Below are 83,519 nucleotides of genomic sequence, written 5' to 3'. Positions count from 1 at the left end.
CGGGTGCTCGCCCGGCAGCAGCAGGTCCAGGTCCGCCACGGATGTCGCGGGCGCGGCCTGCGCGAGCCCGCGCAGCAGGGCCAGGAACCGGTCGCAGTGCAGGGTGAGTTCGTCCTCGTCGTACAGGCCGGGATTGGCGTCGAAGGCCAGCCACAGCTCATCGGGCCGGGACCCGGGCCGCACACTGATCTGAAGATCCTCGATGACGCCGCCGGAGAGGTGGTGCCAGGTGGCCGGATGACCGCCGAAGTCGAGGGCCTCGGTGAACGGCACGATGTTCAGCACCGGCCCGTACAGCCGCCGCCCGCTCCCCAGCAGGTTCAGATCACGGCGGATGAACTCGCCCCGGTACTGCTGGTGCCGGCGCAGCGCCTTCAACTCCCCGGCGACCGACCCGACCAGATCGGCCACGCCCGTGCCGGGACGGGCGGCCACCCGCAGCGGCAGCACGTCGGAGGCCGTACCCGGAGTGCGCAGGGCGGCACTGCCGGACCGGCTCATCGTGGCCATGCCCAGCACCAGATCACCGGCACCGGTCATCCGGTGCAGATAGGCCACCACCGCGGCGGTCAGCAGATCGGTGCGCGTGACGTCCAGCCGGGCCGCGGCAGCCGACAGGGCCTCGGTCTCTTCACTCCCCAGTTCCGCGGTGCGGCGCAGGAACCGGGCGGCGGGCGCGGCGGTGCGGTGGGTGAGCCGCGCGGGCTCGGGCAGCCCGGCCAACCGCCGCGACCAGTACTCCCGATCCCGCACGCAGCGCCCGGAGGCCAGGTAGGCCGCCTCCTCCCCCTGCAGCCGGCTCACGGAGGCGAAGGTGCCCGGGGCGGGCTCACGGCCTGCGGCCAAGGCGTTGTAGACGTCGGCGAGACGACGGCCGAGAAGCTTGTAGCTGTAACCGTCGAGCAGAATGTGATGGGCCCTCAGCAACCAGACGTACCGGTCCGGGGCGAGGGTGAACAGGGTGTGGGAGAACAACGGGCCCTTGTCCACGTCCACCGGCGTCGCCAGGTCCGTGCGGACCCACTCCCAGGCGGCGCTCTCCGGGTCTTCATCGTCGCTGACGTCGACCCGGTGCAGTGTCCACTCGTCCGCGTCGGGGGCAAGGTGGCAGCGGGGGCCGTCGTCGGTGTCGAGGAAGCGCAGGGCGAAGGTGTCGGCCTCGCCCACGGTCCGGCGCAGCGCGGTCTCGAACAGACCCATGTCGAGGGCACCGTGGATCTCCACCGCCTCTGCGGTGTTGTACGCGGCGCTGTCGGACGCGAGCCGCCCGGCGTACCAGAGCCCCTCCTGGGCTCCGGACAGCGGCCGATGGTCCTCGTGGAGTGACATGGCACAACCCTCACGTGGCAGATCGTGACGTCCCGGCCGAGGATGACCCGGCCGGGCGGACGTGGGTGCGGCCCGCGGAGCGGGGAAGAGGCGGTCGCACGCCGAGAGCGTGGGATCGGCACGGCCCCACCGCCGGTCCTGCAAGTGCCCCCAGCGTGCGACGGGGCGGCGAAACCGATCAAGCCCTGGACCGGCCCGCGCTGGGAGTCCAGGTATTCACTTGAAGTACGCGAGGGCCGGGATAGCGCTGCTCCGGGCAGGCTTTGACCGTGTTGCCGAGGAGCAGGCGCGGATGCTCGAACGCTGACCCGCTCCCCGCCCCGTCGGGCAGTACCGGGCCTCGCGTCCCACCCGAGAACTCGCAGCCGCCGCAACCGGCGGACCCTTTCGAAGCAGGAGCAGCTTTCATGCGTGCAGCAGTGATGTACGGCGCCGGTGACGTCCGGATCGAGAACCGGCCCGACCCCAAGATCCATCAGCCCACCGATGCCGTCGTCCGCGTCGTGCTGTCGTGCGTGTGCGGCAGCGATCTGTGGCCCTACAAGTCCATGCCCGCCACCGGCACCGGCCGCCCCATGGGGCACGAGTTCCTCGGCGTGGTGGAGGAGACCGGCTCCGAGGTGTCCGGCGTCAAGGCCGGTGACCTGGTCGTCGCCCCGTTCACGTACTGCGACAGCACCTGCGACTACTGCGCCCGCGGTCTGCACGTCTCCTGCCGCAACGGCGGCCGGTACGGATTCGACGGCGTGGACGGCGGCCAGGGCGAGGCGGTGCGCGTCCCCCAGGCCGGCGGCACCCTGGTCAAGCTGCCCGTCGGCGCCGACTCCGCGCTGCTGCCCTCGCTGCTGACCCTGTCGGACGTGATGGGCACCGGTCACCACGGCGCCGTCACCGCCGGCGTCGGCCGCGGCGACTCGGTGCTGGTGATCGGGGACGGCGCGGTCGGGCTGTGCGCGGTGATCGCCGCCAGGCGGCTGGGAGCCGAGCAGGTCGTCCTGATGGGCCGGCACACGGCCCGCACCGACCTGGGCCGCGCGTTCGGCGCCACCGACGTGGTCGCCGAACGCGGCGAGGAGGGCGTCGCCCGCGTGCGCGGGCTGACGGGCGGCGACGGCGTCGCGAAGGTCATCGAGGCCGTCGGCACCCGCCAGCCCTGGAGACCGCCCTGGCAGCGGTCACGGACGGCGGCACCATCAGCCGGCTGGGCGTCCCGCAGTACGAGGAAGGGCCCGTCGGCCCGTCCATGATCATGCGGAACATCACCCTCACCGGCGGTGCCAGCCCGGCCCGCGCCTACATCGAGGAGCTGCTGCCGGACGTCCTGGACGGCGTCATCGAACCGGGCCGCGTCTTCGGCCGGGCCTTCTCCCTCGACCAGGTCCCCGACGCCTACCGGGCCATGGCCGACCGCCGCGTCCTCAAGGCCCTCGTCACCCTCTGACCCCGATACCGGCACCGATACGCAGAGGAAGATTCCGTGCAGACCGTCACCCTCAACAACGGCGTCGAGATGCCGATCCTCGGCTTCGGCGTCTACCAGGTCCCGCCGGAGCGGACCGAGCGGGCCGTCTCCGAGGCCCTCGCCGCCGGTTACCGGCTGCTCGACACGGCGCCGCCTACGGCAACGAGGAGGCCGTCGGCCGCGCCGTCAGGAACAGCGGCATCCCGCGCGAGGAACTGTTCGTCACCACCACACTGTGGGTCCAGGACGCGCCCGCCGAGGAGAACGCCAAGCGGGCGTTCGGGACCTCGCTGGACAAGCTCGGCCTGGACTACCTCGACCTGTACCTGATGCACCAGCCCTACGGCGACGTCCACGGCCAGTGGCGTGCCATGGAGAGCCTGCACCGCGAGGGCCTGATCAGGGCGATCGGCGTCGCCAGCTTCCACGCCGACCGGCTCCTCGACCTGATCCTCGACAACGAGGTCACGCCCGCGATCGACCAGATCGAGACCCACCCCTTCTTCCAGCGGACCGCCGACCAGGACCTGATGCGCGAGCACGGCGTCCGGATCCAGTCCTGGGGCGGGTTCGCCGAAGGCAGGAACAACCTGTCCACTCATCCCCTGCTGAGTGAGATCGGCCGGCAGCACGGCAAGTCCGTGGCACAGGTCGTGCTGCGCCGGCTCATCCAGCACGGCGTCGTCGCCATCCCGAAGTCGGTCCGGCCCGAGCGCATGGCGGAGAACATCGACGTCTTCGACACGGCGTCGTCGCCATCCCGAAGTCGGTCCGGCCCGAGCGCATGGCGGAGAACATCGACGTCTTCGACTTCGAGCTGACCGACGGGTAGATGGCGTCCATCGCCACCCCGGACACCGGCGCCTCCCTGTTCTTCGACCACCGTGACCCCGAGATGGTCGGCCGGCTCGGCAGGCATCGCCTGACCGACTGGACCCGGCAGGCGGCCGCCACAGCGCACCGATACGGGGCGGACCTCGCGGTGCTCCCCCACGACGCGGCGGTGGCGGGGGGGGCCGGGGAGAGGGCGGCCGGCCCGGTGGCGGCGGTCAGCCGGTGGCGTTCACCGGTGCCGGACGGCTCCCCTTCCCCGGGAACGGCGTCCGGCCCGGCGGTCAGGGCGGACACGGGCTGGTCCTGTCGCCCTCGTGCGCCCTTCATGCGAGCACGGGTGTCCCGCCACGCCGTCCGGCACGCCGCGGGTGTCGTCCGGCACAGCCACCCGGATGTGTCCGGCCGGGCCGGTGGGGCAGAATCGTCCGCGTACACCCCGGCCCGGGGCAGGCCCGAGCGCAGTCGAGGAGACCGTGACCGACATCCCGAAAGCGGACCGGACGGACCGGCTCTCCGTCGAACACCACGAGGTCGACGGCATCCGTGTCGTGACCGTGCGGGGCGAGATCGACCATGACGTCAAGGACGTGCTCAGCGAGGCGCTGCTCGCCGAGGACGGCGCGACGCCGCCGCGGACGGTGGTGGACCTCAGCGGCGTGACCTTCATGGACTCCAGCGGCATCAACGTCTTCGTCGCCGCCCGCCGCGCCGCCGACGACGCGCGGGGATGGCTTCGTATCGCCGGTGCCCACGACTCCGTCCTGCGCGTCCTGCAGCTCGTCGGCGTCGACGGTTTCATTCCCTGCCACCCCACCGTCGAGCAGGCCCTGACCGCCTGACCCCACCGTCGCACCCCTCGGTGCCGGCGGCGACGGCGGTGCCCCGGACGCGGGCCGGCAAGAAGATCCCCGCGTGGTCGTGCTGCGAGCCTTCGAGGAGCAGGTGTGTCCGGGCCCAACGAGGGCAGCCGGTCGCCAGACGCAAAGGAAGGTGATGGTGATGGCATCGGCGCAAGGACACTACGGGACGGGCCAAGGCGGCCCCGGCACAACGGCCGAGCACCGCAACGGATTCGGGATCGCCGCACTGGTGCTGGGACTGGTCGGCATCGCCGTGTTCTGGACCGTGGTCGGCGGGATCGTGCTGGGCCTGCTCGCCCTGGTCTTCGGGATCCTCGGTTACCGCCGCAAGAAGCGCGGTCTGGCCACCAACGGGGTGATGGCTCTGGTCGGCGCCGTCGCGGGCGCGCTCGCCCTCGTCGGATCGTCGATCATCCTCGCGGCGGGCGTGGCGGTGTTCAATTCGGACGAGTTCAAGAACTACTCCGACTGCGTCGAGCACGCGGACACCGCGTCCGAGCGCGAACGGTGCGCCCGCGACTTCCAGAAGGACGCCGACCGCAACTGAGGGTTTCCCGCCTTGTGCTCTGCGGGTGACGACCGGCGGCGCGGGAGTGCGCCCCGCCGCCCTGTACCGCTCGGCGACATGTCGTGCCGGGCAGTGGCGGAATGACGGCGGCTGAGGCAGCGGTCGGCTGCCTCGGCGGATGCTCCGGCAGCCGCCGCGACGGTTCGGACGCCCGCGGCCGCCGACCGGCCGGACGGCAGCCGGACCCCGTGGTCCGGGCGGGCGTCCGGCGCCGCGGCGGCGTCACTCGCAGAACACCCGCACCTTGGCGTCGGGATCGTCGATGCCGACGCCAAGGTCGATGTCGTCGAGCTGCTCGACGAACTCCTCCAGGTGCTGCGGCTCGGGCTCGGTGAGGTCGATCGGTACCCCCGGCTTGTTCAGCTCCGCGTTGACCTCGGTGAGCGCCTGCGCGGGGATGAGGCTCGCGAGCCGGACCCCGGCGCGCAACAGCCGCAGCGGAACCCGGGCGTTGACCCGGCTGGGCCCGTCCCCGCCGGAGCTGTCCACCGAGTTCACCGCCACGCGCAGGTACCGGGACCGGGTTTTCGGGCGGGACGCGGCTCCCGGCGGCGGCTCTGACCGCCCCTCGATCACGACACCACCGCCGGTGAGGCGGACCCGCTCGACCACGAAGGGCTGTCCGCGCGTCAGGTCCGTCAGTGACGGAGTGTCAGCGGCCGTCCTCACCCGGCCGGCCGGACGCTGACGACGTCGAACGGCACGCGTGCGCGGAGAAGGGCGCTCGGTCCACGACCGTGACCGGGCTCGGCGCCGGCGGTGGTACCGGTGTTCCCCAAGGCCGTCCTCGGTGGGACCCGTCGCTCACGCACGGGGAGCGAAACGGGGAGCGAACCTGAACCGACGGGCCGGACCCGGCAGTTGTCACCACCGGCAGCCGCTGGCCTCAGGCCCTGGAAAGACGAAGCACGATGGCTGTCACCGGCTGCGTATCCGGGAAAGCGGCATCGTCTTCGAAGGGGCGGGGCGGCCGGATTCGAACCGGCGTCCTCCGAGATGATGTCGCGGCGCACTACCTCTGTGCTACGACCCCGCCTTGTCGATGATCATAGGTGTCAGCCATGTTGGTGGGCAATGGTCACACCCGGCTCGCCGACCGGGTGGCACCGTGTCCCGGTCGGTCCGCGCGCAGAGGGTTGCGGGCGTGTGGGCCGTGCGGGTGCGGCGGTGGCGTCACGGGATGCGCGACAGGGACGACGAGTACGGGAGGACCAGGCGTGACGGGACTGACGATCTTCATGTTCGTGCTCTCCGCCTTGCTCATCCTCATGGCCTGTATCAAGGCGGACCGCGTCCGCTCCTGGCGCGAATCGGTGAACCCCTCGGCTCCGGACATCCCGGATGCCGCGTTCACGGTCGCGCGGATCGTGTTGGTCGTCATGGCGGTGGTCAATGTCGTCCTCGGTTTCCGGGGCCTCGCCGCGCAGGACACCATGGACTGGAGCGACGAGGAGCTGACGAGCGCGGTCGAGGGGGCCACGGAGGCCCTGGACGGCGATGTCATGTACGGCGACTCGCTCGGGACCGACTCCCAGGCCGACCTCGACGGCGACTACGCCAGGAAGGTCGAGGACGAGATCGTCGAGCATGGCGGTGGTGACGCCCCCGGGTTCGGGGTGGACGCCGCGGTCGTCGGCCGGGCGATGACCGACCGGGCTCGTTACCGGATCACGGCCAGCGGTGCGGGGAAGGCGTTCTGCATGCACGTCGAGCGCACTCACGACGGGTACATCGAGACCGTGGCGCCCGGGCTGTCCGGCGACGCGGCCGCCGTGAAACTGCCGAAGTACACCTTCGAGGTGTCCACTCGGGCGGGTGAATGCTGAGCCGCCGCCATGGCAGTGGTGTGCACGGCGTCCATCGGCCCGGTCCCTGAAGCGATCTTCATGCCGCTCCCCGTCCACGCCCTGGCCCACCGGCCGCCGACCGCCGAGGCAGTCGCCGAGTTCGCCGCCCTGCCCACCGTGCCTTGCGTTCCTGGCGAGGCCGACGCCGTCGATGAGGAGCTGAAGCGACGCGGGTGGAGGCGGGAGCACGGCCTGGTCCGCGATTCCTCCGGCGCACTCCCACCCACGCGCCGACACCCACGCGCCGACAGCCGGGCCGTCGACCGGCAACGGCCCCTACGGCCGCCTCACGCACCTGCGGCCGTCCTGCACACCGCTGACCTGTGGCCCCGGACTGCCGCCCGCCGATGACGAGGACGGTCTGATCGGACGGATCACCGCGCACGCCGACTGGTGAGCCCGCGCAGGACGAGGACGGCACCGGGGACGCGTACCCGAGCCGGGTGCCACCGCTTCAGCGGTCCGAACCGTGCTCGGGAGCCGCGTCGAGGCGGGCACGTTGCGGGACCATGACGTAGGCGGGGTCCTTCGTCGACGCGACGCCGCCCTCGAAGGTGCCGAACCGTTGCAGGGCGCTGCCGGTGAGCAGGGCGAGCCCGGCCGCGGCCGCGGCCGGGCGGCTGTGGCGGGCGACGGTGACCGCGGCGAGCCCCCCGCCGAGGGTGAGGTGTTCCGCGGCCCGGCGCAGGCGGTGGGCCCGGCCCCTGGTGTAGGCCCTGGTCTCCAGACCGGGCCGGTGTTCGATGAGCCGGGCGGCGGCGAGTTCCGCCGCCGCGCCCACGGCCGCGAGACGCCGGGCGGGGGCCGCCTCGGTCACCGGGGCGAGCAGCATGCCCAGGCCCGCACCGCTCGCGGCGGCGGAGCCGGTGAAGAGGAAGGGCAGTTCACGGCGGGCTTCGTGCCAGGCCGGCACGGCCGTCTGGGAGAGCAGCACCGCCGTGTAGGACGCGAGAGCGGGGGCGAAGGCGGCGGCCCACAGCCCGCCCGGCCGGCCCGCCCGGTGCAGCAGGCGGCCGGGCGGGGTGGCGCGCCAGGAGGCGGGCAGCAGCTCGGCCGCGGCGGCGAGGCCGCTGCCGGGCCCGTAGGCGACGAGGATCCAGGTGCCGACGGACATGGGCGACGTCGGTTTCGCCACCCGCAGCATGTGGTGGAAGCGTTCGGGGCGGCCCAGGTCGGCGATCAGCAGGTAGGTGCTGGCGAGCAGGGCGCCGAAGCCGCCCAGGCGGCCGGCGCGGCGCAGGGCCGGGCGGCCGGTCAGGTCGGCGCCGGCGGACAGCAGGGCGGCGCCGGCCGACAGGCCGCCGGTGAACAGGTAGGCGGGGACCTTCCACTCCCACACGGGCGGTTTCAGTACGGGCCGGCCGTAGTAGGAGCGGAACCCGCCCGCCGGAACGGCCGTTTCCTCTTGGTGGCCGTCGTGGCCGGCGCGGTCGGCGCGGCCGCGGCCCGAGGCGAAGGTGCCCGCGCGGACGTCGGCGGCGCCCGCGTCGCCGCGCGGCTCGTGCGGCAGTCCGTCGTCGCTCACCGGCGGGCCCCCTTTCCCCACTTGACGAAGACGGCGGCGGTGGCCGCCAGCAGGGCCGAGGCGGCCGTACCGGCGTGCTTCCACATGGACGGCAGGTCGCGGGTGGGAACCACGGGGTCCGGTGGCAGCCCGTAGACCTCGGGGTCGTCGAGCAGCAGGAAGAACGCACCGTCGCCGCCCACGCCGTCGTCGGGGTCGCGACCGTACAGGCGTGCCTCCTCGACGCCCGCCTCGTGCAGTTGCTCCAGCCGCCGGTCGGCCCGCTCACGCAGCTCGTCGAGCGGCCCGAACTGGATGGAGTCGGTGGGGCAGGCCTTGGCGCAGGCCGGTTCCAGGCCGCCGCGCAGACGGTCGTAGCACAGGGTGCACTTCCAGGCGCGGCCGTCGTCGGGCCGCCGGTCGATGACGCCGTAGGGGCAGCCGGAGACGCAGTAGCCGCAGCCGTTGCAGATGTCGGGCTGCACCACGACGCTGCCGAACTCGGTGCGGAACAGCGCTCCGGTGGGGCAGACGTCGAGGCAGCCGGCGTGGGTGCAGTGCTTGCACACGTCGGACGACATCAGCCAGCGGAAGTCGGTCCGGGTCTCGGCGCCGGTGCCGGCGCCGGGCAGGCCGAAGGAGGGGAACCCCAGGTCGACCGGACCGGTCCCCGGCTCGCCGCCGCCGCGGGGCGCGTCGTGCGGGGCGTCCGCGGCCACCTCGGCGGTGTGCCCGGTGCGGGAGGGGCCGGTGGGCAGGCCGGCCAGGCCCGGGTCCTGCCGTCCCAGGGGGCGCTCCTGCTCGACGAAGGCGACGTGCCGCCACGAACTGGCGCCGAGCGTGCCGGTGTTGTCGAAGGACATGCCCAGCAGGTCCAGGCCGTCCTCGGGGACGTCGTTCCACTCCTTGCAGGCCACCTCGCACGCCTTGCAGCCGATGCACACGGAGGTGTCGGTGAAGAAGCCGACGCGTGGCGGGTGCTCGCGGTGGCCGGCGTCGGCGGCGGGGTCCCGCAGGGGCCCGTACAGGCTGTGGTCGTCGGTCATGGGGAGTCCTCCGGCCGGTCCGGTTCGGTGTGGGCCGGCCTGTGGTCGTCTCCGTCGCCCGCCGTCATGAGGCGGGTGCCGGTGAGCGGTGTGATCCCGGCCCGGCGGCGGTAGTCCTGGACGTACTCCAGCAGGGCCGGTCCCCGCGGCCGCCGCCCGGGGCGGATGTCGCAGGTCAGTACCTTGCTCTCCTGGATCAGTACATTGGGCTCGGCCACCACCCCGATGAGGTCGTTGACGACGTCACCGCCGGTGAGTCCGGTGTGGCCCCAGTGGTAGGGCATCCAGACCTGGTGGATGACACGGTCCTCGACGCGCAGCGGCGCCAGCCGGTCGGTGACGACGACGCGTGCCTCCACCGCGGTCCGGCTGGTGACGACGTGGGCCCACTCGAGGTGGCGCAGCCCGCGTTCGGCCGCCAGTTCCGGCGACACCTCCACGAACAGTTCCGGCTGCAGCTCCGCCAGGTACGGCAGCTGGCGGCTCATGCCGCCCGCGGTGTGGTGCTCGGTGAGCCGTGCCGCCGTGAAGACGAAGGGGAACACGTCGCTGTGCGCTTCGGGCGGGGCCGGGTTGGAGGGGTTGTCGCGACGGCCGTAGACCTTGCGCGTCGGGTTGGCCTGCTGGCCGTACAGGAGGTTGCGCACGGGCGACTCGTGCGGCTCGTAGTGGGTGGGCAGCGGGCCGTCCGTCAGTCCGGACGGCGCGAACAGCCACGCCTTGCCGTCGGCCATCATGATGAACGCGTCGTCGCCGCTCAGCGCCTCGGGGCCCGACGCGCCCCCGGGGGGCCGGTAGCCGGGCGGCTTGTGCCGCTCGAAGTCGGGGACGTCGTGGCCGGTCCACTCGCCGCTCTCCTCGTCCCACCAGACGAGGGCCTTGCGTTCGCTCCAGGGGCGCCCCTGGGGGTCGGCGGAGGCGCGGTTGTACAGCACGCGCCGGTTCAGCGGCCAGGTCCAGCCCCACTCGGACTCGTACGGCCCCTGCTCGGAGCGGGGTTTGCGGCGCCGGGCCTGGTTGACCTCGTCGGCGTACACCCCGCTGTAGATCCAGCAGCCGCAGGCGGTGCTGCCGTCGGCCTTCAGGTCGGTGTATCCGCCGACGGCGCGCCCGGTGGTCAGGTCGATGCCGTTGATGCGGCGCAGGACGTCCGCCGCGGACGGCTCGTCCCCCTCGGTGCGGTAGTCCCAGGCGAGGTCGAGCACGGGCCGGTCGCGCTCGTCGGTGGAGCCGGCCAGCTTCTCCTTCACCAGCCGGCCCAGGTGGTGGAAGAACCACAGCTCGGAGCGCTGGTCACCGCTCGGCTCGACGGCCTGGTCCCGCCACTGCAGCATGCGCTGGGTCTGGGTGAACGTGCCGGACTTCTCCACGTGCGAGGCGGCGGGGAAGAAGAACACCTCCGTGCGGCAGCGCTCGGTGACGATCTCCCCGGTCTCGATCTCGGGGGCGTCCTTCCAGAAGGTGGCGCTCTCGATCATGTTCAGGTCGCGGACGACCAGCCAGTCCAGGTTGGCCATGCCCAGGCGCTGCAGGCGTCCGTGCGCGGAGCCGACGGCCGGGTTCTGGCCGAGCAGGAAGTAGCCGAAGACCTTCCCGTCGACCATGTCCATCGCGGTGCGGTAGGTGCCGTGGTCGCCGTCGATGCGGGGCAGATAATCGAAGCAGTAGTCGTTCTGCGCGGTGGCCGCCTCCCCCCAGTACTCCTTCAGCAGCGAGACCGTGTAGGCGTCGGCGTTGCTCCAGAAGCCCTTCTGGCCGGGGCGGCGGACGGCGTCCAGGTAGGCGGCCAGGTTCTCGTGGCCGGTGTCCGGCATCGGCAGGTAGCCGGGCAGCAGGTTGAACAGGGTCGGGATGTCCGTGGAGCCCTGGATGGAGGCGTGCCCGCGCAGCGCGTAGACGCCTCCGCCGGGACGGCCGATGTTGCCCAGCAGCAACTGGACGATCGAGCCGGCGCGGATGTACTGGGCGCCGGTGGAGTGCTGCGTCCAGCCGACGCTGTACACCAGGGCCGCGGTGCGCTCCCGGCCGGAGTTGTCCGTCCAGGCCCGGCACACCTCCAGGAACGCGTCCTGGGGGACTCCGCAGATCCGCTCGACCGTCTCCGGGGTGTAGCGGGCGAAGTGCCGTTTGAGCACCTGGTACACGCACCGCGGGTGCTCCAGGGTGGGGTCGGAGGCGAGGTCGCCTGCGCCGCCCTCGACGGCCGGGCCGCCGGCGCCGTGCTGGTAGGGCGCGGCCTGTTCCTTCCCGCGGTGGCCGGGCCCTTCCTCCGCCCCGGCGCTCTCGTACGCCCAGCTGGAGGGGTCGTAGGAGGCGGTGTGCGGGTCGTAGCCGCTGAACAGGCCGTCGAGGTCCTCGGTGTCCTGGTAACGCTCGCTCAGCAGGAACGGCGCGTTGGTGTACGCCTCGACGTACTCCCGGAAGTCCAGGCCGTGGGAGAGGATGTAGTTGATCACCCCGCCCAGGAACGCGATGTCGGTGCCGACCCGCAGCGTGACGTGTCGGTCGGCGAGCGCGCTGGTGCGGGTGAACCGCGGGTCGATGTGGATGACCTTCGCGCCGCGCGCCTTGGCCTCCATCACCCACTGGAACCCGACCGGATGGGCCTCGGCCATGTTCGAGCCCATGATGACGATGCAGTCGGCGTTCACCAGGTCCTGCTGGTAGTCGGTGGCGCCGCCGCGTCCGAACGAGGCTCCCAGACCGGGAACCGTGGCGGAGTGTCAAATACGCGCCTGGTTCTCGATCTGGATCGCGCCGAGCGCGGTGAACAACTTCTTGATCAGGTAGTTCTCCTCGTTGTCCAGCGTCGCGCCGCCCAGGCCGGCGAAGCCCAGGGTGCGGCGCAGCGGGCGGCCGCAGGCGTCGGTGTCCTGCCAGCCCCGGCGCCGGGCGTCCAGCACCCGGTCGGCCACCATGTCCATGGCCACATCGAGGTCCAGGTCCTGCCACTCGGTGGCGTACGGCGGCCGGTAGCGCACCTTCCGCTCGCGCTGGGGTCCGGTGACGAGCTGCTTGCTGGCGGAGCCCTTCGGGCACAGGCGGCCGCGCGAGACGGGACTGTCCGGGTTGCCCTCGATCTGGATGACGCGCTCGTCCTTGACGTAGACGCGTTGCGCGCAGCCCACCGCGCAGTAGGGGCAGACCGAGTCCGCCACCCGGTCCGCGCGGGCCGTCCGGGGTTCGAGACCGGCGGAGCGCCGGGACTGGGCCGCCTTGCCGCGGCCGAGCCGGTCGGCTCCCGTGAGCTGCCGGTACACCGGCCACCCGCCGATCCACCGTTCGAAGTCCATACGCCCGCTCCCTCGTACGGCGGCACGCCCTCCTCCGAGACTACGCGGGCGCGGGCCGCCCGCAAGCGGGCGCGTGGCCGCGGGGTCACCGCAGGACGACGGAGGCCGGTCCGCGCGGCACCAGTTCGCCGACCACCGGCGCCCCGGGCACCTCCCCCGCCACCAGCAGGCCGCCGGAGGTCTGGGCGTCGGCCAGGAGGAGCCGGGTGCCGGCGTCGGTGTTCCCGAAGTCGGTGAACGGCGTGACCCACTCCAGGTTGCGCCGGGTGCCGCCGCTGACGTACCCGTCCCGCACCGCTTCCCGGGCCCCGTCGACATAGGGCACGGCGGCGGTGTCGACCACAGCGGTCACCCCCGAGGCCCGCGCCAGCTTGTGCAGGTGGCCGAGGAAGCCGAAGCCGGTGACGTCGGTGGCGCACCTCGCCCCGGCCGCCAGAGCGGCTGCGGAGGCGTCCCGGTTGAGCGCGACCATGGTGGCCACCGCCTGTTCGAACCGCTCGCCGGTGGCCTTGTGCCGGTTGTTGAGCACGCCGAGGCCGAGGGGTTTGGTGAGCGACAGGGGCGCGCCCGGCCGGCCGGCGTCGTTGCGCAGGAGCCGTCCGGGGTCCGCCAGGCCGGTGACGGCCATGCCGTACTTGGGTTCCGGGTCGTCCACGCTGTGCCCGCCGCCCACGTGGCAGCCGGCCTGCGCCGCGACGTCCAGCCCGCCGCGCAGCACCTCGCGCGCGAGATCGAACGGCAGCACGCCGCGGGGCCAGGCCAGGAGGTTGACGGCGAGGACCGGGCGGCCGCCCATCGCGTACACGTCGGACAATGCGTTGGCCGCGGCGATGCGGCCCCAGTCGTAGGGGTCGTCGACGACGGGTGTGAAGAAGTCGGCGGTGGAGATCACCGCCTGGGCCGGGGCACCGTCCTGCGCGGGCAGGGCGACCACGGCCGCGTCGTCACCGGTGGCCAGCCCGACCAGCAGCGGGGTGTCGCTCGCGGCCGGCGCGGGCCCCGTCAGTCCGCCGAGCACCTCCTCCAGCTCGCCGGGCGGGATCTTGCAGGCGCAGCCGCCCCCGTGGGCGAACTGGGTCAGGCGGAGCGGGGTTTCGCGCGTGGACGTCATGCCTGGTCTCCTGATCGGCGTGGTGAGGTGCGCGGCACGAGGTGGCGCCGGACGGCCCCGGTGGAGCGGCCGTACCCGGCGCCCGGCCTGCCGGCACGCCGGGCGGGGCCGATGCGGGGGTGCCGGTGCGGTCCGGGTGCCGGTGCGGTCCGGTAGCCTGGGCCGGCGACGGAGGCGTGTGGGTGCCTGGTGGCCCTCCCGGTCTTCAAAACCGAGGTGCCCGAGGATCTCGGGCAGGCGGGTTCGATTCCCGTCCGCCTCCGCCGGTCCCGCCGGCCCGGCAGCGTCGGTGCCGGTCGTCCACGCGTTCGGTGTACCCGCGGGCGTCCAGGAACTCCAATAGTGGCACGGCCACCCGGCGCGTGGTGTCCAGGGCCTGGCGGGCCTCGCTCAGCGTGAACGGCTGCGGGATCCTGCGCAGTACGTCGGCGGCCCGGGCGTCCGCCCCCGGCAGCAGCACGATGCCGTCGCCGACCCGCAGCAGCGCGCCCGCCGCGACCGCGGCGGCCAGCGCCTTGCGGGTGAGGCCCAGTTCGGCCAGGCGGTCGGCTTCCGGGGCGCGGAACGGTGCCCGTGCCAGCTCGCGCCGCACCGCGCCGACGGCCGCCCGGACGGACGGCGGAAGCGCGGGGCCCCTGTTTCCGGGACCGTACAACCGCCCCCTGCTGCGGCGCAGTGCTTCCTCGCCCGGGGTGTCGGCGAGCGCGTCGACCAGCGCCCGGTCGGGCAGGCCGAGCAGATGCCGGGCCGCCTCCGTGGGCAGTCCGGGGTCCAGCGGGTGGCGGGCCGCGTGCCGTTCCACCTCGGCGGCCAGGCGGCCGCGCAGCGCCGCCCAGTGGCCGGGGTCGGCCAGCCAGTCCCCGGCGACGGGCGGGGCGGGGATGGGTACCCCCATCGCCGCCAGCTCCGAGCGGCGCACGAGCCCGCGCCGCCGCAGTTCCGCCGTGCCGTCCGGGCGGCCGGTCGTGCCCGCCAGCTCGGCCGCCCTGGTCCGGGCGGCTCCGCGCCGGGTCAGCTGCGGCGGTCGCACGTCCAGTACGGTCACCCCGCACGGCACGCGCCGCCCGCCCGGCTCCCGCAGGACGGCCCGGTCCCCCACCCGCAGGGGCAGCACACGGGACAGGGTCAGCCTGGCCGTGTCCCCGCCCAGCGGCCGGACGGTGACCGGCACCGCGGCGGTGCCGATGTGCAGGGTCACCGTCCGGGGCAGGTCCCCGGCCGGCCTCCCGACGAGACGGACGTCGGTCGTCCGGGTGAGCAGCCAGCGGCCGGGGGTCAGCAGCACCTGGCCCCGGCCGAGCAGCCCGTCGGCGGCGCCGTGGACGTTGACCGCCACGCGCGCCACGCCCCTGGCCTCCGGCCGTTCCTCGTGCAGGCACTGCAGCCCGCGCACCCGCAGTGCCGTCGTGCCGTCCCCCGTCACCAGCCGGTCACCGACCCGGAGGGTGCCCGCGCCCAGGGTGCCCGTGACGACCGTCCCGTGGCCGCGCACGGTGAAGGCGCGGTCCAGCCACAGCCGCACGTCCGCGTCGGCGGGAGGGGTGGGCAGTGACCGGGCCAGCCGGCCCAGCTCCGCACGGAGTCCGTCGAGTCCCGCACCGGTCACGGCGCTCACCGCGACGGACGGGACGGCGCCGAGGGAGGTCGCGGCCAGGCGTTCCACCGCGTCCGCCCGTACGGGTCCGGGATCCGCCAGGTCGCTGCGGGTCACGGCCAGCACGGCGTGCCGCACCCCGAGCGCGTCCAGGATCTCCAGGTGCTCCTGCGACTGCGGCTGCCAGCCCTGGTCGGCGGCCACCACGAACAGCACGGCGGGCACGGGGCCGACGCCGGCCAGCATGGTGGCGACGAACCGTTCGTGACCGGGCACGTCGACGAACGCGATGTGCTCCCCGCCGGGGCCGCCGGTCCCGTCCGGCTCCAGCCGGGTCCACACGAACCCCAGGTCCAGGGTCAGTCCTCGTCTGCGCTCCTCCTCGAACCGGTCGGGTTCCATCCCGGTCAGCGCCCGCACCAGAGCGGACTTGCCGTGGTCGACGTGTCCGGCGGTGGCCAGTACCCGCATCGCGCCTACCTCCCCGCGACCGTGACCGACCGCACGGCCCCGGCCAGCCGTTCGTCGTCCTGCGCCGGCACCGCCCGCAGGTCGAGCAGGCACCGCCCCGCCTCCAGGCGTCCCACGACGGGGACCGGTCCGGTCCGCAGGGCGGCGGCGTACCACTCGGGCAGCGACAGCGCGGCGCTGGGCAGCGTCACCCCGGGCGCGCCGCCGCCGCCCACCGTCGCGGCGCTCCCGACGGCCCGGACGTCGACGCCGTCGGCGCCCAGTGAGGAGGCCAGCCGCTCCGCGCGGCGCTTCAGACGTGCCGGATCGGCGGCCAGGGCCTCACCGGTCGGGGTCTCGGGGCCGCGCAGCGTCGCCTCCAGTGCGGCCAGGGTCAGCTTGTCCACCCGCAGGGCGCGGGCGAGCGGATGCCGGGAGACGGTGCGGACCAGGTCCTCCTCCCCCAGCAGCAGTCCGCACTGCGGTCCGCCCAGCAGCTTGTCGCCGCTGGCGGTGACGAGCGACGCCCCCGCCTTCAGCTGGGTGCCGGCGTCGGGTTCGTCGGGCAGCAGTGGATGCGGGCGCAGCAGTCCGGAGCCGATGTCGACGACGACGGGGACACCCAGCGCCGCGAGGTCACCGACGTCGGCGGCCCGGGTGAAACCGGTGATCAGGAAGTTGGAGGGGTGCACCTTCAGCACGAACGCCGTCTGCGGGCCGATGGCTCCGGCGTAGTCCGCGACGGTGGTGCGGTTGGTGGTGCCCACCTCGCGCAGCCGGGCGCCGGTGGAGACCAGCAGGTCCGGCAGGCGGAAACCGTCCCCGATCTCCACCATCTCCCCCCGGCTGATGACGATCTCCCGGCCGGCGGCGAGGGCGGTGGCCGCCAGCACGAGCGCGGCGGCCCCGTTGTTGACGACGTGCGCCGCGGCGGCGGACGGCACCCGGTCGCGGAGGGCGGCCAGCGCGGTGCGGCCCCGGCGGGCCCGTGCCCCGGTGTTCAGGTCCAGCTCGACGTCGGTGGGCCCGGCGGCCTCCTGCACGGCCTGCCGGGCCGCCGCCGACAGTGCCGCCCGTCCGAGGTTGGTGTGCAGCACCACGCCGGTGGCGTTGATCACCGGTCGCAGCCCGCTCACCGTGCGCGGCAGCAGGGCGACCGCCGTGTCGGCCACGCCGTCGGGCGGGACGGTCCCCGAGCGCGCCCGCTCCTGCGCCTGCCGGACCGCGGATTTCACCACTTCGGACCCCAGCCGGCCGGCCGCCTCCGCCAAGCGGGGGTCGCGCAGCACGGCGTCGGTGCGGGGAATGCGGCGCCGCCGGTCCTCCGGTCCCGGCTCCGGTCCCGGCTCCGGTTCCGGTCCCGGCTCCGGTTCCGACGGCACATCCCTTCCCCGGACGGGCCCGGCGGCACCGGGGGCCCGGCCTGCGGACCTCGCCCCGCTCCGTCCGGTTGCGACCCGGTGGTCCATGCGCCCCTCCATCCGCCGTCACGCCCGGATCGTCACCGTCCGGGGACCTCCATCGTCCCCCAGTGCCCCTGGTCGGTGACAGGACACGCCGGGCCGGGACCGGCGTCGGCCGCCGAGCCGGGCGGGCTGCCGGACCGTCTCCGGGGCGGCAGGCTGTCCGCCTGACCGCCCCGGCCGCCGCCGAGCGGGCCCTCAGCCCCGGCGCGCGGTGTCCGTACGTCCGCCCGCACGGAGGGGGAACGCGACGAGCAGCGCGAGCGCGACGAGGAGTGCGCTCGCCCAGAACGGGCCGAGGTTCCCGGCCGCGGTGCCGAGGGTGGGCGCGGCGACGAGGGGGCCGACGGCGGCACCGGTGTTGAGCGCCGCGGTCGCGTACGCCCCGGCCATGGTGGGGGCTTGTGCGGCCTCGTGGAGGACCCGCGTGATCAGTGTGCTGCCCAGCGCGAACGACAGCGCGCCCTGGACGAACACGAGGACGAGCAGGGCGACCGGCTGGCCGGCCAGCACGGCCAGGGCCGGCCAGCCGATGAGCAGCAGCGGACCGCCGACCGCGACGACCGGCCCGGGACGCTGGTCGGACAGCCGGCCGGCGACGGTGACCCCGGCGAGGGAACCGGCACCGAAGAGCATCAGGACGACGGAGACCCACAGCTCGCCCAGCCCGGCGGTGCCGGTCACCACGGGGGCGAGGAAGGTGAAGCTTGCGAACGTCGCCGCGTTCACCAGCGCGCCGAGCAGCATCACCAGGATCAACCGCTCCCTTGCGAGCTGGGCGAGCTCCGTCCGCAAGGCCGGCCTGCCGGTCGCCTCCTTCCGCACACGTCCCGCCGGGACCCCCATCAGGATGCCGAGGGCCGCCGGCAGGCAGAGAGCGGCGACAGCCCAGAACGTGGCCCGCCAGCCGAGCAGCGTGCCGAGCACCGATCCACCGGGGACGCCGGCGATCGTGGCCGCCGTCGTGCCCGACAGCAGCACGGCCAGCGCGCGTCCCTTCCTGTCGGGCGGGACCAGCGTGGTGGCGGCCGTCAGCGCGACGGCGAGGAACCCCGCGTTCGCGAGCGCGGCGAGGACCCGGGTGGCGAACAGGACCGGGAAGCTCGTGGTGAGGGCGCCCACGGCGTGAGCCGCCGCGAAGGCGAGGATGAACCCGAGCAGGCCGAAGCGCCTGGGCCAAGTGCGGGAGAGCGCGGCCACAAGAGGGGCGCCGACGGTCATGCCGATCGCGAAGGCCGAGGTGAGCACGCCTGCCGTCCCGGCGGTGACGCCGAGATCCGAGGCGATGTCCGGCAGGAGGCCGGCGAGCATGAACTCCGAGGTGCCCATGGCGAAGACCGCCATGGCGAGCAGGTACAACGGGAGAGGCATCGAGTGGCTCCGGGATGAGGAGAGGCACGAGAAGGTCTTCTCTCACCGCGGCCGGCCCCAAGGGCCCACTCGTCCCGCCACGGGACGCGGCGCGACGGCAGGGCTGTGAGCTCAGTGGTTCAGGGGGCTGACGGCGCGGCCGAAAGCCCCCACCTCGTCCGACTCAGGACTCGACATGGCCCGCACGCTACCCGGCCGGCGCCCGCCGGGGCACCTCGGTTTCACCCGCCACCGGGCCGTGGCCACGGGATACGGCGAAACCGCCGTCCGGTGCGAGGCGACCGTACCGATCGCGGTCCTCAACGGGTGGCCGTGCGCGGCGCTTCCCCACGGTTCCCGGCCGTCAACCCGTGCTGGCCGGCAGCCGCCGTCCGCCCCGCCGGTGCTGCCGCGCCGCGACACCTCGTACGGCCCGGTGCGGCGGGGACACGATCACCCGGGCACGCTCCGCGCGGGCGGACGGCACCGCCGCACCTGCGGCGATGACTTCTCCAGCGGCGCAGAGCCGGCCTCGGCGTCCGTTCCGCACCCGGCGGTTCGCCCTCGCCGGGGGCGGATCGACCGTTGCGCGAGGTCTGGACAGTCGTCGAACGGCGTGCTGTCATTCCGCTTGCCGTAAATTTTCCAACGTTGGAAGAGCCGAGCCGCTGACCGAGCTCCCTGTGCGAGGAAAGGTTCGATGACAAGACAACACGCCCGTTCGCGGGCCAGAGTGTGGGCGCTGCTGACCGCGGCCGCCCTGGTGCTGCCCACGACCGGCCTGATACCCACCGCGTCGGCCGCGGAGCCGGCCGGCGGCGCGTCGGCGGTGTCGGCCAGCTCCGACGAGGCGGCCGTCGAGGTGCACGGCCTGAAGGGCGAGTACTTCAGCATGTCGGCGCCGGGCGCGCGGGACTTCGCCGAACTCGGCGGCACCCTGCTCGATCCGCAGATCAACTTCTCCGGTCTGACCGGCACGTTCCAGGAGCTGACCGGCAGGACGGAGCACACCACCGCCCGCTGGACGGGGCAGATCGAAGCGCCGGCCACCGACGATTACACCTTCTATGCCATCGGCGACAACGGCTTCCGGCTCTTCATCGACGGAAAGCCGGTCATCGACCACTGGGAGCCCGACTGGGACAGGGAGCAGACCAGCGCGGCGATCCGGCTGACCGCCGGGGAGAAGCACGACTTCCGTCTGGAGATGTTCCAGGACCTCGGCGGGGCCAACATGTTCCTGCGCTGGTCGACGCCGACCCTGCCCAAGCAGCTGGTTCCGAGCACGGCGTTCACCCCGCCGGCTGGCTTCGAGGTCTATCCGGTGGAGCTGTCCGTCGACAAGGACGGGCGGCGGCTGCGGGCCCGCTTCGAGGGCGAGGTCGGTGACGTCCGGGCGGTCGAGGACCACCTGAAGGTCGAGGCCGACACCGTGCCCATGCCGCTCGGCTCCGTCGCGGTCGATCCCGGTGACCCCCGCTCCCTCCTCGTCACCCTGGCGGCGCCGGTCCAGAAGGGCCAGCAGGTCCGGGTCACCTACGACGGCGCGGGCGGCCTCACGGCCGGCGGCGAGACCGTGCCGAAGCTCGTCCGCTTCGCGCAGAACGCCTCCGCGCACCGGCTCACCACCGAGTGGGGCGACCGGCTCGACCCGAAGAACCCGCTGCCGGAGTACCCCCGCCCGCAGCAGGTGCGCGACCGGTGGAAGAACCTCAACGGCCCCTGGCAGTTCAGCGCCGCGAAGGCGGGCGAGCAGCCGGTCTTCGGCAAGAACCTCGACGAGAAGATCATCGTGCCGTTCCCGGTCGAGTCGCAGCTGTCCGGGCTGGAGCGGCACGAGGACCACATGTTCTACCGCAAGCTCGTCGACGTGCCCAGGAACTGGAAGGTCGGCAAGAGCGGCAACGGCAACCGGCTGAAGCTCAACTTCGGTGCCGTGGACTACCAGGCCCGCGTCTGGGTCAACGGCCGCAAGGTCGCCGAGCACACCGGCGGTTACACCGCCTTCAGCGCCGACATCACCGACGCGCTCAAGGGCACCGGCCCGCAGGAGGTCGTGGTCGCGGTCACCGACACCGGCGGCGCGAACCAGCCGATGGGCAAGCAGTCCACCAACCCGGGCGGCATCTTCTACACCCAGTCGTCCGGCATCTGGCAGACCGTGTGGATGGAGCCCGTCGCCCGCACCTCCATCGACGACGTCGTCACCACCCCCGACATCGACACCAGCAGCCTCGCGGTGACCGTCCGGTCCGACGACGCCTCCAGCAGGGCGCGTGTCGAGGCCGTCGCCCGCGACGCCCGCGGCAAGGTCGTCGGCAGGGTCCGCGGACCGGCCAACGAGCGGCTGCGCCTGCCCGTGGCCAAGCAGCACCTGTGGAGCCCCGACGACCCCTACCTCTACGACCTCGACGTCAAGCTGACCGACGGCAGGTCGACCGACGAGGTCGGCAGCTACTTCGGCATGCGGAAGATCGGGATCAAGAAGGTCGGCGGCTACCAGAAGCTCGTGCTCAACGACAAGCCGGTCTTCTCCCTCGCCACGCTCGACCAAGGGTTCTGGCCCGACGGCCTGTACACCCCGCCGAGCGACGAGGCCCTCGCCTTCGACCTCGAGGCGCACAAGAAGCTCGGCTTCAACGCCGTCCGCAAGCACATCAAGGTGGAGTCGCCCCGCTGGTTCTACCACGCGGACAAGCTCGGCCTGCTGGTCTGGCAGGACTTCGTCTCCGGCAACATCACCGACGAGACGGGGCAGAAGGCCTTCGTGGAGCAGGGCAGGGAAATGATGCGGCAGCATCACAACGCGCCCTCCGTCATCGGCTGGATCGTCTTCAACGAGGGCTGGGGCGAGTGGAACCGCGAGGAGAGCGGCCGTATCGCCGAGTCCGTCAAGGCCGCCGACCCGTCCCGGGTCGTCAACGCCCACAGCGGTGTCAACTGCTGCAACTCCAAGGGTGACTCGGGCAAGGGCGACATCATCGACCACCACGACTACAACAACACCGATCCCGCCTTCCCCGACGCCAGGCGGGCCGCCATGGACGGCGAGCACGGCGGCTTCACCCTGCGCATCCCGGGCCACCTGTGGCCGGGCGCCCCGACGGTGATCTACAGCGGTGTCGCCGACAAGGAGGCGCTGACCCGCAAGTACGTCGAGAACACCGAGAAGTACTACCTCGACCAGGCCGGCGCCGAGCTCTCCGGTTCGGTGTACACGCAGATCTCCGACCTGGAGAACGAGCTCAACGGCCTGTACACCTACGACCGCCGGGAGATCAAGGTCGACCCGGTCCGGGTCCGTGAGGTCAACCGCAGGGTCATCGCGGCGGGCGCCGCCGCGGGTGAGCGCCCGGCGCTGAAGGGCGGCGGACACTGGGCCCTCGACGAGGGCACGGGCACCACCGCCGGGGACGACGGCCCGAACGACCGTCCCCTGAAGCTCACCGAGGGCACCTCCTGGACCTCCGGCGTCAGCGGCAGCGCGCTGAGGTTCGACGGCCGAAGCCAGTACGCCGAGACGGACGGGCCGGTGCTCGACACCACCGGGAGCTACTCGGTGTCCGCCTGGGTGACGCTCGACTCCCTGCCCGGCAACTACGCCACCGCGGTGAGCCAGGACGGCCGGCGCCAGGCCAGCCCGTTCTACCTGCAGTACGGGCAGGGCGCCTTCGCCTTCAGCACGCCCGGCGGGCAGCGCGCCCGGCTGGTGACCACCCCCGAGACGGGCCGCTGGTACCACCTCGTCGGCGTGCGGGACGCCGCGAGCAACGAGATCAGGCTGTACGTCGACGGCAAGCTCGCGGCGACCGCGACCGCCGGCCCGAACTACGTCGGCTCCGGCCCCCTCGCCGTCGGACGGGCGAAGTGGGACGGCGCGAACACCGACTTCTGGGACGGCGCGGTCGACGAGGTCCACGCCTACGACAAGGTGCTCACCGCCGAGGAGGTGAGCGAGCTCCACACGCGGGAGAAGCCGTAGCGGCGAAGCACTCCGGCAGCCGAGGCCGGTGCCGTCCCCCGGATGTCCGGGGGACGGCACCGGCCTCTTCGGTCCCGCCGTTCAGGACGGGCGTCCCGAGGGGAACCCGCGGGTGGCCGGTCCCCCGCGGAACGCCGACACCGTTGGCGAACCCGTACGGGCCGGGCTCGCCCTGGAGTGGCCATCGCGGTGGGGAGCGGCAGTCCTGCAACGGCCCCGAACCGCTCCCCCGGGCTCGGAGTCTTCCGGGAAGTAGCTGTCGTGTCGGATGCGGAACTGCTCGAGCTCTTCGCCACCGCGCTGCGCCGTCTCCGCGACCCGCTCGAAGTACTCCTCGTGTGGGGCGCCCGGGGAGCTTCTGGTCGCGCCGAGCGGACAGTTCGGCCGTGGCTCTGCACACGGGGACGGGAGTCGTCCGTCGACGGCTTAGGGAGTCGCCTCGCGTGTCGCAGGCATGATCGATGCCGATGAGTTCGGGCGTCACTTGCAGCCCGGCGAGCGTTGCCTCCGCCGGCACCCGGCCGGCTCGCACGAGCCCGCTGCCTGGTGTTGGTCCGAACGCGGTTTCGGTGGGTCAGCGGGCGAGGGAGACGGCGAAGGGCTTGAAGCCGTGTCGGCGCAGAACGTGGGGCACGACCAGGATCATGGCCTCGGTGGCGCGGGCCGTGGTGATGTCGCCGAGGTCCTCGATCCATTCGGGCTGCCAGCCCAGGTCGCCGAGCAGGCCGGTGACGGTCCTCTTCGCGTGTTCGTCGTCGCCCGAGAGATAGGCGGTCGGTGGGGTGGCCAGGATTTCGGGTGCGGTCATGACCATGAAAAGCATGGTGTTGAGGGTCTTGACCACATGGGTGTCGGGGAGCGCGGCCTGGAGCTTCTCGGCGAGGCTGCTGCCGGGATAGCACAGGTCGCCGGGCAGGCCGTCCCCGTCGTCGCGGGTGGCGTTGGAGACGTCGACGAGGATCTTGCCGGCGAGGTCGGTGCGCAGGTCGGTGAGGCGGTCCAGGGAGCTGTCGCCGGGCGTCGCGTTGATCACGATGTCCGCGGTGCGGGCAGTGGCGCGCTGGTCGGCGAAGGCGATCCGCGGGGCGGGCCCGGCGGTGCGGGCGGTGGTGTCCTCGGGGCTCCGGCCGCCGAGGGTGACTTGGTGTCCGGCTGCGGAGAGCTTGCCGGCGAGGTTGGTGCCGACGCGGCCGGCGCCCAGGATGCCGATGCTTGTCATGCGGTGACGCTCCTTGCGGTATCGGGGTGGGGAAGAGCGGGGACTTCCCGGTCAGACGGTCGGCGAGAGGACCTTGAGGGCGGCGCCGTGGATGCCGGGGGCGGCGGCCAGGAAGTCGCGGCTGCCGGTGTTCCAGGATTCGCCCGCCAGGTCGGTGACGGTGCCTCCGGCCTCGGAGACCAGCAGGGCGCCGGCGACCAGGCCCGAGCGGACGTCGGAGAACTGCCAGAACGCGTCCATGCGTCCGGCGGCGACGTGGATGAGCTGCATCGTGGCGGGAACGGACACCCGCACGACCAGGCCGTTGACGAGCATCGCGGTGACGGAGTCACCGATCCGCCGGAAGGTGCGCTCGTCCTCGCCGGGCTTGGCCTGGCCGGTGCCGGTGAGCGCCGCGCCCAGGTCGGTCTTGGCGGACACCTTCAGGGGCCGGCCGTTGAAGCGGGCACCGCCGCCGGCGACCGCAGTGTAGGTGTCGCCGGTCAGCGGCAGGTGGACGACGGTGAGTACCGGCTGGTTGTCGCGGACCAGGGTGGCGGTGACGGCCCAGTCCTCCATGCCGTGGACGTGGTTGATGTTGCCCTCGGCGGGGTCGACGACCCACCATTCCCCGGGCGGGAGCGCGCCGCCGGCCAGTTCGTCCTCGGCCCACTGCGACCCTCGCCGGGCCCGCAGCAGCGGTTCCCGCAGCACGTCCAGCACCGCGTCGTCGTTGGCGTGGATCTCGCCCACGACCTCGTCCAGGCTCACGCCCCGAGCGTGCGGGGTGTGGCGGTCACGCAGCGTGCCGCCGGCGGTCTTCACCGCGGCTGTCACGTCGGACAGGAGCGTCGTACCGGCGTCAGAAGGCATGACTGTGCTCATGGTGGGTTCCCTGGGATCGGTCGAAGCGGGGCGGTTGTCTCGCCCCCGCACTTCGAAGGTAGGCCGCTCGGTAATTAACAACAAGTGCATGCTTGTCACTCGTAGAGTTACCGTCATGCAATTGGATCTGAACCTGCTCACGGCCCTGGACGCCCTGCTGGAAGAGGGCAGCGTCGCCGGTGCGGCAGCACGCCTCCACGTCACCGCACCGGCGATGAGCCGCTCCCTGGGCCGCATCCGCAAGGCCACCGGTGACCAGATCCTGGTCCGCGCCGGCCGCAGCATGGTCCCCACCACCCGCGCGCTGGCCATGCGCGCCGAGGTCCACGCCCTCGTGCAGCAGGCCCACCGGCTTCTGTCCGCGCAGCAGGAACTCGACCTGGCGACTCTGGACCGGGTGTTCACCGTGCGCTGGCACGACGCCCTGACCGCCGCGTGCGGCACCGCCTTGACCACGGCCGTCCGCCGTCAAGCCCCCGGCGTCCGGCTGCGCCTGTCCGCCGAACCCGGGACCGACGACGCCGAGCTGCGCCGGGGTGAGGTCGACCTCGAATCAAGCTCCGGCGCTCCGACGCTCCCCGACATCCGCCACCGCCTCGTCGGCAGGGACCGGCTGGTCGTCGCCGTCCGCCCGGGCCACCCGCTCACCGCAGGCCCGCTGAGCCTCGAGCGTTACGCGGCCGCCGAACACCTCACCGTTTCGCGGCGCGGAAGCCTGCGCGACCCGGTCGATGACGCCCTGAGCGCACACGGCCTCGAACGACGCGTCGTCGCCGCCGGGCCCACCACCGCCTTCGCACTGCGACTCGCCCTCGACACCGACCTGGTCGTCACCCTCCCCGACGCGGTCACCCGCACGGCCAGGGAACAACTCGGCCTGGCCACACTGCCGCTGCCGCTCCCGCTGCCCGACGTACCCCTGTACCTGCTGTGGCACCAGCGCTACGACGACGACCGCGCCCACACCTGGCTGCGGGACCTGGCCGCCGAAACCGTCCAGGCCCTGTTCACACCACCGAGCGGGGTGGCCGCCGGCGGGACCGTCGTGAGGTGATCGACGCGATCGCCTACGAGTTCCACACCGGTACGCAGTGGGTGCGCCTGCCGGAGGAGCACGGCACCTGGCGGGGCGTCCACGACCGGCTGCGGATGTGGGCCGTGGACGGTACCTGGGAGCGGGTGTCCGCCGCCCTGGTGGCCCGGGCCGACGCCGATGAGGACCTGAGCCGGGCGGTGCCGGTGGACCGAAACGATCGTGCGGGCTCACCGGCACGCGGCCGGGGCCCGCAAAAAAGGGCCCCGACACCGACGCCCTTCCCAGAGGAGCCGCGGTCGGCGCGGGCGCGGGTGACGGTATCGACGGCGGGGAGGCCGGCCCGCCCCGCGCCGGACTCGCCGCCCGGCCGGCCGTCCGCGGCGGCACGGCGGCGCCCGCCGAGGGGGCGGGCGCCGCGTGAACGGGCGGGCGGGCGGATCACTGCGCGGGGCGCACCGCCACGTTGTCGAAGGAGGCGGCGGTGTCGAAGACCCGGACGCCGTTCGCGCCGCTGCGGTGCGTGCCGTCGGTGACGGAGATCCTCGGCGTCGCCAGGTCGTCGACGTACACCTTGATCGAGGAGCCGACGGCCGTGACGCGCAGCCGGTGGGTCGAGCCCGGGGGAAGGGACATCCGGGCGGTGCCGAGCGGGGTCCAGGAGCCGTCGGCCCGCCCGAGCACCACCCTGCCGCTCGCGCTGATGCCCGCGTAGTACCCGGAGTAGCTGTCCGGGCCGACGCCCGGCCGGGTGACCCGGAACGTCAGGCCGGCGTCCCCTCCTCCCGAGGTGAGCGTGACGTCGGCGTCATAGGTGAGGTCGGCGAAGTTCGTGTCGAGCAGCGCCTTGCCGCCCGGGGAGCGGCTCGCCCGGTAACGCCCGCCGGCGGCCGACCAGGATCCGCCGTAGGTCTTCCAGCCCAGCGCGTTGCCGTCGGCGAAGTTGTCCCGCACCTGCATCTCGACCCGACGGATGGTGCCGTCGGCGTTGAAGTGCAGCCGGTCGTAAGCGAGTTGACGGTGGTTGCCGTCGGTCTCGCTGAGCGGGCGGCGGTGGTAGACGATGTACCAGACGTCGGTGCCGGGCACGTTGACGACCGAGTGGTGGCCGGAGCCGCGGGCGACCGCCGGGTCCTGGGCGAGCACTTTGTCGATCTTCCTGAAGGGTCCGGTCGGCGAGTCGGACATGGCGTAGGACACGGAGTAGTCCGGGCCGGTCCAGCCGCCTTCGGACCACATGAAGTAGTACTTGCCGTCGCGTTTGAACATGAAGGAGCCCTCGGTGTAGTTCTCCGGGGTGATCTCCTTGTAGGTCGACCCGTCGGCGAAGGTGCCGAGGCTGGTCATGTCGGGATTGAGCTTGACGACGTTGGCGTGGTGCCAGCCGCCGTAGTACATGTACGCCTGGCCGTCGTCGTCGATGAAGACGTCCTGGTCGATGGGCTGGGCGCCGTTGTGGAACTGCGAGATCAGCGGCCGGCCGATGGCGTCCTTGTAAGGGCCTTCGGGCCGGTCGGCGACGGCCACGCCGATGCCGCCGAGCTGCGCGTCGTTCTGGATGTCGTTGGCGGCGAAGTAGAGGTAGTACTTCCCGTTGCGCTTCACCGGTGCCGGAGCCCACAGGGCGTACTCGGCCCAGGAGATGTCCGCCGTCGTCAGGACGTCGGGGTGCTTGGTCCAGTTGACCATGTCGGCCGAGGAGAACGCGTCGAGGCGGGTCTGCTCGTGGTAGGCCTTCGACGTCGTGGGGAAGACCCAGTAACGGCCGTCGTAGATCTCGGTGTCGGGATCGGCGTACCAGCCGTCGACGAAGGGGTTGCCCGCCTCGGACGTGGTGTACACGGGGGCGGCGACGGCGGCGGAGGGCGAGAGTGCCACGAGGAGCCCGCCGGCGAGCAGTAAGGCGCAGGTTTTGGCGAGGGGCCCGGTGCTGGTGACAGTCATGGTGGATGTCCTCCGATGGTGTGCGGCCGGGCGGAGCGTCTTGGTACCGGGCGCGGCGGCCGGAGCCGGGGAGGTGCGGCCGCCGCGCCCGGGGCTTTCACATCAACTGCCGCCGCCTGCCCAGCCAGGTCTGGGCGACCACGACGAGGGCCAGGAAGGCTCCGCTGACGACCAGCTGGTAGGAGGAGTCGAGGGAGCCGATCTGGTTGATGACGTTCTGGATCACCTTGAGCAGCAGGACGCCGACCAGTGAGCCGCTGACGTAGCCGAGGCCCCCGGTGAGCAGGGTGCCGCCGATGACGACGGCGGAGATGGCGTCCAGTTCCATGCCGTTGCCGAGGATGGTCACGCCGGAGGCGAGCCAGGCGGCGTTCAGGGCGCCGGCCAGTCCGGCCAGCACACCGGACAGCGTGTAGACGAGGATCTTGGTACGGGCCACGGGCGCGCCCATCAGCGCGGCGGCGTCCTCGTTGCCGCCGACCGCGTACACGTGCTGTCCGAACCGGGTGCGGCGCAGTACCACCGCACCGGCCACGAACAGGGCCAGGGTGATCCACACCGGGTTGCCGAGGCCGAGCGTGCTGCCCTGGCCGAGTTCGGCGAGGAAGGAGCCCTTGGCGATGAGGTAGGTCTCGGCGCCCTCGTCGGTGAGGGCGAGCATCAGGCCGCGCGCGCCGAGCATGGCGGCCAGGGTGACGATGAAGGGCGCGAGCCGGGAGCGGGCTATCAGCAGTCCGTTGACGACGCCGATCAGTCCGCACACGGCCAGGGGCAGCAGCAGGGCCACCAGGGTGCCGTGGCGTGAGCCCCAGGCGGCCAGGACGCCGCCGAGGGCGAAGAGGGAGCCGACCGACAGATCGATGCCGCCGGTGACGATGACGAAGGTCATGCCGAGCGCGACGATCGCGAGGAACGCCGAACTGGTCGCCATGTTGGAGATGTTGTCGCCGGTGGCGAAGGAGTCGAAGCTGGCCGAGGCGATGACCGAGACGATCACCAGCACCGCCAGCGCGCCGTGCTGCTGGGCCAGGGCGCTCAGCCGTTCGGAGCGGGCGGAACCCGCCGGCTCGGGTTCCCCCGCCGGGTCGCCGCTCGCGGTGGTCACGGGAACGTCCGTCTTCGTGGCGGTCATCGCTTCCCCCGTCCACGTGCCGCGTAGACCGCGCACACGATCACTATGGCCTGGGCGATCTGGGTCCAGGAGGGCGGCAGATCGTGCTTGATGAGGGTGGCGGTGAGCAGCTGGATGAGGACCGCGCCCGCCACGGTGCCGGCGATGTTGACCCGGCCGCCGGTCAGCGGTGTCCCGCCCACCACGACGGCGGTGATGGCGGACAGCTCCATCAGGTTGCCGAGGGAGGTCGGATCGCTGGCCTGGAGCCGGGCGGTGGCCAGTACGCCCGCCACGGCCGCGAGCAGCGCGCAGGCGACGTACACCAGGATCAGCACCCGGCGCACGGGCAGCCCGGCGAGCTGGGCCGCGGGGCGGCTGTCGCCGATCGCGAGGAGTTGGCGTCCGAAGGTGGTGCGGCGGACGACGAAGGCGACCAGCAGGGCGAGGGCGGCGGCGATGAGGATCAGGTAGGGGACGCCCGCGATGTCGCCCGAGCCGAGGGAGGCGAGCGCCGGGTTGCGCAGGTCCTCCAGTTGCGGCAGCAGGACGAGGGCGAGGCCGCGGCCGCCGACCATGAGGGCCAGGGTGGCCACGATCGGCTGCACCCCGACGAACGCGACCAGCGCGCCGTTGGCCAGCCCGACCCCGGCGGCGAACAGCGCCACCACCAGCAGGGCCGGCAGGAGTCCGTAACCGAGGTAGAGGGCCGTCACGGAGGCCGCGAGCGCCATCACGGCACCGACCGACAGGTCGACGCCCTCGGTGCCGATGACCAGCGCCATGCCGAGCGCGACGATGATGACCGGGGCGACCTGGACGGCCTGGGTGCGGAAGTTCTCGGCGGACAGGAAGTGGGGGGTGATGACGACGTTGACGACGACGAGCAGGGCGACGCCCGCGTAGACGCCGTAGCTCTGCAGCCATTGCAGGACACGGGTCCTGTCGAGCGGGGCGGTGCGGAGGGCGGCTTCAGCCATCGGTGGCCGCCTCCTTCGCCGCGTCGGGCGCGGGACCGCCGGCGATGGCCCGCATCAGCGCGTCCTCGGTGACGTCGTCGCCGGTCAGTTCGCCGACGACCGCACCGTCCTTCAGTACGACCACGCGGTCGGACCCTTCGATCAGTTCCTCCAGGTCGGAGGAGATGAGCAGGACGCCCAGGCCGTCCGCGGCCAGTTCGTCGACGAGTTTTTGCACCTCGGCCTTGGCTCCGACGTCGATGCCGCGGGTCGGCTCGTCCAGGAGCAGCACCTTGGGGTTCATGGCCAGCCAGCGGGCGAGGAGCACCTTCTGCTGGTTGCCTCCGGAGAGTTCGCCGACCTTCTGGTGCGGCGAGGACGCCTTGATGCGCAGCCGCTTGACGAAGGTGTCGACGATCGCGTCCACGCGGGCCTCGGAGACCAGGCCGAAGCGGGACAGGCGGGGCAGGGCGGCCAGCGCGATGTTCTCGCGGACCGAGAGGCCGGGGACGATGCCCTCGCTCTTGCGGTCCTCGGGCAGCAGGCTGACGCCGGCCCGGATGGCGCCGGGTGTGGAGCCGCCGCGCAGCGGGGCCCCGGCGACCGTGACACGGCCCGAACGCAGCGGCAGCGCGCCGGAGATGGCCTTGGCCGTCTCGGTGCGTCCCGAGCCGAGCAGCCCGCCGAGGCCGACGACCTCACCGGGGCGGATGTCCACGCAGACGCCGTGCAGCCGGTGCGGGACGGTCAGGCCGGTCGCCTCGAGGACCGGTCGGGCGTCGGCGGCGTGGTGGTCGCCGGTGAACTTGGTCAGGCCCTCCGCGCGGACCTCGCCCAGTTCGCGGCCGAGCATGGTGGAGACCAGGGCGAGCCGGTCCAGGTCGGCCAGCCGGCCGTGGTGCACACGGCGTCCGTCCCGCAGCACGGTGACGGTGTCGCATACGGCGTACAGCTCGTCCAGGCGGTGACTGACGTAGACGACGGCGATGCCCGCCTCGCGCAGCCGGCGGATCACCGAGAACAGGGTTTCCACCTCGCGCGGTTCGAGGGACGAGGTCGGCTCGTCCATGATGACGATCCGGGCGTCCGTCGCGACCGCGCGGGCGAGGGCCACCATCTGCTGGGCGCCGACGCCGAGGGTGCGCAGCGGCTGCCGGACGTCCACCCGGACGCCGTAGGCGCGCAGCGTCTCCTCCGCCTCCCGGTTCATGCGCCCGGAGTCGAGCAGGCCGAGGCGGTTGCGGGGCTCACGGCCGAGGAAGAGGTTGCGGGCCACGCTCAGCAGCGGGATGAGGTTGACCTCTTGGTAGATGGTGGAGATGCCGGCCTTCTGGGCCTCCAGCGGTGTGCCGAAGGAGACCGGCCGGCCCTGGAACGTGATGTCGCCGGCGTCCGGCCGGTACACGCCGGTCAGCACCTTGATGAGCGTGGACTTGCCGGCGCCGTTCTCGCCGATGAGGGCGTGCACCTCACCGGGGTGCAGGGTGAGGTCCACGCCGTCCAGGGCCCGGACACCGGGGAAGGTCTTGCTGAGACCGCGGACGGCGAGGACCTCGGCGGGGGGTGCCACCTGTGCCTCCAGGAAGAAAAGGGGAAGGGCAGGCGGGGGCCCGGGTGTCCGGGCCCCCGGGAGGGTCAGTAGGCCTTGCCGATGTCCGTCTTGGCGTTGCCGGCGTCGTAGGCGCCGTCCTGGATGATGATGTCCTGGGGGACGTCCTCGCCCCGGGTGAAGGTGTCCAGCGTCTGGAACGCCAGCGGGCCGAAGCGCGGGTTGGACTCGATGACGCCGCTGATCCAGCCGTCGACGATGCCCTGGACCGCGTTGCGGGTGCCGTCGACCGTGACGATCTTGACGTCGCCGGGCTTCTTGCCGGCGCCCTTGAGGGCGGCCACCGCGCCCAGGCCCATCTCGTCGTTCTCCGCGTAGATGCCCTTGATGCCGGGCTTGGACTGGATGAGCTGCTCGGTGACCTGCTGGCCCTTCTCGCGGGCGAAGTCACCGGTCTGCTCGAAGACGACCTTCAGGTCCGGGGCCTTCTCGGCGATGCGGTCCTTGAAGCCCTTGGTGCGTTCGGTGGTGACGTTGTTGCCGGCCGAGCCGAGCAGGATGGCGACCTCGCCCTTGCCTCCGGTCGCCTCGATCATCTGGTCGGCGGCGCGCCTGCCCTGTTCGACGAAGTCGGAGGCGATGAAGGAGACGTAGTCCTTGCAGGCGGTGGCGTTGATCTTGCGGTCGATCGTGATGATCGGAACCTTCTTGGCGGCGGCGGACTGGAGCACCGGGTCCCAGCCGTCGGAGTTCAGCGGGGCGATGACCAGCAGGTCGGCGCCCTTGGCGAGCAGGTCCTGGACGTCGCTGATCTGCTTGGAGAACTGCGACTGGGCGTTGGCGGTGAGCAGCTTGACACCCCGCTTCTTCGCCTCGTCCTTAATGGACTGCGTCTCGGCGATGCGGAAGGGGTTGGCCTCCTTCTCCGACTGGGAGAAGCCGACGGTGGCGCCCTTCAGGTCGACCTTCTCGGCGCCGTAGGCGTCGATGCTGCAGGTCTTGCTGCCGGGCTTCGGCGTGACGGCCTTCTGCTCGGCGCCGGCGGCGGCCGAGGAGGACTGCTCCTTGCCCGAGGCGTCGTCCTCCGACTTCGCGCAGGCGGTGGCGGTCAGGGCCACCGCGGCGGCCAGGGCCACGACCACGGGACGGGCGAGGAGGTGAGGACGGTGGGTGGTGCGCTGCATGGTGGTGACCCCGATCCAGGTGGCGCTGAGAGGGAACTGGGGAGCCGAACGACGAGCAGGAATGGTGCTTCTCCCCCGGCGCGGGACAGTGTCCGATCCGCCGCAAGGAGGTTTTTACATCGTTGGAAGAAGGCTGTAAACCCCCTGTGCAGGGCATGCCGGTGGAGCGTGGAGCCCCGGGATGCGGCGCGGCCGGGCGGACCGTCCCCGGCTCCGCCCGCAGCGGTGTCCGCGCAAAGGCCCTACAGGCCCGCTACGCAGGCACGTTACCGAGCCACCGGCGTCCCCGGCAGACGTCGCGCACGCCTGCCGGCCGTTCCGGCATCCGTCCTGCCCCGTAATCGACATGTGACCTCGCCCCGCGCGGCCCCCACCCGCACCGGAGCGGCTTTTGGCCAGCCGGCGCCGACACTCCCGCGGGACGCCCACCCGTCCGCCGAAACCCCGGCACCCGGACCCGGGAAGGCGCTTGCTCGCACCGTCGGCGGACAGCACTTCACCGGCGAGGCACCGCACGCCTCCTGACTCTCGCCGGGGCTCCGTCGACACTGTGGCGCCGGCCTTCGGACAAGACGGTCAGACGTGCTTCCGGGGCCGCCCGCCGGGGACTTGTCCCCACCCGGCCACCCGGCCACCCGGCCACCCGGCCACCCGCGTGAACGCACCGGGCACGCATGTGTTCCGACGACACGGCCGGCCACCCCGGACCGGCCCTCACCACCGGACCCGGCGGCGCCCTCGACGTCTCGGGCGTGGTCCGGCCGTGTTCCGGCGCGCCGGGAGGTCGGAGGGGATACGGGCGAAGCGGGCCGACTGGTGACGCTGCGTCATTTCCGGCTGTCGGGTGCACCTGTCGCGCGATGACGGTCCGCGGTGATCGCAGGCTTCCGGGGCCGCGACAGCGTGCCGCCGATCATGCGATCGGCGGTGTGTTTGCGGTGTCCACGCGGAGGAGGGCGCTCGCGAGGAAGCCCACTGCACGCCGGCGGACCACCCTCACCGGTGAACATCCGGGACTGTCCGGCCGGCCGCGGCAGGACGGGGCGCGACCCGTCGTGCGGCCGTGGGCGGGCGGGACGGCTCGCCGCAGTCGGCATCGCCGTTCGGGACCTGAGGCGGCAGGCCCCCGCTCCCATCTCCCGTTCAACGATATATCGCACAGGGGATCTTGCCGCAAGGCCCCCATATCGGGCGAAGATGCCCTTCCGTGTCACGAGGCGCGGCAGGAGCAAGGGAGTGAACATGCGGGTGCTGTTGTCCACGATCGGCTCGCGCGGAGAGGTCCAGCCGGTGGTCGCCCTGGCCCTACAGCTGAAGGAACTGGGACAGGAGGCCGTGGTGTGCGCGCCTCCCGATTTCCAGGAGTGGGCCAAGTCGCTGGGGATCGCCTACGTTCCGGTCGGCCCGGAACTGCGCGCCACGGCCAGGCGGCCGGCGGAGGCGATGCCCACACCCGAGCAGCGGCGCCAGATGATCGAAGGCACGGTTGCGGATCAGTTCGCGGCGGTGGGTTCGGCCGCCGAGGGATGCGAGACGATCGTGGGAGGAGGCGCTCTGGCGGTCGCCGCCCGCTCGGTGGCCGAGCAGCGAGGCATCCGCTATGTGTACGCCGCGTTCGCGCCGGTCACGCTGCCCTCACCGCACCACGCGCCGCCCTCGTTCGGATTGCTCGGGGAAAAGCCGGCGGACGGCTCGGTCGACAACCGGGCCCTGTGGGCCCGGGACGCGCAGCGCTGGAACGCCATGTGGAGCGCGGCACTCAACGCACGGCGCGAGGCTGCCGGGCTCGCCCCGGTGAGGGAGGTGAGCCGTCACATTTTCACCGATGCCCCCTGGTTGGCCGCCGATCCGACCCTGGCGCCGTGGCCCGAGCCGTCGGAACTCAGCGTGTTCCAGACCGGGGCGTGGACGCTGACGGATCACCGGCCGCTCCCGACCGAGCTGGAACGGTTCCTCGACGCCGGCGAGCCGCCGGTCCACTTCGGATTCGGCAGCGTACGCGCCCCCGAGGGCATCGCCCGGACGATGATCGCAGCCGCCCGCGCACTCGGCCGCCGCGCGATCCTCGCCCGCGGCTGGGCCGGGCTGTCCCTCGACGAAGCCGCGCCCGACTGCCTGGTGATCGGAGAAGTGAACCAACAAGCGCTGTTCCAGCGGGTCGCCGCAGTCGTGCACCACGGTGGGGCGGGGACCACCACGACGGCCACCGCGGCCGGAGCGCCCCAAGTGATCGTCCCGCAGATGTTCGACCAGTTCTACTTCGCCCGCCGCGTCGACCAGCTCGGAATCGGCAGCGCCCACACGGCCGGCGTCCCGACCGCCGACTCCCTCACCGCGGCGCTGGACCGTGCTCTCACCCCCCAGGTGGTCGGGACCGCGCACGCGCTGGCGGGGCGGGTGCGCACCGACGGTGCACTGACCGCAGCCCGCCGGCTGGTCGAGAGTCGGTGACACCGACTCACGTCCGCGGCGTGGCATGACGGACGATCCCGGGCCGCCGACCCGCCGTCCGGCGGGCTCGGCCACCGCGCTGCCGCCGAGCGCGAAGCGATCCGGCCGGCGACCGCTCCGGCGGGTGCGGTTCCCGCGTCACGGCCGGGTCAGCCGTTCGCGGCCCTGTCCGCCGTACGGCGTCCCAGCGTGCTCTCCCGCTCGACCAGGCGGTAGTCCGCCCGGATGCGCCGCGGTTCGGGGGCCTCGCCGCCGAGCCGGGCGAGCACCGACTCCACCGCGAGCCGGCCGATGGCCTCCTTGTCCGGCGAGACGGAGGTGAGGGTGACCGTGCCGAACCGCCCCTCGATCACGTCGTCGAAGCCGACGACCGCGATGTCCTCGGGCACGCGCAGCCCTCGCTCGTGCAGCACCCGCATCGCTCCGATGGCCATGGGGTCGTTGTAGGCGAACACGGCGTCCGGACGCCGTCCGGTCTCCAGGATGCGGGCCATGGCCGCCGCGCCGTCCGCGTGCCCCCAGCCGTCGGTGGCGGCGACGAGCCCGTCGTCGGCGGGCAGTCCGGCGGCGGTCAGCTCCTCGCGCCAGCCGCGTACCCGCAGCTGGGCGGGCTCGCTGCGCCCGCGCCGGGCTCCGATGAAGGCCACCTCACGGCGCCCCAGGCCGATCAGGTGACGGACGGCGGCGCGGGCGGCGGCGACGTTGTCGATGGCGATGTGGTCGTACGGCAGGTCGTACTCCCGTTCGCCGAGCAGGACCAGCGGCACGTTCTCCGCGCGGTCGCGCAGGTCCTCGGTGCGCAGCTCGATGGGGCTGAGGATCAGCCCGTCGATGACCCGCGCCCGGAACCCCTGGCTGACCAGGATCTCCTGCTCACGGCGTCCGCCGGTGTGGTCGAGCAGCACGATGTAGTCGTGCCCGGCGGCGGTGTCGATGACGGCGGCGGCGAGTTCGGCGAAGTAGGGGTTGCCGAGTTCGGGCAGGGCGAGCGCGATGATGCCCGTGCGCCCCTTGCGCAGGTGGCGGGCGGCCAGGTTGGGCCGGTAGCCGAGCGCGTCGATGGAGCGCTGGACCCGCTCGCGCATGGCGGGGGTGACGTGCTGGTAGTTGTTCACCACGTTGGAGACGGTCTTGATGGAGACCCCCGCGTGCGCAGCGACGTCCTTGAGGCTGACCCGCACGTCCATCCCTTCCTGAGCGGCCCGGCTCGGGTGGTCGGTACGGGTTCTGTGTGATCACCGTGAACCGTGCGCCGTACCCTCGTGCGCTGGTTTTACAACGTTATACATCCGGTGTCGCCGCGCTGACAAGGCAGTGGACGGAGCACTCTCGTACGGCATCCGCGGACCTTCGTCCGACCGGGCGGAGACCGGGGCCGGGACGATCGCGGCACCGGAAAAATGGTATGCGGGCACCCGCCGCCGGTCCACGCACACCGGCGCGGGTGGTCCGCCCGGGCGCGGCGGGCGCGGACGGCGGGCCGGCGCGGCGGCCCGGGGTGCGCTCCGGGCCGGACACCGCTTCCAGGACGACGACACCTCTCCCCCGCGCGACAGTCATGGGGAGGGGGTGTCGTCACCGAAGGGCCGCGTTCCGGCCGGGCCGGGCCGGGGCGGACTGCGAACCGGCGGGCGGACCGCAGGCGGCGGGCCGGCGGACCGGCGGACCGGCGGACCACGAACGGCGTCGCACCTGCGGTCCCATGGGGCGACGGGCAGCTCGAGGCGGCCGGCCCGGCCGCCCCCGGTGGTCAGGGTGATGGCGGTGCCGGACTCGTCGGCGGGGGCACCTCCGGAACCGGGAGGACACATGGTGAGACGGTCAGGACTTATCGGGCAGAGTAGTGACGATTCGGCACCGGCAATGCTAGAAAGTCCGGATGCAAGGACGATTTGCCCGACTCCGACGCATATCGCTGCGGCGCGTACCGCTGCGGCCGCTGCTGGGCAAGAGCCCGCGCAGCGTCGCCGGGCAAGTGTTCGTCCTGCAGGCGGCGCTGGTGGTGCTGCTGGTGCTCTCCGCCGTCCTGGCCCTCGTCCTGCAGTCGCAGCGGGACACCAACACCGAAGCCAAGCGCCGCTCGGTGGCCGTCGCGCAGACCTTCGCGCACTCCCCGGGCATCCTGTCCGCGCTGCGGGCCCCCGTCCCGTCCGAAGTGCTGCAGCCGCTGACCGAGGCGGGACGCAAGTCGGCGGGTGTCGACTTCGTCGTGGTCATGGACACCCGCGGCATCCGCTACACCCATCCCCTGCCGGACCGCATCGGGAAGCGGTTCGTGGGCACCATCGGGCCCTCGCTGGCCGGAGAGGTCTACACCGAAAGCGTCCACGGCCCGCTCGGCCGGGAAGTCCAGGCCACCGTCCCCGTCAAGGACGCGGACGGCAAGGTGGTGGCCCTCGTCTCCGCGGGGCTGAAGGTCAAGAACGTGACCAACCAGGTGGAGCGGCAGATACGGATCATCCTGGCCGCCGGGGCGGGCGCGCTCGGAGCGGCCACCGGTGTGACGGCGCTGGTGAGCCGGCGGCTGCGGCGGCAGACCCGCAGTCTGGCCCCGGACGAGATGACCCGCATGTACGACCACCACGACGCGGTGCTGCACTCGGTGCGCGAAGGAGTGCTCATCATCGGTGAGGACGGGGCGCTGCTGCTGGCGAACGACGAGGCCAGACGGCTCCTGGACCTGCCCCCGGACGTCGAGGGAAAGCATGTGACCAGGCTGTCGAGCCTGGAACCCGAAACGGTCGAGCTCCTCACGTCCGGGCGCGAGGCCACCGACGAGGTGCACTTCGCCGGCCCCCGGCTGCTGGCGATCAATCAGCGGCCCACGGACGGCGACGGAGGCCCCAAGGGAACCGTGGTCACGCTGCGCGACTCCACCGAGCTGCAGACCGTGTCCGGCAGGGCCCAGGTCGCACGGGACCGGCTCAAGCTGCTGTACGACGCCGGACTGGGCATCGGGACGACCCTCGACGTGGTCCGGACGGCCGACGAACTCGCGCGGGTCGCCGTCCCGCGCTTCGCCGACTTCGTCACCGTGGACCTGGCCGACGCCGTGCTGCACGGCGAGGAACCCGGCACCACGGCGACCGGCATGCGCCGCATCGCCGTGTGCGGCATCCGGGACGACCATCCCCTCTACGAGAAGGACCGGCTGATCGACTTCCTGCCGTCCACACCCCAGGCACGCGGCTACGGCACCGGCCACTCCGAGCTGGTGGCCGATCTGTCCACCGCCACGGACTGGCACACGCAGGACCCGAAGCGCACCGAGGAGATCGTGGACTACGGCATCCACTCCCTCATCACAGCCCCCATCCACGCCCGTGGTGTCGTGCTGGGCCTGGCCAACTTCTGGCGCTCCAAGGAGCACGGCCCCTTCGACGAGGAGGAGGTGTCGCTGGCGGAGGAGCTGGTGGCGCGTGCCGCCGTCAGCATCGACAACGCCCGCCGGTACACCCGCGAGCACGCCCTGGCGGTCACCCTCCAGCGCAGCCTGCTGCCGCGGGCCCTGCCCGAGCAGAGCGCCCTCGACGTCGCCTACCGCTACCTCCCCGCGCAGTCGGGTGTGAGCGGGGACTGGTTCGACGTGATCCCCCTGCCGGGCAGCCGGGTCGCCCTGGTCGTCGGTGACGTGGTCGGTCACGGCCTGCACGCCGCCGCCACCATGGGACGGCTGCGTACCGCGGTGCACAACTTCTCCACCCTCGACCTGCCGCCCGACGAGCTGCTGAGTCACCTGGACGACCTGGTCGGCCGTATCGACCAGGACGAGGCGAGCAGCGGGGCCGCCGCGGCCGTCGTGGGAGCCACCTGCCTGTACGCCATCTACGACCCCGTGACGCGCCGCTGCGCCATGGCGCGTGCGGGGCACCTGGCACCCGCGCTGGTCCTTCCGGACGGCAGTGTCACGTTCCCCGACCTGCCGGCCGGGCCACCGCTCGGACTGGGCGGCATGCCGTTCCAGACGGCGGAGCTGACCCTCGCCGAGGGCACCCAGCTCGTCCTCTACACCGACGGTCTCATCGAGGACCGTACGCGCGACCTGGACGTGGGAATGGAGCTGCTGGCCGACGCCCTGACGGGTCACCCCGACCGGCCGCCGGACACGAGCTGCCAGGCCGTACTGGAGGAGCTGCTGCCCGAGCGGCCCCAGGACGACGTGGCCCTGCTCATCGCCCGCACCCGCGCGCTGCCGCCCGACCAGGTCGCCGGGTGGGACGTACCGCCCGACCCGGCGGCCGTCGCCGGGGTGCGCCTGGCCGCATGCGGCAAGCTGGAGGAGTGGGGCCTGGCCGAACTCGGCTTCGGCATGGAGCTCGTGCTGAGCGAGCTCGTCACCAACGCCATCCGCTACGGCGGCGAGCCGATTCACGTGCGGCTGATCCGCGACCGCACGCTGATCTGCGAGGTGGCCGACGGGAGCAGCACTTCGCCGCATCTGCGGTACGCCGCCACGACCGACGAAGGCGGCCGCGGTCTGTTCCTGGTCTCGCAGCTCACCGAGCGCTGGGGCACCCGGTACACGCCCCAGGGCAAGGTGATCTGGGCCGAGCAGGCGCTGCCGGCGGACACCGGGGATCCCGGCCCGGCGCCGGCGGACCAACGCCGGTAGCACCCTCGGGGCGGACGGGCCGGGGCCCCGGCGGCGGCTCCGGGACGCGCCGCGGTCGCCGGGCGCGAGCTCCCCGTCGCGCGGGGTCGCGGCGGTTCCGGCACGCTCACGCCGAGGGCGGCGGTGGGCCCGCGCGCCTTCGCGTTCGCGGCGCGGACCTCACGCCCCGGATCACGTTCGGGGCGTGTCCTCGTGCTGGGTGTCGGCGAACTCCCACCAGGCGAGCGGCAGCCAGTCCCCGTCGACGAAGCCGTCGACGGATCCGCCGGTGCCCCGGATGGTCACCTGGGTCCCCTCCGGATACCTGGTGCCGGACAGCCCGGCCACCGGGACGAGCAACACGCCGAGACGTCGTGTCAAGGTTCTTGGTCCTCTCCGAATCGCATGGAAACAGAAGTTTCCGGCTCCTGGATGCAAATCATCTCATCATGCACCAGTCTGGAGTATGAGGTACCGCACAGAAGGCCAGTCGAGCTGCGCGGACCGAGCCCCGTTTCCGCGGCTCATGCAGCGGGCTCCCCGGAACTGGTTTCCTTGTGTGATCGAGCAAGCACACATAGTGGAGGTGCTCGAGAATGAGGGCTGTCGTGTACAAGGGACCGTTCGAGGTAGCGGTCGAGCAAGTGGAAGATCCCCGGATCCAGCACCCGAACGACGCGATCGTACGCGTCACGTCGACCGCCATCTGCGGCTCCGACCTGCACATGTACGAGGGCCGCACCGCCGCCGAGCCGGGCATCGTCTTCGGCCACGAGAACCTGGGGATCATCGAGGAGACCGGGGAGGGCGTGACGACGCTCGGCCGTGGGGACCGGGTCGTCATGCCGTTCAACGTCGCCTGCGGTTTCTGCAAGAACTGCACGGCGGGTTTCACCGGTTACTGCCTGAACGTGAACCCGGGCTTCGCCGGCGGCGCCTACGGCTATGTGGCGATGGGCCCGTTCGTGGGAGGCCAGGCGGAGTACGTACGGGTGCCGTACGCCGACTTCAACTGCCTGAAACTCCCCGAGGGCACCGAGAAGGAGACCGACTTCGTCCTGCTCGCCGACATCTTCCCCACCGGCTACCACGGCAACGAACTGGCCGACGTGCGCCCCGGTGAGAGCGTCGCCGTCTACGGCGGCGGTCCGGTCGGCCTGATGGCGGCCTACTCGGCGATGCTGCGGGGGGCGAGCAAGGTGTTCGTGGTCGACCGGGTGGCCGAGCGGCTGCAGAAGGCCGAGGAGATCGGCGCCGTACCGGTCGACTTCAGCCAGGGCGACCCGGTCCAGCAGATCCACGAACAGACCGCCGGTGAAGGCACGGACAAGGGCATCGACGCGGTCGGCTACCAGGCCCAGGCCCGCGGCGAGGATCGCGAGGAGCCGGCGACCGTGCTGAACTCTCTGGTGGAGACGGTCCGGCCGACGGGTGCCCTGGGTGTGCCGGGGCTGTACGTCCCGCGCGACCCGGGCGGACCGGACGAGCGGGCCAAGCAGGGCATGCTGATGGTCGCCATCGGGCGCCTGTTCGAGAAAGGTCTGCGCGTGGGCACGGGCCAGTGCAACGTCAAGCGCTACAACCGTCAGCTGCGTGACCTGATCATCGAGGGGCGTGCACGGCCCAGCTTCGTGGTGTCCCACGAACTGCCCCTCGACCAGGCGCCGACGGCGTACGAGAAGTTCGACAAGCGAATCGAGGGTTACACCAAGGTCGTCCTCCACCCGCACGCGTAGGGAGGCTCCCGAGCGCCCGGCTCGCCGCCGAGCGGTGCGCGTGTGCGACCGGTCGGCGGAGTGCGGCAGGCGGACGCCCTGACGGAGGGGTTGCCGGGGCCGATGCCACGGCATCTCCCCCGACGCCGGAAGAGCCGGGTACTCCCCGGACCGCAGTGAAGCCCCAGGTCTTCGGCCTGGGGTTTCGCATGGAGCGGGCGCCGAGGGGCGAGCCGGGGTCCGCAGCCCGGGCAACCGCGGCACCCGGGGCCGGCGGAGGCACCGGCCCGGACGGACGGCCGGGTCGCGGCCTCCCCGGGCCGGGCCGCTTCCGCAACGGGCTCCGGCCGGCCGTGGCACACCCGCGGAACCTCCGGTCCGCGCCGCACGGCGGTTCGCCCTTCACCCGGACGATCCCCTGCGGCTCGTCCTCATCCGCCCACGGCTCGGCGCGCCAGGGGAATCCCCGGCTCCGGCTCGCCGGGCGATTTCGGCGCCGGTCCCGCAGGATGGTATCGGTTGCCCGCTCCGGAAGAGGGCCGGGGCAGCCGCGTCCCGTGTGCGGCGGACCGCCGCCCCCTTCTGTTCTCCAGGGAGCACCGCATGGCTGTGATGACGGAGGAACTCGTACCGGTACTGGAGGACGCGCGCCAGGCCCATGCCGCGGTCCTCGACCGGTTCCGGGCGGATGCTTCGGTCACGCCGCCGGGCCCGTACCGGCAGATGCTCGAACGCCAGGCCGATGAGGTCCAGGACAGTCTTCACCTCATCCAGCACCAAGCACGCCACCTGCAGCCCCGGGGGGTACTGGGCTCCGCCGTCGCTCTGACGCGGTTCGTCTCGCGCGGCACCGCACGCACGGCGATGCTGCCGCTGACGGTGGGGTCGAAGGTGGTGACGGGGATGCTGCGCGGCAGGGGCCCGGCCGATGCGCGGCAGTTGCTGAAGAACATGGAGGACGAGTACGCGGCCGCGGCACGGGCGCTGGCGGTGTCCCGGGCCGGAGAGGTCCTCGCCGAGCAGGTGGAGGACCACGCCACCGCCGATCTGCTGGGCTCGGTGCGCCGCCAGGACGAGGAACTGCTGCAGGCACTGGAGCTCAGCCTCACCGAGCAGGCCCGCGCCGTGGCGGCGTCCGCCAACGGCCACGGTCCGGGCGAGGCCCGCGGCGGCGGTCTGGCCGACGCGGCGGGCCAGACGGTGCGGACCGCTTTCGGGCGGGCGCTCGACGTCACCCAGCGCGGCGGCAGGCGGACCTGGAGGGCGGCCGAGGGCGCGGTGCGGGAGGCGACCCGGCCCAGGCGCGTGGCCGAAGAGGTCCAGGGAGTGGTCACCCGGGAGGAGGAGCTGCCGATTCCCGGGTTCAGCCAGCTCAGCACGGAGAAGATCCAGCAGTGGCTGCGTACGCTGTCCCAGTCGGACCTGACGGTGATCGAGGGCTACGAGCGGACGCACGCGCGCCGCAAGGGCGTTCTGGACGCCGTCGAGCGGCTGCGCGGAGAAGAGCCGTGGGACGGCTACGACGCCATGGGCCCGGCCGAGATCACCGCGCGCCTGCGCGACACCCCCGCCGGCGTGGCCCGCCAGGTACTGGAGTACGAGCGGCTCCACCGCCGGCGCCAGGAGGTCGTCTCCGCCGCCGAGGCACGCATCCCCGGCTGACCACGCGCGAAAGCCGTCCCGGACCTGAGCACCCCTTCGGCTCCCGGCGCGACTCCCCTGCCGGCGTGGCCGGTGCGCACGATCGCGCCGGTGGGGCCGCCCCGGGTCCGTCCGGCCGCCGTGCGAACGGCGGTGACGGGGCCGGGCCGCACGGGGTCAGCGAGGTCCCGGCCGGCCGGACGCCGCGGGCGAAGAGGACCGCCGTAGGGCATCGGCAGGGCTCCCGCCCTGTCCACCGCCGCGTCGGACGAGGACGGCGGAGCGTCGACGGGAGATGCTGGGAGCAGGATGCGGATCGTCTGTGCCGTTGCCGTCCTGGTCGCCGCGAACCTGCTCAACAACTGGCTCGCGCGTGGCCCCTACGCGTACGTACCGATCTGTGTGACCGCCACGGCCGTCCTGCTGCTGATCGCCCGCCGGGACGGTCTCACTCCGGCCGATCTCGGGCTGGACGCGGCGGGAGTACGCCGGGGCCTGCGGTGGGCGCCCCTCCTGGCCGGTGCCGTCCTCGTCGTCCTCCTGCTCCTCCTCTCCGTGCCGGCCGGCCGGGAAGCCTTTCGGGACGCCAGGGCCGTGGACCTGTCCGCGGCGGAGCTGTGGGAGCGGGTGCTGGTGCGGGTGCCGTTCGGCACCGTGCTGCTGGAGGAGACGGCTTTCCGGGGTGTGCTGTGGGCCATGATCCGGCGCCGGCGCGGAACGGCGTGGGCCACCACCGTCTCGTCGCTGCTGTTCGGCCTGTGGCACCTGCTGCCCTCTCGCGGCCTGGGCCGCTCCAACGCCGCCCTGGCAACGGTCTTCGGCAGCGGCTCGGCGGACGTGGCGCCCATCGTCCTGGTGGCCGTCGCCGCCATGACCGCCGCCGGGGTGGTGCTGTGCGAGCTGCGGCGCCGCTCCGGCAGCCTGCTGGCACCCGCGGCGCTGCACTGGGCGGTCAACTCCTTCGGCTACGCGCTGGCCTGGGCGACATCCCGGTGGTGGCCCTCTGCCTGAACCTCCGGAAGCCGGTGCACCCGGGCGAGACGCCCCGGCGGCGTCCTGTTGCGGGCGGGTGGCCGGGGTGCCGGGGACCCGCCCCTCGGGCTGCGCGCGACGGGCACCGCCACGGCTTGGCCGATACGCTGCCCATAGGTGTGCCGGGAAGCCTGGCCGGCGAACGGACGCGCGTCTGCCCGGAGCCGCTGATGAGTCCCTCCCGCTTCCGTCGCCGCCGTGGTCCGGTCGTCCTCCGGCGCGGACGCGGCCGTGGTGCCGTGCGGCCCGGCCCGGCTGCCGCCGCCGCTCGGCACCCGGTTCACCCGGCGGGAGAGGGCGGCCGCGGCCGGGTTCGCGCCACAGGGCTTCGCGTCGGTGGTGCCCGGGCTGCCGGTGCCGCCGGCCGGGGTCCTGCGGAGCGAGGAGACGTGCGCGTCCGCCGCCGTGCGCATCGTCCCCCGGTCATCGCGTACAGCGCCGAGACAGCCGGTGGCCCGCCCGGCGCACGTCGGCGGCCTCGTCGGCGCGCCCGGCGGCACCCCGTATCACCGAGGAGGAGGCAGGCCATGTCGGCACGTGAACTCGCCGAGCCCTACCCGTACGTGTCCACCGACGACGCCGCCACCGACGCGGCCCTGCTGCTGGCCGAGCACAAGCTCCCCGCGCTGCTGGTCACCGACCGCGACGAGCAGCCGTACGCCATCGTGCCCGGCTCGCAGCTCCTCGGACAGCTCGTCCCCGCGTACGCCTTGGAGGACCAGCACCTCGCCGCGTCGATGGACGACCGGGACATCGACGAGGTGCCGGAGAAGCTCGCCCGGCTCACCGTGGCCGAGTGGCTCCCGCCCCGCAGGTTCCGGCCGCCGACCGTCGGCCCCGACGCGAGCGTCATGCACATCGCGGCCCTCATGGCTCGCACGCACACCCCGTTGGTCGCCGTCGTCGAACGCAGCGGGGAGCGGACCCGCCTGGCGGGTGCCGTGACGGCCGCCCGGCTGCTGGAGCGGCTCGTCGGAAGAACGTGAACGGCCGGCGGAGCCGCGGCCGCGCCGACGGGTGCGACACGCGCGGGCGGCGGGATCCGCGCGCCGGACCTGCGAGAGACCCCCGTCCTCGGACGGGGGCCTCTCGCGTGCTCACTTCCTTGCTGCGCACCCGGCCGTACCGGCCGGCCGGGCCTGTCAGGCGTGGGCGTGGCCGCGCCGGTGCCCGCCCCCGTGCCCGCGGCTGGTGATGAGCCGGTACAGCGCGAGGAGGATGACGGATCCGACGATGGCCGCGATCCAGGTGGACAGATCGAAGAAGCCGTCGATCGAGTCGACTCCGAAGATCACCTTGCCCAGGAAGCCTCCGAGCAGGCCTCCGGCGACACCGATGAGCATGGTGACGATGATGCCGCCCGGGTCCTTGCCCGGCATGAGGGCCTTGGCGATGGCCCCGGCGAGCAGACCGATAACAATCCACGCGATGATGCTCATGGCTTCTCCTTGCCTTCGGTTCGCCGGACGTGTTTCCAGGAAACACACCGTCAAACTGCGGCCGGCCCGGAGCCGGACGGACCGCCGGAGAGGGGAGCGGGAACCGTGTGCCGTGGAGGTCGCGGCCGGCGAGACGGCCCGGCGGCCGTGCCGGTCCTCGTCCCGCGCGGGAGCGCGGCGATGCCGGGCGGCACCGGCGGAGCGAGCGGGGAGGCCGTGAGGTCCCGCAACGGGCCGCGGGGTGCCCGCAGGAACCGTCACAGTCGCGAGGGCGCCGGGGCGGGCAGGACCGACGAACCTCCACCCACCACCGGTAGGGAACCGCCGGCCGGGTATGACACCGACACGCACGCTCGCTCCGCAGTGTGCGGACCGAGGCCGGTACGGGGCGGCCGGACCGGTGGGTGACGGGCCGCCGACGGCGGCACGGAAAGCAAAGGACGCGCCGATGGGTGACAGCGGGGACATCGCGAGTGCCTACAACGACGACAGTGTGCTCTTCCGGGTGCTGCGCCACCTCGGCTGGGACAGCCTGGCCGACATCGGCTACTTCACGCTGCCCGCCATGCCGCTCGCGGTCGTGACCGGGCCGGCGCCCTTCCAGCGCCGTCTGGCCCGCCGGTCCTTGGCGCTGCTGGACACCCGGCCCGGGCAGCTCGTCCTGGATGCCGGGTGCGGTCGCGGTGACACCACGGCGCGGTTGGGCGCCGCGGGATGCCGGGCCCTGGGGGTGGACGTCCAGCCCGCGCAGATCGACCAGGCACGCCGCCGGTTCGGTGGCCGTCCCGGCACGTGTTTCGCCGTCGCGGACGCCACTGCTCTGCCACAGCGGGCGGCAGGGATCCCGCTGACCGATGGTTCCTTCGACCGAGTGCACTGTCTGGAGGCCGCCTTCCACTTCGGCCACCAGGGCCGTCGGTCCTTCCTGAGCGAAAGCTTCCGGCTGCTCCGCCCAGGAGGCCGGCTGGTCCTCGTGGACGTCACTTCCCGCACGGAGCAGCCGATCGGGACCCTCGACCCGGACGGTCTCGTACGCGGGACCTGGCGCTTCGACGACCTCGAGCCGTACGGGCGGTACCCGCTCATGGCCTCCGCGGCCGGCTTCACCACGCACCGCGTCCTCGACTGGACCACCCCCGTCCTCCACAGGGCGGCCCGCCTCTGCGCCCTGTTCGCCGGCACCGCGTCCACCCGGGCCGGCCGACGGGCGCTGTGTCTGCGGTGGCCCGGCCTGAGAACGCTCACCGCGCACGACTGGGACCAGGTCGTCGCCGTCGTCCGGGCTCACCGTGCCATCGGGGACGCCACCCGTTACGCGGCGTACGTCTTCGACAAACCCGCGGACGGCCTCGCCGACGCCGCCCTGGAGCAGTGACCGAGCCACGCCTTCCGGGCAGGGGCCTGCCCGGCCGAGGACGCCGAGTGGTGGGGCCGGGCCGCGAGGGCCGTCGTCCGTCCGGTCCCGACCGGTGGATCACGGCCGGGTGAGACGTCGCCACGAACCGACCGATGCCAGGGCACGGGCCCGCGCGTCTTTCGGCGCCTGTGGTCCCGCTCAGCCGCCGCACCGCGCGCACGGGCCTGTGACGCGCCCGCGCACCTGGTGGGAGAGGTGAGGAAGCGCGGAGCCGGGCCGGTGGCGGCCGTCCGGGAGACGCGCGGGGCCCGGCCCGCCGTGGTGGGACGGCGGGCCGGGCCCCGTACCGGTGATGGGGGGCTAGCTGCCGGTGGGGGTGACGCCGAACATGAGGGTGCGGCGCGAGACGTCGTAGTGCACGGTCTCGGTGTTCTTCAGCAGGTCCTGCAGGACGTCGGCGTCGTCGACGTCCACGGTGAGGACCTCTTCCCAGGCGCCTTCGTCCAGGACCAGCTGCAGGGTGAAGGTGCCGTGCTGACCGGGCTCACCGGCCACCCAGCTGAACTGGTAGTGGCTGAGCTGGCGAACCTTGATGCTGTCGTCGGTGAGGGGCTGCTGAACCTTGGCCATGAGAAGGAAGCTTCCTGTGCGATGTGCCGGACGGGCACCGGATCGTGCCTGCCGATGCCCGCGCCGCGTACCCAGCAGCCGGGTGGGGTTAACGGGGCAGTCGGCCGGTGCGCGCCCCGAGGGGGTGGGCGGGCGGGGCGTGTGACGCGGCGTGTCCGGCCGGTGTGCGCCGGGTGAGCCGCGACCGGGTGGGACCGGGGATCTTCTTCGCACCGAAGTAACCAGACCGGTTTATTTACCATCAGGCCCCTTCGGGCGATAGGCTCGAAGGCATGGCGACCAGAGCGCAGACGAACGGTCCCGGCGCGAGGCGGTCTGCCGCCGCGTCACGGCGGCAGACCCCGGCGGGTGAGAAGGTCCTCGCCGCCGCGTCACGGCTGTTCTACGACAAAGGCATCCAAGCGGTCGGCGTCGAGCTGATCGCCGCCGAGGCCCAGGTGACCAAGAAGACTCTCTACGACCGCTTCCGCTCCAAGGACGAGCTGATCGTGGCCTACCTCGAGGAGCGCGACGAGCGGTGGCGTGCGGACCTGCGCGCCCTGCTCGCGCAGCACCACGGAGACCCGAAAGCCCAGCTGCTGGCGGCGTTCGACGCGCTGCAGGCGTGGACGGCGGCGGGCAGCGACCGCGGTTGCGCCTTCGCGCGGGCCTGCACCGACCTGCCGGCGGACCATCCCGGCCAGCAGGTCGCCAGGCAGCACAAGAGCTGGCTGCTGGCCCGCTTGCGGGAGGCCGCGGACGCCGCCGACGCGGCCGACCCCCGGACACTCGCCGAGCAGTTGCTCATGCTGCACGACGGAGCGTGCGCCGCCACGGTGAGCCGGGCGGCGCTCGATCCGGTGGCAGGCGCGCGCCAAGCAGCTCGCGTCCTGATCGACAACGCGTGCGGCGGAAAGCAAAGTAAGTAGACCGGTTTGTGTAGCACCGCGCCGGGAACCCCTGGGTGCACCACCCCGCCCCGGAAGTGGGAGGCGACGCAATGAACTCCTTGAACAGCTTCCTCCGGCTGTGCGGAGACGTCGCGTACGGCATTCACGCCGCCCATGCCATAAGGCTGGGGCTGCGGCCCCCGGACCGGCGCAAGGCGAGCACCGCGCGGTGCTCGCCCCGGCCGCCCCCGTGCCGCAGGTCCGCCTGACCGACCCCACAGCGACCGGAACGAGTCCCCATGGCCCCAGCGCGCGTTTCCTCCCCGCCTCCGCTTCCCGGCATCGGGCTGCCCCTGGTCCTGCCCGGGCTGGCGATGATCGCAGTGTGCTACGGGCTGGCTCGTTTCAGTTACGGCCTGTTCCTGCCCGAGTTCCGGGACACCTTCCACCTCACACCCGGTCTGCTCGGGCTGACGGGAGCCGGCTCGTACGTCGGATACTGCCTGTCCGTCGGTGTATCCGGTTACCTCAGCCCACGCTGGGGGCCCCGGGCGGTCGTGATCGTCGCGGGCCTGGTCTGCACAGCCGGGATGTGCCTGGTCGCCGCCGCCCCCGACGGAACCGTCCTCGCCGCGGCCGTCCTCATCGCCGGCGCCTCCGCCGGGTTCGCCTCCCCGCCCATGGGCGACGCCGTGCAAAGGCGCGTCGGACAACGGCGGCAGGGAGCGGCCAACACCTGGATCAACTCCGGCACCAGCATCGGAGTGGTGGTTTCCGGCCCGGTGGCGTTGCTGGTGGGCGGCAGCTGGCGGGTCGCCTGGCTGTCCTTCGCCGCCGCCGCCCTGGCGGTCACGCTGTGGTGCATTCCCGCTCTGCCCGGCAGGGGCACGACGCCCGCGCCCCCGGCTCGGTCGCGCTCCGCCGCGCCGGAGCGGATCCGCGACTGGATCAACCCCACCACGCTCCCCCTCCTGGCCTCCTCCGCCGCCATGGGGCTGGTGAGTTCGGTGTACTGGACCTTCTCCCGGGACCTGGTCGTCTCCCGGGGGCACATGGACACCACACTGTCCATGATCTTCTGGATGGTCATCGGCATCGCCGGCCTGGCCGGCGGTCTGGCCGGGCGGCTCATACGCGCTTGGGGCCTCACCACCGCGCTGCGCTGCTGCCTGGTGGGCTTCGGCTCGTCCATCGCGCTCCTCGCGGCGGCTCCCGGCAACACGGCGGCGGCCTTCCTCTCGGCAGCCGCCTTCGGAGCCTTCTACATCCTCCTCACCGGCATCTACCTCGTGTGGAGTGTCCAGGTGTTCGAGAAGCGGCCCTCGGCCGGCATCGCGCTCTCCTTCGCCGTGCTCTCCATCGGCCAGGCGGCCGGAGCGCCCCTGACGGGCAGCATCGCCGACTCCTTCTCCGTGATCACGGCATTCACCGCCGCAGGAGCGCTCTCCTGCCTGGTCTCCCTGATCAGCCCTCGCGCGGCCACCCCGTCCCCTGCTTCGGACCAGCCGTCCGCGAGCTTGCGGTCGCGTCCGGCGGAGGACCGTAGCGCCCGGAGGGAATGACCCCCTCTACAACGTCCTCCGGGTGCGTGCGCGGCGGGCCGGGAGGCCCATGGGGTTGGGGAAGGGGATGGCGCCGGAGGCGAGGACCTGGTCGGCCGGCAGGCGGAGCAGACCGATGAGCTGGGCGGCCTCGGTTGCGGCGAGGGCGCGGTAGGGCCGGACGGCGAGGGCATCGGTGCGGGCCTCGATGTGGGCACGCAGGCCGCGTCCCTCGCCGGTGGGGTGTCCGCTGCTTTCCAGGAGTCGCCGTGCGGTGAGGCGGTGCGCAGCCGCCTGCCAGTCCTCCTCGGACCAGCCCCGGTTGTTCCGCAGGATCGCCGCGGGCACGCCCTCGCACGCGGCGAGGAGCACGTGGGCCTCGCAGCCGTCCAGGCCCTCGGCGGTCAGTACGGCGACGTGGCCGTCACCGCGGTGCTCGCGCAGCGCCGTGACGGCCTGCCAGAGGGCACCGACCGGGTCCTCGGGCGTGGGCAGAGCGCGGTTGGCGGCGAACAACGGGCGTCCGGCGCCGTCCGCGGCGGCGATCACCCGCTCCAGCGACGGGACGCTCCCTGCCGCCGCGTCCGCCGCTGACGGCGCGGTCCGGCGCAGTGCCGCGGTGGCCGCCCCGGCGCGGGCGCGGAGCACGGCCTCGGGTGCGGCGAATCCCCATGCGTCGGGGATGGCGCGTCGCACCATGGCGGGGTGGAAGTTGAAGAAGGCCGCCTCCACCACACCCGCCGTCACCGCTCCCAGAGGCGCGGCCCGGGATGCGAAGTACCCCATCCAGAAGCCGCGCAGGCCGGCCGCGCGGTTGGCCTCGCGGCTCTCGGGCGCGAAGTACGTGACGGCGTGCAGGGGTTCCAGGACCTGCCAGACCGTACGGGCGAATGCTGCGTCCACGTGCGCCATCCTCCCAGGCGGCCGCCACCGGATGCGGGCGGGGCCGGTGCGTACCGGCACACTCGCCTGGATCCCTCCGGGCCCAGCATCCTGCCGCAGTTCGTCGACGGCGGCTCGATGAGCCGGCAGATCTTCTTCCTCGGCATCCTGGACGTCCTCATCGGTGTCGTCCACTGGTTCGCCCTGGTCGCCGTCGCCGTCGCCGCGCGGCTACGAGCGCTGCCGGCCCGCCCGAAGGTCCGCCACCGCTGGGAACTGACGACCGGCCGGCTGTTCATCGCCATCGGCGTCGGCGTCGCCGTGGCCGCCTGACCCGGGCCGGTACCGCTGCGGGAGGTGGCGTTGTGGGCCGAACAGGGGATGACGGCGGTCGGGCTGTGTCGAAAATCCTGGTCGTGCGTTGAGCCGGGCATGGATTCTCGCGTTGACGACATCGCGCCCTGGACGGCGCCACTGGGACTCACCGGCTTCGGGCCCGGGCGGAACGCCCCGGGCACCGCCGAGCGTGGCGGATGGAGCCGGGCCGTGGGGGCCGGCTGCGCGGCGGTGGCTGCCGCCGCCGCGGTGCCCGCCGTCGCGGGCCGGCTCGTTTGAAGGGCTCGCGGATGAGTGGTCCGGGCGCGTCGGACGACCCGGGCCCGGCTGCGCAGGCCGCCGGGTCGGACGCGGGTCCGTGTCTGCGTGACCAGTTGGCCGAGGCGATCGCCGCCCTTCGTTGGCAGACAGCGGTGATGCGGTCGCACTCCTGCCCGACACCCCCTCCCCGCGCGACCTTTCACACGGCCCCACAGCGCGCGGAGGCCCCGGCCGACACACCACGGGCCGGGGCGTCGCCCGATCCCCCCTGAGCGCTCCCGTACGTCCCTGCCCCGCTCCCCTCACCGGGCGGGGCGGGGACGGGGAGCCGCCAGGCGGAAGCCGTCGTCCCCGCTTCCGTGTTCAACCCCCGGCGCATATCCGCGTGTTGCGCGTCGCCCGGCCGGCTGCACCACGCGGCGGAACACCGCCGTGGGCACGGCGGTCCCGGACTGTGGGGCCTCCCCGGACGGAAGGCCCCACGTGGAGCCCGTTTCGTCCCGGGGTCCGGAAGCGGCCGGCCCGTCCCCGGGACGTCCGGGGGCGCCGGAAGCGGCAGCGGGTCGGCGCCGCTGCGCTCGCGTGCTGCCGGAGCGGCCCGGCAGGTCACGTCCCCCGCCGGCAGCCTGCCGGTGGTCAGGCGGGCCGTGGCCGTCTCGCCGGCGCACGGCTCGGAACCGTGACCGGCCATGAGGCAGCCGGCCCGGCGGTCCGCGTCCGCGTCGGCGTCGGCGTCGGCGTCGGCGTCGGCGTCGGCGTCGGCCGGAGCCTGTGCCGGGAGCCGTACCAAAATGCCGTGGAACGCTGTCAGGGCATCCGCCGGGCACCGGAGGGCGGCGGCCTGATGGATCACGCGGAGGGCACGGTGGTGACACACCAGCGCGCGGGCGCCTTCGTCCCTGCGCGGCAGGCCCCGATCCTCTGGTGCGCCGAGTGGCGGCCGAGGACCGGCCCCCGTCCTCGACGACACCGGCCGGGCCGTCGAGGTACCGCGCGGCCGGCCGGCCGTCGGCGAAGGGGTCCGGGCGGTCCGGGGCGGTTCGCGGGGGCAGGCTGTCACGAACCGTGTGCGTGACCCGGGCGGACGGATCAGCCGTACGGGGGAAGCGGGACACCCGGCCGAGGCGACGAGCGCTCCGCCAGGGTCCATAGGACAGTAAGAACCATGAACCGTCACCGACGCCCACCCCGGCGGGCCCCGTGGATCGCGGGCGGCGCCGTCGTGCTCGTCCTCGGCGGCATCGGCGTGTGGGCGTTGTTGACGCCGGACGGCGGCACGCCCCGCCCGACGCCGTCGGCCTCGACCGACCTGTCCCTGCCGACACTGAGTCCTCTGCCGTCCTGGACGCCTCAGCCGGAGCCTTCGCGCACGGCACCGGAGCCCTCGCGCACGGCACGGCCGACGTCGACGGACACGTCGTCGCCCAAGGCGACGTCGACGGCCCCTCCCCGGCGACCGGCGCCGCCGAGCGACCGGCCGACGGTCCGGCCGACGGTCCGCCCCACGCCCCGCCCGACGACAGCTGACGCGTCGTCCCCGCGGCCACCGGAAGCGACACCCGCACCGGTTCGGCCCACGGTTCCCACATCGTCGGCGCCGCCCCCGCGCACCGCGTCGGCGCCGGCACCGACACGACCGGAGCCGTCACCGCCCGCGCCGCCGTCACCCACGGCGCCCGCGCCGGTGACGTCCGTGCCGGCGACGCCTCCACCGGCGACGCCCACGCCAGCGATCAGCGGCGGACCGGCGACGACCACGTGGTACACGTCCCCGGCGGCGACGGCCGCCGCCCGGCGGATGGCCGCTGCCGGGGCGGTCGGTGACCCGGTGTGCTCGATGACCGCGGTGGGCAGGCCGGACCCGAGCCTGCTCCCGCAGGGCGTCCGTATCGGCATCGGCCACTACGGCACCTACTGGTGCCTGATCTGGTGAAGCACAGCGATCCGGACCGTCCGGCAGCGCATGACCGACGACGCCGGATCCGTCGCCCGTACCGCACCGGGCCGTCCGGTGAGCGGACCTACCCGGTCTCCGGCAGGAGTCGCGGGCGCCTTCCTTCGTCCGCCCTCCGGTGCGCCAGTGCGGTGTTGTGGTCGCGGACCACGGTCAGCCACCGCCACGGCTTGATCTCGTCCAGGGTGAGCCCGGGGCAGGCCAGCTGGTGCGGGATCCGGCATGTCTCGCCGGGCCTGGGTTCGTCCAGGCCGCTGTTCCAGGCGGTGCCGCAGGTGTCGATGTGCCATCGGTGCCCGCCGGGAGCCAGGTGGGAAGGCACGATCAGCCGGGGTTCGAGCAGGACGTGCTGCCCGGTGTAGGTGCGGCGGCGTTCACCGGCGAGCCCGCAGTCCGGGCACAGGGGCGGGGCGGGCGGCTCCGGGCCGGTGGCGCCGTCGAAGACGGCCTGGGCGCGGTCCGTGTGCACCCACGGCGCGGGCGTGCCAGGCGGGGCTTGCCGGTGTCCGTCCGGGCCGGGCAGCGGAATGAGGTCGTCGTCGTGGTCCCCCATGGGGTCGAGCGTGCGATGACCTCGCCGGGCGAGGGCAGGGCGCAATCCGGGCGCGACGGGAGCATGCGGGCGGGGCACGCGGGCGTACCGGCCGGCTCACGGGGCGGCGCCGGCGAGCCGTGCTCGCCGGGGCGGCCGCCGAGGGACATCACCGGTCCTGTCGATGCCCTTCGGCGGTCGATGCCGTGGTCTGTGCCGGGAGGGTCGGCAGCGGGCTGGTGCAGGCGGCGCAGCGGCGGGCCTCCACGGGCACCGGGCTGAGGCATTCCGGGCACTCCCGCTTGGGGACCTGGACGTCGTGGTGGGGCGCGAACCGTTCGTGCAGCTTGTTCACGGGCAGCACCACGAGGAAGTACAGGGCGGCGGCGACCAGGAGGAAGCTGATCGCGGCATTGACGAACGCCCCGTAGGGGAAGTCGACCCCGCCCGCGGTGAAGGTCTTGCGGCTGAGATCGCCGGTGGCTCCGGACGCCAGGCCCACCAGCGGAGTCAGGAAGGCCCGTACGAAACCGTTGACCACGGCCGTGAAGGCCGCGCCGATGACGATGCCGACGGCCAGGTCGACCACGTTGCCGCGCAGGATGAAACTGCGGAAACCCTTCACGTGGCGCCCCCGGCGAGGGCGGCGGGCCGGATGTGGGAGCAGTTGCCGCCGGTGGCCGTCCTGGGGATGCGCATCCGGTGCAGCAGGTCGCGGGTGAGGCGGTGGCGGTCGGTGGTGCGCCAGGTGACGCCGGGGTGCCGGGAACGCAGATGCGCCAGCGCCCTGGTGCCCAGCCCGCTGTCACGGAACGGCCCGTCGATGACCACATCGGTGATCACGCCCTCGGCGCACTCGTCGCAGGCCCGGTAGACCACCTGGCCGACCACCTTGCGGATGTGGACCAGCAGCAGGCACTCCTCGCCTGCGGCACCGGGCGCGGGGGACTGCAGCAACTCGACCGCGCGGTAGGCCAGAAGCCTGCGCCGCCACCGGCCCCTGCGCCGTCCGGCGCGCCGGTGCCTGCCCTCGGTCCTGCGGGGCGACACGACGGACCGCGGCTGCGGCGGCCGGTCCTGCGCGGCGGTCCTGGCAAGCGTCTGGTCTTGATGCATGCAGTCGCTAGTGCCCCGTTACGCGGGAGCGATGTCCGCATCTTCTCCAGCCGGTGGCGTGTTTCCGCCCTGTGCCCCTCGCCGCCTCGGAGACCCCGGCCTCAACGGGTGGGCTGTGACAGGCCCTAGGGGGCCGGGAAGGCATCCGCCGCCTTCCGGCGGGACGCGCGGGCCCGTGCCGGTGTCTCAGCGGCCCCGCAGTGAGTCCTGCAGGAGTTCGCGCAGGTCCTCGGTGGACGCCTGCTCGCCCACCGGCGGTGGTTCGGGGGCGGCGCGGAGCCTGCTGGTCATGACGTCCTGGATGGCACGGGTGACGGAGGCGTAGTACGGCGTCGAGGGTCGCGGCCTGGCGCGCTCCATGGACCAGCACAGCGCCTCGACGTACTGCTCCTCCAGGGTGCCCCGCGGGACGCGGCCGGGCAGCGAGCGGTCATTCTCCCGGCAGCCGCCCGGTATGGCCGACCTGCGGGCGGGAACGAAGCCGCCCTCGTGGAGCCGGACACCGGCGGTGCGGGAGGTGAGGCGCTCGATGAGGTCGCGGGCGGCTTCGACGTCCGGGGTGCCCGCGACGATCGCGAGGTTCTGCCCGCCGAGCACGCTGTGGCCTGTCCGCTCGGATCCCTCGCCGTCCGGCAGCGCGGTGACGCCGTAGCGCGGGGCGTCCTCGCCGTCCCGGTCGGACTTGGCCAGGTGCTCGGCCAGCCGGAACCGGGCGACGGGCCAGTTGCGCATGGTCAGCGCCTCACCGGCCAGGAAACGCTCGGTGGTGCCGGTCTCGTCGGTGCGCAGCGATTCCTTGTCCAGTACGGGCAGTTGGTCGCCGTCCTTGCGGAACGCCTCCATCAGCTGCCGCAGACCCCGCTCCGCCGCCTTCTCCGAGACGCGGACCTCGCCGTGGGCGTCGACGATCTCGCCGCCGTTGCGCCAGACCGCCTCGTGGGTGTTGACGGTGAGTCCTTCGTACGGGGCGAGCTGGGTGGCCAGGCCGGTGACGAGCGCGCCGCCCGAGGGCCCGGTGTCCCGGTCGTGGCCGTGCACGGTCCTGGTCAGCTTCTCCCAGGTCCGCAGCTCGGGATCGGTGCCGAGGAGGTCGGCGCGGTAGTACAGGAGTCCGACGTCGGTGTTCCACGGAACCGCCCACGCCTTTCCGTCGTAGCCGACGGTGTCGCGCACCGGTTCCCAGACGTCCTCGTCCTCGCGTACGTCCAGGGAGCCCAGGAGGTCGCCCTCGAGCGGTGCGACGAGGTCCTGGGCGGCGAACTCGGCGGTCCAGGCGGCGTCGAGGTTGACGACGTCGTAGTCGTCGGGGTTGCCCGCCTGGAGCGCGGCGACGAGCTGGCTGCGCTGCCGGTCGCTGTCGTCCGGCAGCTCCACGACGCTGACCTGGACGCCGAGGTCGGCCGCGGCCTCCTCGATCAGCTCCCGGCGCACCCCCTTGGAGGTCAGGTCGGTGCCGGTGACGACGCGCAGCACGCCCTTGCCGTCCGCGTTCCCGTCTCCGGCGGCCGGTGCGGCGGTGCCGCCGGTTCCCGTCCCGCAGGCGGCGGCCGCCAGCAGCGACACGGCCGCCACCGTCCGCCGCCAGGCACGCCCGCGCCGGTGGGTCACGCTCATCGGGCCTGTCTCCCCTCGGTGAGGGCGGCCACGTGCCGGGACACGGTGGCCGCCAGGTCTCCGGAGAGCGGTTCGCACTCGCCGCCGGAGTGCTCGGCGAGGATGCCGGTGTCCCGCTCTGCGGCACAGCCGTACGGGCGCATGGAGGCGACGATCACCGGTACGTCGCGCCGCCGCAGCTCCTCGGCGACCTCGGCGAGCAGGCCGGTCCGCGGCGGGCTCCCGTTCAGGAAGTCGCCGTCGGTGACGAGCAGCACCGCGTGCTGCCGGTCGTCGTCGGGGGACGTTTCCAGACCGTCGGCGACGGTGCGCAGCGCGTGGTGCAGGTCCGCCTGCCGTATGCCGCGCGGGCGCAGGGTGCCCGCGGTCAGCGGCAGTTCGGCACCGCCGGGTGGTACGGCCTGCCAGCCGTCGGTGAGTTTCCGCAGGCCGGTGCCGTCGTCGCCGGTGGGGAAGACGGAGAGCCGGTAGCGGTCGTCCTCGCCGAGCCGGTTCAGCGCTTCCCCGACGGCCGTGCGGGCGGCCTCGAAGCGGTCGTTCTCGCGCATGGAGCCGGTGATGTCGAAGACGACGTCGAGCCGCAGCTCGGGGTGGGCCGCGTGGAACAGGGCAAGGCGGTCGGCGACGTCCCGGTCCGAGAGCCGGAAGAGGAAGCCGTCCTGCTCGTGCGGTGTGAAGCCCGTCGCCCGGACGGTCCCGGCGCCTTCCTCCGACCGCACCCACCGCCGGAACGCGTCGACGGCCCGGGAGCGCTCGGCCCGGTCGTCGGCCGGCCACAGGATGCTGACCAGCTGGTAGTCCAGGGGCGGGCCGCCGTCGAGCACGTAGCGGTGGACGTCCGGCTCGGCGTCGCCGGAGCAGTACTGGGCCGGGCGCTGCGCGTACAGCGCGGCCTGACGGCCGCTGACCAGCGCGCCGGAGGCCACCGGTGCCCCGCCGTCGCCCGGTCCGCCCGTGTCGTCCGGCTCGGCCAGGGCGCACAGGGCCTGGGCGCTCTCGGCGACGGACCGGCCCTGGCTGATGACCTCGGTCTCCAGCCAGTGCACCCGGTCGGCCGGCAACAGGCCGCTGTCGCGGTCGAACTCGCCGGCACCGTTGGCCGCGTACATGCCGAGGGTGTGGGCGAGGCCGACGCCGGAGACGGTCGGGTTGGGCCGCAGGAGCACCGGACGGGTGCGGGCGGGCGACTCGGCGAGGGCGCCGCGCAGTCGCTTCCAGGTGAGGCGGTGCGGCTCGTCGGGGGCCGGGGCGAGGCCCAGCGCCCGGCGCGCCGGGTCGGTGAGGACGAGCACGGGCCGGTCCGTCATGAGGGAGACGGGATCGAAGAAGGTGTCACCGCGCTGGCCGGGGGGTGGCACGAGCCGGGCCCGCACCTGGGAGACGGCGGCGCTGGACTGGGCGACCCACACGTCGGGTTGCGGGCCGACCTCGGCGAGCGGGGCGCCGTGCCCCCAGCGCTCGGCGTCGCTGAACGCGCCGGTGAGGGCGTCGAGGCTGGCCCCGTAGACGGTGAACCGGGCCGTGCGGCAGTCCTGGGCGCCGGAGACGGACGCGTGGTTGAGCGGAGTGTCCTCGAAGGCCCGTACGAGCTGCCGCAAGGCGTCGACCTCTTCGGGCGCCGTGGCCATCCGCAGTTCCAGCGGTGGCGGGCACGACGAGGAACCGCCGGGCAGGAAGTGCCATCCGATCAGGGCGGCGACGCTCAGCAGCAACGCCGTGAGCGCCAGTTGCCAGCGGCGCGCGCGCAGCAGCGTTCTCAGACGTTCGCGGAGCCCCGGTCCACGCTGCGGTGGTTCGAACGGTGGCTTGAGCGGACCGTCGTCCGCCGGCGGCAGCACCGTGCCGGCGCCGTTGCCGACGGAGACCTCCACCGGATGCCAGGGCAGGTACGGCGAAACCGGCCGGTTGTGCGGCTCCTGCGCCAGCTCCGCCAGCCGCTTTCCCAACGCGCCCAGCGAGCGCGGTCCTTCGCCGAGCGCCCGTACCAGCTGCGCGGTGAACGGGGTGAGGGGTTCGCCGGGCTCGCCCGGCGAGATGAGGAAGCCCCGCCGGGAGGAGGCCAGGACGGTGAAGCTGCGGTCCTCCGGAAGCGCGTTGGAGGGAAAGTTCCCGGAGAAGCAGCAGTCGAGGATGACCACGGTGCTCCCGGCGCCGATGTACCGCAGAGCGCCCGCCAGGTCACGGAAGGACAGTGCGGTGTGGGAGATGTCCTCGGGCGAACTGGCCCGCGTGGCCAGATAGAACTTGTCGCGTTCGGCCGGGTCGTGCGGATCCAGGTACCCGTGGCCCATGTAGTAGAAGACCAGCAGGTCGGGGGGCGTGTCCGCCAGCGAGCGCAGGAGATTGAGGATTTTCCCGGGGTGGGCGGGGTTGACCACCTTCAGCACCCGGGGCGCGGGCCGGCGGGCCCTGCCCGTACGGCGCCCGCGCCGCGGGGCGAGGACGTCGGCCAGCCGGTCGACGTTGTTGCGCGCCTTGCCGCCCTCGATGGGGGCGAAGGGCACGGGGTGGTCGAAGGAATCGACCGAGACGAGCACGCACACCGTGGTGCGAGGCCCGGACGAGGCCTCCAAGGGTCACTCCTCGTCGGTTTCGTGTTCCTCGACCCACCGGCGGAACTCCTCCTCCGCCTTGCGCAACTCCTCCGGCGTCATGTCGGAGGTGAGCACGATGTGCAGCCCGGTCTGGGTGATCTCGGCGGACTGGCTGGGGTCGGGCTGTGCCCTGAAGTGGCCGATGATGGCCCGCACCAGCAGCACGGCACCGGCCTTGAGCGCATCGGGCAGCAGATGGTCGTGGGTGAACTCCAGGACGATGTCCTCGATGGGTCCCAGGGCGGGCGGCGCGCCGGGGCGCGGCTCACTGCGCACGTGGGCCCAGGTGTCCTCCGCGCCGACGAGTTCGCCCAGCCGGTCCTTGAGCACCTGGGTCGAGGCGGCGACGGACCCGGGTGCGTCCTGCGACGCGATGGCGATCCTGACGTGCCAGTCCACGGCTCCCCCACTTCACCACTGCCGGTCGTCCGCCAGGAGTCTACGGAGACCGGCCGTCCACCGCAGCCACTCCACGGAAGTCGGCGCACACGCAGAGCGACGGAGGGTTCTGGGGGTTCTCGGGGTTCTCGCGCGACGGCGGCACGGTGTCGGCGCCCGCCGCGGCCTCGGCGGCGTCGGCCGGTGACCGCGGCCGCGGGCCGTTCCGGCCGTCCCCGCCGCGGCGCCTCCCTCGGCCTGCCCGCGGTCACCGCGTCGCCGGTCACAAAGCGCCAGGGTTCGCCACCCTTCCCACGGGCTTCGAACGTCGACCAGCATGATCAGACCGGGCTGACCTGCACATATGCACACCGTGTTCGGCTGTGGGGATGGCGTGTGCCCGCTTATGGACGACGAGATCTCCCAGGAGGGGACATGTGGAACGCAGCATGGATGCGCAGCGTCGAGTGGCTCGCCGCGGCCGCTGCGGACCCCAGGGCGTGCAAACGGCAGTGGGAGCACGGAACGGGCATCGCCCTGCTGGAAGCCGGTCGTCACTGGAACGTCCTCAGCGTCCCCGAGGAGCTCGGCCTGCTCGGTCTGAACGTCCTGTGGCAGGATCCGCTGCGCACTCCCGGGCCCGTCCTCAGGCACGGCAAAGCCCGCAGAGTCGGCTTCTTCCTGCCCCCCGGCCCCGGCCACCAGTGGATCGGCGCCGGAGTCCGCCACGTCGGCAGGGGCGGTTGGATTCCCGTCCCGCCGCCCTACCGGGACACCGGGCACCTGGAGTGGATCATCCCACCCGACGGAACCGGCGCCCTGCACGCCCCCGAGCGGCTGGAAGCGGCCCTCCAGGCAGCCACCGGCACACTCGCCCTCCTGCAGCCCGAGGCCCGCGAAGCGGCACCGCCGTCGGCACCCGTGCACGATCTGCTCGCGTAGGAACTCACCGGACGAGCGGACAACTGGACGACCTGAGCGGACAACTGGACAACCTGATTCGACCGGACGACCCGATTCGACCGGGTGCGGCGCCCGTCCCGCCGCCGGGCCGCCGTCCCCGCGGCGGGGACGGCGGCCCGCACGACGGCGCGCCCGTGGCCGCGGTGACGGTTCACCGGGCCGGCGCACCCTCGTAGGCGGCTTCCCGGACGATGGTCCGCAGGCGGCGGGCGGCGGTGAGCAGGTCCCGGTGGGTGGTGTAGAGGGCGTTCACACCGAAACGCAGGAGGTCCGGGGCGCGCATGTCGATGATCACGCCCTGGTCCGCCAGTGCCCGGGTCAGGCCGCGGGCGTGGGGGTGGCGCAGGGCGACGTGGCTGCCGCGGCGCGCGGGGTCGGCGGGGGTGACGGCTTCGAAGCCGAGAGGGGCGAGGAGTTCGGTGGTGCAGCGCAGGAAGAAGCCGGTGAGGGAGAGGCTCTTGGCACGGACCTGGGCCAGGTCGACGTCGTCGAAGACGGTCAGCGCGGCTTCGAGGGCCAGCAGGGACAGGACGGGCGGGGTGCCGATGCGGGCGCGGGCGATGCCCGGCGCGGGCGTGTAGTCACGGCTCAGGCCGAAGGGGTCGGCGTGGCCGTTCCAGCCGGGCAGGGGGGTTTCGAACGCCTCGTGGTGGCGTCGGGCCACGTAGAGGTAGGCGGGGGCGCCCGGGCCGCCGTTGAGGAACTTGTAGCCGCAGCCGACGGCGAAGTCCACGCCGAGCGCGTCGAGGTACAGCGGAAGGGCGCCGGCGGCATGGCACAGGTCCCACAGGACCAGCGCGCCGACGCGGTGCGCGGCCTCGGTCACCGCCCGCATGTCGTACAGCTCCCCCGTGCGGAAGTCGACGGGCGAGTAGCTGACCACGGCGACGCGGTCGCCCTCGGAGGCCAGGAACGGCAGCAGGTCGGCCGGGGGGACCCAGCGCACCTCGAGGTCCTGGCGGCGGGCCACCGCCTGGGCCAGGTACCGGTCGGTGGGGAAATGGCCGGGGTCGGTGACCAGCAGCGTCCGGTCGGGGCGCAGCGCCGTGGCGGCGCCGAGCGCGGTGAACAACTGCACGCTGGTGGAGTCCCCCGCCACCGTCTGCCCCGGCGCGGCGCCGAGGAGGCGGCCGACGGCGTCTCCCACCCGCACGGGCGCGGCCCACCAGCCGTTGGTGTCCCAGGAGCGGATCAGGTCGGTGCCCCACTGCCGGGTCACGACGTCGGTGAGGGCCTGGGGGACGGCGGCGGGCAGGGGGCCCAGGGAGTTGCCGTCGAGGTAGACGACCGCGTCCGGGAGCAGGAACCGCTCGCGGAAGGGGGCCAGGGCGTCGTCGGCGTCGAGTCGCGCGGCCTGTCCGTCGAGTGCGGTGAGGGCGGTGGTCATGTCTGCGGGGCCTTCCGGCTGTCGGTGTCCGGACGCCGTGCGCCGAAGGCGGCCGACATCTCCCTCAGGGTGTCGGCGACCGCGTGGGCGCCGGGCGCCTCCGGTTCGATGAGCGTGTAGTGGCCCGTGCCGGGCAGCACGATCGTCTTCAGGTCGCGGTGCACGGACGCGTAGTCGGCGAACTGGGTGAGCGGGACCTCCTCGTCGACGGCTCCGTGCAGCAGGACGGTGGGGACGCCGGTGGTGCCCGCGCCGCGCAGCAGGGTGAGGGGGTCGACCGAGGGCAGCCGCTCCTCGAACAGGTCCTCCCCGCCCAGGAGTTGCAGGGCGGCTCCGTTGCTGAGGTCGTCACGGCGGGTGGCGGCGAGGTCCGTGATCGGGGCGAGCGCCAGCACGGCGGTCGGCAGGGTGCGGGTGTGCCAGCGCGAGCCGGGGGGCAGCAGGCCGCGGGCCGCGCACCACAGGGCGAGGTGGCCGCCCGAGCAGTGCCCCGCCAGGACGTACGGCCGTCCCTGGGGCAGGGTGTCCACGATCCGCGCGACGTCGTCGAACGTCTCCGGGTAGCCGCCGGCGCCGCCGGAGCGGCGGAAGCCGGGCAGCAGGACGTCGAAGCCCTGCCGGGAGAGGTAGGCCGCGAAGGGGGTCAGGTGCATGCGGTCGTAGCGCCAGTAGCCGCCGTGCAGCAGGATCACCAGCGGGGCTCCGGGGTCCTCGGCGGGCCAGGCGTCGTACACCTGGTGCGGGTGGTCCCCGTAGCGGCCGTGCGCCGGTGCCAGGACCGGCTTCAAGCTCAGCACCCGCTTCTCCTCCTCGGCCGCGAAGGCGGAGATGGTCCTAGACGCCACCGCGCACCTCCCACAGCTCGGGGAAGACCGGGCGGGCCGCGCGCTTCTCCAGCCAGGCGAGCCCGGTGGAGCCGGCACTGCCGCTCTTGGTTCCCATGGCGCGGCGTACGACCATGACGTGGTCGAAGCGCCAGCGCGCGACGAGTTCGGCGATGTCGGTGAGCAGTTCGCCGAGGGTGAGCAGCGGGTCGTGCTGCGGGCCGGCGTAGACCTGCCGCCACGCCTCGACCACGTCCGGGTCCGAGGTGTGGGGGGCGGTCACGTCCCGGTCCCTGACGTGGCCGGGGACCGGGAGTCCCCGGCGGTGCAGGAAGCGCAGCACCTCGTCGTAGAGGGACGGTTCGCGGTAGGTCTCGCCGAGGGCCTCGTGGACGGCCGCGTCGCCCTCGTGCAGGCGGAGCATCCCGGCGGACTTCTCCCCCAGGAGGAACTCCATGTGCCGGTACATCGCCGACTGGAAGCCGGACGCCCTGCCGAACGCGGCCCGGAAGCCGTTGAACTGGGCGGGTGTCAGGGCGGCGATCGGCGCCCAGGCGGCGTTGAGGGCGGTCAGGGCGCGGCGGCTGCGCACCAGCGCGTCCATGGCCGCGTCCAGGTCGTCCTTGACGAGGGCCGTCCTGGCGGTGCGCCACTCGTGGACGATCAGGGTGAACCACAGCTCCATCACCTGGGTGGTGACGAGGAAGCCCATCTCGTCCGGGGCCTCGGTGAGGGGCTGCTGCAGGGTGTTGAGGACGGACGCGTGCACGTAGGCGTCGTAGGGGCTCGCGCCCGGGAAGGGCTGGGTCAGCTGGTCGGGCTCGTCCGCGGCGGGCGGGGCGAGGACGGACGTGCGGTCGTTCATGGCATCTCCTAGTGCTGCCGTCGGCCGGACGTGCGGCCGGGGCGGGGCCACCGGTCGTGCGGCGCGGGAAGCGGGTCCCCGGGCGGCCGTCTCACACGCCGAGGTGGACGCCGCCTGAGGCGTCGATCCACTGTCCGGTCACCCAGCGGGCGTCGTCGCTCGCCACGAAGGACACGACGTCGGCGATGTCGACGGGGGTGCCGAGCCTGCTGAACACGGAGGCCTGCGAGTACCGCTGGCGGATCTCCGGGATGCTCAGCGTGGGGTTGATCTCCGTCTCGGTGTAGCCGGGGGCGACGGTGTTGACCGTGATGCCCCGGGGGCCGAGCTCCTGCGCGAGGCTCAGGGTGAGGTAGTCCAGGGCGGCCTTGGTCATGGTGTAGGCGACGATGGCGGGGAAGGCGACACGGGTCGCGACCGAGGAGACGTTCACGATCCTGCCGCCGTCGCGCAGCCGGTCCAGCGCCCGCTGGATGATGAAGAACGGCGCCTTGGCGTTGACGGCGAACACCCGGTCGTACTCCGCCTCGGTCACCTGCGCGATCGGGCGCGGCATGGTGATGCCGGCGTTGTTGACGAGGATGTCCACGCCGGGCTGTGCGCCCCGGTCGGCCAGGGCCCGGTCGAAGGCCTCCCAGAGCGTGTCGGCGTCGCCGGGGACGCCGAGTTCGGCGTGGACGGGAAAGGCCCGGCCGCCCTCGGCCTCGATCTCCTTGACCGTGCGTTCGGCCGCCTCGTGGTTGTACCCGTAGTGGACCGCCACGAGGGCGCCCTCCCGGGCCAGGCGCCGGCTGATGGCCTGGCCGATGCCGCGGCTGCCGCCGGTGACCAGGGCGGTCTTGCCCTCGTGTCGCAGCGTGGTGGTCAACGTCTTCTCCTTCGGGCGAGTGGGGGTGGGGCTGGGTCGGGGGCGCGGGAGGTCCGCGCCGGGTCATGCGTCGAAGTCGAGGGTGAGTTCGGTGCCGAGCGGCCGGGCCCTGCACACGAGCGTGTAGCCCGCGGCGACCTCCTCGGCGTCGAGGGCGTGCTGGGGGCCTGTCGTCACCCGGCCGGACAGGACCCGGGCCCGGCAGCTGCCGCACACGCCCTCGCGGCAGGCGTAGGGCACGTCGGGGTGGGAGCGCAGCAGCGCGTCGAGGAGCGTGGCGTCCTCGGGTCCGGCGGCCGCGTGGCGGCGGTGGCCGCCGAGCAGCGCGGTGACGCGGGTCTGCGGCGAGGCGTCCGCGGGCCGGGGCGGCGGCGCGCTCTGCCGCGGGGCGCCGGCGAGGGTGAACAGCTCCGAGCGGACCGAGGCCGGGTCGGCGCCCCACGCCGTGAGCGCCTGCTGCACCGTGTCGACGAGGCCGGCCGGACCGCACAGGGCGAACGTGACGCCGGGGCCGGGACGGGCGTCGACCGCGGTGAGCAGGCGCGGCAGCTTCACGGCGTCGATCCGCCCGCCCGACAGCCCGCTGCCGTGCTCCTCCCGGGTGAGGACGTACAGGACGGTGAAGCGTTCGACGAACGCGTCCTTGAGTTCGGCCAGTTCGTCGGCGAGCAGGGCGTCGGCGGACGTCGGGACCGAGTGGATCAGGGAGACGCGGCAGGCGGGGTCCTCGCGCAGCGCGGCGGCGGCCATGGCGGCGAGCGGGGTGATGCCGGAGCCGCCCGCGATCAGGACGTGATGGCCGCCGGGCCGCTCGGGCAGGGCGAAGGCGCCGGTGGGCGGGGAGAGTTCGAGGACGTCGCCCGGTGCCAGGGCGGTGGTGGCGTGGGCGCCGAAGCCGTCGGGGGCGCCGCGCCTGATCACCAGGCGCAGCGCGGCCGGGTCGCCGGGCGGGGGGCACACCGAGTAGCTGCGGCGCAGTTCGGTGCCCGCGCGGCGGTGCCGGACGACGACGTGCTCGCCGGGCCGGTGGGCGAAGACCTCGCGCAGCGCCTCGGGCACCTCCAGGGTGACCGCGACCGCGTCCCGGGACACGTGCCGGACCTCGGTGGCCACGAGCCGGTGCCAGCCGGTGCGCCGGGCCGCGGGCCGGGACCGGTCGGGGAGTTCCGGGCGGGAGGCGGCGGGGGCGGTCGCGGCGGGCACGCCCGGGGTCGTGGCGGTCGCCCGGGAGGAGTCGGTGGTGTTCACGGTCCGCCTCACAGTGCGCTCAGGTGGGGGAACAGCTCCTGGCACGCCGTGCACCGCAGCACGGACTGGCAGCGGGCCGGCCCGAAGGGACTGTGCGGCCGGGTGGCCCGGGAGCCGCAGTGCGGGCAGGGCACCTGGGCCAGTCCGACGGGGACCGGGCCGTCCGCCGCTGCGGGCACCGGCGGGGCGATGCCGTGGGCGGCGAGTTTCTCCCGGCCGGCCGCCGTGATGCGGTCCGTCGTCCACGGCGGGGACAGGACCTGCCGCACCCGTCCCTCGGGGTGGCCGCTCTCGGCGAGGACGTCCCGGATCGCGGAAGTGATGGCGGGCAGTGCCGGGCAGCCCAGGTAGGTCGGGGTGATCTCCACTTCGAGCACTCCGTCGGCGGCCGGGGCGACCGAGCGGATCACGCCGAGGTCGCCGAGGCCGATCATCGGCAGCTCCGGATCGGGCAGCGCCTCCACCAGGGCCCGGACCTCCGCCGCCGCGCGGGCGGGGCGCAGGGGCACGACGGGCCGTGGCGCCGGGGGTGCCGTACGGGGCGACGCCGGCCGCGTCGCCGGGAAGGTCCGGGCGTTCACCAGCGGCCTCCCGGGAACTGGCGGTGCACCGACTGCATCTCGGCGATCAGCGGCCCGAACTCCTCGGTGTGCAGGCCCGCCCGCCCGCCCCGGGCCTGCCAGTCCGGGGTCGGCACGGTCAGGCCCGCACGGGTCACGACCTCGCTCACCCGCCGCTCCCACACCGGGCGCAGCGGGGCCGGCGAGGGCACCGTGCCGGCCGCCACGAGGTGACGCAGCACGTCGTCCTCCTCGAACAGTTCGGCGGTGTAGGGCCACACCCGCTCCAGGCCCCGCTGCATACGGCGGGAGCTCTCGGGGGTGCCCAGACCCAGCTGCAGCGTCCAGTTGTCGGCGTGCATCCGGTGGAAGGACACCTCCCTGGCGGCCCGCTCCCCGAAACCGGCCAGCCGGGCGTCCGCGCAGCCGGCCAGGGCCTCGTAGTACAGGACCGCGTAGTGGGTGTACGCGAGCTGCCGGGCTACGGTCACCGCGAAGTCCCCGCCCGGCAGTTCGGTCAGCAGGGCGTTGGTGAACTCGCGGTCGGTGCGGGTGAAGGCGAACTCGTCCTCGGTGCGGCCGGTTCCGTCGACGCGTCCGCTGAGGGTGAGCAGCGTGCGGGCGTGGCCGATCAGGTCGAGGGCGATGTTGGACAGGGCCATGTCCTCCTCGATGGTCGGGGCCCGCGTGATCCACTGGCACAGCCGCTGCCCGAGGACGAGGGCGTCGTCGCCCAGGCGCAGCAGGTGCACGGCGAGGTGGGCGTCGGCGCGGACGTCCTCCGCTGCCGCGGCCGGGTCAGTCGAGGTGGTCACCGTCGGGGCCTTTCTCGGTCAGCGGCGCGAACTGCTCCGGGTACCGGTAGGGCTTGTGCAGGGCGCCCGCGAAGAACGGGTCGCGTTCGTCCGGGGAGGCCGCGTGCACGGCGTCCGAGCGGACCACCCACAGCGACAGCGGGTCACCGCGCCGGATGTACAGGTCGCGGGCGCGCAGCAGGGCCGTGTCGGCGTCGGCGGCGCGCACCGACCCCACGTGCTGGTGGGCCAGGCCCCGGCGCGGCCTGAGGAAGACCTCCCAGGACGCCGGGGCGCCCTCCCGTTCCCGGCTCATACGCGCTCCTCCGCCCGGTTCCGCGCGGTCCGCGCCGCGTCCGTGTCCGTGCTCATGCCCGGGTCCGTGCTCATGCCCGGGTCCGGGTCCGTGCCCGTGCCTGTGTCCGGGGCCGGGGGCGGCCCGTCGGCCCGCAGGCGCGCGGCGTACGCGGCGGACGCCTCCCGCACCCAGGCGCCGTCCTCGTGCGCCGCGCGCCGGTGTGCGACGCGCCGGCGGGACCAGTGCGTGTCGTCGCCGAGCGCCGCGCGGTAGACGTCCCAGTCGACCGGTGTGAAGTCGTAGTGGCCGCGTTCCTCGTTCCAGCGGATCGCCGGGTCCGGGAGGGTGAGCCCGAGGCGTTCGGCCTGGGGGACGCAGCTGTCGACGAAGCGCTGGCGCAGCTCGTCGTTGGTGTGGCGCTTGATGCCCCAGGCCATGGCACGGCGGGAGACCGCGGCGCCCAGTGCCGCGGTGCGGGCGTCGGCGCCGCCCGCCTCGGTGTCGGGCGGGCCGAACATCAGCGCCACGGCCGGCAGCCACCAGCGGTTCACCGCGTCCTGGGCCATCGCCTTCTGCTCCGGCGTGCCCTCGCACAGGGCGCGCAGGAGGTCGTACCCCTGCCGCACGTGGAAGGCCTCCTCCTGGCAGACGCGGCGCATCGCCCGGGCGTACGGCCCGTAGGAGGTGCGGCACAGGGGCGCCTGGTTGATGACCGCGGCGCCGTCCGTCAGCCAGGCGATGGCGCCGGTGTCCGCCCACGTCAGCGCGGGGTGGTTGAAGGTGGCCGAGGCCCGCTGCTGACCCCGGTGCAGGGCGTCGAGCAGGTCGGCCCGGTCCACGCCGAGGGTCTCGGCGGCGGAGTAGAGGTACATCCCGTGCCCGGCCTCGTCCTGGACCTTGGCGATGAGCACCGACTTGCGGTACAGGGAGGGGGCCCGGGTGAGCCAGGCGCCCTCCGGCTGCATGCCGATGATCTCGGAGTGGGCGTGCTGGGCGATCTGACGGATCACCATCCGGCGGTAACCGTCGGGCATCCAGTCGCGGGGTTCGACGGTCTCCCCCGCGGCGATGAGGCCGTCGAAGTGGGCGAGCAGCTCGTCCTGCGCGGCGGACGCGGTGCCGGCCGTCGGTGCGCTCATGCGGCGCCTCCGCGTCCGGTCCCCGCCAAGGCGGTCACGTACCGGCCCTCGAGCCGGACGTATGGCCTGGGCACTGGCATCACTCCTTCGGCACTCCTCGGACTTCGGCACGCCCAGCGCGTCACGGCGCCCGGTCCACCGGGCGGGCGCGGCCTCTGTTCCGGAAAGAGGCTCCGCACCGGCCCCGCTATCCCCGCGCCGACCGATACGGGCGCGTGACAAAGGTCACGCCGAGCTGCGGGGATTGCGGTCCGCCGCGCGGCCCTCTTGTTGGGGTGACAAGGCACCCACGGGATCCGCCCGGCGGCCACCGGCCGCGGCGAAAGGGGAAAGCATGAGCACCATCAGGGAGTTGCTGGTCGAACTCACCGGTACCGCGGAGTTCGCCGACGCCGAGCGGATCGGGGACGACGTCGACCTCGCCGCGAGCGGCATCGACTCCGGCGACCTGGTGCGTCTCGTCCTGCTCGTCGAGCAGCGGCTCGGCGTGGAGATCACCGCCGACGACATGGAGGAGCTGCGCACGATCGCCGACTACGAGCGGTTCACGGCCGAGCGCTCCGGCGCCGGCGCCGGCGGTGCGTGATGTGGCTGACGCAGCTGCTGGAGCGCAACCGCCAGTGCTACCCGGACCGGCTGGCCCTGGTGGACGAGCGGCGCCGGCTCACCTGGACGCAGTTCCACGACCGCACGCTCACACTCGCGCGGGGACTGGCCGAGCTCGGCATCGAGCGCGGCGACCGCGTCGCGGTGCTGTCCAAGGACCGCATCGAGGTCCTGGAGACCTACTTCGCGCTGGCCCGGCTGGGCGCGCTGTTCGTCCCGCTCAACCACAGCCTGGCCGTGCCCGAGGTCGCCGGCATCGTCGAACGCGTCGGTGCGGTGGCCGTCCTCGGCGAGTCGGAGCTGCTGGACCGCCACCCCGAGCTGCCGGCGTCGGTGCGGATCAGGATGGCTCTGGACAAGCCGGCGTTCGAGGCCCTGGGCACCCTGGCCGCCGAGCGCGACCTGCCCGAGGTGGCCGACACCGACCCGATCGCCGTGCTGCACACGTCGGCGACCACCGGACAGGCCAAGGGCGTCACGGTCGACAGCGCCTCGTTCCGCGCCATCGCCCTGGGCTGGCTGGTCATGGCACGGCCCACCGACGACATCGTCATGGTCAACTGCTGCCCCCTCTACCACGGCAGCATGGTGGTGTCCCTGACCTACCTGGCCGCCGGCGCCACCGTCGTGCTCATGCCCGGCTTCACCCCGCAGCGGGCGCTGGCCGCGGTGGAGGAGCACCGCGCCACCCACATGTGGCTGGTCCCGCAGATGCTCCGCTTCATGCTCCAGGCCAAGGGCGCCGGGCGCGCCGACCTGTCCTCGCTGCGGGAGGTCCTCTACGGCGCCGCCCCCATGCCCCTGGACGTGTACGCCGACGCCGTGGAGCGCCTCGGCTGCGGCTTCCGGCAGGTCTACGGCATGACGGAGGTCGGCGGGCCCTTCGTCACCCTCGGCCCCGACGAGCACCCGGCCCCGGGGGACGTCACCGCCCGCATCCCCTGCGGACGGGTGGTGCCCGGCATGTCCGCCCGCGCGGTCGACGGGACCGGGCGGGAACTGCCCCGCGGCGAGATCGGCGAGATCGTGGTGCGCGGGCCGGGCGTCATGCAGGGCTACTGGAACGACCCCGAGGCCACGCGCGAGATCGACCTCGACGGCTGGATCAGGACCGGTGACCTCGGCTTCGTCGACGAGGCGGGCCGCATCCACCTCGTGGACCGCACCAAGGACGTCATCATCCGGGCGGGGCAGAACGTGTACCCCTCGGAGATCGAGCGCGCCCTGATGTCCCACCCGGCGGTCCGGGACGCGGCGGTCGTCGGCATGCCCGACGAGGACTACGGCGAGGTGCCGCTGGCCTACGTCGTGGCCGAGCCGGACACCCGGGCCGCGGACCTGCTCGCCCACGTCGGACAGCTGCTCGCGCCCTACAAGCGCCCGCGGCGGGTGGAGTTCATCGAGCAGGTGCCCCGCAATCCCGCCGGGAAGATCGTCAAGAAGCTGCTGCGGGCCTGACGGGTGCGCCCGCGTCCGTACCCGGCTCCGGCGGCCGGCCGCTCCGCGGGCGTGCTCACGGCCGCACCGGCCGCCTCGGCGCCCGCACCGCCCGCACCGGCCGGCGCGGGCGCCGAGGTGGCCGCCCGGCTCCGCCCGCTGTGGCCGGCGTGGGCGGCGGCCGGGCTCGGCCTGGGCGTCGCCGTCGTCTCGGACCCGCGGGCCGTCCCCGCCGGGCCGGCCGAGGAGGCCGCGGCCGCGGTGATGCCGCCGCGGCGCCGGCTGGAGTTCCTGGCCGGCCGGCTCGCGGCGCGGCGCGCGCTGCGCGCGGTGGGGCTGGACTGCGGGGAGATCCCGCGGGCGGGCCGCCTGCCGGGGTTCCCGCCCGGACGGGCGGCGTCGATCACGCACAGCGCGGGGGTCGCGGTGGCCGTGGCCCGGGCGCCGGGCCGGGACGTCCCGCTCGGCTGCGATCTGGAACTGCGCCCCCTGCCCGCCGAAGCGGCGCGGCTGGTGCTACGCGAGGACGAGGAGGAACTGCTGCACGCTCCCGGACCGGGTGCGGTGCCGTGGTCCGTGACCTCGCTGTTCTCGGCGAAGGAAGCCGCGTGGAAGGCGCTGCACACCGGGCCGTGGGGCCTTCCCGCCGACGCGCTCGGGAGCCTGCGCGACCTGCGGGCGCGGGCGCTCCCCCACGGACTGCGGATCGAGGCGCGGGCGGACCCGGAGCTCGCCGTGCGCGTCGGCGTGGTCGCGGTCGGCGCGGGCGTCTTCAGTACGGTCCTGGGCCGGGCCGGCCGCTGACCGCCGGGAACACCGCGGCCCCTTCCCCGCGCCCGGCGCGCGGAGCAGGGGCCGTCGTGCGTGGTGTCACGCCTGCGCGTTGACCAGGACCGCCATGTTGCCCGCCGGGTGACGGTTGTCGTGGATGAGCTGGTGCGCCAGGCCGATCTCCTCGAAGCCGAAGGTCCGCGACAGGCACGGGTCGACGAAGCCCTGGTCGATCAGCCGGGTCACCTCGCGGGCCTCACGGGCGCTGGCCACGTGCGAACCCTGCAGCCGCTTCTGCCGCATCCACAGGAAACGCAGGTCCACGTCGCCGTTGTAGCCGGTGGTGCCGCCGCAGATGACGACCATGCCCCCGTTGGAGCACAGGTACATCGACGTGGGGATGGTGTCCGCGCCGGAGTGCTCCAGCACGATCCGCGGGCTGCGGCGTTCGCCGAGCACCTCCCAGAAGCGCCGCCCGAAGGCGCGCGCGCCGGACAGCCAGCGGGCCATCGCCGCCTCGTCGGAGGTGTCCGGCATCCGGCCCCAGTGGTCGAACTCGCGCCGGTCGATCCACCCCTGGGCGCCGAGCTTCATGCAGAACTCGCCGCGCTCCTCGCTGGAGACGACCGCGACGGGGATGCCGCCGACGTGCCGCACGAGCTGGATGGCGATGCAGCCCAGGCCGCCGGCCCCGCCCCAGATCAGGACCGGGTCGCCGGGCCGGACCGTGTGCGGCTGCCAGCCGAAGAGCTGGCGGTAGGCGGTGGCGGCCGTCGCCATGTAGCAGGCGGACTCCGCCCAGGACAGGCGGGCGGGCTTGGGGTGGCACATGTAGTCGTCGACGACGGCGAACTGGGCGAAGGAGCCGTAGTTCTCCTCGTAGCCCCACACGCGCTGGGTGGTGGAGAAGGCCGGGTCGGCGCCGAGGCGGATGTCCTCGGCCGTCTCGTCCCACCGGCTGGCGAGGACGACGACCTCGTCGCCCAGCTCGACGTCCCGCACCCCCTCGCCGACGGCCCACACGATGCCGGACAGGTCGGAGCCGCCGATGTGGAAGTCCTCGGTGGCGCCGGCCTTCTGCCGGGCGGTGATCACGTCGAGCGGATGCCCGAGGGCGGCCCAGACGTTGTTGTAGTTGACGCCGGCCGCCATCACCTTGACGAGCACCTGCCCGCGTCCGACCGGGGGCACGTCGACCACCTCGGTGCGGAAGGCGTCGACGGGCTGCCCGTAGCGTTCGCGGCGGATCAGCGAGGCGTACATCTTCTTCGGCACGGTGCCCATCTCGGGCGCGTCGCCCAGTTCGTAGAGGTCCTGGGGGGCGGTTCTTGTCATGTGGGGTCTCCTGGACGGTCGGGGCCCGCGGGACGGGCTGGGAGGGGGCCCGGCCGGGGAGAGGGCCGGGCCAGGGAGAGGGGCGGTCGGTCAGGGGGAGGTCTCGCGCAGCGCCTTGGCGACCGCGGCGCCGATCAGCGCGATGGGCTCGGGCTCGGTCATCTCGTAGTGGCCGCACGGCACCCGGTGGTCCTGGAGGGTGCCGTCGACGTACGGCCGCCAGGCGTCGGCCTTGTCCGGGAGCACCGCCAGGTCGCCGGGGAAGTCGGTGGCCTGCTCCTGGGCGGCGCTGAAGAACAGCACGTCCCCGCGGAAGACACCGGGCGCGAACTGGGGCGCGATGCGCAGGTTGTTGCGCATGACCGCGGCGATGGCCGCGGCCTCGGCGCGGGTGACCGGCGAACTCGCCGGATCGGCCGCCAGGCCGGCGTCGATGCGGTCGAGGACGGCCGTCACGTCCGGCACCTCGGCCGCTCCCGGCTCGACGGGCAGCCCGGCCACCCTCGTCAGCAGGGACGCCACCTGCCGTTCGACCGCCGCGGCGTCGTGGGGCATGCCGTGCGGTTGGGGAGCGTCCAGCATGGCCAGCAGTTCCACCCGCTCGCCCTGCTCCTGCAGGGCGCAGGCCATCGCGTGCGCCACGAAGCCGCCGTAGGACCAGCCCAGGAGCCGGTAGGGGCCGTGCGGTTGCACCTCGCGGACGAGGCCGACGTAGGAGGCGACCATGGACGCCGCGTCCGGCGCGGGCGGCCGGGTGCCGTCGAGGCCGAGGGCCTGGATGCCGTAGACCGGCTGGCCGCCGCCGAGGTGGGGCAGCAGTCCCGTGTAGCGCCAGGACACGCCCGCCCCGGGGTGGATGCAGAACAGGGGGGTGGCGTCGCCCTCCGCCCGCAGCGGCAGGAGCGGGGTCAGCGCGTTCGAGCCGCCGGACGCCTGCGCCGAGGTGTCGTCGGCCGCCGCGAGGAGGCCGGCCACGGTGGGCGCGGACAGCAGGGCCGCGGCGGGCACGTCGAGCACACCGGCCTGGCGCAGCCGGCCCGCCAGCACGACGGCGCGCATCGAGTCGCCGCCCAGGTCGAAGAAGTTGTCGTGGACGCCGATGCCGCCGATGCCGAGGGTCTCCTCCCACAGGCGGGTCACCGCCTGTTCGCGCTCGCCGCGCGGGGGCACGTGCTCGGTCGTCAGGCGGGGCCGCGGGCCGAGGGCGGGCCCGGCGTCCACCGCGGTCCCGGCGTCCGGCGCGCCGGGGGCGGTGCGGGCGCCGGGGGCGTCGATCCAGTGGCGGTGCCGGTCGAAGGCGTAGGGGGGCAGCGGTGCGCGCCGGGGCGTGCCCGGCACGTCGGGGAGCGCGGTGTCCACGCCCGCGCTCCACAGCCGGCCCAGCGCCTCGGCGAGGACGAACCCGTCGGCGGCGTCGGCCTTGGCGTGCCGCATGGTGGTCACCGTCACCGGCGCGTGCTCCGCGAGCTGGGCGGCGGCCAGCTTGGTCAGGGTGTCCCCCGGTCCGATCTCCACCAGGACGGGACGGAGGTCCCACAGGGCGGTGATGCCGTCGGCGAACCGCACGGTGTCGCGGGTGTGGTCGATCCAGTGCCGGACCGAGGTCGCCTGCGCGTCGGTGATCCAGGTGCCGGTGACGTTGGTGACGAACGGGATCCGCGGCGCGCGCAGGGTGACGCCGCGCAGGTGCTCCTCGTACGTCTCCAGCACCGGGTCCAGGACGTGGGAGTGGGCGGCGACCGGTATGCGCAGCCGGCGGAACGGGACGCCGCGGCGGGTGAGTTCCGCCTCCAGGCGGGCGACGGCGTCCTCGTGCCCGGCGACGGTGCACGCGGCGGGGCCGTTGACGGCGGCGAGGGACAGTTCCTCGTCCAGGAGCGGCAGGACCTCCTCGACGGGTGCCGCCACCCCGGTGGTCGCCCCGCCCGCGGAGCTGATGAGCCGGATGCGTTCGGTGACCAGGGGCAGCATCTCCTCGAGGTCGATCACCCCGGCCAGGCAGGCGGCCGTGTACTCGCCGAGCGAATGGCCGATGAGCGCGTCCGGGCGCACCCCGGCGGCCATCAGGGTGCGGGCGAGGGCGTACTCGGTGACCACCAGGGCGAGGAACATGCTCGTCCTGTCGGGATCCCGTCCCTCGACCAGGGTGTCGCGCAGGTCGCCGCCGAGGGCGGGGCGCAGGATGCGCGCGCACTCGTCGACGGTGTCGCGGTAGACGGCGTGTTCGCGGTAGAGCTCCGCGCCCATGCCGGGGTACTGGGTGCCGCCGCCCGGCAGCAGGAACGCCACCCGCGCGGGCTCGTCCGACAGGGGCGGCGTCGCGGGCACGGCGGTGCGCAGCGCGGACAGGGCCTCCTCGCGGGAGGCGGCGGTCACGGCCAGGCGGTGGCGCAGCGCGGGCCGGTCGGCGCGCAGGGAGTGCGCGACGTCGTCCAGGCGCAGTTCCGGCCGCTTTTCGAGGTGGCGGGCGAGCGCCTCGGCCTGGCCGCGCAGGGCGCCGGCCGTGCGCGCGGACAGCGGCAGCACCAGGCGGTGGCCGTCCGCGGGCCGCCGGGGCGGGGCGGGCGCGGCGGGCGGCGCCTCCTCCAGGATGACGTGGGCGTTGGTGCCGCCGATGCCGAAGGCGCTGACCGCGGCCCGCCGGGGGTGCTCGCCCGCGGGCCAGTCCTCCAGGGTGGTGGGCACCCGGAACGGGCCGCCGGCGAAGTCGATGTGCGGGTTGGGCCGTTCGAAGTGCAGGCTCGGCGGGATCTGGCGGTGTTCCAGGGCCAGGACGGCCTTGATGAGCCCGGCGATGCCGGCGGCCGCTCCCAGGTGGCCGATGTTGGTCTTCACCGAGCCGAGGGCGCAGTAGCCGCGGCGCTGCGTGGACTGCCGGAAGGCCTCGGTGAGCGCGGCCACCTCGATGGGGTCGCCCAGGCGCGTGGCGGTGCCGTGCGCCTCGATCAGGCCGATGGTGTCGGCGTCGATCATCGCCTGGGCCTGCGCGGCGAGGATGACCTCGGTCTGGCCGGCGGCGCTGGGCGCGCTGAAACCGACCTTGCGGCGCCCGTCGTTGTTGACGGCGCTGCCCCGGATGACGGCGCGGATGCGGTCGCCGTCGGCGAGGGCGTCCTCCAGCCGTTTGAGGACGACGGCGCCGACGCCGTCGCCGGCGGAGGTGCCGGCCGCGTCCTCGGCGAACGCGCGGCAGTGTCCGTCGGGCGAGAAGGGGCCGCCGGGCACGTGCCGGTAGCCGAGCAGCGCCGAGGGGTTGACGGAGACGGCGGCGGCCAGCGCGGTGTCGCACCGGTAGTCGAGCAGGTCCTGGCAGGCGGTGTGCACGGCGACGAGCGCGGTGGAGCAGGCCGTCTGCAGCGACACGCTCGGGCCGGTCAGTCCCAGTTCGTAGGAGACGCGGGTGGCGAGTGTGCCCAGGGAGTTGGCGGTGGCCGCGTGCACGAGCTCCACCGAGCCGGGCTGTCCGGCGTAGCGCGGGTACACGTGGGCCGGGTAGTAGCGGCTGTCGCCGCTGCCCGCGTACACACCGAACGTGCCGGTCGCGGCGCCGGAGCCGAGGCACGCGGCGTCCTCCAGGGCGTGGTACGCCGTCTCCAGCAGCAGCCGCTGCTGGGGGTCGACGACGGCCGCCTCGGCGGGGCTGTAGCCGAAGAACCCGGAGTCGAAGCGGTCGATCCCCTCGATGACCGACGCCATGCGGACCAGCGTGGGGTCGTCGAGGTCGCGCTCGGATCCTCCGGCGGCCAGGAACTCCTCGTCGGTGACGGGCCGCACCGACTCGCGTCCGGCGGCCAGGTTGTCCCAGAACGCGTCCAGGTCGTCCGCGCCGGGGAAGCGGCCCGCCATGCCGATCACGGCGACGGCCGGTGCCTGCTCGTCCTGCGGTTCGGTGGTCTCAGGCATGGCCTCGGTCCTTCCCTTGCCGTGCGGAGCGGCGGGCGCGGGCCGCGCGCTGCCGCTGGGCTCGTTCCTTGGCGCGGTCCAGGCCGTTCGGCCCGGTCCCGGCGGTTTCCGGTGGCGTCCGCGGGTCCGCCGTCGGCGGAGTGTCCGTGGTCTGTGTGGTTTTTGTGATCTGTGTGGCCTGTGGTCCGGTGAGGGTCGACAGGTGGCGGGCCAGGTCGCGCACGGTGGGGTGGGCGAACAGGTCGACGACCGGCAGGTCGGTTGCGAAGGTGCGGTTGACGGCGCTCTGGGCGGCGACCAGCAGCAGCGAGTTGCCGCCCAGGTCGAAGAAGTTCTCCTCCCGGCCGACCCGGTCGCGGCCCAGCACCTCGCACCACAGCCCGGCGAGCCGGTCCTCCAGCGCCCGCAGCCGCTCCCCCGCGTCGCCGGAGGACGCCGTCGTCTGCCGGGCGCTTCCGGCCGCGCGCAGCACCCAGTGCTCGTCGTCGGACACGCCCGCGGCGCGGGCGGCGTCGGCTGCGGTGCGGTAGAGGGCGCCCAGGTCGGTGCCCTCGTCCAGGGTGAGGCGGGCGGCCAGGCGGCGGACCTGGCGGGCGGGGGCGGCCAGGTGGCTGCGGATCCAGGGGGCGCTGCGGTCGGCGCCGATCAGCAGGTGGGGCTCGTCCAGGGTGCGGGCCAGGTCGAAGGAGCGCAGCGCGGCACCGGCATCCAGCAGCCGGTAGCCGCGGGCCTCGGTGAGCGCGCTCAGGCGGTAGCCGCGGCTCATGCCGCGCTCGCGCCACATGCTCCAGGCCAGGCTCTGCGCGGGCAGGCCCAGGGCGCGGCGGTGCACCGCGAGCGCGTCGAGGTAGGCGTTGGCGGCGGCGTAGGCGGTGTTCAGCGCGCCGCCGAAGTAGCCGTTGACCGAGGAGAAGGTGACGAAAGAGGCCACCGGATGCTCCTCGGTGAGCCGGTGCAGGGTCCAGGCGCCGTGCACCTTCGCCGCCAGGGCCTGGCGCCAGGCGGCGGGATCCAGGTCGCCCACGGGGCGCTCGACGAGGGTGCCGGCCAGGTGCAGCACCGCCGTCAGCGGCGCGTCCCAGTGCTCGGCGGCCGCCCGGACCGCCTCGCGCACCTGGTGTTCGTCGGTGACGTCGGCGCACGCGTAGCGCACCTCGCCCAGCTCCCGCAGCCGCCGGTAGACCTCGGCACGGGCCGCCTCGGTTTCTTGCGCCGCCCCGGCTCCCCGGGCGGGCAGGTCCCCTCGCGCGGTTTCGGTGTCCTGGGCGGGCAGGGGGGTGCGGCCCAGGACGAGGAGGCGGGTGCCGGGGGTGCGCAGCAGGTGGGCGGCGAGTTCGGCGCCCACTCCGCCCAGGCCGCCGGTGATCAGGGTGAAGCCGTCGGCGACGGGAGCGAGCGGTGCGGTCTTGGGGGGTGTGTCGGGCAGCGGGGCCAGGCGGCGCACGTAGCGGTGTCCGCCGCGGTGGGCGACCTCGGTGTCGGCCGGGACACCGCCCGCCTCGGCCAGCAGCACGGGCAGCGGGTCCTGCTCGCCGTGCGGGTCAAGGTCGAGGTGGACGCACCGCAGTCCGTTCAGTTCCTCGCGCAGCGACTTCAGCATCGCACCGGCCATGGCCCGCACCGGGGAGGGCCGCTCGCCGGCGGCGATGGCCTGGGCGCCCGCCGTCACATACAGCAGGTCGACCCGGCCCGCCCCGCCCGACCGGCCGGCAAGAGCCCGAGCGAGCACCAACAAGGGCTCGGTGACGGCCTCGGCGGACGCCGGGTCGGCCATCTCTCCGGTGTGCAGCGCGCCGAGGTGCACGACGGTGTCGACTCCCCGCCCGTCGGCCTCCAGGGCCCGCAGCAGTGCCGTGTAGTCGGCTTCCTCGGCGGGCCGGATCCGGTAGTGGGCGGCGTCCAGCCGGGCATACGACGTCCCGTCGCTCACCACGGTGCACAGCCCGCCCCCGGCCCGCAGTGACCGCGCCAGGCGCCGGGCGAGGTCCTGGGCCTGCGGGTCGCTGCCGGTGAGGAGGAGGGTGTGCCGACCGGATGCCGCTATCGGGTGAGGGTGGCGTTCGGCCCGCTGCCATACCGGCCGCAGGAACCAGTCGGGCAGGGTGGCGGCGCTGCCGGTCAGCAGCTGGGTTTCGCGGACGGTGTCGTCGAAGTCGCCCGCCTCGAAACTCTTGCGCAGCCTGGTGCGCTGGATCTTGCCGATCTCGGTCTTGGGGATCGCCCCGGGCTGCACCGGGACCAAGAAGGCCGGGCTGACGCCGATCTCCCGGGTCACCTTGCCCGCGATCTCCCGCAGCACCGCGGCCAGGTCGTGGCCGGGGGCCGGGTGGAAGAACAGGGCCAGCTCGTCGGTGGTGGCCGACGCATCCGAGCGCACCGCGACCGCGGCGGTGAAACTGCGCACCACCTGCGGCAGTTCCTCCACACACGCCTCGATCTCGTGGCTGTAGTGGTTGACGCCGTTGACGATGATGACGTCCTTGGCCCGGCCGGTGATATACAGCTCGCCCCCGCGCAGGAAGGCCAGGTCACCGGTGTCGAACCAGCCGTCCCCGGTGAACGCCTCGGCGTTGGCCGCCGCGTTGTCGTGATAGCCGCCGGTCACCGAGGTGCCGCGCACCTGCAGCCGGCCCACCTCCCCCTCGGCCAGCACCGTGCCGTGCTCGTCCACCACCCGCATGGCGAACCCGGGATAGGGCAGCCCGCAGCTGACGAACGTCTCGTCGCTGTCCGGTGCCTCGCCCGGCAGCACCGCATCGGTGACCACCGAACAGGTCTCCGACATGCCCCAGCCCGGATGCATCACATCCTGCGCCAGCCCGAACGGCTTGAGGGTGTGCAGGAAGCGGCGGGCCGCGCCGGCCACCACCACCTCACCGGCGTTCATCACCAGCCGCATCGCCGACAGGTCCCAGGCCCGGCCGGCGAACCGCTCGGCCTGCCCGGCCAGCAGCCCGAAGGCGAAGTTGGGCGCCCAGGTCACACTCACCCGGTGCCGGTCGGCCAGATCCATCCAGCGCAGCGGATCCTGCAGGATGTAGGAGGTCGGTGCGTGGATCTGCCGGCAGCCCAGATACACATCCCGCAGGTGGAACATCACCACCCCGGTGACGTGGTCCAGCGGGATCCAGTTCAGGGACACGTCCCGCTCGCCCAGATGGTTCATCTGCTCGGTGGCCGCCGACCGGGTCAGCACGTTGCGGTGGGTCAGCCGCACCGCCTTGGGCAGGCCCGTGCTGCCCGACGTCATCAGCATCAAGATCAGCTCATCGGGCCCGGCCGCATACCAGTCGCGGTCCTCGGGCGCCTGGCGCAGCGCGTCGGCCGTGACCAGCCGCAGCCCCGGCCAGCCCTGCCGGGCCGCCAGGCCGCGCAGCCCCGCCGAACACACCACCCAGGGCCGGCCCAGCATCCGCCAGATCCCCTCCAGCTTCGCCAGCGCCGCCGACGACGTGTCATAGGAGGCCGGGACCGTCAGCGGCACCGCGACGAAACCACCCAGGATGCAGCCCCACAGCACCGCCAGGAAATCCTCGCTGGCATCACACTGCAAGATCACCTGATCGCCCGGGCGCAGCCCGGCCCGCCGCAGCCCCGCCAGCACATGGGAGGCCTCGCTGAGCAGGGAGGCATAGCTGCGCCGGTGCTCACTGCCATCGGCGTGCACGTGCACGATGTCGCCCCGGGCCCGCTCCGCGGCCCGCACCAGCGCCTGCGCCCAGCCCGACACCGACGGCTCGACCAGCCCCGGCCCCTCACTGAGCGCCGGAACGGCGGAGGCGGACCCGGTGCGCGGTCCCTTGGCCGATACCGGCGACGCGGCGCGCCGGGGCAGACCGGCGTGCCTACGGTCCAACTCCTCCGGAATGTTCTCCACCGACACCTCGGCCGCGGCCACACCGGGCACACCGGCCAGGCGCTCCCCCCAGGCCTCGGCCGCAACACGGTCCACCAGGGGCAGGGCACGCAGCGCCTCGGCGTCCAGCACACCGTCGGCGGTGCGGGGCAGGGCGTTGACCGCCGTGACCCGCACCGCGCCGTGACCGGCCTCCTCAAGGACCCGCTCGACCCGCTCGGCGGCATCCGCACGACCCGGCACCACGTACAGGCACGACGGCGCACCGTCGGCGCCGGGCAGGGCGACCGCGTCGCGGATGCCGGGCACGGACAGCGCCGTGCCCTCCAGCTCGGCGATATCCACCACCTCGGCGGTGTCGGCTCCGGGGACCGCGGCCCGGGTGCGCGGGGGCGGGGCAGGAAGGTCCCCGACCCTGCGCTCCGGGTCCGCGCACACTTCCCGCAGCAGTTCCCGCAGGGCGCGGGCGAACTCCTCGGCGGTGGAGGCGTCGTACAGGTCCGTGGCGTACTCGACGTGCAGGTCGAGCCCACCGGGGGTGCCGTCCGCGCCGTGCCGTTCGAGGACGTCGACGAAGAGGTCGAACTTGGCGGTGCCGGTGGCCGTCGGCCGCAGCGGCACCTCGTGCTCCCCCAGCCGGAGCACGGCGGGCTCGTTGTTCTGCAGGGCCAGCATGACCTGGAACAGCGGGTGGCGGCCGGGCCTGCGGGGCGGGTTGAGCTCCTCCACCAGCCGGTCGAAGGGCAGGTCCTGGTGGTCCAGGGCCGCCAGGTCACCCGTGCGCAGCCGGGCGACCAGCTCCCGGAAGGCGGGATCGCCCGAGGTGTCGGCCCGCAGCACCAGGGTGTTGGTGATCAGGCCGATCAGGTCGTCCAGGGCGGGTTCGGTGCGGCCCGCCACAGGGGTGCCCAGGACGATGTCCTCACCCGCGCCGCAACGGGTGAGCAGGGCGCTGACCGCGGCGTGCAGCACGACGAACAAGCTGGCGCCGGTGCGGTCGGCGAGGCCCAGCAGGTCCCGGTGCAGGGCTGCGTCCACGGTCTCGGTGACGTGGGCGCCGCCGCGCGGTGCCGCGGGGCGCGGACGGTCGCCGGGCAGGGTGCACTCCTCGGGCAGACCGGCCAGCGTCTCGCGCCAGTGCGCGGTCAGCCGCTCCAGCCGCCCCGTGCCGTCCGGGGCGGGTGCCAGCAGGGCGCGCTGCCACAGGGCATAGTCGGCGTACTGCACCGGCAGCGGGACCCACTCCGGCGCCCGGCCCGCGCACCGCGCCGCATAGGCGGCGGTCAGGTCCTCGGCGAGAGGACGCAGCGACCAGCCGTCGGCTGCGCTGTGGTGCAGGACCAGCAGCAGGGTCCGCTCCTCCCCCGTCCCGAACAGCCAGGCGGCCAAAGGGCTTTCGCCGGTCAGGTCGAAGCGGTACCGGGATGCCGCGGTGATGTGCGCGGCGACCTCGTCGGCCGGACAGTCCACACACCGCAGGCGCGGACGCAGTTGCCCCGGCGGCAGGATCCGCTGGTGGGGCGCGCCGTCCTGCTCGGCGAAGACCGTGCGCAGGCTTTCGTGCCGGTCGGCGAGGTCACCGAGCGCCGCGTGCAGCGCATCGGCGTCCACGGCGGAGTCGAGCGGCACGACCAGCGGGATGTTGTAGGTGGCCGCCGAGTCGTCGAGCCGGTTCAGGAACCACATGCGTTCCTGGGCGTAGGACGGCGGGACGAGTTCGGGGCGGTCGACGGCACCGAGCGCCAGACGGACGGGAGCCGTACCGGACAGGTCGGCGAGCCGCTGCGCCAGCGCGGCCGGTGTCGGGCCGTCGAACAGGGCGGTGATGGGCACCTCCGCACCGGTCTCGTGCCGCAGCCGGGCCAGCAGGCGGGTGGCGAGCAGCGAGTCGCCGCCCAGGTCGAAGAAGTTGGCGTCGGCGCCCACGGTGTCGCGCGGCAGCCGCAGCACGTCCTCGAACAGGCGGCACACCAGCGTCTGCTGAGGAGTCTCCGGGCGGGCGCCGGCCGCGACGGCGGTGAAGTCGGGCGCGGGCAGGGCATCGGTGTCGAGCTTGCCGTTGGGGGTCAGCGGCAGCGCGTCGACGCTCACACAGGCCGCGGGGACCATGTGCTCGGGCAGGTGGGCCGCGGCGTGGGCGCGCAGCTCCGCCGGGCTCGGCGGCTCCTGCCCGGCGGGGACGGTGTAGGCGACGAGCTGCTGGGCGCCGCTTTCGGCACGGCGGACCACCACGGCGACCCGGGAGACCCGCGGGTGGGCGGCGAGGACGGCCTCGATCTCGCCCGGCTCGACGCGGAAGCCGCGCAGTTGGACCTGCTGGTCGGCACGGCCCAGGTATTCGAGGGTGCCGTCGGCGCGGCGCCGGGCCAGGTCGCCGGAGCGGTACATCCACGTGCCGGGCGGACCGAAGGGGTCGTCCAGGAAGCGCTCGGCGGTCAGCTCGGGCCGGTCGAGGTATCCGGCGGCCACGCCCGCACCGGCCACGTACATCTCGCCGGTCGCACCGGGCGGCACCGGGCGCCCCGCGGCGTCCAGCAGGTACACCCGCAGATCCGCCAACGGCCTGCCGATGACGCTCGTCCGCCGAGGGTCGGTCAGGTCGGCCGGGGTGATGCGGTGGTAGGTGACGTGCACGGTGGTCTCTGTGATGCCGTACATGTTCACCAGTGCCGGGCTGTCCAGGCCGTACCGGTCGGCCCACGGACGCAGCCGCTCGGGACGCAGGGCCTCACCGCCGAAGATGACGTAGCGCAGCGCGCCTGCCTGATCCGGGTCACTGCCGGACGTCCGCTCGCCGTCGGCGTCCATGAGCTGTTCGAAGGCGGAGGGTGTCTGGTTGAGGACGGTCACGCCCTCGCGGTGCAGCAGTTCCAGGAAGTCGCGCGGCGAGCGGCTGACCGCATGAGGGACGACGACGAGCCGGCCGCCGTGCAGCAGGGCGCCCCACATCTCCCACACCGAGAAGTCGAAGGCGTAGGAGTGGAACAGCGTCCACACGTCGTCCTCGCCGAAGTCGAAGTGTTCGGCCGCGGCGGCGAACAGACGCACCACGTTGGCGTGCGCGACCGGCACACCCTTGGGTCGGCCGGTGGAACCGGAGGTGTGGATGATGTACGCGATGTCCGACGGGCTCGTCGGACCCCGGCGCTCGGTCTCGGCCAGCTCGCCGGCCGGCC

Annotated in this window: 58 protein-coding genes, 1 tRNA gene and 5 pseudogenes; 23 read left to right on the top strand and 41 right to left on the bottom strand. The window is 73.6% G+C overall.

What is annotated here, in order from left to right; all coding sequences use genetic code 11:
* Positions 1-1,329 (bottom strand): condensation domain-containing protein (locus AB0L29_RS29245; protein ID WP_365831206.1); only part of this gene is annotated, 1,329 nt, incomplete at its 3' end.
* 407 nt (positions 1,330-1,736) lie between these two features.
* On the opposite strand from AB0L29_RS29245, the pseudogene AB0L29_RS29240 reads away from it, so the two are divergent.
* The 4 genes and pseudogenes from AB0L29_RS29240 (at position 1,737) to AB0L29_RS29225 (ending at position 5,032) form a co-directional block, all read left to right on the top strand.
* Positions 1,737-2,770: pseudogene (locus AB0L29_RS29240) on the top strand (alcohol dehydrogenase catalytic domain-containing protein).
* A gap of 36 nt (positions 2,771-2,806) precedes the next feature.
* Positions 2,807-3,704 (top strand): annotated as a pseudogene (locus AB0L29_RS29235) (aldo/keto reductase); the annotation flags it as partial.
* Positions 3,705-4,098: 394 nt separating this feature from the next.
* On the top strand, positions 4,099-4,464 hold the full coding sequence (locus AB0L29_RS29230; protein WP_365831204.1) for an STAS domain-containing protein: 366 nt from the start codon (positions 4,099-4,101) through the stop codon (positions 4,462-4,464).
* Between the two features lie 160 nt (positions 4,465-4,624).
* Complete coding sequence (locus tag AB0L29_RS29225) at positions 4,625-5,032, top strand: DUF4190 domain-containing protein (protein WP_365831202.1); 408 nt, start codon at positions 4,625-4,627, stop codon at positions 5,030-5,032.
* A 243-nt stretch (positions 5,033-5,275) separates the two neighbouring features.
* On the opposite strand, the gene AB0L29_RS29220 is transcribed toward AB0L29_RS29225, so the two are convergent.
* On the bottom strand, positions 5,276-5,665 hold the full coding sequence (locus tag AB0L29_RS29220) for a hypothetical protein (protein ID WP_365831200.1): 390 nt from the start codon (positions 5,663-5,665) through the stop codon (positions 5,276-5,278).
* A gap of 605 nt (positions 5,666-6,270) precedes the next feature.
* On the opposite strand from AB0L29_RS29220, the gene AB0L29_RS29215 reads away from it, so the two are divergent.
* Positions 6,271-6,879: a hypothetical protein gene (locus AB0L29_RS29215; protein ID WP_365831198.1), complete on the top strand. Its 609-nt coding sequence runs from the start codon at positions 6,271-6,273 to the stop codon at positions 6,877-6,879.
* 475 nt (positions 6,880-7,354) lie between these two features.
* Here the strand turns inward: AB0L29_RS29215 and nrfD are convergent, their stop codons facing one another.
* The 4 genes from nrfD to selD form a co-directional block, all read right to left on the bottom strand.
* Positions 7,355-8,425 carry an NrfD/PsrC family molybdoenzyme membrane anchor subunit gene (nrfD, locus tag AB0L29_RS29210; protein WP_365831196.1) on the bottom strand — a complete coding sequence of 357 codons (1,071 nt, stop codon included), beginning with the start codon at positions 8,423-8,425 and terminating at the stop codon, positions 7,355-7,357.
* On the bottom strand, positions 8,422-9,450 hold the full coding sequence (locus AB0L29_RS29205; RefSeq protein WP_365831194.1) for a 4Fe-4S dicluster domain-containing protein: 1,029 nt from the start codon (positions 9,448-9,450) through the stop codon (positions 8,422-8,424). The genes nrfD and AB0L29_RS29205 overlap by 4 nt, the downstream gene beginning before the upstream one ends.
* Complete coding sequence (fdh, locus tag AB0L29_RS29200; protein ID WP_365831193.1) at positions 9,447-12,743, bottom strand: formate dehydrogenase; 3,297 nt, start codon at positions 12,741-12,743, stop codon at positions 9,447-9,449. Before fdh ends, AB0L29_RS29205 begins: the two co-directional genes overlap by 4 nt.
* Positions 12,744-12,828: 85 nt before the next feature.
* Complete coding sequence (selD, locus tag AB0L29_RS29195) at positions 12,829-13,854, bottom strand: selenide, water dikinase SelD (RefSeq protein WP_365831191.1); 1,026 nt, start codon at positions 13,852-13,854, stop codon at positions 12,829-12,831.
* 170 nt (positions 13,855-14,024) lie between these two features.
* Between selD and AB0L29_RS29190 the strand changes: the two genes are divergently transcribed.
* Positions 14,025-14,117 (top strand) — tRNA-Sec (locus tag AB0L29_RS29190).
* A 35-nt stretch (positions 14,118-14,152) separates the two neighbouring features.
* Here the strand turns inward: AB0L29_RS29190 and AB0L29_RS29185 are convergent.
* The 3 genes and pseudogenes from AB0L29_RS29185 to AB0L29_RS29175 all read right to left on the bottom strand — a co-directional run.
* A pseudogene (locus AB0L29_RS29185) lies at positions 14,153-15,919 on the bottom strand (SelB C-terminal domain-containing protein); the annotation flags it as partial.
* A gap of 5 nt (positions 15,920-15,924) precedes the next feature.
* Complete coding sequence (gene selA / locus AB0L29_RS29180; RefSeq protein ID WP_365831189.1) at positions 15,925-17,367, bottom strand: L-seryl-tRNA(Sec) selenium transferase; 1,443 nt, start codon at positions 17,365-17,367, stop codon at positions 15,925-15,927.
* Positions 17,368-17,559: 192 nt separating this feature from the next.
* Positions 17,560-18,732, bottom strand: a complete 1,173-nt coding sequence (locus AB0L29_RS29175) for a Cmx/CmrA family chloramphenicol efflux MFS transporter (RefSeq protein ID WP_365831187.1) — start codon at positions 18,730-18,732, stop codon at positions 17,560-17,562.
* Between the two features lie 679 nt (positions 18,733-19,411).
* Here AB0L29_RS29175 and AB0L29_RS29170 point away from each other — a divergent pair.
* A complete protein-coding gene (locus AB0L29_RS29170; protein ID WP_365831185.1) occupies positions 19,412-22,693 on the top strand; it encodes a LamG-like jellyroll fold domain-containing protein in 3,282 nt (1,093 codons plus the stop codon).
* Between the two features lie 228 nt (positions 22,694-22,921).
* Here AB0L29_RS29170 and AB0L29_RS29165 read toward each other — a convergent pair.
* From AB0L29_RS29165 to AB0L29_RS29155, 3 genes and pseudogenes are all read right to left on the bottom strand, one after another.
* Positions 22,922-23,044: pseudogene (locus tag AB0L29_RS29165) on the bottom strand (cupin); the annotation flags it as partial.
* A gap of 223 nt (positions 23,045-23,267) precedes the next feature.
* Positions 23,268-23,924 (bottom strand): annotated as a pseudogene (locus tag AB0L29_RS29160) (NAD(P)-binding domain-containing protein); the annotation flags it as partial.
* A 39-nt stretch (positions 23,925-23,963) separates the two neighbouring features.
* Entirely contained in the window at positions 23,964-24,776 is an 813-nt protein-coding gene (locus tag AB0L29_RS29155; protein WP_365831183.1) for an inositol monophosphatase, read from the bottom strand.
* Between the two features lie 115 nt (positions 24,777-24,891).
* Between AB0L29_RS29155 and AB0L29_RS29150 the strand changes: the two genes are divergently transcribed.
* Both AB0L29_RS29150 and AB0L29_RS29145 read left to right on the top strand, forming a co-directional pair.
* On the top strand, positions 24,892-25,830 hold the full coding sequence (locus AB0L29_RS29150) for a LysR family transcriptional regulator (protein WP_365831181.1): 939 nt from the start codon (positions 24,892-24,894) through the stop codon (positions 25,828-25,830).
* A complete protein-coding gene (locus AB0L29_RS29145; RefSeq protein WP_365831179.1) occupies positions 25,827-26,345 on the top strand; it encodes a transposase in 519 nt (172 codons plus the stop codon). The genes AB0L29_RS29150 and AB0L29_RS29145 overlap by 4 nt, the downstream gene beginning before the upstream one ends.
* On the opposite strand, the gene AB0L29_RS29140 is transcribed toward AB0L29_RS29145, so the two are convergent.
* The 5 genes from AB0L29_RS29140 to AB0L29_RS29120 form a co-directional block, all read right to left on the bottom strand.
* Complete coding sequence (locus tag AB0L29_RS29140; RefSeq protein ID WP_365831177.1) at positions 26,251-27,753, bottom strand: family 43 glycosylhydrolase; 1,503 nt, start codon at positions 27,751-27,753, stop codon at positions 26,251-26,253. The two genes, AB0L29_RS29145 and AB0L29_RS29140, sit on opposite strands and share 95 nt — an antisense overlap.
* A 97-nt stretch (positions 27,754-27,850) precedes the next feature.
* Positions 27,851-28,885: an ABC transporter permease gene (locus tag AB0L29_RS29135; RefSeq protein ID WP_365831175.1), complete on the bottom strand. Its 1,035-nt coding sequence runs from the start codon at positions 28,883-28,885 to the stop codon at positions 27,851-27,853.
* On the bottom strand, positions 28,882-29,844 hold the full coding sequence (locus AB0L29_RS29130) for an ABC transporter permease (RefSeq protein ID WP_365831173.1): 963 nt from the start codon (positions 29,842-29,844) through the stop codon (positions 28,882-28,884). The genes AB0L29_RS29135 and AB0L29_RS29130 overlap by 4 nt, the downstream gene beginning before the upstream one ends.
* Positions 29,837-31,393, bottom strand: coding sequence for a sugar ABC transporter ATP-binding protein (locus tag AB0L29_RS29125; RefSeq protein ID WP_365831171.1), 1,557 nt, complete (start codon positions 31,391-31,393; stop codon positions 29,837-29,839). The genes AB0L29_RS29130 and AB0L29_RS29125 overlap by 8 nt, the downstream gene beginning before the upstream one ends.
* A gap of 65 nt (positions 31,394-31,458) precedes the next feature.
* Positions 31,459-32,556: an ABC transporter substrate-binding protein gene (locus AB0L29_RS29120; RefSeq protein ID WP_365831169.1), complete on the bottom strand. Its 1,098-nt coding sequence runs from the start codon at positions 32,554-32,556 to the stop codon at positions 31,459-31,461.
* A 1,242-nt stretch (positions 32,557-33,798) separates the two neighbouring features.
* Here AB0L29_RS29120 and AB0L29_RS29115 point away from each other — a divergent pair.
* Positions 33,799-35,007 (top strand): glycosyltransferase, encoded by a 1,209-nt coding sequence (locus AB0L29_RS29115; RefSeq protein WP_365831167.1) that lies wholly within the window; start codon positions 33,799-33,801, stop codon positions 35,005-35,007.
* A 149-nt stretch (positions 35,008-35,156) separates the two neighbouring features.
* Here the strand turns inward: AB0L29_RS29115 and AB0L29_RS29110 are convergent, their stop codons facing one another.
* Entirely contained in the window at positions 35,157-36,188 is a 1,032-nt protein-coding gene (locus AB0L29_RS29110) for a LacI family DNA-binding transcriptional regulator (protein ID WP_365831210.1), read from the bottom strand.
* A 698-nt stretch (positions 36,189-36,886) separates the two neighbouring features.
* On the opposite strand from AB0L29_RS29110, the gene AB0L29_RS29105 reads away from it, so the two are divergent.
* The gene (locus AB0L29_RS29105; protein ID WP_365831165.1) at positions 36,887-39,619 is read left to right on the top strand and encodes a SpoIIE family protein phosphatase; all 2,733 of its coding nucleotides are present in this window, start codon (positions 36,887-36,889) and stop codon (positions 39,617-39,619) included.
* Between the two features lie 171 nt (positions 39,620-39,790).
* Here the strand turns inward: AB0L29_RS29105 and AB0L29_RS29100 are convergent, their stop codons facing one another.
* Positions 39,791-39,979, bottom strand: coding sequence for a hypothetical protein (locus AB0L29_RS29100; RefSeq protein WP_365831163.1), 189 nt, complete (start codon positions 39,977-39,979; stop codon positions 39,791-39,793).
* Between the two features lie 215 nt (positions 39,980-40,194).
* On the opposite strand from AB0L29_RS29100, the gene AB0L29_RS29095 reads away from it, so the two are divergent.
* The 4 genes from AB0L29_RS29095 to AB0L29_RS29080 all read left to right on the top strand — a co-directional run bounded on the left by AB0L29_RS29095 (position 40,195) and on the right by AB0L29_RS29080 (position 44,972).
* The gene (locus tag AB0L29_RS29095; protein ID WP_365831161.1) at positions 40,195-41,334 is read left to right on the top strand and encodes a glutathione-independent formaldehyde dehydrogenase; all 1,140 of its coding nucleotides are present in this window, start codon (positions 40,195-40,197) and stop codon (positions 41,332-41,334) included.
* A 582-nt stretch (positions 41,335-41,916) separates the two neighbouring features.
* Complete coding sequence (locus AB0L29_RS29090; protein WP_365831159.1) at positions 41,917-42,975, top strand: hypothetical protein; 1,059 nt, start codon at positions 41,917-41,919, stop codon at positions 42,973-42,975.
* 288 nt (positions 42,976-43,263) lie between these two features.
* Complete coding sequence (locus tag AB0L29_RS29085; protein WP_365831157.1) at positions 43,264-43,965, top strand: CPBP family intramembrane glutamic endopeptidase; 702 nt, start codon at positions 43,264-43,266, stop codon at positions 43,963-43,965.
* Positions 43,966-44,513: 548 nt separating this feature from the next.
* The gene (locus tag AB0L29_RS29080; protein WP_365831155.1) at positions 44,514-44,972 is read left to right on the top strand and encodes a CBS domain-containing protein; all 459 of its coding nucleotides are present in this window, start codon (positions 44,514-44,516) and stop codon (positions 44,970-44,972) included.
* A gap of 156 nt (positions 44,973-45,128) precedes the next feature.
* Here AB0L29_RS29080 and AB0L29_RS29075 read toward each other — a convergent pair whose 3' ends face one another.
* The gene (locus tag AB0L29_RS29075) at positions 45,129-45,425 is read right to left on the bottom strand and encodes a GlsB/YeaQ/YmgE family stress response membrane protein (protein WP_365831153.1); all 297 of its coding nucleotides are present in this window, start codon (positions 45,423-45,425) and stop codon (positions 45,129-45,131) included.
* A gap of 448 nt (positions 45,426-45,873) precedes the next feature.
* On the opposite strand from AB0L29_RS29075, the gene AB0L29_RS29070 reads away from it, so the two are divergent.
* The gene (locus tag AB0L29_RS29070) at positions 45,874-46,800 is read left to right on the top strand and encodes a class I SAM-dependent methyltransferase (protein WP_365831151.1); all 927 of its coding nucleotides are present in this window, start codon (positions 45,874-45,876) and stop codon (positions 46,798-46,800) included.
* Between the two features lie 342 nt (positions 46,801-47,142).
* Here AB0L29_RS29070 and AB0L29_RS29065 read toward each other — a convergent pair whose 3' ends face one another.
* Complete coding sequence (locus tag AB0L29_RS29065) at positions 47,143-47,412, bottom strand: hypothetical protein (RefSeq protein ID WP_365831149.1); 270 nt, start codon at positions 47,410-47,412, stop codon at positions 47,143-47,145.
* Between the two features lie 272 nt (positions 47,413-47,684).
* On the opposite strand from AB0L29_RS29065, the gene AB0L29_RS29060 reads away from it, so the two are divergent.
* Both AB0L29_RS29060 and AB0L29_RS29055 read left to right on the top strand, forming a co-directional pair.
* Positions 47,685-48,320: a TetR/AcrR family transcriptional regulator gene (locus tag AB0L29_RS29060; RefSeq protein ID WP_365831147.1), complete on the top strand. Its 636-nt coding sequence runs from the start codon at positions 47,685-47,687 to the stop codon at positions 48,318-48,320.
* Positions 48,321-48,580: 260 nt separating this feature from the next.
* Positions 48,581-49,843, top strand: a complete 1,263-nt coding sequence (locus tag AB0L29_RS29055) for an MFS transporter (protein ID WP_365831145.1) — start codon at positions 48,581-48,583, stop codon at positions 49,841-49,843.
* 6 nt (positions 49,844-49,849) lie between these two features.
* Here AB0L29_RS29055 and AB0L29_RS29050 read toward each other — a convergent pair whose 3' ends face one another.
* Positions 49,850-50,725, bottom strand: coding sequence for a hypothetical protein (locus AB0L29_RS29050; RefSeq protein ID WP_365831143.1), 876 nt, complete (start codon positions 50,723-50,725; stop codon positions 49,850-49,852).
* A 117-nt stretch (positions 50,726-50,842) separates the two neighbouring features.
* Between AB0L29_RS29050 and AB0L29_RS29045 the strand changes: the two genes are divergently transcribed.
* Positions 50,843-51,037 carry a hypothetical protein gene (locus AB0L29_RS29045; RefSeq protein WP_365831141.1) on the top strand — a complete coding sequence of 65 codons (195 nt, stop codon included), beginning with the start codon at positions 50,843-50,845 and terminating at the stop codon, positions 51,035-51,037.
* A 1,614-nt stretch (positions 51,038-52,651) separates the two neighbouring features.
* On the opposite strand, the gene AB0L29_RS29040 is transcribed toward AB0L29_RS29045, so the two are convergent.
* The 7 genes from AB0L29_RS29040 to AB0L29_RS29010 all read right to left on the bottom strand — a co-directional run bounded on the left by AB0L29_RS29040 (position 52,652) and on the right by AB0L29_RS29010 (position 59,510).
* Positions 52,652-53,197: a hypothetical protein gene (locus tag AB0L29_RS29040; RefSeq protein ID WP_365831139.1), complete on the bottom strand. Its 546-nt coding sequence runs from the start codon at positions 53,195-53,197 to the stop codon at positions 52,652-52,654.
* Positions 53,198-53,322: 125 nt separating this feature from the next.
* Positions 53,323-53,808, bottom strand: a complete 486-nt coding sequence (locus AB0L29_RS29035; RefSeq protein WP_365831137.1) for a DUF6083 domain-containing protein — start codon at positions 53,806-53,808, stop codon at positions 53,323-53,325.
* Positions 53,809-53,956: 148 nt separating this feature from the next.
* The gene (gene mscL, locus AB0L29_RS29030; RefSeq protein ID WP_365831135.1) at positions 53,957-54,412 is read right to left on the bottom strand and encodes a large conductance mechanosensitive channel protein MscL; all 456 of its coding nucleotides are present in this window, start codon (positions 54,410-54,412) and stop codon (positions 53,957-53,959) included.
* Positions 54,409-54,903, bottom strand: coding sequence for a hypothetical protein (locus tag AB0L29_RS29025; protein ID WP_365831133.1), 495 nt, complete (start codon positions 54,901-54,903; stop codon positions 54,409-54,411). Before AB0L29_RS29025 ends, mscL begins: the two co-directional genes overlap by 4 nt.
* Before the next feature lie 186 nt (positions 54,904-55,089).
* Positions 55,090-56,517 carry an extracellular solute-binding protein gene (locus AB0L29_RS29020; RefSeq protein ID WP_365831131.1) on the bottom strand — a complete coding sequence of 476 codons (1,428 nt, stop codon included), beginning with the start codon at positions 56,515-56,517 and terminating at the stop codon, positions 55,090-55,092.
* On the bottom strand, positions 56,514-59,090 hold the full coding sequence (locus AB0L29_RS29015) for a hypothetical protein (RefSeq protein WP_365831129.1): 2,577 nt from the start codon (positions 59,088-59,090) through the stop codon (positions 56,514-56,516). Before AB0L29_RS29015 ends, AB0L29_RS29020 begins: the two co-directional genes overlap by 4 nt.
* A gap of 3 nt (positions 59,091-59,093) precedes the next feature.
* Positions 59,094-59,510, bottom strand: coding sequence for a hypothetical protein (locus AB0L29_RS29010; protein WP_365831127.1), 417 nt, complete (start codon positions 59,508-59,510; stop codon positions 59,094-59,096).
* A 414-nt stretch (positions 59,511-59,924) separates the two neighbouring features.
* Between AB0L29_RS29010 and AB0L29_RS29005 the strand changes: the two genes are divergently transcribed.
* Entirely contained in the window at positions 59,925-60,431 is a 507-nt protein-coding gene (locus tag AB0L29_RS29005; protein WP_365831125.1) for a hypothetical protein, read from the top strand.
* 172 nt (positions 60,432-60,603) lie between these two features.
* On the opposite strand, the gene kynU is transcribed toward AB0L29_RS29005, so the two are convergent.
* The 9 genes from kynU to paaA all read right to left on the bottom strand — a co-directional run bounded on the left by kynU (position 60,604) and on the right by paaA (position 68,435).
* Positions 60,604-61,839 carry a kynureninase gene (gene kynU, locus AB0L29_RS29000; RefSeq protein WP_365831123.1) on the bottom strand — a complete coding sequence of 412 codons (1,236 nt, stop codon included), beginning with the start codon at positions 61,837-61,839 and terminating at the stop codon, positions 60,604-60,606.
* Positions 61,836-62,684, bottom strand: coding sequence for an alpha/beta fold hydrolase (locus AB0L29_RS28995; RefSeq protein WP_365831121.1), 849 nt, complete (start codon positions 62,682-62,684; stop codon positions 61,836-61,838). Before AB0L29_RS28995 ends, kynU begins: the two co-directional genes overlap by 4 nt.
* A complete protein-coding gene (locus tag AB0L29_RS28990; RefSeq protein ID WP_365831119.1) occupies positions 62,674-63,528 on the bottom strand; it encodes a tryptophan 2,3-dioxygenase family protein in 855 nt (284 codons plus the stop codon). Before AB0L29_RS28990 ends, AB0L29_RS28995 begins: the two co-directional genes overlap by 11 nt.
* Positions 63,529-63,619: 91 nt before the next feature.
* Positions 63,620-64,396 carry an SDR family oxidoreductase gene (locus AB0L29_RS28985; protein ID WP_365831117.1) on the bottom strand — a complete coding sequence of 259 codons (777 nt, stop codon included), beginning with the start codon at positions 64,394-64,396 and terminating at the stop codon, positions 63,620-63,622.
* A 63-nt stretch (positions 64,397-64,459) separates the two neighbouring features.
* Positions 64,460-65,644: a 2Fe-2S iron-sulfur cluster-binding protein gene (locus tag AB0L29_RS28980; protein ID WP_365831115.1), complete on the bottom strand. Its 1,185-nt coding sequence runs from the start codon at positions 65,642-65,644 to the stop codon at positions 64,460-64,462.
* A gap of 8 nt (positions 65,645-65,652) precedes the next feature.
* A complete protein-coding gene (gene paaD / locus AB0L29_RS28975; protein ID WP_365831208.1) occupies positions 65,653-66,153 on the bottom strand; it encodes a 1,2-phenylacetyl-CoA epoxidase subunit PaaD in 501 nt (166 codons plus the stop codon).
* A gap of 68 nt (positions 66,154-66,221) precedes the next feature.
* Complete coding sequence (paaC, locus tag AB0L29_RS28970; protein WP_365831113.1) at positions 66,222-67,019, bottom strand: 1,2-phenylacetyl-CoA epoxidase subunit PaaC; 798 nt, start codon at positions 67,017-67,019, stop codon at positions 66,222-66,224.
* Positions 67,003-67,314, bottom strand: a complete 312-nt coding sequence (paaB, locus tag AB0L29_RS28965) for a 1,2-phenylacetyl-CoA epoxidase subunit PaaB (RefSeq protein ID WP_365831111.1) — start codon at positions 67,312-67,314, stop codon at positions 67,003-67,005. Before paaB ends, paaC begins: the two co-directional genes overlap by 17 nt.
* Positions 67,311-68,435, bottom strand: a complete 1,125-nt coding sequence (gene paaA, locus AB0L29_RS28960; protein WP_365831109.1) for a 1,2-phenylacetyl-CoA epoxidase subunit PaaA — start codon at positions 68,433-68,435, stop codon at positions 67,311-67,313. Before paaA ends, paaB begins: the two co-directional genes overlap by 4 nt.
* Positions 68,436-68,769: 334 nt before the next feature.
* Here paaA and AB0L29_RS28955 point away from each other — a divergent pair, with 334 nt between their 5' ends.
* The 3 genes from AB0L29_RS28955 to AB0L29_RS28945 are packed head-to-tail and all read left to right on the top strand — an operon-like array spanning position 68,770 to position 71,282.
* Entirely contained in the window at positions 68,770-69,021 is a 252-nt protein-coding gene (locus AB0L29_RS28955; RefSeq protein WP_365831107.1) for an acyl carrier protein, read from the top strand.
* Positions 69,021-70,499: an AMP-binding protein gene (locus tag AB0L29_RS28950; protein WP_365831105.1), complete on the top strand. Its 1,479-nt coding sequence runs from the start codon at positions 69,021-69,023 to the stop codon at positions 70,497-70,499. The genes AB0L29_RS28955 and AB0L29_RS28950 overlap by 1 nt, the downstream gene beginning before the upstream one ends.
* Positions 70,500-70,550: 51 nt before the next feature.
* Entirely contained in the window at positions 70,551-71,282 is a 732-nt protein-coding gene (locus AB0L29_RS28945; RefSeq protein ID WP_365831103.1) for a 4'-phosphopantetheinyl transferase superfamily protein, read from the top strand.
* Between the two features lie 66 nt (positions 71,283-71,348).
* On the opposite strand, the gene ccrA is transcribed toward AB0L29_RS28945, so the two are convergent.
* The 3 genes from ccrA to AB0L29_RS28930 all read right to left on the bottom strand — a co-directional run.
* Positions 71,349-72,584, bottom strand: coding sequence for a crotonyl-CoA carboxylase/reductase (gene ccrA / locus AB0L29_RS28940; protein WP_365831101.1), 1,236 nt, complete (start codon positions 72,582-72,584; stop codon positions 71,349-71,351).
* Positions 72,585-72,674: 90 nt separating this feature from the next.
* A complete protein-coding gene (locus tag AB0L29_RS28935; RefSeq protein ID WP_365831099.1) occupies positions 72,675-76,487 on the bottom strand; it encodes a beta-ketoacyl synthase N-terminal-like domain-containing protein in 3,813 nt (1,270 codons plus the stop codon).
* Positions 76,480-83,519, bottom strand: a 7,040-nt coding sequence (locus AB0L29_RS28930) for an amino acid adenylation domain-containing protein (RefSeq protein WP_365831097.1), incomplete at its 5' end; no start/stop codon positions are given. The genes AB0L29_RS28930 and AB0L29_RS28935, both read right to left, overlap by 8 nt.

This window comes from Streptomyces sp. NPDC052701 (assembly GCF_040678355.1).
Lineage (GTDB): Bacteria > Actinomycetota > Actinomycetes > Streptomycetales > Streptomycetaceae > Streptomyces.
The sequence above is the reverse complement of the archived record's forward strand: the minus strand, read 5'-3'. Positions and strand labels throughout refer to the sequence as shown.

What these genes read in the sequence shown, in the direction of transcription:
- AB0L29_RS29035 (WP_365831137.1), bottom strand. Translation starts at nt 53,808, where the DNA reads ATGGGGGACCACGACGACGACCTCATTCCGCTGCCCGGCCCGGACGGA.
- AB0L29_RS29115 (WP_365831167.1), top strand. Translation starts at nt 33,799, where the DNA reads ATGCGGGTGCTGTTGTCCACGATCGGCTCGCGCGGAGAGGTCCAGCCG.
- selD (WP_365831191.1), bottom strand. Translation starts at nt 13,854, where the DNA reads ATGACGTCCACGCGCGAAACCCCGCTCCGCCTGACCCAGTTCGCCCAC.
- AB0L29_RS29045 (WP_365831141.1), top strand. Translation starts at nt 50,843, where the DNA reads ATGAGCCGGCAGATCTTCTTCCTCGGCATCCTGGACGTCCTCATCGGT.
- AB0L29_RS29155 (WP_365831183.1), bottom strand. Translation starts at nt 24,776, where the DNA reads ATGAGCACAGTCATGCCTTCTGACGCCGGTACGACGCTCCTGTCCGAC.
- AB0L29_RS29025 (WP_365831133.1), bottom strand. Translation starts at nt 54,903, where the DNA reads ATGCATCAAGACCAGACGCTTGCCAGGACCGCCGCGCAGGACCGGCCG.
- AB0L29_RS28990 (WP_365831119.1), bottom strand. Translation starts at nt 63,528, where the DNA reads ATGAACGACCGCACGTCCGTCCTCGCCCCGCCCGCCGCGGACGAGCCC.
- AB0L29_RS28950 (WP_365831105.1), top strand. Translation starts at nt 69,021, where the DNA reads ATGTGGCTGACGCAGCTGCTGGAGCGCAACCGCCAGTGCTACCCGGAC.
- kynU (WP_365831123.1), bottom strand. Translation starts at nt 61,839, where the DNA reads ATGACCACCGCCCTCACCGCACTCGACGGACAGGCCGCGCGACTCGAC.
- AB0L29_RS29095 (WP_365831161.1), top strand. Translation starts at nt 40,195, where the DNA reads ATGAGGGCTGTCGTGTACAAGGGACCGTTCGAGGTAGCGGTCGAGCAA.
- AB0L29_RS29065 (WP_365831149.1), bottom strand. Translation starts at nt 47,412, where the DNA reads ATGGCCAAGGTTCAGCAGCCCCTCACCGACGACAGCATCAAGGTTCGC.
- AB0L29_RS29175 (WP_365831187.1), bottom strand. Translation starts at nt 18,732, where the DNA reads ATGCCTCTCCCGTTGTACCTGCTCGCCATGGCGGTCTTCGCCATGGGC.
- AB0L29_RS29120 (WP_365831169.1), bottom strand. Translation starts at nt 32,556, where the DNA reads ATGCAGCGCACCACCCACCGTCCTCACCTCCTCGCCCGTCCCGTGGTC.
- AB0L29_RS29020 (WP_365831131.1), bottom strand. Translation starts at nt 56,517, where the DNA reads ATGAGCGTGACCCACCGGCGCGGGCGTGCCTGGCGGCGGACGGTGGCG.
- AB0L29_RS29205 (WP_365831194.1), bottom strand. Translation starts at nt 9,450, where the DNA reads ATGACCGACGACCACAGCCTGTACGGGCCCCTGCGGGACCCCGCCGCC.
- AB0L29_RS29150 (WP_365831181.1), top strand. Translation starts at nt 24,892, where the DNA reads ATGCAATTGGATCTGAACCTGCTCACGGCCCTGGACGCCCTGCTGGAA.
- AB0L29_RS29055 (WP_365831145.1), top strand. Translation starts at nt 48,581, where the DNA reads ATGGCCCCAGCGCGCGTTTCCTCCCCGCCTCCGCTTCCCGGCATCGGG.
- AB0L29_RS29005 (WP_365831125.1), top strand. Translation starts at nt 59,925, where the DNA reads ATGTGGAACGCAGCATGGATGCGCAGCGTCGAGTGGCTCGCCGCGGCC.
- AB0L29_RS29170 (WP_365831185.1), top strand. Translation starts at nt 19,412, where the DNA reads ATGACAAGACAACACGCCCGTTCGCGGGCCAGAGTGTGGGCGCTGCTG.
- AB0L29_RS29040 (WP_365831139.1), bottom strand. Translation starts at nt 53,197, where the DNA reads ATGCCGATACGGACGCCCTGCGGGAGCAGGCTCGGGTCCGGCCTGCCC.
- AB0L29_RS28935 (WP_365831099.1), bottom strand. Translation starts at nt 76,487, where the DNA reads ATGCCTGAGACCACCGAACCGCAGGACGAGCAGGCACCGGCCGTCGCC.
- AB0L29_RS29135 (WP_365831175.1), bottom strand. Translation starts at nt 28,885, where the DNA reads ATGACCGCCACGAAGACGGACGTTCCCGTGACCACCGCGAGCGGCGAC.
- selA (WP_365831189.1), bottom strand. Translation starts at nt 17,367, where the DNA reads ATGGACCACCGGGTCGCAACCGGACGGAGCGGGGCGAGGTCCGCAGGC.
- paaA (WP_365831109.1), bottom strand. Translation starts at nt 68,435, where the DNA reads ATGAGCGCACCGACGGCCGGCACCGCGTCCGCCGCGCAGGACGAGCTG.
- AB0L29_RS29225 (WP_365831202.1), top strand. Translation starts at nt 4,625, where the DNA reads ATGGCATCGGCGCAAGGACACTACGGGACGGGCCAAGGCGGCCCCGGC.
- AB0L29_RS29140 (WP_365831177.1), bottom strand. Translation starts at nt 27,753, where the DNA reads ATGACTGTCACCAGCACCGGGCCCCTCGCCAAAACCTGCGCCTTACTG.
- paaB (WP_365831111.1), bottom strand. Translation starts at nt 67,314, where the DNA reads ATGAGCCGGGAACGGGAGGGCGCCCCGGCGTCCTGGGAGGTCTTCCTC.
- ccrA (WP_365831101.1), bottom strand. Translation starts at nt 72,584, where the DNA reads ATGACAAGAACCGCCCCCCAGGACCTCTACGAACTGGGCGACGCGCCC.
- AB0L29_RS28955 (WP_365831107.1), top strand. Translation starts at nt 68,770, where the DNA reads ATGAGCACCATCAGGGAGTTGCTGGTCGAACTCACCGGTACCGCGGAG.
- AB0L29_RS29060 (WP_365831147.1), top strand. Translation starts at nt 47,685, where the DNA reads ATGGCGACCAGAGCGCAGACGAACGGTCCCGGCGCGAGGCGGTCTGCC.
- AB0L29_RS29085 (WP_365831157.1), top strand. Translation starts at nt 43,264, where the DNA reads ATGCGGATCGTCTGTGCCGTTGCCGTCCTGGTCGCCGCGAACCTGCTC.
- AB0L29_RS29130 (WP_365831173.1), bottom strand. Translation starts at nt 29,844, where the DNA reads ATGGCTGAAGCCGCCCTCCGCACCGCCCCGCTCGACAGGACCCGTGTC.
- AB0L29_RS29080 (WP_365831155.1), top strand. Translation starts at nt 44,514, where the DNA reads ATGTCGGCACGTGAACTCGCCGAGCCCTACCCGTACGTGTCCACCGAC.
- AB0L29_RS29070 (WP_365831151.1), top strand. Translation starts at nt 45,874, where the DNA reads ATGGGTGACAGCGGGGACATCGCGAGTGCCTACAACGACGACAGTGTG.
- AB0L29_RS29090 (WP_365831159.1), top strand. Translation starts at nt 41,917, where the DNA reads ATGGCTGTGATGACGGAGGAACTCGTACCGGTACTGGAGGACGCGCGC.
- AB0L29_RS29075 (WP_365831153.1), bottom strand. Translation starts at nt 45,425, where the DNA reads ATGAGCATCATCGCGTGGATTGTTATCGGTCTGCTCGCCGGGGCCATC.
- AB0L29_RS29105 (WP_365831165.1), top strand. Translation starts at nt 36,887, where the DNA reads ATGCAAGGACGATTTGCCCGACTCCGACGCATATCGCTGCGGCGCGTA.